The organism is Azonexus hydrophilus (assembly GCF_038368255.1).
GTDB lineage: Bacteria > Pseudomonadota > Gammaproteobacteria > Burkholderiales > Rhodocyclaceae > Azonexus > Azonexus hydrophilus.
In genome coordinates, this window is sequence record NZ_CP151406.1 from 563,645 (window position 1) to 676,970 (window position 113,326).

At 64.1% G+C, this 113,326-nt stretch carries 104 protein-coding genes, 1 pseudogene and 1 riboswitch (2 of these 106 cut by a window edge); of the genes and pseudogenes, 70 read left to right on the forward strand and 35 right to left on the reverse strand.

The window, feature by feature from the left end:
• Positions 1-2,634, reverse strand: the 5' portion of a protein-coding gene (locus AADV58_RS02760) for a PAS domain S-box protein (RefSeq protein ID WP_051295198.1). The gene continues 690 nt to the left of window position 1, outside the view; only the first 2,634 of its 3,324 coding nucleotides appear in the window; it begins with the start codon at positions 2,632-2,634; its stop codon lies beyond the left edge, outside the window.
• 115 nt (positions 2,635-2,749) lie between these two features.
• On the opposite strand from AADV58_RS02760, the gene speG reads away from it, so the two are divergent.
• Positions 2,750-3,286, forward strand: coding sequence for a spermidine N1-acetyltransferase (speG, locus tag AADV58_RS02765; protein WP_341744026.1), 537 nt, complete (start codon positions 2,750-2,752; stop codon positions 3,284-3,286).
• A gap of 18 nt (positions 3,287-3,304) precedes the next feature.
• Here the strand turns inward: speG and AADV58_RS02770 are convergent, their stop codons facing one another.
• Together AADV58_RS02770 and ccoG are read right to left on the reverse strand one after the other, a co-directional pair.
• On the reverse strand, positions 3,305-4,270 hold the full coding sequence (locus AADV58_RS02770; protein WP_028993689.1) for an AAA family ATPase: 966 nt from the start codon (positions 4,268-4,270) through the stop codon (positions 3,305-3,307).
• A 101-nt stretch (positions 4,271-4,371) separates the two neighbouring features.
• A complete protein-coding gene (gene ccoG / locus AADV58_RS02775; RefSeq protein ID WP_341744027.1) occupies positions 4,372-5,778 on the reverse strand; it encodes a cytochrome c oxidase accessory protein CcoG in 1,407 nt (468 codons plus the stop codon).
• A 62-nt stretch (positions 5,779-5,840) separates the two neighbouring features.
• Here ccoG and AADV58_RS02780 point away from each other — a divergent pair, with 62 nt between their 5' ends.
• The 10 genes from AADV58_RS02780 (at position 5,841) to AADV58_RS02825 (ending at position 14,702) form a co-directional block, all read left to right on the forward strand.
• Complete coding sequence (locus AADV58_RS02780) at positions 5,841-6,284, forward strand: Rrf2 family transcriptional regulator (RefSeq protein ID WP_341744028.1); 444 nt, start codon at positions 5,841-5,843, stop codon at positions 6,282-6,284.
• 60 nt (positions 6,285-6,344) lie between these two features.
• A complete protein-coding gene (gene nikR, locus AADV58_RS02785; protein ID WP_028993686.1) occupies positions 6,345-6,809 on the forward strand; it encodes a nickel-responsive transcriptional regulator NikR in 465 nt (154 codons plus the stop codon).
• On the forward strand, positions 6,784-8,103 hold the full coding sequence (locus tag AADV58_RS02790; protein WP_028993685.1) for a PAS domain-containing sensor histidine kinase: 1,320 nt from the start codon (positions 6,784-6,786) through the stop codon (positions 8,101-8,103). The genes nikR and AADV58_RS02790 overlap by 26 nt, the downstream gene beginning before the upstream one ends.
• Before the next feature lie 111 nt (positions 8,104-8,214).
• A complete protein-coding gene (locus AADV58_RS02795; RefSeq protein ID WP_281981539.1) occupies positions 8,215-8,907 on the forward strand; it encodes a DUF4198 domain-containing protein in 693 nt (230 codons plus the stop codon).
• Positions 8,904-9,326, forward strand: a complete 423-nt coding sequence (locus tag AADV58_RS02800) for a hypothetical protein (RefSeq protein WP_341744029.1) — start codon at positions 8,904-8,906, stop codon at positions 9,324-9,326. The genes AADV58_RS02795 and AADV58_RS02800 overlap by 4 nt, the downstream gene beginning before the upstream one ends.
• Entirely contained in the window at positions 9,323-10,312 is a 990-nt protein-coding gene (locus AADV58_RS02805) for a hypothetical protein (RefSeq protein WP_341744030.1), read from the forward strand. The genes AADV58_RS02800 and AADV58_RS02805 overlap by 4 nt, the downstream gene beginning before the upstream one ends.
• Before the next feature lie 9 nt (positions 10,313-10,321).
• Complete coding sequence (locus AADV58_RS02810) at positions 10,322-10,966, forward strand: energy-coupling factor ABC transporter permease (protein WP_281981533.1); 645 nt, start codon at positions 10,322-10,324, stop codon at positions 10,964-10,966.
• A complete protein-coding gene (locus AADV58_RS02815) occupies positions 10,963-11,517 on the forward strand; it encodes a hypothetical protein (RefSeq protein ID WP_341744031.1) in 555 nt (184 codons plus the stop codon). The genes AADV58_RS02810 and AADV58_RS02815 overlap by 4 nt, the downstream gene beginning before the upstream one ends.
• Positions 11,510-12,304 (forward strand): ABC transporter ATP-binding protein, encoded by a 795-nt coding sequence (locus AADV58_RS02820; protein WP_341744032.1) that lies wholly within the window; start codon positions 11,510-11,512, stop codon positions 12,302-12,304. Before AADV58_RS02815 ends, AADV58_RS02820 begins: the two co-directional genes overlap by 8 nt.
• 121 nt (positions 12,305-12,425) lie before the next feature.
• Positions 12,426-14,702, forward strand: a complete 2,277-nt coding sequence (locus AADV58_RS02825; RefSeq protein WP_028993678.1) for an NADP-dependent malic enzyme — start codon at positions 12,426-12,428, stop codon at positions 14,700-14,702.
• 49 nt (positions 14,703-14,751) lie between these two features.
• Here AADV58_RS02825 and AADV58_RS02830 read toward each other — a convergent pair whose 3' ends face one another.
• Positions 14,752-15,339, reverse strand: coding sequence for an SCO family protein (locus AADV58_RS02830; protein WP_028993677.1), 588 nt, complete (start codon positions 15,337-15,339; stop codon positions 14,752-14,754).
• A complete protein-coding gene (gene mpl, locus AADV58_RS02835; RefSeq protein ID WP_341744033.1) occupies positions 15,336-16,682 on the reverse strand; it encodes a UDP-N-acetylmuramate:L-alanyl-gamma-D-glutamyl-meso-diaminopimelate ligase in 1,347 nt (448 codons plus the stop codon). Before mpl ends, AADV58_RS02830 begins: the two co-directional genes overlap by 4 nt.
• A gap of 50 nt (positions 16,683-16,732) precedes the next feature.
• Between mpl and AADV58_RS02840 the strand changes: the two genes are divergently transcribed.
• The 9 genes and pseudogenes from AADV58_RS02840 to AADV58_RS02880 form a co-directional block, all read left to right on the forward strand.
• Positions 16,733-17,323, forward strand: a complete 591-nt coding sequence (locus tag AADV58_RS02840; protein ID WP_298394651.1) for a hypothetical protein — start codon at positions 16,733-16,735, stop codon at positions 17,321-17,323.
• Between the two features lie 39 nt (positions 17,324-17,362).
• Positions 17,363-17,845: a type II 3-dehydroquinate dehydratase gene (gene aroQ, locus AADV58_RS02845; RefSeq protein WP_028993674.1), complete on the forward strand. Its 483-nt coding sequence runs from the start codon at positions 17,363-17,365 to the stop codon at positions 17,843-17,845.
• Positions 17,846-17,898: 53 nt separating this feature from the next.
• Positions 17,899-18,351 carry an acetyl-CoA carboxylase biotin carboxyl carrier protein gene (gene accB / locus AADV58_RS02850; protein WP_028993673.1) on the forward strand — a complete coding sequence of 151 codons (453 nt, stop codon included), beginning with the start codon at positions 17,899-17,901 and terminating at the stop codon, positions 18,349-18,351.
• Positions 18,352-18,359: 8 nt separating this feature from the next.
• Entirely contained in the window at positions 18,360-19,718 is a 1,359-nt protein-coding gene (accC, locus tag AADV58_RS02855) for an acetyl-CoA carboxylase biotin carboxylase subunit (protein ID WP_028993672.1), read from the forward strand.
• 2 nt (positions 19,719-19,720) lie between these two features.
• A complete protein-coding gene (gene prmA / locus AADV58_RS02860) occupies positions 19,721-20,611 on the forward strand; it encodes a 50S ribosomal protein L11 methyltransferase (RefSeq protein ID WP_341744034.1) in 891 nt (296 codons plus the stop codon).
• On the forward strand, positions 20,587-21,603 hold the full coding sequence (locus tag AADV58_RS02865; protein WP_341744035.1) for a DUF3426 domain-containing protein: 1,017 nt from the start codon (positions 20,587-20,589) through the stop codon (positions 21,601-21,603). The genes prmA and AADV58_RS02865 overlap by 25 nt, the downstream gene beginning before the upstream one ends.
• Before the next feature lie 8 nt (positions 21,604-21,611).
• Positions 21,612-22,553, forward strand: coding sequence for a carbohydrate kinase family protein (locus tag AADV58_RS02870; protein WP_028993669.1), 942 nt, complete (start codon positions 21,612-21,614; stop codon positions 22,551-22,553).
• Between the two features lie 79 nt (positions 22,554-22,632).
• Positions 22,633-23,394 carry a GNAT family N-acetyltransferase gene (locus tag AADV58_RS02875; protein ID WP_043420581.1) on the forward strand — a complete coding sequence of 254 codons (762 nt, stop codon included), beginning with the start codon at positions 22,633-22,635 and terminating at the stop codon, positions 23,392-23,394.
• Positions 23,395-23,537: 143 nt separating this feature from the next.
• Positions 23,538-23,915, forward strand: a pseudogene (locus AADV58_RS02880) (lysophospholipid acyltransferase family protein); the annotation flags it as partial.
• A 190-nt stretch (positions 23,916-24,105) separates the two neighbouring features.
• On the opposite strand, the gene AADV58_RS02885 reads toward AADV58_RS02880, so the two are convergent.
• Entirely contained in the window at positions 24,106-24,936 is an 831-nt protein-coding gene (locus AADV58_RS02885; RefSeq protein WP_043420580.1) for a symmetrical bis(5'-nucleosyl)-tetraphosphatase, read from the reverse strand.
• Positions 24,937-26,760 carry a glutamine--fructose-6-phosphate transaminase (isomerizing) gene (gene glmS, locus AADV58_RS02890; RefSeq protein ID WP_341744036.1) on the reverse strand — a complete coding sequence of 608 codons (1,824 nt, stop codon included), beginning with the start codon at positions 26,758-26,760 and terminating at the stop codon, positions 24,937-24,939.
• Between the two features lie 112 nt (positions 26,761-26,872).
• Between glmS and waaC the strand changes: the two genes are divergently transcribed.
• Positions 26,873-27,835, forward strand: coding sequence for a lipopolysaccharide heptosyltransferase I (gene waaC, locus AADV58_RS02895; protein WP_341744037.1), 963 nt, complete (start codon positions 26,873-26,875; stop codon positions 27,833-27,835).
• Positions 27,832-29,100, forward strand: a complete 1,269-nt coding sequence (waaA, locus tag AADV58_RS02900) for a lipid IV(A) 3-deoxy-D-manno-octulosonic acid transferase (protein WP_281982437.1) — start codon at positions 27,832-27,834, stop codon at positions 29,098-29,100. Before waaC ends, waaA begins: the two co-directional genes overlap by 4 nt.
• On the opposite strand, the gene AADV58_RS02905 is transcribed toward waaA, so the two are convergent.
• The 4 genes from AADV58_RS02905 to AADV58_RS02920 form a co-directional block, all read right to left on the reverse strand.
• Positions 29,066-30,382: a TolC family outer membrane protein gene (locus AADV58_RS02905; RefSeq protein ID WP_028993663.1), complete on the reverse strand. Its 1,317-nt coding sequence runs from the start codon at positions 30,380-30,382 to the stop codon at positions 29,066-29,068. The genes waaA and AADV58_RS02905 overlap by 35 nt on opposite strands.
• Before the next feature lie 8 nt (positions 30,383-30,390).
• Complete coding sequence (locus tag AADV58_RS02910) at positions 30,391-30,714, reverse strand: rhodanese-like domain-containing protein (protein WP_028993662.1); 324 nt, start codon at positions 30,712-30,714, stop codon at positions 30,391-30,393.
• On the reverse strand, positions 30,714-31,367 hold the full coding sequence (locus tag AADV58_RS02915; protein ID WP_281982429.1) for a protein-L-isoaspartate O-methyltransferase family protein: 654 nt from the start codon (positions 31,365-31,367) through the stop codon (positions 30,714-30,716). Before AADV58_RS02915 ends, AADV58_RS02910 begins: the two co-directional genes overlap by 1 nt.
• 98 nt (positions 31,368-31,465) lie before the next feature.
• Positions 31,466-32,938 carry a carbonic anhydrase gene (locus AADV58_RS02920; RefSeq protein ID WP_028993661.1) on the reverse strand — a complete coding sequence of 491 codons (1,473 nt, stop codon included), beginning with the start codon at positions 32,936-32,938 and terminating at the stop codon, positions 31,466-31,468.
• 123 nt (positions 32,939-33,061) lie between these two features.
• A riboswitch (TPP riboswitch) is annotated at positions 33,062-33,169 on the forward strand.
• A gap of 55 nt (positions 33,170-33,224) precedes the next feature.
• Here AADV58_RS02920 and thiC point away from each other — a divergent pair.
• From thiC to mgtE, 10 genes are all read left to right on the forward strand, one after another.
• Positions 33,225-35,141 (forward strand): phosphomethylpyrimidine synthase ThiC, encoded by a 1,917-nt coding sequence (thiC, locus tag AADV58_RS02925; RefSeq protein WP_028993660.1) that lies wholly within the window; start codon positions 33,225-33,227, stop codon positions 35,139-35,141.
• Positions 35,142-35,292: 151 nt separating this feature from the next.
• A complete protein-coding gene (locus AADV58_RS02930) occupies positions 35,293-36,672 on the forward strand; it encodes a chloride channel protein (RefSeq protein WP_028993659.1) in 1,380 nt (459 codons plus the stop codon).
• A 2-nt stretch (positions 36,673-36,674) separates the two neighbouring features.
• Positions 36,675-36,911, forward strand: a complete 237-nt coding sequence (locus AADV58_RS02935; RefSeq protein ID WP_281982435.1) for a YkgJ family cysteine cluster protein — start codon at positions 36,675-36,677, stop codon at positions 36,909-36,911.
• Between the two features lie 39 nt (positions 36,912-36,950).
• Complete coding sequence (locus tag AADV58_RS02940) at positions 36,951-37,772, forward strand: undecaprenyl-diphosphate phosphatase (RefSeq protein ID WP_341744038.1); 822 nt, start codon at positions 36,951-36,953, stop codon at positions 37,770-37,772.
• Complete coding sequence (locus AADV58_RS02945) at positions 37,760-38,326, forward strand: YqiA/YcfP family alpha/beta fold hydrolase (protein WP_341744039.1); 567 nt, start codon at positions 37,760-37,762, stop codon at positions 38,324-38,326. The genes AADV58_RS02940 and AADV58_RS02945 overlap by 13 nt, the downstream gene beginning before the upstream one ends.
• A gap of 7 nt (positions 38,327-38,333) precedes the next feature.
• Positions 38,334-40,235, forward strand: a complete 1,902-nt coding sequence (locus AADV58_RS02950) for a ribonuclease catalytic domain-containing protein (protein WP_341744040.1) — start codon at positions 38,334-38,336, stop codon at positions 40,233-40,235.
• 8 nt (positions 40,236-40,243) lie between these two features.
• Positions 40,244-41,119 (forward strand): TonB family protein, encoded by an 876-nt coding sequence (locus tag AADV58_RS02955; protein ID WP_341744041.1) that lies wholly within the window; start codon positions 40,244-40,246, stop codon positions 41,117-41,119.
• A gap of 3 nt (positions 41,120-41,122) precedes the next feature.
• Positions 41,123-41,947 (forward strand): shikimate dehydrogenase, encoded by an 825-nt coding sequence (gene aroE, locus AADV58_RS02960; RefSeq protein WP_341744042.1) that lies wholly within the window; start codon positions 41,123-41,125, stop codon positions 41,945-41,947.
• Entirely contained in the window at positions 41,944-42,639 is a 696-nt protein-coding gene (gene mtgA, locus AADV58_RS02965) for a monofunctional biosynthetic peptidoglycan transglycosylase (RefSeq protein ID WP_281982414.1), read from the forward strand. Before aroE ends, mtgA begins: the two co-directional genes overlap by 4 nt.
• Before the next feature lie 77 nt (positions 42,640-42,716).
• The gene (gene mgtE, locus AADV58_RS02970) at positions 42,717-44,159 is read left to right on the forward strand and encodes a magnesium transporter (RefSeq protein WP_028993652.1); all 1,443 of its coding nucleotides are present in this window, start codon (positions 42,717-42,719) and stop codon (positions 44,157-44,159) included.
• On the opposite strand, the gene sugE is transcribed toward mgtE, so the two are convergent.
• Genes sugE through thiD form a run of 4 tightly spaced genes read right to left on the reverse strand, consistent with a single transcriptional unit; the run spans position 44,160 to position 47,260 of the window.
• On the reverse strand, positions 44,160-44,498 hold the full coding sequence (gene sugE, locus AADV58_RS02975; RefSeq protein WP_028993651.1) for a quaternary ammonium compound efflux SMR transporter SugE: 339 nt from the start codon (positions 44,496-44,498) through the stop codon (positions 44,160-44,162).
• Entirely contained in the window at positions 44,495-45,778 is a 1,284-nt protein-coding gene (gene hemL / locus AADV58_RS02980) for a glutamate-1-semialdehyde 2,1-aminomutase (protein WP_341744043.1), read from the reverse strand. Before hemL ends, sugE begins: the two co-directional genes overlap by 4 nt.
• Positions 45,775-46,410 (reverse strand): thiamine phosphate synthase, encoded by a 636-nt coding sequence (gene thiE, locus AADV58_RS02985; protein ID WP_341744044.1) that lies wholly within the window; start codon positions 46,408-46,410, stop codon positions 45,775-45,777. Before thiE ends, hemL begins: the two co-directional genes overlap by 4 nt.
• A complete protein-coding gene (gene thiD, locus AADV58_RS02990; RefSeq protein WP_028993648.1) occupies positions 46,397-47,260 on the reverse strand; it encodes a bifunctional hydroxymethylpyrimidine kinase/phosphomethylpyrimidine kinase in 864 nt (287 codons plus the stop codon). Before thiD ends, thiE begins: the two co-directional genes overlap by 14 nt.
• Before the next feature lie 224 nt (positions 47,261-47,484).
• Here thiD and AADV58_RS02995 point away from each other — a divergent pair, with 224 nt between their 5' ends.
• The 6 genes from AADV58_RS02995 to AADV58_RS03020 all read left to right on the forward strand — a co-directional run bounded on the left by AADV58_RS02995 (position 47,485) and on the right by AADV58_RS03020 (position 57,993).
• A complete protein-coding gene (locus AADV58_RS02995) occupies positions 47,485-47,862 on the forward strand; it encodes a response regulator (RefSeq protein ID WP_051295196.1) in 378 nt (125 codons plus the stop codon).
• A 14-nt stretch (positions 47,863-47,876) separates the two neighbouring features.
• Positions 47,877-48,242: a response regulator transcription factor gene (locus tag AADV58_RS03000; protein ID WP_028993647.1), complete on the forward strand. Its 366-nt coding sequence runs from the start codon at positions 47,877-47,879 to the stop codon at positions 48,240-48,242.
• A 5-nt stretch (positions 48,243-48,247) separates the two neighbouring features.
• Complete coding sequence (locus AADV58_RS03005; protein WP_028993646.1) at positions 48,248-48,760, forward strand: chemotaxis protein CheW; 513 nt, start codon at positions 48,248-48,250, stop codon at positions 48,758-48,760.
• Between the two features lie 39 nt (positions 48,761-48,799).
• Positions 48,800-50,926 carry a methyl-accepting chemotaxis protein gene (locus tag AADV58_RS03010; protein ID WP_028993645.1) on the forward strand — a complete coding sequence of 709 codons (2,127 nt, stop codon included), beginning with the start codon at positions 48,800-48,802 and terminating at the stop codon, positions 50,924-50,926.
• Between the two features lie 19 nt (positions 50,927-50,945).
• Entirely contained in the window at positions 50,946-56,345 is a 5,400-nt protein-coding gene (locus AADV58_RS03015; protein ID WP_341744045.1) for an Hpt domain-containing protein, read from the forward strand.
• An 88-nt stretch (positions 56,346-56,433) separates the two neighbouring features.
• A complete protein-coding gene (locus AADV58_RS03020) occupies positions 56,434-57,993 on the forward strand; it encodes a bacteriohemerythrin (protein ID WP_341744046.1) in 1,560 nt (519 codons plus the stop codon).
• Positions 57,994-58,003: 10 nt separating this feature from the next.
• Here AADV58_RS03020 and AADV58_RS03025 read toward each other — a convergent pair whose 3' ends face one another.
• Positions 58,004-59,413, reverse strand: coding sequence for a deoxyribodipyrimidine photo-lyase (locus AADV58_RS03025; protein WP_341744047.1), 1,410 nt, complete (start codon positions 59,411-59,413; stop codon positions 58,004-58,006).
• Positions 59,414-59,451: 38 nt separating this feature from the next.
• On the opposite strand from AADV58_RS03025, the gene AADV58_RS03030 reads away from it, so the two are divergent.
• The 6 genes from AADV58_RS03030 to AADV58_RS03055 all read left to right on the forward strand — a co-directional run bounded on the left by AADV58_RS03030 (position 59,452) and on the right by AADV58_RS03055 (position 63,545).
• Positions 59,452-60,012 (forward strand): YqgE/AlgH family protein, encoded by a 561-nt coding sequence (locus AADV58_RS03030; RefSeq protein WP_298395020.1) that lies wholly within the window; start codon positions 59,452-59,454, stop codon positions 60,010-60,012.
• Positions 60,012-60,437 carry a Holliday junction resolvase RuvX gene (ruvX, locus tag AADV58_RS03035; protein WP_341744048.1) on the forward strand — a complete coding sequence of 142 codons (426 nt, stop codon included), beginning with the start codon at positions 60,012-60,014 and terminating at the stop codon, positions 60,435-60,437. The genes AADV58_RS03030 and ruvX overlap by 1 nt, the downstream gene beginning before the upstream one ends.
• On the forward strand, positions 60,424-60,930 hold the full coding sequence (pyrR, locus tag AADV58_RS03040) for a bifunctional pyr operon transcriptional regulator/uracil phosphoribosyltransferase PyrR (protein WP_028993629.1): 507 nt from the start codon (positions 60,424-60,426) through the stop codon (positions 60,928-60,930). The genes ruvX and pyrR overlap by 14 nt, the downstream gene beginning before the upstream one ends.
• Positions 60,923-61,882, forward strand: coding sequence for an aspartate carbamoyltransferase catalytic subunit (locus AADV58_RS03045; protein WP_028993628.1), 960 nt, complete (start codon positions 60,923-60,925; stop codon positions 61,880-61,882). The genes pyrR and AADV58_RS03045 overlap by 8 nt, the downstream gene beginning before the upstream one ends.
• Before the next feature lies 1 nt (position 61,883).
• Positions 61,884-63,128, forward strand: coding sequence for a dihydroorotase (locus AADV58_RS03050; RefSeq protein ID WP_341744049.1), 1,245 nt, complete (start codon positions 61,884-61,886; stop codon positions 63,126-63,128).
• Positions 63,129-63,269: 141 nt separating this feature from the next.
• On the forward strand, positions 63,270-63,545 hold the full coding sequence (locus tag AADV58_RS03055) for a ComEA family DNA-binding protein (protein ID WP_028993626.1): 276 nt from the start codon (positions 63,270-63,272) through the stop codon (positions 63,543-63,545).
• Positions 63,546-63,569: 24 nt separating this feature from the next.
• Here the strand turns inward: AADV58_RS03055 and AADV58_RS03060 are convergent, their stop codons facing one another.
• The 4 genes from AADV58_RS03060 to AADV58_RS03075 are packed head-to-tail and all read right to left on the reverse strand — an operon-like array spanning position 63,570 to position 65,897.
• Complete coding sequence (locus tag AADV58_RS03060; protein WP_028993625.1) at positions 63,570-63,860, reverse strand: DUF167 domain-containing protein; 291 nt, start codon at positions 63,858-63,860, stop codon at positions 63,570-63,572.
• On the reverse strand, positions 63,860-64,393 hold the full coding sequence (locus AADV58_RS03065) for a YggT family protein (protein ID WP_298394755.1): 534 nt from the start codon (positions 64,391-64,393) through the stop codon (positions 63,860-63,862). The genes AADV58_RS03060 and AADV58_RS03065 overlap by 1 nt, the downstream gene beginning before the upstream one ends.
• Positions 64,393-65,208: a pyrroline-5-carboxylate reductase gene (proC, locus tag AADV58_RS03070; protein ID WP_028993623.1), complete on the reverse strand. Its 816-nt coding sequence runs from the start codon at positions 65,206-65,208 to the stop codon at positions 64,393-64,395. The genes AADV58_RS03065 and proC overlap by 1 nt, the downstream gene beginning before the upstream one ends.
• Entirely contained in the window at positions 65,205-65,897 is a 693-nt protein-coding gene (locus tag AADV58_RS03075) for a YggS family pyridoxal phosphate-dependent enzyme (protein WP_028993622.1), read from the reverse strand. The genes proC and AADV58_RS03075 overlap by 4 nt, the downstream gene beginning before the upstream one ends.
• A 55-nt stretch (positions 65,898-65,952) precedes the next feature.
• On the opposite strand from AADV58_RS03075, the gene AADV58_RS03080 reads away from it, so the two are divergent.
• The 5 genes from AADV58_RS03080 (at position 65,953) to AADV58_RS03100 (ending at position 71,338) form a co-directional block, all read left to right on the forward strand.
• A complete protein-coding gene (locus tag AADV58_RS03080) occupies positions 65,953-66,996 on the forward strand; it encodes a type IV pilus twitching motility protein PilT (RefSeq protein ID WP_028993621.1) in 1,044 nt (347 codons plus the stop codon).
• A 27-nt stretch (positions 66,997-67,023) separates the two neighbouring features.
• Positions 67,024-68,160, forward strand: a complete 1,137-nt coding sequence (locus tag AADV58_RS03085) for a PilT/PilU family type 4a pilus ATPase (RefSeq protein WP_028993620.1) — start codon at positions 67,024-67,026, stop codon at positions 68,158-68,160.
• A 17-nt stretch (positions 68,161-68,177) separates the two neighbouring features.
• The gene (locus AADV58_RS03090; protein ID WP_341744050.1) at positions 68,178-68,867 is read left to right on the forward strand and encodes a DUF4197 domain-containing protein; all 690 of its coding nucleotides are present in this window, start codon (positions 68,178-68,180) and stop codon (positions 68,865-68,867) included.
• A 60-nt stretch (positions 68,868-68,927) separates the two neighbouring features.
• Positions 68,928-69,245, forward strand: a complete 318-nt coding sequence (locus AADV58_RS03095) for a hypothetical protein (protein ID WP_281984693.1) — start codon at positions 68,928-68,930, stop codon at positions 69,243-69,245.
• A 104-nt stretch (positions 69,246-69,349) separates the two neighbouring features.
• A complete protein-coding gene (locus tag AADV58_RS03100) occupies positions 69,350-71,338 on the forward strand; it encodes a UvrD-helicase domain-containing protein (RefSeq protein ID WP_341744051.1) in 1,989 nt (662 codons plus the stop codon).
• Positions 71,339-71,387: 49 nt separating this feature from the next.
• Here AADV58_RS03100 and AADV58_RS03105 read toward each other — a convergent pair whose 3' ends face one another.
• On the reverse strand, positions 71,388-71,837 hold the full coding sequence (locus AADV58_RS03105) for a c-type cytochrome (protein WP_341744052.1): 450 nt from the start codon (positions 71,835-71,837) through the stop codon (positions 71,388-71,390).
• A 215-nt stretch (positions 71,838-72,052) separates the two neighbouring features.
• On the opposite strand from AADV58_RS03105, the gene AADV58_RS03110 reads away from it, so the two are divergent.
• Positions 72,053-72,553 (forward strand): CinA family protein, encoded by a 501-nt coding sequence (locus AADV58_RS03110; protein ID WP_341744053.1) that lies wholly within the window; start codon positions 72,053-72,055, stop codon positions 72,551-72,553.
• Positions 72,554-72,559: 6 nt separating this feature from the next.
• On the opposite strand, the gene AADV58_RS03115 is transcribed toward AADV58_RS03110, so the two are convergent.
• Both AADV58_RS03115 and ubiB read right to left on the reverse strand, forming a co-directional pair.
• Complete coding sequence (locus tag AADV58_RS03115; protein ID WP_341744054.1) at positions 72,560-75,841, reverse strand: DEAD/DEAH box helicase; 3,282 nt, start codon at positions 75,839-75,841, stop codon at positions 72,560-72,562.
• The gene (gene ubiB / locus AADV58_RS03120) at positions 75,841-77,361 is read right to left on the reverse strand and encodes a ubiquinone biosynthesis regulatory protein kinase UbiB (protein ID WP_028993613.1); all 1,521 of its coding nucleotides are present in this window, start codon (positions 77,359-77,361) and stop codon (positions 75,841-75,843) included. Before ubiB ends, AADV58_RS03115 begins: the two co-directional genes overlap by 1 nt.
• A 187-nt stretch (positions 77,362-77,548) precedes the next feature.
• On the opposite strand from ubiB, the gene AADV58_RS03125 reads away from it, so the two are divergent.
• From AADV58_RS03125 to AADV58_RS03150, 6 genes are read left to right on the forward strand one after another with little or no spacing between them, the layout of a single operon-like run.
• Complete coding sequence (locus tag AADV58_RS03125; protein WP_341744055.1) at positions 77,549-79,048, forward strand: diguanylate cyclase; 1,500 nt, start codon at positions 77,549-77,551, stop codon at positions 79,046-79,048.
• A gap of 10 nt (positions 79,049-79,058) precedes the next feature.
• The gene (locus AADV58_RS03130) at positions 79,059-79,580 is read left to right on the forward strand and encodes a DNA-deoxyinosine glycosylase (protein ID WP_341744056.1); all 522 of its coding nucleotides are present in this window, start codon (positions 79,059-79,061) and stop codon (positions 79,578-79,580) included.
• Between the two features lie 31 nt (positions 79,581-79,611).
• Positions 79,612-81,375 (forward strand): arginine--tRNA ligase, encoded by a 1,764-nt coding sequence (argS, locus tag AADV58_RS03135; protein WP_341744057.1) that lies wholly within the window; start codon positions 79,612-79,614, stop codon positions 81,373-81,375.
• 8 nt (positions 81,376-81,383) lie between these two features.
• Positions 81,384-81,980 carry an SPOR domain-containing protein gene (locus AADV58_RS03140; RefSeq protein ID WP_341744058.1) on the forward strand — a complete coding sequence of 199 codons (597 nt, stop codon included), beginning with the start codon at positions 81,384-81,386 and terminating at the stop codon, positions 81,978-81,980.
• Positions 81,981-81,991: 11 nt separating this feature from the next.
• Complete coding sequence (locus AADV58_RS03145; protein WP_028993608.1) at positions 81,992-82,636, forward strand: thiol:disulfide interchange protein DsbA/DsbL; 645 nt, start codon at positions 81,992-81,994, stop codon at positions 82,634-82,636.
• Positions 82,637-83,410 (forward strand): SDR family oxidoreductase, encoded by a 774-nt coding sequence (locus AADV58_RS03150; protein WP_341744059.1) that lies wholly within the window; start codon positions 82,637-82,639, stop codon positions 83,408-83,410.
• Between the two features lies 1 nt (position 83,411).
• On the opposite strand, the gene AADV58_RS03155 is transcribed toward AADV58_RS03150, so the two are convergent.
• Entirely contained in the window at positions 83,412-83,609 is a 198-nt protein-coding gene (locus tag AADV58_RS03155; RefSeq protein WP_341744060.1) for a hypothetical protein, read from the reverse strand.
• Positions 83,610-83,694: 85 nt separating this feature from the next.
• On the opposite strand from AADV58_RS03155, the gene thiS reads away from it, so the two are divergent.
• The 6 genes from thiS to AADV58_RS03185 are packed head-to-tail and all read left to right on the forward strand — an operon-like array spanning position 83,695 to position 88,922.
• Complete coding sequence (gene thiS, locus AADV58_RS03160) at positions 83,695-83,898, forward strand: sulfur carrier protein ThiS (protein ID WP_341744061.1); 204 nt, start codon at positions 83,695-83,697, stop codon at positions 83,896-83,898.
• A 13-nt stretch (positions 83,899-83,911) separates the two neighbouring features.
• Positions 83,912-84,694 carry a thiazole synthase gene (locus AADV58_RS03165; RefSeq protein WP_341744062.1) on the forward strand — a complete coding sequence of 261 codons (783 nt, stop codon included), beginning with the start codon at positions 83,912-83,914 and terminating at the stop codon, positions 84,692-84,694.
• Entirely contained in the window at positions 84,691-85,479 is a 789-nt protein-coding gene (gene trmB, locus AADV58_RS03170; protein ID WP_341744063.1) for a tRNA (guanosine(46)-N7)-methyltransferase TrmB, read from the forward strand. The genes AADV58_RS03165 and trmB overlap by 4 nt, the downstream gene beginning before the upstream one ends.
• A gap of 1 nt (position 85,480) precedes the next feature.
• Entirely contained in the window at positions 85,481-86,443 is a 963-nt protein-coding gene (locus AADV58_RS03175) for a recombination-associated protein RdgC (protein ID WP_341744064.1), read from the forward strand.
• Complete coding sequence (locus tag AADV58_RS03180; protein ID WP_341744065.1) at positions 86,431-86,826, forward strand: YchJ family protein; 396 nt, start codon at positions 86,431-86,433, stop codon at positions 86,824-86,826. Before AADV58_RS03175 ends, AADV58_RS03180 begins: the two co-directional genes overlap by 13 nt.
• A gap of 8 nt (positions 86,827-86,834) precedes the next feature.
• Positions 86,835-88,922, forward strand: coding sequence for a response regulator (locus AADV58_RS03185; protein ID WP_341744066.1), 2,088 nt, complete (start codon positions 86,835-86,837; stop codon positions 88,920-88,922).
• A 40-nt stretch (positions 88,923-88,962) separates the two neighbouring features.
• Here the strand turns inward: AADV58_RS03185 and AADV58_RS03190 are convergent, their stop codons facing one another.
• The 3 genes from AADV58_RS03190 to AADV58_RS03200 all read right to left on the reverse strand — a co-directional run bounded on the left by AADV58_RS03190 (position 88,963) and on the right by AADV58_RS03200 (position 92,314).
• The gene (locus tag AADV58_RS03190) at positions 88,963-90,039 is read right to left on the reverse strand and encodes an alkene reductase (protein WP_341744067.1); all 1,077 of its coding nucleotides are present in this window, start codon (positions 90,037-90,039) and stop codon (positions 88,963-88,965) included.
• An 84-nt stretch (positions 90,040-90,123) separates the two neighbouring features.
• Positions 90,124-90,705 (reverse strand): TetR/AcrR family transcriptional regulator, encoded by a 582-nt coding sequence (locus AADV58_RS03195; protein WP_028993600.1) that lies wholly within the window; start codon positions 90,703-90,705, stop codon positions 90,124-90,126.
• A gap of 115 nt (positions 90,706-90,820) precedes the next feature.
• Positions 90,821-92,314, reverse strand: coding sequence for a HEPN domain-containing protein (locus tag AADV58_RS03200; RefSeq protein ID WP_341744068.1), 1,494 nt, complete (start codon positions 92,312-92,314; stop codon positions 90,821-90,823).
• 299 nt (positions 92,315-92,613) lie between these two features.
• Between AADV58_RS03200 and AADV58_RS03205 the strand changes: the two genes are divergently transcribed.
• Positions 92,614-93,024: a YidB family protein gene (locus AADV58_RS03205; RefSeq protein WP_281983260.1), complete on the forward strand. Its 411-nt coding sequence runs from the start codon at positions 92,614-92,616 to the stop codon at positions 93,022-93,024.
• Between the two features lie 96 nt (positions 93,025-93,120).
• Positions 93,121-93,504 (forward strand): VOC family protein, encoded by a 384-nt coding sequence (locus AADV58_RS03210; protein WP_028993596.1) that lies wholly within the window; start codon positions 93,121-93,123, stop codon positions 93,502-93,504.
• Here the strand turns inward: AADV58_RS03210 and AADV58_RS03215 are convergent.
• The 7 genes from AADV58_RS03215 to AADV58_RS03245 form a co-directional block, all read right to left on the reverse strand.
• Positions 93,501-94,178, reverse strand: coding sequence for a helix-turn-helix transcriptional regulator (locus AADV58_RS03215; protein ID WP_341744069.1), 678 nt, complete (start codon positions 94,176-94,178; stop codon positions 93,501-93,503). The two genes, AADV58_RS03210 and AADV58_RS03215, sit on opposite strands and share 4 nt — an antisense overlap.
• Entirely contained in the window at positions 94,168-95,388 is a 1,221-nt protein-coding gene (hemW, locus tag AADV58_RS03220) for a radical SAM family heme chaperone HemW (protein WP_341744070.1), read from the reverse strand. The genes AADV58_RS03215 and hemW overlap by 11 nt, the downstream gene beginning before the upstream one ends.
• An 8-nt stretch (positions 95,389-95,396) precedes the next feature.
• Positions 95,397-96,437: a PDDEXK nuclease domain-containing protein gene (locus AADV58_RS03225; RefSeq protein ID WP_341744071.1), complete on the reverse strand. Its 1,041-nt coding sequence runs from the start codon at positions 96,435-96,437 to the stop codon at positions 95,397-95,399.
• A 74-nt stretch (positions 96,438-96,511) separates the two neighbouring features.
• Positions 96,512-97,099, reverse strand: a complete 588-nt coding sequence (rdgB, locus tag AADV58_RS03230) for an RdgB/HAM1 family non-canonical purine NTP pyrophosphatase (protein ID WP_341744072.1) — start codon at positions 97,097-97,099, stop codon at positions 96,512-96,514.
• Positions 97,096-97,812 carry a ribonuclease PH gene (rph, locus tag AADV58_RS03235; RefSeq protein ID WP_281983250.1) on the reverse strand — a complete coding sequence of 239 codons (717 nt, stop codon included), beginning with the start codon at positions 97,810-97,812 and terminating at the stop codon, positions 97,096-97,098. The genes rdgB and rph overlap by 4 nt, the downstream gene beginning before the upstream one ends.
• A gap of 10 nt (positions 97,813-97,822) precedes the next feature.
• The gene (locus AADV58_RS03240; RefSeq protein WP_028993590.1) at positions 97,823-98,740 is read right to left on the reverse strand and encodes a PP2C family protein-serine/threonine phosphatase; all 918 of its coding nucleotides are present in this window, start codon (positions 98,738-98,740) and stop codon (positions 97,823-97,825) included.
• Positions 98,737-99,684: a serine/threonine protein kinase gene (locus AADV58_RS03245; RefSeq protein WP_028993589.1), complete on the reverse strand. Its 948-nt coding sequence runs from the start codon at positions 99,682-99,684 to the stop codon at positions 98,737-98,739. Before AADV58_RS03245 ends, AADV58_RS03240 begins: the two co-directional genes overlap by 4 nt.
• A gap of 78 nt (positions 99,685-99,762) precedes the next feature.
• On the opposite strand from AADV58_RS03245, the gene AADV58_RS03250 reads away from it, so the two are divergent.
• Genes AADV58_RS03250 through AADV58_RS03275 form a run of 6 tightly spaced genes read left to right on the forward strand, consistent with a single transcriptional unit; the run spans position 99,763 to position 105,692 of the window.
• Positions 99,763-100,629 carry a YicC/YloC family endoribonuclease gene (locus tag AADV58_RS03250; protein WP_341744073.1) on the forward strand — a complete coding sequence of 289 codons (867 nt, stop codon included), beginning with the start codon at positions 99,763-99,765 and terminating at the stop codon, positions 100,627-100,629.
• 19 nt (positions 100,630-100,648) lie between these two features.
• Positions 100,649-101,257: a guanylate kinase gene (gene gmk / locus AADV58_RS03255; RefSeq protein ID WP_341744074.1), complete on the forward strand. Its 609-nt coding sequence runs from the start codon at positions 100,649-100,651 to the stop codon at positions 101,255-101,257.
• A 23-nt stretch (positions 101,258-101,280) separates the two neighbouring features.
• A complete protein-coding gene (gene rpoZ, locus AADV58_RS03260; RefSeq protein WP_028993586.1) occupies positions 101,281-101,487 on the forward strand; it encodes a DNA-directed RNA polymerase subunit omega in 207 nt (68 codons plus the stop codon).
• 22 nt (positions 101,488-101,509) lie between these two features.
• The gene (locus AADV58_RS03265) at positions 101,510-103,660 is read left to right on the forward strand and encodes a bifunctional (p)ppGpp synthetase/guanosine-3',5'-bis(diphosphate) 3'-pyrophosphohydrolase (RefSeq protein WP_341744075.1); all 2,151 of its coding nucleotides are present in this window, start codon (positions 101,510-101,512) and stop codon (positions 103,658-103,660) included.
• The gene (locus AADV58_RS03270) at positions 103,657-104,910 is read left to right on the forward strand and encodes a D-amino acid dehydrogenase (RefSeq protein WP_341744076.1); all 1,254 of its coding nucleotides are present in this window, start codon (positions 103,657-103,659) and stop codon (positions 104,908-104,910) included. The genes AADV58_RS03265 and AADV58_RS03270 overlap by 4 nt, the downstream gene beginning before the upstream one ends.
• Positions 104,907-105,692, forward strand: coding sequence for a TatD family hydrolase (locus tag AADV58_RS03275; protein ID WP_341744077.1), 786 nt, complete (start codon positions 104,907-104,909; stop codon positions 105,690-105,692). Before AADV58_RS03270 ends, AADV58_RS03275 begins: the two co-directional genes overlap by 4 nt.
• Here AADV58_RS03275 and AADV58_RS03280 read toward each other — a convergent pair.
• Positions 105,664-113,326, reverse strand: the 3' portion of a protein-coding gene (locus tag AADV58_RS03280) for a retention module-containing protein (protein ID WP_341744078.1). Its footprint extends 3,020 nt past the window's final position; only the last 7,663 of its 10,683 coding nucleotides appear in the window; its start codon lies beyond the right edge, outside the window — the gene reads right to left on this strand; its stop codon occupies positions 105,664-105,666. The genes AADV58_RS03275 and AADV58_RS03280 overlap by 29 nt on opposite strands.

A 113,326-nucleotide genomic window follows, 5' to 3' on the forward strand; every position in this document is an offset into this window, starting at 1 on the left:
GATGTCCTGGCAGGTTTGCTCGAGGATTTCGATACGGATGGTGATGCTGCCGGCCTCGGTGAATTTGGCCGCGTTGGCTGCGTAATTGAGCAGCGCCTGCTGCAGTCGGGTCTGGTCGCCGAGCAGCGGGGGCAGTGCCGGTGGCAGGCTGATTTCCAGGTGCAGGCTTTTTTCCTGGAGCTTGTCCTGCAGGATGCCGGTGATGCTGTTGAGTATTGCCGGAATATCCAGCCGGTTCTCTTCCAGAGCAAATTTGCCGGCCTCGATTTTCGACAGGTCGAGTACCGCATTGATGATTTCCAGCAGGTGCCGGCTGGCGTTCTCGAGTTTGTCCAGCCGCTCGCTTTGCGGTTCGCTCAGTCCGGCCCGGCGGATCATGTAGGCCATGCCGGTGATTGCATTGAGCGGCGTGCGGATTTCATGCGACATGTTGGCGAGGAAGGCACTTTTGGCCACGTTGGCGGCTTCGGCGGCGTCCTTGGCGTGTTGCAGGTCGCGGGTGCGCTGTTCAACCTGTTCTTCGAGATGCTGGCGATAACGCGCGAGCTCTTCGGCCGTGGCCTTTTCGCGGGTGATGTCGTAGCAGAAGCCGATGAAGCCGATGAACTCGCCTTGGCTGTCGTAGCGTGGCGTGCCGTCATCGCGTATCCAGCGGTATTCGCCGTCGGCGTGACGCAGGCGATATTCCATCGAGAATGCCTGCCGGCGATCGAAGTGATCGACATAGATGGACAGGCAGTGCGTGAAGTCGTCCGGATGCACGCCTTTCGCCCAACCATTGCCCAGTTCGTGTTCCAGTGGCTGGCCGGTGAATTGCAGCCAAGTCGTATTGAAATAATTACAGCCCTTGTCCAGGCCGGAGGTCCAGATCAGCGCAGAGCCTGAGTTGGCCAGCGTGCGGAAGTGCTGCTCGCTCTCACGCAAGGCGGCCTCGGCCTGCTTGCGTTCGTTGATGTCGGCGATGATGCCGACCAGGCCAAGCACGCTGCCATCCGGTGCATAGAGGCGACGGCCGGTCAGATGGCCCCAGAATTCGCTGTGATCGCTGCGCCAGTAGAGGCGTTCCAGATCGACTGCGTCGATGGCGCTGGCCAGCAGCGCGAGCATCCGTTCTCTGCCGGCTTCCCTTTCGTCCGGGTGGATCAGCGAGACATACTCACTGCCGATCAGTTGGTGCAGCGGAATGCCGAACATTTCGGCCATGCGCTGGTTGGCATGGGTCAGGCGGCCCTGCTGATCGACCAGCAGGATGGCGACGCTGGATGCCTGGAAAATCTGTTCGAGCAGTGCCTCGCGTGCTGCCAGTTCGGCCTCGGCCGCCTTGCGTGCCCGCATGTCGGTACAGAAGCCCATGACCTGACCACCGGGCAGGATGGTGGTGCGCATGGCAACCGGGATTTCGTGGCCGTCACGGTGACGAATGCTCATCTCGGTGTCGTGGCGGCCGCCTTGTTTGATGATTTCGAACAGTTCGTCGTGCTGTTCGGCTTGCTGGTCCGGCGCCAGGTCGGTAATCGACATTTCGAGCAGGCGTTCGCGCGGATAGCCGGTCAATTCGCAGGCCGCTGGGTTGACCTCGCGGTAATGGCCATCGGGATCGGCAATGAAAATGCCGACCGGCGCCGTTTCGACGTAATTCCGGAAGCGCGACTGGCTGTGCAGCAAGCGCTCGGTATCGCGCAGGTGCTGCCGCCAGAAGCGGTCAACCAGCCAGGCGGCAAGCAGGGTGACGAGTAGGAAGACGGCGCCGAAGGCACCGAGCTTACGGGCTTCGTCATTCCAGCTTTCCAGATAGTCCTGCGGGGCCATGCCGACGGTGAGGATGAACGGCATGTTGCGCACTCGCCGGAAGGCATAGGAGCGTTCATAGCCATCCGGTGCACGGGCGGTATGGAAGCTGCCGCTACTGACCCCGGAATTGAGGAGGTCGAGGAATTGCGGCGAGACGAGCTTGTGGCCAATTTGTCCGGCTTCGCCATCGACCTTCGGGTAGCGGGTGATCAGTCCCAGATTTTCATGCCGGATGACGGCGGAACCGTGGGGGCCAAGATTCAGCTGCGCCAGTTGTGCGGTCAGGTGCGCAATCGGGACGGCGGCGGCAATTACGCCGGCAAAGCTGCCATCCGGGTGGCGATAGGAGCGGGTAAAGGCGATCACCGGTATGCCCGAAACACGGCCGATGATCGGGGGGCTGAGCAGCATGAACTGGCCGGGGACCGCCTTGTGTTCGGCGAAGAAAGTTCGATCGGCATAGCTCGCCGGGGCTTGGCGATTGACGCCCTTACCCCACAGAACCCGCCCTTGTTGGTCGGTGATCCGGAAGGCATCGACTTCGGGAACCCGTTCGGCCTGTACGCGCAGCATCTCGGCGATACGGGCATCGTCGAGGCGATGATTGCGCAGGTCGGCCTCCATGCTATCGACCATAGCCAGCAGGGCGAGATCGATGTGCCTGGCAGTTTCGGCGATATTCGTCTCAAGCAGGTTGGCCAGGTTGCCGGTGGTGTCGTAGACCGCCTGGGTATTTCGTTCCCGACTGTATTGCAGGCTCTGGATGCCAACGGCGAAAACGATGGTGTTGATCAGCAGGACGAATGCCAACAGCCAGCCCCGGAGGTGCGGGTGGGTGGTCATGGCGTCGGTGCTTGTGGGAGACAGGATCGTGTTCCGTGGTGGCGTGACAATTCGGTGACAGATTACACCTTCTGCCGGCGTTAGAATCGGGTTTGCATCTGTTGAAGGAGGCGCCATGCCTGAATCATTGATCCTGCGACCCCTGGAGCGCGAAGACCTGCGCTTCGTCCACGAACTGGACAACAACGAAACGGTCATGCACTACTGGTTCGAAGAGCCTTACGAGGCCTTCGTCGAACTGGCCGATCTTTACGACCGCCACATCCACGACCAGAGCGAGCGCCGTTTCATTGCCGAGACGGCGGGCGAACGGGTTGGTCTGGTCGAACTGGTCGAGATCAACCACATCCATCGCCGAGCGGAGTTCCAGATCATCATCGCACCGGCGTATCAGGGCAAGGGATATGCGACCGCCGCCACGCGGCTGGCGATGGATTACGCCTTTACCGTGCTCAACCTGTACAAGCTCTACCTGATCGTCGATTGCGACAACGAACGCGCCGTGAATGTCTATGCCAAGCTTGGCTTCACCGAGGAAGGGCGCTTGCGCGAGGAATTCTTCGTCGACGGCGAATACCGCGACGTCTTGCGCATGGCCATGTTCCAGCCGGAATACCTGCGCCGGCGCAAGGAGCTGGCGGCGACGACCTGAGGTCGCCGCCAGCCGTCGTCAGAAGCCGATCTTGCGGCTGCGCCCCATGCGGGCCTGGTCGAAGTCTCGGCTTTCCAGCCAGTTGCGGCCTTCCAGCTTGGCCGTGCCGAATGCCGACAGCAGGCGCTTCTTCATGTCGCGCGGCGGCAGCGAGGCCAGGCGTTCCAGGACGCCGTCGTCGGCCTCGGGCGGGAAGCCCCAGTCGTGCTCGTTGATGCAGTCGCGGTAGAGCGCGCGGGCGATGCTCAACGAAGCATCGTAGTCGGGGCGCGGCACTTCGTAGACGTTCATCCGGTTGAGGATGGGCTCCGGGATGCTGCGTTCGTCGTTGGCCGTGGTCACCCACAGGATGTGCGAGGCGTCGATGTCGATATCGACGAACTCGTCCTTGAAGGCGCGGGCGGTGTCGTGTTCGAGCAGGCTGTAGAGCGCGCCCATCGGGTCGTAGCGCGAATCGCCGCCGGCCTTGTCGATCTCGTCGAGGACCACGATGGGGTTGGCGTAGTCGCCATGCACCAAAGTGTGCGCCACCTTGCCGGGTTTGGCGTTGTTCCACTGCGCCGAGGCACCGGAGAGGATCCAGCCGGCGGTGAGCGAACTCATCGACACGAATTCGTGGCCGGTACCCAGACGAGCCGCCAGTTCGCGGGCGAAGTGAGTCTTGCCGATGCCGGGTTCGCCAAGCAGCAGGATGGGCGTGAAGTGCATCGGCTCGCTACCGGCGACGGCCAGCGCCAGATGCTTCTTGATGTCGTCGATGACTTCGCCGAAGTTGGGGCAGGTGTCGTACAGGTCGTCGACCATGTCGGTGCCACTGGGGCGGATCAGGAAGCGGCCACCGCCGCGCTGCTTCATCTTTTCGTAGAGCGCGCCCAGGGCTTCGTTACGGTTGCCGGTGGCCTCGTCGAGGGCGCGGTCGATGGCCGCGACGTCGTAGATGGTGCGCTCTTCGGCGACGGTGAGTCGGATGTCGGTGTGTGCCATGATGACTTCCTCCTGGACGGCTTGCCTGATTTAACGGAGCCAGGACGACCCGGCTTGAGTCGTCTCGGCGACACCGTCAACGAAGCATTTCCCGTGCCGGTTCACGGCATCCAGAACGAAGCCTTCTGGTCGACGTGGATTTCCGGGTTGTCGACGTCGCTGATGCGGAAGCTGATCGGGTGCGAGCCGGCGTCGGCGCTGCCGGGCTCGACCCGCACCGACAGGGCGATTTCCTGCATGCCGGCGGCCGGGACGCTGGCCCGGTCGGCGCCGTTGATGGCGATCCCGGGCAGGCCGCTGACCTCGATGCGGAAGTTGCGCGGCTGTTCGCTGGCGTTGGTCAGATGCATGCGGAAGGCGTTTTCGATGTCGCCATTGTCGCTTTCCCGATAAAGCGCCGCGCGTTCCTTCTCGATGCCGACCTTGAGCGGGGCACGGGTCGCCAGCGACCAGGCGCTGACGCCGCCGATGAGCAGGAATGCACCAAGATAGAGCATCGGCCGCAGGCGCCAGGTGCGGCGGATGATTTCCTGGCGGCCGAAACCCTGCTCGACGGCGTTTTCGGTCGAGTAACGGATCAGCCCGCGCGGATAGTTCATCTTGTCCATGACCTGATCGCAGGCGTCGATGCAAGCGGCGCAGCCGATGCATTCGATTTGCAGGCCGTCGCGGATGTCGATGCCGGTCGGGCAGACCTGGACGCAGATGCTGCAGTCGATGCAGTCACCCAGGCCGATGGCTTTGGGATCGGCATTTTTTGCCCGGCTGCCGCGCGCTTCGCCGCGTTGTGCGTCGTAGGCGACGATCAGCGTGTCGCGGTCGAACATCACGAACTGGAACTGGGCATACGGGCAGATGTACTTGCACATGTGCTCGCGCAGGAAGCCGGCCATGCCGTAGGTGGCGCCGCCGTAGAACAGGATCCAGAAGATTTCCCAGGGGCCGGTGGCGCCGCTGGCGAAGCCGCCGAGCAGATCGCGGATCGGCGTGAAGTAGCCGACGAAGGTGATCCCGGTCCACAGCGCAATTGCCAGCCAGATGGCGTGCTTGAGCGATTTCTTCAGCAACTTGTCGCGGCTGTTCGGCGCCGCGTCTAGCTTGATGCGTTGCGGTCGGTCGCCCTCGATCCACTTCTCCACCCACAGGAACATCTCCGTGTACACCGTCTGCGGGCAACTGTAGCCGCACCACAGGCGCCCGGCGACGGCGGTGAACAGGAACAGCGCCAGCGCCGACAGGAGCAGCAGGATGGTCAGGTAGATGGTGTCCTGCGGCCACAGCACCAGGTCGAACAGATAGAAGCGGCGCTGCTCAAGGTCGAAGAGCACGGCTTGCCGGCCGTTCCAGGGAAGCCAGCACAGTCCGTAGAAGACGATCTGGGTGAGCCAGACGAAGGCCACGCGCCAGTTGTTGAACAGGCCGCTGACCGAGCGCGGGTAGACCTTGACGTTGGGGTCGGGCACCGGTTTGATTTCGATGGTCCGCTTGCCGGGGGATTGCTTTACCATGGGGTCCGAAGGGTTTTGTATAACATGTATAATTTTTGCATCTTATCATCCGGAGGGTGCCGGTGCGACTGAGCAGCTTCTCCGACTACAGCCTGCGCGTACTGATGTACCTCGGCGTACATGCCGAGCGGCTGGCAACCATTGGCGAAATCGCCGACGCCTACGGCATTTCCGCCAACCACCTGACCAAGGTGGTGAATCACCTTGGTCGGCTGGCCTATATCGAAACGGTGCGCGGCAAAGGCGGCGGCATCCGGCTGGCCCGGCCGGCGGCCGGGATCCGGCTCGGCGAACTGATCCGGCAGACGGAAAACGACTGGGCGCTGGTCGAGTGCTTCGCCAGCGACGGCCATTGCCGGATCATGCCGGCCTGTCGCCTGCCGGCCATCCTCGACGAAGCGCTGGCGGCAATGCTGGCTGTGCTCGACCGCTATACGCTGGCTGACCTGCTGCACCACCCTGCCGAACTGGGCCGGATGATTCCGCTGCCCGAGCCAGCGCCCTGATCTTGCCAGCGCCAGCGAATGGCGGCATTGTGGCAGGCGTGTTTTCAAGGAGCCTGATTGATGGAACGCTTCACCATTTCGCTGGATGACTCGCTCGCCCGGCAGTTCGACGAACTGATTGCTGCCCGCGGCTACGTCAATCGTTCCGAAGCCGTCCGCGACCTGATTCGTGGCGCGATCGAGCACGATCGCCAGCGCGGCAAGCCGGCCGGTCAGTGTGTGGCCAATCTGTCCTATGTCTACGATCACCACGAGCGCGAGCTGTCGGAACGCCTGACCCGCCTGCAGCACGACCATCACGACCTGACCGTAGCGGCCATGCACGCCCACCTGGACCACGACAACTGCCTGGAAACGGTCATTCTCAAGGGGGCGACGGCCGACGTCCGGCAATTTGCCGACGCCCTGATCGCCGAACGCGGCGTGCGCCACGGCCATCTCAACCTGGTGGCGCTGGAGGCCGAATACCACCACGCCCACGACGCCCATGGCAGCGACCATGTCCACTACCGCCCCACCCGCTGAATTCGCCGGCGGCGGCGAGCAGGCCTGGATCGAAGTGATCCAGAAGATGGACGAGGTCTATAACGACCTCCTCCAGTACGAAGTTGCCCTCGAAGAAAAGAACGCCGCGCTTGAAGAGTCGCACCAGTTCATCGAGAGCGTGCTCGCCTCGATGTCCGACATCCTCATCGTCTGCGACCGCAACGGCGGCATCGAGGAGGTCAATCCCTCGCTCTGCCACTTCGCCGGCAAAAGCATGGAAGAACTGGCGCACACGCCGGTCTTCGACCTGTTCGCCGATGAGGTCGAGCGCGCCCGCGCCCGCGACCTGTTTGCCCGCTACGCCCGCGAAGGCGTGCACGATTGTGAATTCTTCCTGCGTGCCGGCGACGGCTCGACGGTGCCGGTGTCGATGAACTGCACACCGCGCGTGTCGCAGACCGGCAAGCTGATGGGCGTGGTGGTCACCGGCCGGCCGGTCGGCGAACTGCGCAAGGCCTACCATGCCCTGCGTCAGGCGCACGACGATCTGAAGCGCACGCAAAGCCAACTGCTGCATGCCGAGAAGATGGTTTCGCTGGGCCGGCTGGTGGCCGGCGTCGCCCACGAACTGAACAATCCGATCAGCTTCGTGCTTGGTAACGTGCTCTCGCTGCAACGCTACGCCGGCCGTCTCGGCAGCTATATCGATGCAGTGCACGCCGGCGAACTCGCCAGCCTGCCCGAACTGCGCCGGGAACTCCGCATCGACCGCATCCTGGCCGACATGCCGCACTTGATCGACGGCATGATCGAAGGCGCCGAGCGCACCCGCGACATCGTCGACGCACTCAAGCGCTTTTCTGCCGTCGACCGTGCGGCACCCGAGGAAGTCGACGTCAACGAGGTGGTCGAGCGCGCCGTCCGCTGGGTCAGCCAGAGCGCTGCCGGCAAGTTCGCGGTCGACATCGACCTGCCGCCCGGCCTGCGCTGTCGCGGCTCGTCCGGCCAGTTGCAGCAGGTGGCGATGAACCTCGTCCAGAACGCCTGTGACGCTACCGCCGGCCAGGCCGATGCGCAGTTGCTGGTCACCGGGCAGGTCGCCGACGGGAAACTGGAATTGCGTTTCCTCGACAACGGCCCCGGCATCCCCGAGGCCAACCTGGCGCAATTGTTCGAACCCTTCTTCACCACCAAGCCGGTCGGCCAGGGTACCGGCCTTGGCCTGTCGATCAGCTACGGCATCGCCGAACGCCACGGCGGCCACCTGCGCGCCGCCAACCGCCCGGAAGGTGGGGCGGAATTCACGCTGACACTGCCAGTGGAAAGTTGCTGACCACTTGGCGTCCTGCGTAGAAGCGTAAATCGAATACGCACAATGACTTATGGCGCGGGCACGGATTTTGTATGAAGATAGTAAATATTTTCATACAAGGCTTGCCCGGTCATGCGTGCTCCGCTGCTTTTCCTGTTGTTGTCTTGCTCCTCGTTCGCCTGGGCGCATGATCTCTGGCTGGAAGCCGACGGCAACGAACTGGTGTTGCTCCAGGGCCACCGTCATTCCGCCCATGCCGGCGCCGAGACTGTCCCCTACGATGCGGCGCGAGTGGTCGGCGCGCGCTGCCTTGACGGCGAAGGCCGGCAGCGGGCGCTGACCGTTCCGCCAGGCTCGCCGGTGCGCCTGTCGGGTAGCTGCGCCGTGCTACAGGCCCAGTATGTTTCCGGCTACTGGACGAAGACCGCCTGGGAAACCAGGAACGTACCGAAAACCGGGATGAGCGGCGTGCTCCGGAGCTGGCATGCGGCCGAGTCGGTGAAACGCATCGGCCGCTGGCTACCGGCGGCCGGCCAGCCGCTCGGCCAGGGCCTGGAAATCACGCCGCTGCGCGATCCGCTGACGCTGGTCAGCGGCGACAAGCTGAGCCTGCTGGTCACCGACGACGGCAAACCGCTTGCCGGTCTGCCGGTCGCCTATGGCGACGATACGCGCGGCGTCACCGGTGCCGATGGGCGGATTGCGATCCGTCTGCGCCATCCGGGCGTGCAGCTGATTTCGACGACGCTGGAGACACCGCTGACCGACGGCAAGGCCGACCGCTCGCTACGCAGCGCGACGCTGCAGTTCGAGATTGCCCGATGAGGCGCCTACTTGTGGTTTGGCTGCTGCTTGCTGGCACGGCGACGGCGCATGAGGTCCAGGTCAATACCGCTGGCGCGACGGCCACCGTGGTCACGTTGCGCTACGCCGACGCTCAGCCCTTTGCCTTTGAGGCCTACGAGCTTTATCCGGCCGGTAGCGAGACGCCCGCGCAGGTTGGCCGGACCGATGTCGCCGGCCGGGTGGTGTTCATTGCCGATACACCGGGTGAGTGGCGACTGAAAGCCTGGTCGGACGACGGTCATGGGGTCGACCGGCAGATTTCGGCAATTTCCGGCGAGCTCGCGGTGACGCCGCCGGTTGCCGAAACGCCGCGGACGGCACTGTGGCTCGGCGGTCTGGGAGCGATTTTCGGCCTGTTCGGGCTATGGCAGCTTTACCTGGGGAGGAAAAAACGATGAACACATCCGTCTTGCGCGCCGGTGCCTTGCTGGCGGCCGCTTTTGCCCAGCCGGCACTGGCGCACCACGGTGTTGCCGGCGTGGGGGCCGCCGGCCTGCAGGGGCCAGGAGCGCCAATCGAATCGGCGTCTTCGTCGGTGTTGCCGGCGGGGGCGGTGCTGGCTTATCTGAAAGTCGATGAGGCACGCTTCAAGCAATACGATTGGGCGGCGCCGAACGCCGACTACGCCCGCTTTACCATGCTCGGACTGGGTTACGGCTTGACCCCGTGGTTTTCGGCCTACCTGTTCGTGCCGCATCATGCCAAGGTCGAGGCGTCGGGCGGGCTCGATTCGCGCGGTTGGGCCGATGCCTCGGTGATGGGGCAGATCGGTTTCCGCTACGACCAGGACGGCTGGCATCTGACGCCGGCCAATGAAAGCCTCGATGATCTGGAGGACTGGCATTTCAGCGTTTTTGCCGGCAGTACCTTGCCGACCGGCAGTGCCAATCACCGTCTGGCCGACGGCAGCATCGATGCCGGCAAATCGCTTGGTTTTGGCAAGCCGGCGTGGTCGTTCGGCGTGAGCGCGAGCAAGATGCTCGGCCAGACGCTGACCTTGAGTCTGGAAGCATCGACCTTCCGCTTTCAGCCCTATACCTACGCCAATGGCGAGCGGGTGCAGTTCGGTGCCGAGAATCGCCTCAACGCGGCTTTGTCCTGGCGCGCGCTGACCTTGCCGGACAAGGCTTTCCGCCTTGATCCCGTGCTCGAAGTGCAATACCTGGCGCTCGGCCGCGACCGCGTCGATGGCGTTGGCGAAGATGGTACCGGCGGCCGCATGCTTTATGTGATGCCCGGGGTGCGCGCCTACTGGCACAATGCCAGCTTCGCACTCGGCATCAAGAAGCCGGTGTGGACCCGGCTCAATGAATCGAGTACGCAGCAAGGTGCCGAGGGTAAGGAAAAATACCGGCTGATCTTCTCCACTTCGCTGACGTTCTGACCCCGATCGATGCATATTCCCGACGGATTCCTGTCGCCGCAGACCTGGTTGCCCGCCTGGGGCGTGGCGGCGGCTGCCTGGGCCTGGGCCGGCCGCGGGCTGGCCGGCCGGCTCGACGAGACGCTGGTGCCGCGCCTAGCCATGCTGACGGCGCTGGCCTACGCGCTTGGGCTGATCATGCTGCCGCTGCCCGGCGGGACCTCCGGGCATGCGCTCGGGGTGGCGGTGCTGGCGCTGGTGTTCGGTGTGCGCCTGGCGTTTCTCGCGTACAGCGGCGTGCTGCTGCTGCAGGCGCTGCTGTTCGGCGCCGGCGGCATTACCGCGCTCGGCGTCAATGCGCTGGCCCTGGGCCTGGTCGGGCCGGTGGTGGCGGTTGCGCTGTATCGCTCGCTGGCGCGTTTCAATGAGGATGTCGCGGTGGCGGTGGCCGCTTTCGTTTCGCTGCAGGTCTCGGCCTTGATCGTTGCGCTGGTACTCGGCCTGCAGCCGACCATAGCCCGGCGCGACGACGGTACCCCGCTGTTCTTCCCGCTCGGCCCGGAAATCACCGTGCCGGCCGTGCTCTTGCCGCATCTGCTGATCGGTGTCGGCGAGGCGGCGCTGACCTTGTTCGTCTGGCGTCTGGCACGGCGCAAAGGCTGGGTCGCCGCATGAATCGCGCCCGCCTCTGGCTCGCCGGTTATGCCGGTGCCGTGCTGGCAATCAGCTTCATCCACGAGCCGTCGTGGCTGGCGTTCGGGCTGCTGGCCGCCCTGCTGGCGGCTGGAGCGGCACGCTGGTCGTTACTGAAGCGGGCGGTGCTCGCCTTGCTGCTGTTCAACGCCAGCGTCAGCCTGGCCTATGCGCTGCTCGCCGCCTGGCGGGCGCAACCGGTGTGGGCGCCCTTGCTGTTGATCAACCTGCGGGTGCTGCTGCTGGTTTATCTGGGGTTCTGGGTGGTCGAGCGCGTGCGCCTGCTCGATGCCCTGCGCGGCTGGCCGTTGTTGTCCATGGTGGCGACATTGACGCTCGGCCAGGTGGTTGTTTACCGGCGCCTGCTCGACGATTTCCGGGCGGCGTTTCGCAGCCGCAATCCGCTACCGCCAAAGCCGACAACCCTGCTCCGCCATGCCGGGGTGCAGGGTGGGGCCTTGATGGAAAAGGCTTTGCACGGTGCCGAACAATCGGCGCAGGCGATGCGCTCACGGGGGAGTTTCGATGGCTGAGCCGTTGCTGGAATTTAATGGGGTCGCCTACGCCTGGCCTGACGGCCGGTCGGTCTTCGCCGATCTGAGTTTCCGTATCGAAGCCGGTGAGAAGGTGGTGCTGCTCGGACCGAACGGGGCCGGCAAGTCGACGCTGCTGCGCCTGGTCAACGGACTGCTGCAGCCGACACAGGGCACGATTGCCTGGCAGGGGTGCATGCTGACCAAGGAACTGCTGCGACAGCGCGACTTCGCCCGCCGTTTCCGTCAGGACAACGTGCTCTTGTTCCAGCACCCGGAGGCGATGCTGTTCAATCCGACGGTGCGCGAGGAAATTGCCTACGGGCCCCGGCAACTCGGCCTGCCCGATGGCGATCAGCGGGTGGCGCGCTGGGCCGCCGAGCTGGGCCTGTCGGCCTTGCTTGACGAGGCGCCGTTCGCCCTCTCCGGCGGCCAGAAGCAGAAAGTCGCGCTGGCCTGCCTGCTGGTGCTCGATCCTTCCTTCCTGGCGCTCGACGAGCCGAGTGCATCGCTGGATCCGGCGACGGTCGGCTGGTTGATCGATACCCTGCTCGAATCGGGACGTACCGTGCTGGTCAGCACGCACAACCTCAGTCTGGCGGCCGAGCTGGGTGAGCGTGCGCTGATCCTGAATGGCGAAGGCCGCCTGTGTTACGACGGGCCGCTGACGGCTGCGCTGCAGGACCTTGAACTACTGCAGGCGGCCGGACTGGCGCATCGTCACCGGCATCGGCACGGGGGGCAGGCGCATGCCCATCTGCACGTACACGACTGGGAGTCGTCCTGAGTTTTGCTGACGAGTGGAAAAATCCACCGGTCTAAGCAATAATTCATAATTACGAAACCCGTGCGGGGTTTTTTGGAGTAACCTGCAGGGTTTTCCCTAACACGTTTGCCGAGGAATTTCCGTGGAAAAGGATTTGCGCGAAGCCGCACTGGAATATCACCGCTGGCCCACCCCGGGCAAGATTTCCGTTCGCCCGACCAAGGGCCTGACCAACCAGCGCGATCTGGCGCTGGCCTACTCGCCAGGCGTCGCTGCTGCCTGTGACGCCATCGTCGAGGACGAATCGACTGCCGCGCTGTACACCTCGCGCGCCAATCTGGTCGGTGTCGTCACCAACGGTACCGCCGTGCTCGGCTTGGGCAACATCGGCCCGCTGGCCTCGAAGCCGGTCATGGAAGGCAAGGGCTGCCTGTTCAAGAAGTTCGCCGGTATCGACGTGTTCGACATCGAGCTGGCCGAGAACGACCCGGACAAGCTGATCGACATGATCGCCGCGCTTGAGCCAACGCTCGGCGGCATCAACCTCGAAGACATCAAGGCGCCGGAGTGCTTCTACATCGAGCAGAAGCTGAAGGAGCGGATGAATATCCCCGTCTTCCACGACGACCAGCACGGCACCGCGATCATTTCCGCCGCCGCCATGCTCAACGGTCTCAAGGTGGTCGGCAAGAAGATCGAAGAGATCAAGGTGGTCGTTTCCGGCGCCGGCGCCGCCGCCATCTCCTGCGTGAACCTGTGGTGCGATCTTGGCGTCAAGCGCGAGAACATCACCATCTGCGACTCCAAGGGCGTCATCTACGTCGGCCGTCCGGGCGGCATGGACGAAACCAAGGCCCGCTACGCCCAGGAGACCGACAAGCGCACGCTGGCCGATGCCATGGTCGGCGCCGACGTCTTCCTCGGTCTGTCGGCGGCCGGTGTGGTCAACCAGGACATGGTCAAGAGCATGGCCGAGAAGCCCATGGTCTTCGCGCTGGCCAATCCGACCCCGGAAATCATGCCGGAGCTGGTCAAGGAAGTCCGCCCGGAGGCGATCATCGCCACCGGCCGTTCCGACTATGTGAACCAGGTCAACAACGTCCTCTGCTTCCCCTTCATCTTCCGCGGTGCGCTCGACGTCGGCGCCACCCGCATCACCGAAGAAATGAAGATGGCCTCGGTGCGCGCCATCGCCGAACTGGCCGAAGCCGAAGTCACCGATGAAGTGGCCATGGCCTACCCCGGCCACGACCTGACCTTCGGCCCGGAATACCTGATTCCCAAGCCTTTCGACCCGCGCCTGATCGTCAAGATTGCGCCGGCCGTCGCCCAGGCCGCCATCGATTCCGGTGTCGCCACCCGCCCGATCACCGACTGGGCCGCTTATCGTGCCAAGCTGTCGGAATTCGTTTATCACACCGGCGTCGGCATGCGCGCCATCTTCCAGGCCGCACGGCAGGCCCAGGGCAAGCGCATCATCTACGCCGAGGGCGAAGATGAGCGCGTGTTGCGTGCCGTTCAAGTGGTGATCGAGGAAAAATTCGCCCGTCCGATCCTGATCGGTCGCCCCGACATCATTGCGCTGCGCCTCGAGAAGGCCAATCTGCGGATCAAGCCGGGTGTCGATTTCGACGTCGTCAATCCGGAATCCGACGAGCGTTACCGTGAGTGCTGGACCGCCTATCACAAGCTGATGGTGCGTCGTGGCGTCACTCCGGCGATCGCCAAGGAAACCCTGCGCCGCAAGCCGACGGTGATCGGCGCCATGCTGCTCAAGCTCGGCTACGCCGACGGCCTGATCTGCGGCATGACCGGCCAGTACAGCCATCACCTCGGCGTGATCAGCCAGATCATCGGCAAGCGCAGCGGCGTCAATACGCTGGCAGCGATGAACTACCTGATGTTGCCGGGGCGCTCGCTGTTCATCTGCGATACCCACGTTAACGAAAATCCGACGGCCGAGGAAATCGCCGAGATGACGCTGATGGCGGCCGAGCAGGTCAAGCGCTTCGGTAGTCACCCGAAGGCGGCTCTGTTGTCGCACTCCAACTTCGGTTCTGGCAGTTCGGAATCGGCGCGCAAGATGAGCGTTGCCGCCGGGTTGGTGTCGGCGATGTCGGCCGGCGAACTGGAAGTCGACGGCGAAATGCACGGCGATTCGGCGCTGAGCGAAGACGTCCGCCGCGAGGCCAACCCGGATTCGCCGCTCAAGGGCGAAGCCAACCTGCTGGTCATGCCCAACATCGACGCCGCCAACATCTCCTACAATCTGTTGAAGATGACCGCCGGCGAAGGCGTGACCATCGGCCCCATCCTGCTCGGCGCAGCCCGTCCGGTGCATGTGCTGACCTCGACGGCGACCGTTCGCCGCCTGGTCAACATGACGGCGCTGGCCGTCGTCGAATCGATGGAGCGCTGAGCCTTTTCTGGCCCAGCCAAGCAAAAGCCCCGCTCAGGCGGGGCTTTTTTCATTTTCCGTCGAGCAGTTTGAGCAAGTCGGTGACTACCGGTTCGATCGCGGCATTTTCCGGAATCGCCAGGCGCAACTGACCCTTGGGGTCGATCAGGTAGGCGCCGGCGCTGTGGTCGATGACATAGCCCATGCCGCCTTCGACTTCCTTCTTGCTGTAAATCACCTTGAACTGGGTGGCAACTTCGGCGATCTGCTGTTCCGTGCCGGAAAGGCCAAGGAAGGCTGGGTTGAACCATTTGACGTAGGTGTCGGTGCGCTCGGGGGTGTCGCGTTCCGGATCGACCGAGATGAACACCAGTTGCAGGCGTTCGGCGTCCTTGCTGCGCAGGTTGCGGATCAGGCTGGCGTACTTGCGCAGGGTGCTCGGGCAGATGTCCGGGCAACTGGTGTAGCCGAAGAAAACCAGCACGGCCTTGCCATGAAAGTCCTGCAGGCTGCGCGCCTGGCCGGTGCCGTCGAACAGCGTGCCGGCCGGGAAGATGTTGCCTGCCGACAGATCGGTGTGATTGAAACGGGTGTCGCCGCCGCCACAGGCAGCGAGGGCGGTTGCGGCGAGCAGGCCGATGAAGGTGCGTCTAATCATGAGGATAGGCTTTCCAGCAGTTTGTCGTGAATGCCACCGAAACCACCGTTGCTCATGATGAGCACATGGTCGCCGGGGCGGGCGGCGGCAGCGATGGCGCTGACCAGGGTGTCGAGTTGATCGTGAACGCAGGCGCGTTTACCCATCGGGGCGAGCGCGGCACGGGCATCCCAGCCCAGGTTGCCAGCGTAACAGAAGGCGGCGTCGACTTCGCGCAGGCTGTCGGGCAACTGCGATTTCATGGTGCCCAGCTTCATGGTGTTGGAGCGTGGTTCGAGTACAGCCAGGATGCGCGCGGCGCCAACCTTGCGGCGCAGCCCGGCAACGGTGGTGGCGATGGCTGTCGGGTGGTGGGCGAAATCGTCGTAAACGGTGATGTCCCGGACCACGCCGCGAACCTCCATGCGACGTTTGACGTTGCCGAAGCGGCTGAGCGCTTCCAGGCCCTTGGCGAACGGCACGCCGACATGACGCGCGGCAAGCAACGCGGCGCAGGCGTTGGCGCGATTGTGTTCGCCGGTCAGTTGCCAGGCGGTACGGCCAATCTCGCCATCGCGGCCGAGCAGGATCAATTCGCCGTCGGCGTCATTGCCGGCCGTGCGGTAGCCCTGGCTGTCGTTGAAACCTTCGACCGGCGTCCAGCAGCCGCGTGCCAGCACGCGTTCGAGGCTGGCTTCGGCGGCATTGGCAACGATCAGCCCGGATTGCGGCAGGGTGCGCACCAGATGATGGAATTGTGTTTCGATGGCGGCAAGATCGGCGAAGATGTCTGCGTGATCGTATTCAAGGTTGTTCAGGATGGCGGTCCGGGGGCGGTAGTGGATGAATTTCGACCGCTTGTCGCAGAAAGCGGTGTCGTATTCGTCGGCCTCGATGACGAAGAACGGGGTGTCGCCGAGGCGGGCCGAGACGCCGAAGTTCAGCGGCACGCCGCCGATCAGGAAGCCCGGGCTCATGCCGGCGTCCTCGAGGATCCAGGCCAGCATCGCGCTGGTCGTCGTTTTGCCGTGGGTGCCGGCGACGCCCAGCACCCAGCGCCCCTGGAGGACGTTCTCGGCCAGCCACTGCGGGCCGGAGACGTAAGGCAGGCCACGATCGAGAATGGCTTCGAGCAGCGGGTTGCCGCGCGAGATGGCGTTGCCGATCACGAAAATATCCGGGTTCAGTGCCAGTTGGTCGGCCGAGAAACCTTCGGTGAGGGCGATGCCGGCCTGCTGCAACTGGTCGCTCATGGGCGGGTACACGTTGGCGTCGCAGCCGGTGACGCGGTGCCCCGAGGCTGCTGCCAGCTGGGCGATCCCGCCCATGAAGGTGCCGCAGATGCCGAGAATGTGAATGTGCATGTCACGTACTGTGGTTAGAATGAAAGCGATTTTACCCTGAGCGAGACATCATGCCCCGCCATGAAAGGCTGAAAACCGGGTCCGGTACCCGGGCCAGCATTGCCGCAGCCGCTGCCCGCCTGATGGCCGAGGACGGAATCAGCGATTTTCATCACGCCAAGAAAAAGGCGGCGCGCCAGTTGGGACTCCCCGAGCATGTCGCGTTTCCCGACAATGCCGAGGTCGAGGCCGAATTGCGCGCCTATCGCAGTCTCTATCAGGGCGAGGAGCACGCCGAGATGCTGCTGGCCATGCGCCAGACGGCGCTGGAACTGCTCGAGCTGCTGCACGCCTTCAACCCCTTCCTGACCGGCTCGGTGCTCGACGGCACGGCTGGCGAACATTCGCACATCGACATCCTGCTGTTTGCCGACAGCGCCAAGGAGGTCGAGATCTTCCTGCTCAACCGCGGGGTCGATGTCAGCCATGTGGAGCCGCGCAGCGACAAGGTCGAGGCCGTGCTGCGCATCGAGACCGATACGGTCGATGCTAATCTGGTGATCCTGCCGCCGCATCTCGAGCGGGTCAGTCTCAAGCACCGCGACGGGCGGCCGCGCGAGCGCATCCGGGCGGCCGAGCTGGCTGATCTGCTGAGCGAGTAGACTGGACAAATTGCGGCGATTTGCGGCAAACTTGCCGCCATGACGAAGCGAAAAACTGCTTCCAAGCCGGCGGAAAAGGCTCGCATCCTGGTGGTGCATGGGCCCAATCTCAACCTGCTTGGGACGCGCGAACCCGAGCACTACGGTCGCATCACCCTGGCCGACATCAACCTGACACTGGCGTGTCTGGCGGATAGTGTCGGGGTCGAGCTGGAAGCCTTCCAGAGCAATCACGAAGGCGCGCTGATCGAGCGCATCCACGCGGCCCGCGAGCAGGGCGTCCGCGCCATCATCATCAACCCGGCTGCCTATACGCACACCAGCGTCGCCCTGCGCGACGCGCTGGCGGCAGTCGCCATCCCCTTTGTCGAGGTGCATCTGTCGAACGTGCATGCCCGCGAACCTTTCCGGCATCACTCGTATTTCTCCGACCTGGCCGTCGGCGTCATCTGCGGCCTCGGCCACGAGGGCTATCGCCTGGCCCTCGAATACCTTCTCAACAAGATCAATCTGGATCAATAGCGACAATTGTCGTGATCATGCGCCCAAAATGCGCGAAAAATTAGGGAGTCATCATGGATCTGCGCAAGCTGAAGAAACTTATCGACCTCGTCCAGGAGTCCGGCATCTCCGAACTGGAAGTCACCGAAGGTGAGGAGAAGGTCCGTATCGCCAAGCATTTCGGCGCTGTTGCTGCGCCGATGCAATACGCCATGCCGGCCGCCATGCCCGCGGCTGCCGCAGCGCCGGCTGTTTCCTCGGTCAACCTCGATGACGAAGATGACGTGCCGGAAGGCCACGTCGTCAAGTCGCCCATGGTTGGTACCTTCTACCGCTCGCCGTCGCCCGGCGCCGACGCTTTTGTCCAGGTCGGCAGCGTCGTCAAGAAGGGCGATACGCTGTGCATCATTGAAGCGATGAAGCTGCTCAACGAAATCGAGTCCGACGCCGATGGCACGGTCAAGGCCATCCTGCTCGACAACGGCGAGCCGGTCGAATTTGGCGAGCCCCTGTTTGTGATCGGCTGATCATGGCAATGTTCGAAAAAATCCTGATCGCGAACCGCGGGGAAATTGCCCTGCGGATTCAGCGCGCCTGTCGCGAGCTGGGCATCAAGACCGTGGTCGTGCACTCCGAGGCCGACCGCGAGGCCAAGTACGTCAAGCTGGCAGATGAGTCGGTGTGCATTGGTCCGGCAGCGTCGGCGCAAAGCTATCTGAACGTGCCGGCGATCATCTCGGCGGCTGAAGTGACCGACGCCCAGGCGATCCACCCGGGTTACGGCTTCCTTTCCGAGAATGCCGACTTCGCCGAGCGGGTCGAGACTTCCGGTTTCGTCTTCATCGGCCCGCGCGCCGAAACCATCCGTCTGATGGGCGACAAGGTGTCGGCCAAGGACGCCATGAAGGCAGCTGGCGTGCCCTGTGTGCCTGGCTCCGAAGGCGCCTTGCCGGACGATCCCAAGGAAGTCGTCAAGATCGCCCGCGAGATCGGCTATCCGGTAATCATCAAGGCGGCTGGTGGCGGTGGCGGTCGCGGCATGCGCGTGGTGCATACCGAGGCGGCGCTGGTCAATGCGGTGGCGATGACCCGTCAGGAAGCCGGCCAGTTCTTCGGCAATCCCGCGGTGTACATGGAAAAGTTCCTGGAAAATCCGCGCCACGTCGAAATTCAGGTGTTGGCCGACGAATACAAGAACGCCATCTATCTCGGCGAGCGTGACTGCTCGATGCAGCGTCGCCACCAGAAGGTGATCGAAGAGGCACCGGCGCCGCATATTCCGGCTCGCCTGATCAGCCGCATCGGTGAGCGTTGCGCCGAAGCCTGCCGCAAGATCGGTTACCGCGGTGCGGGTACCTTCGAGTTCCTCTACGAGGACGGCGAGTTCTACTTCATCGAGATGAACACCCGCGTCCAGGTCGAGCATCCGGTCACCGAAATGATCACTGGCGTCGATATTGTTCAGGAACAGATCCGCGTCGCTGCGGGTGAGAAGCTGCGTTATCGCCAGAAGGACATCGAGTTCCGCGGACATGCGATCGAATGCCGCATCAACGCCGAAGATCCCTTCACGTTCGTGCCATCTCCCGGCAAGATCGAGTTTTATCACCCGCCTGGCGGTCCCGGTATCCGCGTCGATTCGCACATCTACCAAGGCTATCGCGTGCCGTCGCACTACGATTCCATGGTCGCCAAGGTCATCGCTTATGGCGATACCCGCGAGCAGGCCATCCGCCGCATGCGCATCGCGCTGTCCGAGATGAGCATCCAGGGCATCAAGACCAACATCGCCCTGCACCAGGAACTGATGCTTGACGCCCGCTTCAACGAAGGCGGAACCAGCATCCATTACCTGGAGCACAAGCTGGCCGACAAGAGCGAGGTCAAGCAGTAAGCATGGCCTGGCAAAACGTCAGTTTCCTGACCGATGCGGCCAGCGCCGAGCCGGTCTGCGACGCCCTGCTCGAGCTCGGTGCGCTGTCGGCCAGCATCGAGGATGCCGACGCCGGTACCCCCGACGAGCAGCCACAGTTCGGCGAACCGGGTTCGGTGACCACGCCGGGCTGGGCGCATTCGCGTGTCGTCGCCTTGTTCGAGCCGGATGCCGATGTTGCTGTGATGCTTGCCGAGGCCGCTGCTCAGGCCGGCCTGGAAGTTGTCCCGGCATTCACTGCTGAGCCGGTCGAGGAACAGAACTGGGTGCAATTGACTCAAGCGCAGTTCGATCCGATCCGTGTTTCCGGTCGCCTGTGGATCGTCCCGTCCTGGCATGAATCGCCGGACCCGTCGGCGATCAACCTGGTGCTCGACCCGGGCATGGCTTTCGGCACCGGTTCGCACCCGACTACCCGGCTGTGTCTGGAGTGGCTGGAGCGCACCATCACCGGCGGCGAATCGCTGCTCGACTACGGCTGCGGTTCCGGCATCCTGGCCATTGCCGCGGCCAAGCTTGGGGCGGCGGCCGTGGCCGGCGTCGATATCGACCCGCAGGCGGTCGAGGCAGCCAATGCCAACGCGGCCAGCAATGATGTCGTTGCCCGTTTCGCCGACTCGGCAGAGGCGCTGGCAGGCGAGTATGATGTCGTCGTGGCCAATATCCTTTCGAATCCGCTGCGTGTCCTGGCGCCCGCCATCTGTGCACATGTCCGTGCCGGTGGCCGGCTGGCCCTGTCCGGCATCCTGCGCGAACAGGCCGAGGAAATCATCGCCGTCTACGCGCCGTGGATTCCGCTGCAGGTGGCCGATGTGCGCGAGGACTGGGTATGTCTGGCCGGGGTCAAGCCCTGACCCGCACCCGTTGCCCGGCGTGTGGCACGGTTTTCCGTGTCACCTCCGAGCAATTACGCCTGAAGGCCGGCAAGGTTCGTTGCGGTCATTGTCAGACCGTTTTCAACGCCTTCGATCATTTGCAGATGGAGGAACCGCAGCCAGCGGAAGCGGTGGCGGCGGTTCCCGAGCCGGAATTCAGCGCAGCCAGCTTGCCGGAGACGGTAACGGCGCCGGTCGAGGCTATCCCCGAGGATCTGCCGCTGCCTGCCAGCGAGCCGGAAGCGTCGTCCGTCATTCCGGAGATGCCAGAGATTCCCGAAACCGCCGAGGAATCCCCGCTGCCGCCCGAAGAAGTTGCCGCTGCCGAGCCGGAGCCAGTCGAGGCATTGCCCGAACCTGTGCCGGAGACTCCTGAAGAAACCACCCAGGCTGCGCGTGAGGCCGGTCTGGTAGCGGTTCGTGAGCTGGCTGACAGCAATGCCTATAACCGCTGGTCGGCCGGACCCCTGACCAGCGATGGCCTGGGCGGCTTCGACGATGCCGCCCAGAAATCGCCTGCCTGGCCTTATGTTGTGGTTTTCCTGCTTGCCCTGCTGGCGCTGTGCGCCCAGCTGGCCCTGCATTACCGGACCGAAATCGTCCAGCGCGTGCCGGCCGTGGCCGATGGATACGCCGCCTTGGGGATCGATGTGCCGCTACCGCGCGATGTCGCGCTGGTCTCGATCGAGACCTCCGATCTGCAGGCCGATGCGGCCCGCGGCCTGTTCGTGCTGAACGCCACCCTGAAGAACCGGGCGCTGCATGCCCAGGCCTGGCCCAGTCTTGAACTGACGCTGACCGACATCAACGACCGGGTCGTTGCCCGACGGGTCATCGACGCCCCGGACTACCTCCCCGCCGGGGTATCCGCCGACGCCTTCCCGGCCAATGCCGAAACCGCCGTTCGCCTGTGGATCGAGGCTTCGGACATCGGCGCCACCGGCTATCGCCTCTACATTTTCTATCCCTGACCGACAACATGACGACACTGATCTGCGGCTCGCTGGCCTTCGACAACATCATGGTCTTCCCGGACCGCTTCAAGAATCACATCCTGCCCGAGCAGATCCACATCCTCAACGTCGCCTTCCTGGTCCCGGAAATGCGTCGCGAGTACGGCGGTTGTGCCGGCAACATCGCCTACAACCTGATGCTGCTCGGCGGCGACGCGAGCATCATGGCCACCGTCGGTGACGACGCCGCGCCCTATCTTGCCCGCCTCGACCAACTCGGTCTGACGCGCCGCCATGTGCGTCAGGTGCCGGGGAGTTTCACCGCCCAGGCCTTCATCACCACCGATCTCGACGACAACCAGATCACCGCCTTCCACCCTGGCGCGATGGCTTTCTCGCACCTGAACAAGGTCGAGCAGGCTGGCGCCAAGCTTGGTATCGTTGCTCCCGATGGCCGTGAAGGCATGCTCCAGCACGCCCGTGATTTCGCCGCCGCCGGGGTGCCCTTCATCTTCGATCCGGGCCAGGGTCTGCCGATGTTCGACGGCGACGACCTGATGGATTTCCTGCGCCTGGCCGATTACGCCTGCTTCAACGATTACGAGGCTAGGCTGGCGTGCGACCGCACTGGCCGCAGCCTCGAACAGCTGGCACAGGAGGTCAAGGCACTGATCGTCACCCGTGGCGGTGAAGGTTCGGAAATCCATGCCGACGGTCAGCGCTACGAGATTCCCTGTGTGGCACCAGACGCCATCGTCGATCCGACGGGCTGTGGCGACGCCTACCGCGCCGGTCTGCTGTACGGCATCGCCAATGGTTGGGACTGGCCGACGACCGGTCGTCTGGCATCGGTCATGGGCTCGATCAAGATCGCCCATCGTGGCGGCCAGAATCACCAGCCAAGCCGTGAGGAAATTGGTGAACGCTATCGCCAGGCCTTCGGTTGCGCCCTGCCCGGACAAGGCTGAAACCCTGCTGTAATGCAAGAGCAATAGGCGTGTAACACGCCTGTTCCATCCTGTTCTCCAGAAACACAAGGAGAACAAGATGGAACTCATGCACAAGTCGGCGGCCCGCGTCCGCCCGGAAAAACGCAACCTGGCGGTGGGTTTTGCCCGCAGCGCCAGCGACATTCTCGAAGCCCAGCGCCTGCGTTACCGTGTTTTCGCCGGTGAAATGGGCGCCAATCTGCCCAGCCGCACGCCGGGCGTCGATCACGACATCTACGACCCGTACTGCGAGCACCTGGTCGTGCGCGATACGCAGAACGGCGACATCGTCGGCACCTACCGCATCCTGCCGCCGGAAAACGCTCGCCTGGTCGGTTACTACTCGGAAAACGAATTCGACCTGACCCGTCTCCAGCACCTGCGTTCGCGCATGGTCGAGATCGGTCGTTCCTGCGTCCATCCCGACTACCGCACCGGCGCCACGATCACCCTGCTGTGGTCCGGGCTGGCGCAGTACATGCTGGAACACGGCCACGACTACCTGATCGGTTGCGCCTCGATCAGCATGGCCGACGGCGGTCATGCCGCGGCCAGTCTGTATAATCGTCTCGCTGCCGACCACCTCGGACCGCAGGAGTATCGCGTCTTCCCGCGCTGCCCGCTGCCGCTGGCGGCCCTGCAGCAGGATCGCCCGGCCGAAGTGCCGCCACTGATCAAGGGCTACCTGCGCGCCGGGGCCTGGATCTGCGGTGAACCGGCCTGGGATCCCGATTTCAATACCGCCGATCTGCCCATCCTGATGCCGATGGCCAAGGTCGCCGGTCGTTACGCCAAGCATTACCTGGGGCAGGCAGACTGAAAGAAACTACGACCATCGTCCGCGCCTTCCGGCTGTTCCGGCTTTTTCTGCTGGTGCTCACCGGGGCGCTGGTTGCACTGACCGTTTTCCGCATCTGCGGCGACCGGCGCCGGCTGCTGCTCAAGCAAAGCTGGTCGGCGGCCGTGCTCGACGCGCTGGGCATCGAACTGGAAGCCGACCTGACGCATCTGGCGCCGGGGGTATTGCTGGTTGCCAATCACGTTTCCTGGGTCGATATCTTCGTCATCAATGCGGCCGTGCCGGCGGCCTTCGTGTCCAAGGAAGAAGTGCGGCGCTGGCCGGTGATCGGCTGGCTGGCCTGGAAAAACGACACCGTTTTCCTGCGTCGTGGCAGCCGTGGCCACGCCCGCGTCATCAACGAGGAAATCGCCGGCATTCTCGGTCAGGGCAAGGTCGTTGCGGTATTCCCCGAAGGAACGACGACCGACGGCCGTAGTCTGCTGCATTTCCACGCGGCCTTGCTGCAACCGGCGCTGGCAGCCGGGCGGCCGGTGTTGCCGGCGGCGATTTCCTACTGGGAGCTGAACGGCGAACGCAGCCTGGCGCCACGTTACGACGGCGATATCTCACTGGGTGAGTGCACGACCGCCATGCTCAAGCGTCGGCGCATCATCGCCCGCCTGGTGACGACGCCGCTGCGTGGCCTGCAGGGCGAGGAGCGCAAGCAGGTCGCAGCCGAGGCGCGCGAGGCTATCGCTTTAGCGGCTGGACTTCCGCTGGCGAACAATCCACCTGAAATACCCGCCGGTCTTCGAGGCGAACTGCCGTCAGGTGTCCGCCCCACAGACAGCCTGAATCAAGCGCCAGCTGATTCTGCGTGATGCGCAGGCCCAGCGCCGACCAATGGCCGGTGACGAGAATGCTGCCGGCGCTCTTGCGATCGGGCACATCGAACCACGGTAAATAGCCGGCCGGCGCATTGGCCAGCTTGCCCTTGACCTTGAATTCCATCAGCCCTTTCTTGGTGCAGAAGCGCATCCGGGTCATCGCGTTGACGATCACGCGCAGCCGCGCCCAGCCCTTCAGGTCGTCGTCCCAGGCGGCCGGTTCGCTGCCCCAGAGATTGCGGACAAACTCCGGATAATCCTTGCCCTGCAGTTTGGCTTCGACTTCGCGGGCCAGTTCGCGGGCGTATTTTGCCGACCATTGCGGCAGCAGGCCGGCATGGACCAGGCAGTAATCGCCTTCGACATGGCACAGGGGCTGACGGCGCAGCCAGTCCAGCAATTCGTCGCGGTCCGGCGCGTTGAGCACATCGTCGAGGGTGTCGTCCTTGCCCCGGAACTTGGCGCCACCCTCGGCGACCATCAGCAGGTAGAGATCGTGATTGCCGAGGACGGTGATCGCCGAGTCGCCGAAGGACTTGATCAGACGCAGGGTTTCCAGCGACTTCGGGCCGCGATTGACCAGGTCGCCGACCAGCCACAGGCGGTCCTTGGTCGGGTCGAAGGCGCAGGCTGCGAGCAGATTCTGTAGCGAATCGAAACAGCCCTGGATATCGCCGATGGCGTAAGTGGCCATTTACTCCACCGTCACCGATTTGGCCAGGTTGCGCGGTTTGTCCACATCCGTTCCCTTGACCAGAGCCGCGTGGTAGGACAGCAGTTGCAGCGGAATGACGTGCAGGATGGGCGACAGCAGGCCGTAATGTTCCGGCAGGCGCAGCATGTGCACGCCTTCCGACTCGGGGATTTCCGAGTCGGCGTCGGCAAACACATAGAGTTCGCCGCCACGGGCGCGGACTTCCTGCAGGTTGGACTTGAGCTTTTCCAGCAGGTCGTCGGCCGGCGCTACCGAAATCACCGGCATGTTGGCATCGACCAGCGCCAGCGGGCCATGCTTGAGTTCTCCAGCCGGGTAGGCTTCGGCGTGGATGTAGGAAATTTCCTTGAGTTTCAGTGCACCTTCGAGGGCGATCGGGTAGTGGCGGCCGCGTCCGAGGAAGAGTGCGTGCTGCTTGTCGGCAAACCGGCGGGCCCAGACGGTGATCTCATCCTCCAGCGTCAGCACTTTATTGACTGCGACCGGCAGGTGGCGCAACTGGTCGATATAGGCGCTTTCCTGATCGGCGCCGAGCTGGCCGCGCACCTTGGCGACCACCAGGGTGAGCAGGAACAGTGCCGCCAGCTGGGTGGTGAAGGCCTTGGTCGAGGCGACGCCGATTTCCGGGCCGGCGCGGGTAATGAAACGCAGCGCCGATTCGCGGACGATGGCCGATTCCGGTACGTTGCAGATGGCCAGGGTTTTGGTCTGGCCGAGCGACTTGGCGTGGCGCAGTGCGGCCAGCGTGTCGGCGGTCTCGCCGGATTGCGAGATGGCGACGATCAGTTGCCGCGGATTGGGCACCGAGGTGCGGTAACGGTATTCGCTGGCGATTTCGACGGTGCTGGGGACGCCGGCGACCGCTTCCAGCCAGTAGCGGGCGGTCATCCCGGAATGGGCACTGGTGCCGCAGGCAAGAATCAGAATGTGGTCGACATCGTTAAGCAAAGTGGCGGCTTCGGCGCCGAAAATGCCGGGTTGTATGGTTTTGCTGCCACCGACGATTTCCAGGGTGTTGGCCAGCGCTTCCGGTTGCTCGAAGATTTCCTTCTGCATGTAGTGGCGGAAGTTGCCGAGTTCGACAGCGGCGGCGGAAAGTTCGGAAACATGCACCGGGCGCTCGACCGGGGTGCCGTCAAGGCGCTCGATGCGGACGCCGTCGCGGCTCAGTTCGGCGATGTCGCCGTTTTCCAGATAGACCATCTTGCGGGTGACCTGGAGCAGCGCCGAGGCGTCGGATGCCGCGTAGTTGCCGTCGTCGCCGAGGCCGAGCAGAAGCGGCGAGCCTTCGCGGGAGACGATGACGCGGCCGGGCTGACTATGGTCAATGACGGCGATGGCGTAGGCGCCGACCAGTCTCCTGCAGGCGGCCTGTACCGCGCGGAACAGGTCGCGGTCGCTCTTGAGCAGTTGGTCGACCAGGTGGGCGATGGTCTCGGTATCGGTATCCGAAGTAAATACATAGCCCAGTGCCGTCAGTTCGCTACGCAGGCTCTCGTAATTCTCGATGATGCCGTTATGGACGACGGCGATGCTGCCGGAAACATGCGGGTGGGCGTTGCGCTCCGAGGGCACGCCGTGAGTTGCCCAGCGGGTATGGGCAATGCCGGTCGGCGATGTGGTGTCGGCCGACGCACTCTCGAGTTCGGCAACGCGCCCGACCGAACGCACCCGCTCGATCCGGTTGGCGCCGATGACGGCCAGTCCGGCCGAGTCGTAGCCACGGTATTCGAGCTTTTTCAGCCCCTCGACGAGGATGGGAACGATGTTCTTGTCGGCGGCTGCCGCGACGATGCCACACATGGTTGATGGTTTCTTGACCTGAAGCGCATATTTTAACGCAAGCCTTCTCCTTGCCGTCCGGAAAGGCAAGGCTGGCGTTGCGATCTATAATCCTGCCTTCGATTTCGAGTTCATGCTGCCGATGCGCATCCTGCTGGTCAAAACCTCTTCGCTCGGCGATGTCATACATAACCTGCCGGTGGCGACCGACATCCACCGTCAATTCCCGCAGGCGAAACTGGACTGGTGCGTCGAGGAGAGTTTTGCCGCCGTGCCGCGCCTGCATCCGGCGGTCGGCCGGATCATTCCGGTGGCGGTCCGGCGCTGGCGCAAGGCCTTGTTCAAGGCCGAGACCTGGCGGGAAATCGGCGAATTTCGGCAGCGCGTGCGCGAGGTCGACTACGACCTGGTGCTCGATACTCAAGGGTTGTTCAAGAGCGCCCTGCTCGCTTCCCGGGCCAACGGACCGTTGGCCGGTTACGACAGCGAGTCGGCCAGGGAGCCGCTGGCCGCCCGTTTCTACGACCGGCATTTCCGGGTTGCGCGCGACTTGCACGCCGTCGAGCGTAACCGCATGCTGGCAGCGGCGGCGCTCGATTATCCCGTTGCCGATGCGGTCGATTACGGCATCCAGGCGCCGGCCATCGCCATCGACTGGCTGCCGGCAGGGCCGTATGCCGTCCTGCTCAGCGCCACCAGTCGCGACGACAAGCTGTGGCCGGAGGCGCACTGGGTCGCGCTGGGGCAGGCTTTGCGTGCGCAGGGCCTGGGGGTCGTGCTGCCGGCCGGTAATCCGCAGGAGCGCGCTCGTGCGGCGCGTCTTGCCGCCGCCATTCCAGGCGCGCTGGCGGCGCCGCCGCTGCGCATCGATGCCCTGGCCACCCTGCTCGCTGGCGCGCGGGCGGTGGTCGGCGTCGATACCGGTCTGACGCATCTCGCCGTTGCCCTGAAAACCCCGACCATCGCCCTCTATACCGCGACCGAGCCGGGACTGACCGGCGTTTACGGTGCCGGCATCCATCGCAATCTCGGTGGTAAAGGGCAATGCCCGGCGGTCGCAGCGGTGCTGGCAGAATTGATGGCGGTTCCCGGCTGATGGCCCGTCTTGTCTACGCGCTGCTGCTCTACCTGCTGCTGCCGGCGATCCTGCTGCGATTGTTCCTGCGCGGGCGGAAACAGCCGGCTTACCGGGCGCATGTCGGCGAACGCTTCGGCATCTATGGTCGGCCGCCAGTTGCCCGGCACGGTCCGCTGATCTGGGTACATGCCGTCTCGGTTGGCGAAACGCGTGCCGCCCAGCCCTTGATCGAGGCGTTGCAGGCGCGTTGGCCGGACGCCAAAATCCTGCTGACCGGCATGACGCCGACCGGTCGCGCCGCCGGTGCCGAGGTGTATGGCGACAGGGTGATCCAGACCTACCTGCCCTACGATCTGCCGGACGCTGTCGGGCGGTTTCTCGACCATTTCTCGCCAAGTTTCGGCGTGCTCATGGAAACCGAGATCTGGCCCAATCTGCTGGCAGCCTGCGCCCGGCGCAAGCTGCCGGTTGCCTTGGTCAATGCCCGCCTGTCGGCGCGTTCGGCCAGGGGTTATGGGCGCTTTGCGGCACTGACCCGGCCGGCTTTCGCGCGCCTGTCCGCAGTTGCCGCCCAGACGGCTGCCGATGCCGGGCGGCTGGCGGCCCTGGGGGCGCCGGCTGTCGAGGTGTGCGGCAACCTGAAATTCGATGTCGAGCCGGCCGCCGAGCGTCGCCAGTTGGGCGAAAGCTGGCGTCAGGCGCTGGCCGGACGGGCAGTCTGGCTGGCCGCCAGTACCCGCGAGGGCGAAGAAGCCTTGTTGCTCGATGCTTGGCGCAGTGCGCCGGGCGATGCCTTGCTCGTCCTGGTGCCGCGCCACCCGCAGCGCTTCGATGAAGTGGCCGGTCTGCTGGCTGCACGTGGCATCGCCAGCCGGCGGCGCAGCGAGGGGTTGCCGACGGCGGATACCCGGGTCTGGCTCGGCGACAGCATGGGCGAGATGGCCGCCTATTACGCGCTGGCCGATGTCGCATTCATTGGTGGCAGCCTGTTGCCGCTGGGCGGGCAGAACCTGATCGAGTCGGCGGCGTGTGGCTGTCCGGTGCTGGTGGGTCCGCACACCTTCAATTTCCTGAGTGCGACCGAGGATGCCATCGCCGCCGGTGCGGCCCGGCGGGTCGCCGATGCGCCAGCCCTCGTCGACCAGGTTCAGTATCTGTTACAGGATGCCCGGCAACTCGCTGCCATGCGCCAGGCCTGCGCTGAGTTCGCTGCCGCCCACCGGGGCGCGACGGCGCGTACCTTGCGTCTTATTGAACGCTGCGCGGCTCAAGCAGGCTGTTGATCCGGGCCAGGTCGTCCTCGCCCAGCGCGCCGACGGCGGCCTTCAGCCGCAGTTGCGCCATCAGCGTGTCGAAGGTGGCCTTGGCCAGGTCGCGACGGGTGACGTAGAGCTGGTTCTCGGCATTGAGCACGTCGATGTTGATGCGCACGCCGACTTCGTAGCCCAGCTTGTTCGATTCCAGGGCCGACTGCGACGAGATCAGCGCGGCCTTGAGGGCATTGACCTGGGCCAGGCCGTTGGTCACGCCGAGGTAATACTGACGGGCGGCCAGTGTTGCGTTGCGGCGCGCGGATTCCAGTCCGGCACGGGCGGCTTCGCGGTTGGCCCCGGCTTCGCGCTGGCGGGAGGTGGTCAGCCCGCCCTGGAACAGGGGGATGTTCAGTTGCAGGCCGATATTGCTGTATTCGGAGTCGATGGCCGTATTGTTGAAGGTCTTGGCCTTGCCACGGTTGGCGACGATATCGACGGTCGGATAGTGGCCGGCGCGTTGCTTGTCCACCTCGCGGGCGGCGATTTCGGCCTGGGCGAGCTGGATCTGCACCGGCAGCGCATCCTTTTCCGCAGCACTGATCCAGTCCTGCAGCCGGTTCGGCTCCGGCGGATTCAGCACGGCGTCCTTGCGCGGCGCGGCGAGGTTTTCCGGCATGCGGCCGAGCAGGATCTGCAGGCTCTGGCGGCGGATTTCGAGTTCGCTTTCGGCGGCGATCTCCTGCGCCGTGACCAAGTCGAAACGCGCCTGCGCTTCATGCGTATCGGTGATCGTTGCCGTGCCGACCTCGAAGGTTTTTTTGGCCAGTTCCAATTGTTGTGCCGTGGCTTCCTTGTTGGCGCGGACGGCGCTCAGGTTTTCGCTGGCGTAGAGCACGTCGAAATAGGCCTGGGCGACGCGCAGGATCAGATCCTGGCGGGCCTGGACAAAATTGGCTTCAGCCTGGGCTACCTGCAGTTTGGCCTGGTCGTAGGCGACCCAGTTCTGCCAGCGGAACAAGGGTTGCGACAGGGTCAGCTGATAGCCGTTGGTGTTGTACTGGTTCTTGACCCGGGTCCCGCCCTGCGGTTCGACTTCGCTGTCGTTCCATACCGTGTTGCCCGACAGTGACAGGCTGGGTAACAGTCCGGCACGTCCTTGCGGAGCCTTTTCGCGGCCGGCTTCCACGGTGGCGCGGGCAGCAGCGAAAACGGGATCGTTGTCGCGGGCTTCCTGATAGGCCTGCATCAGGTCGGCGGCGGACAGCGGCGAGGCAAACAACGGGAAGGCTAGCAGCCAGGCAATCTTTTTCATGCGATTCCTCAATAGCGGCTCATGCGGGTATCGACTTCGCAGGCCCAGGCTTCGACGCCGCCAAGTAGATTGAAGACCGATGCGCAGCCTTTGCGTTCGAGAAACATGGCGACTTGCATGCTGCGCCCGCCATGGTGGCAGATGACGACGATGTCGCGATCGGGGTCAAGTTCCTCGCAGCGGACCGGGACCAGGTGCATCGGCATGTGCTCGCTGCCATCGATCCGGCAGAGCGCGACTTCCCACGGCTCACGGACATCGAGCAACAGGGGCGGCGGCCGCTGCTCGTCGGCCAGCCACTCCGCCAGTTGCTTTGCCCGTATCTGCTGCATCAGAGGCTGAATTCCTGCTTGGGCTGACCGCCATCGAGTGCCGGAACCACGGTTTCGAACAGGTTGATGGTATTGAATACGCCATCGGCGATGCAGGTGATCAATTGGGCTTCCATGACCGGGGCCTCGCCGACGACTGCGGCCAGACGGCCACCGACGCGCAGTTGCTTGAGCACGGCGGGCGGAATCTGTGCCACCGAGCCGGAAAACACGATCACGTCGAACGGCGCGCGTTGCGGCCAGCCGGCAATGCCGTCGGCGCATTCGACGTTGACGTTGTCGATGCCGGCGCGCTGGAGGTTTTCGCGGGCGGTGGCAGCGATTTCCGGGCGGATTTCCAGGCTGACCACGTGTTCGGCACGGGCTGCCAGAAGTGCGGCCATGTAACCGCTGCCGGTGCCGATTTCCAGCACCTTGTCGCCCTTGCGTACGCCCAGTTCCTGCAGCAGGCGGGCTTCCACGCGCGGGGCCAGCATCACCTGACCGTCAGCCAGCGGAATTTCCAGGTCGGCAAATGCCAGGTTGCGGTAGGCGGCGGGTACGAAATCCTCGCGCTTGACGACGAAAAGCAGATCGAGCACCTGGGGGTCGAGAACCTCCCAGGGCCGGATCTGTTGTTCGATCATGTTGAAGCGCGCTTGTTCGATGTTCATGAAAATCTCCGCAGGCGTCATATTAGCATGAGCTAATATTTTGGTTCGGACAAAAGCCGATTATACCCGAGCCGCGGATGCGCGCCGTACCTGCCGTGTCAGCGACTTTCCTTGATCAGGCGGTCGCCGGTGGCCTGAACCGGGCGCGCGTTGTTACGGTACAGGCGGCTGAAGATGCGGACCTGATCGTCGGAAACCTGGATCGGCTGCTTCATCACGATCCACAGGACGCCCTCGGTGCAGGGCGGCGTGCTCAGGGAGCCCATGAAGGTGTAGTAATGCCCCGATTCCGGCAGCAGGCGGGCGGGTTCCAGCACAGCCTTGGGCGGCTGGACAGGCGCCTGCTTTTCCAGCGGCAGATGGTTCCACAGCGTCTGGATCTGCGGGTGCTCGGTACCGCGCTCAAAGAGGATTTCGACGACGGCTTGGCTGCCGTCCGTAGCCCGGTGCATCAACTGCGCCGACATCTCGTAGCGCTGACCGTTGACCCGAGTTTCCCCGGGGCGGCGGAAGACGATCTGTTCAAGGTCGTAGGTCTTGCCGGTCAGCGAGAAACTGCTGTCGCCGACGGTGACGTTGACCGAATGGCCGTCGTCCACGATGCGGAAGGTCGACGCGCGGTAATCGAAGCGGATCGGCTCGAGATCGACCTTGATGCCATCGCGGATGTCGATCGGCGATTGACGTTGCCCACTCGCGCACAGCGCGTTGCGGGGGTCGATACGGGCCCAGTTCTCGGGGGCGCCAGCACCTTCGTAGCTCCATTTAACCGGTGGCTTGGTCGCTGGCTCGGCGCGAACCAGCTCAAGCATGTAACCACCCTGAGCCGGGGCCGGGGCCTTGGCGGCGGGCCTGGGGGTGGGGCGTGGTGCAGGTGCGTTGTTGCGCACCACCTGAGTGGTGCCGCTGGGCACATTGATCGTGGGCGGCGCCTTGCTGGCGGCGGGCGGCGGGGCTTCCACTGGCGCCGGCGCTTGCTGCTCGGCGGCAGGCTTGCCTTCCATGGCCGCCTTGAGATTGGGGCGGATCGACGGCAGGGGGGCGCTACTCGATGTTTCTGCTGTTTTCACCGCTGGCGGCTTTTCAGTCTTGGCCAGTTCCTTCTTGAGCAGGGCCTCGTTGGCTTGCTGCAACTGGGTGGCGGCTTCATTGGCCTTCTCGGCGAGTTCGGCGGCGCCTTCCTTGGGCGGGCGGCAGACCTCGCGCAGCACCCGGTCGTCCAGGGTGCCGCTGCGTACCGGCAGTTCGGCGCCGGCAATGTCTTCCTCGCGGATGGTGTCCTTGTCGGTCTGGCGATAGATGCGCTTGATGGTTCGGGCGCTGCGGGTCGAGCAGTCGTAGCGGGTGATCGCCTCGATGATCTTGTAGGGCGTGCCGGTGCGGTTGTCGATCAGCTCGCGGTCGAGCGTGACCCGGCTCTGTGCCTCGACGACATTGCCGGTACGCTTCAGCGTGCTGCGGTCGAGTTCGATGCGGCGACCGGATTCGGCAGAAATGTTCTGCCAGCTCGGCGCAGCCGTAGCGACCCAGGGCAGGGTGGCCAGGGCGATGGCAATGGTCATCAGGCGCATGCTTTTTCCTTCTGTTTTTCTTGAAATACGGGCACTTGTCGAACTTATTTCGACCGAATTCTGGAAATCTTGAGGCGTGCTGCGCATTTCTTGCATTTTGCCTGTGTTTCCAGTAACTTGCAGCCCAGTCGTTAGGGGTGCCGATCGCGCTGCATCATGCCGGTCCGGCTGAGACATACCCTTCGAACCTGACCGGGTCATGCCGTCGTAGGGAAACGAACTCTGCTGTTGGAACCAGATCGCTCCTTGCTCGTCTTACCCTGCTGAATCCCCGCATGGAGCACTCATGAACGCCAAAGACACCTTCCTCGCCGCCAACGCCCACGTCGACGAGGCCGCCATCCAGCCGCTGCCCAATTCCCGCAAGATCTATGTCGAAGGCTCGCGGCCGGACATCCGGGTGCCGATGCGCGAAATCTCGCAAGCCGATACGCCGACCGGCTTCGGTGGCGAGAAGAATCCGCCGATCTATGTCTATGACTGTTCCGGCCCCTACTCCGACCCGGCGGCGCAGATCGACATTCGCTCCGGCCTGCCGGCCATGCGTGCGCAGTGGATCGCCGAGCGCGGCGACACCGAGGAACTGCCCGACCTGTCTTCCGAATTCGGCCGCCAGCGCGCTGCCGACAAGGCGCTCGACGAACTGCGCTTCCCCGGCCTGCACCGCAAGCCGCGCCGCGCCAAGGCCGGTGCCAACGTGTCGCAGATGCATTACGCCCGTAAAGGCATCATCACGCCGGAAATGGAATACGTGGCGATCCGCGAAAACCTCAATCGTGCTGCGTACATTGAATCGCTGAAAGCCACCGGCCCGACCGGCGAGAAAATGGCCAAGCTGCTGACCCGCCAGCATCCGGGGCAGAATTTCGGCGCCAGCATCCCGGCCGAAATCACGCCGGAATTCGTGCGCAGCGAAGTGGCCCGCGGCCGCGCCATCATCCCGAACAACATCAATCACCCGGAATCCGAGCCGATGATCATCGGCCGCAACTTCCTGACCAAGATCAACGCCAATATCGGCAACTCGGCGCTCGGCTCGTCCATTCAGGAAGAAGTCGAGAAGATGACCTGGTCGATCCGCTGGGGCGGCGACACGGTGATGGATTTGTCCACCGGCAAGAACATCCACGAAACGCGCGAGTGGATCATCCGCAATTCGCCGGTGCCGATCGGTACCGTGCCCATCTACCAGGCCCTGGAAAAGGTGAACGGCAAGGCCGAAGACCTGACCTGGGAAATCTTCCGCGACACGCTGATCGAGCAGGCCGAGCAGGGCGTCGACTACTTCACCATTCACGCCGGTGTGTTGCTGCGCTACATCCCGATGACCGCCAACCGCATGACCGGCATCGTCAGCCGCGGCGGCTCGATCATGGCCAAGTGGTGCCTGGCGCATCATAAGGAAAGTTTCCTCTACACGCACTTCGAGGAAATCTGCGAAATCATGAAGGCCTATGACGTTGCCTTCAGCCTCGGCGACGGCCTGCGTCCCGGCTCGATCTACGACGCCAACGACGAAGCGCAGCTGGGCGAACTGAAGACCTTGGGCGAACTCACCGAGATCGCCTGGAAGCACGACGTGCAGACCATCATCGAAGGCCCGGGCCACGTGCCCATGCACCTGATCAAGGAGAACATGGACCTGCAGCTCGAATACTGCAAGGAAGCCCCGTTCTACACGCTTGGTCCCTTGACCACCGACATCGCGCCGGGCTACGACCACATCACCAGCGGCATCGGCGCCGCGATGATCGGCTGGTACGGTACGGCCATGCTCTGCTACGTGACGCCGAAGGAACACCTCGGTCTCCCGGACAAGAATGACGTCAAGGAAGGCATCATCACCTACAAGCTGGCCGCCCACGCCGCCGACCTGGCCAAGGGCCATCCCGGCGCACAGATCCGCGACAACGCCTTGAGCAAAGCGCGCTACGAGTTCCGCTGGGACGATCAGTTCAACCTCGGCCTCGATCCGGACAAGGCCAAGTCCTTCCACGACGAGACCCTGCCCAAGGAATCGGCCAAGGTTGCTCACTTCTGCTCGATGTGCGGGCCGCACTTCTGTTCGATGAAGATCACGCAAGATGTGCGCGATTTCGCTGCAAAACAGGGCCTGAACGAGGAAGATGCCTTGCAGAAGGGGATGGAAACCAAGGCTGTCGAGTTCGTCAAGACCGGCGCCGAGATCTATCACAAGCTGTAAGCCGGAGTTCTTCCGGAAATCAGGCAAAAAGGCGGCTTCGGTCGCCTTTTTGCCTGAACGATGGGCGCAAATCCTGTCAAAATGCGGGGCATGAATATCTTTGCCAGCCTGTCGCCGTTTGGCGGCGTCCAGTGTCAATGGAAGTGTCGTCGTGACGCCTGATTCAGGCTGGCTTGCGATCCTGCGCCAGCGACTGGAAAGCCGCCTGCGCCAGGCACAGGTCTATGTCCGCGCCAACCAGTATCACCTGCTCGCGCGTCTGCGCATCTGGGGCGGGCGCCTGGTGTTCTGGGGCTGCGGTATCGTCGTCGGTCTGGCGGCGGTCCTCTTCGCCCTGTTGAGCGATGGGGCGGCCGAACGTTTTGCCCATGCGGCCGCGCTCTACCCGTGGATGCCCTTCATTGTCACGCCGCTGGCCGGGGCGGCCTTGCTGTGGGCGACCCGGACGTGGTTCCCGGGCGCGCAGGGCAGTGGTATTCCGCAGGTGATCGCCGAGATGAAGCGACCGCCCTCCGGTCCGTGGCGACCGCTGGTTTCGCTGCGCATCGCTTTCGGCAAGATCATGCTGGGCGTGGCGGCGGTTGGCGCCGGCTTTTCCTTCGGTCGCGAGGGACCGACCGTGCAGGTCGGTGCCAGTCTGATGGCGGCGGCCGGCCGTTTCATGCCGGCGACGCTGCGCATTCATCGCCAGCACTTGCTGGTCGCCGGTGGCGCGGCGGGGATCGCGGCCGCGTTCAATGCGCCGCTGGCCGGGATCGTTTTTGCCATCGAGGAATTGTCGCGCAGCGTCGAATCGCGGATGAGCGGCGTGGTCATCACGGCCATCGTGCTGGCCGGGGTGATTGCCCAGTATTTCCTCGGCAACGACAATTATTTTGGCCGGGTCGTGGTCTTCGGCGAGAGTTCGGAACTGATGTACACCATCCTCGTCTGCGCCGTCGTCACCGGTTTTGCCGGTGGTCTGTTTGCGCGCATGCTGCTCATCTCGGTGATTGGCTGGCACGGCCGGCTGGCGCGTTTTCGCGGCGCGCATCCCTATTGGTTCGTGGTCTTCTGTGGCCTCTTGCTGGCGTCTCTGGGCTGGGTCACCGGCGGCGTGATCTGGGGCAGCGGCTTTGCCGAGACCAAATCGCTGCTGAGTGGCCAGGCCGATCTGCCCTGGTACTACGGCCCGGCCAAGTTTGTGGCGACCGTGGTTTCCTACCTGACCGGCCTGCCCGGCGGCATCTTTGCGCCATCGCTGTCGATCGGCGCCGGCATCGGCCAGGATCTTGTGCCTTTGCTGGCCGGCCAGGCTTTTCCGACCACCATCGTCGTCCTGTGCATGGTCGGTTTCCTGGCGGCGGCTACGCAGGCGCCGATCACCGCCTTCATCATCGTCATGGAAATGGTCGACGGCTATTCGCTGGTCATCGGCCTGATGGCGACGGCGCTGATCGCGTCGGCGGTGTCGCGGATGGTCTCCAAACCACTCTATGCGACGCTGGCTGAGCACATGATCCGCCAGCAGTCACCGGCTGACAGCAAGTGAGTCTGGCCTGTCGGCCGGGTTGCGGCGCCTGCTGCATCGCGCCGTCGATCAGTTCGCTGGACAAGCCGGCCGGTGTGCCTTGCCGGCATCTCGACGGCGAGCTGCGTTGCCGCCTGTTTGGCCAGCCCGAGCGCCCGGGCTGCTGCTCCGGTTTGCAGCCCTCGGCGGAAATGTGCGGCGAAAGCCGGGACGAGGCCTTGCACTGGCTGGCCGATCTCGAAGCCATGACACGTCCATGAGGGTAAAATGCGCGCTCTTGTCATGGAACGCCGCCCAGCATGGACCCGATTCTCCTTCTCAAAGCCCTGATCCTCGGTATCGTCGAGGGTCTGACTGAATTCCTGCCGATCTCGTCGACCGGCCACCTGATCATCGTCGGCAGCCTGCTCAATTACACCGACGAACAGAGCAAGGTGTTCAAGATCGTCATCCAGCTGGCTGCCATCCTGGCGGTGTGCTGGCTGTATCGCGAGCGGATCACTCAGGTCGCCGGCGGTTTGCGTTCCGACCCGGTGCAGCAGCGTTTCGTCGGTCTGCTGATGGTCGGTTTCCTGCCGGCCGCCGTGCTCGGGCTGATGTTTCACAGCACCATCAAGACCTATCTGTTCAATCCGCTGACCGTGGCCGGGGCGCTGATCGTCGGTGGCTTCCTGATCCTCTACATCGAGCGCAAGGTCTACCAGCCGCGCATCAACAGCGTCGACGAAATGCGCTGGCCGGATGCGCTGAAGGTCGGTTTCGCCCAGGCGCTGGCGATGTTTCCCGGGACGTCGCGGTCCGGGGCGACAATCATGGGCGGCCTGATCTTCGGCCTGTCGCGCAAGACGGCGACCGAATTCTCCTTTTTCCTGGCTATTCCGACGATGTTCGCGGCGACCATTTACGATGTATACAAGAATCTCGACATCCTTCGCCTGGAAGATCTGCCGGTGTTCGCCGTCGGTTTCGTCGCCTCCTTCGTCGCCGCCATGCTCAGTGTGAGAGCGCTGGTCCGCTACATTTCCAACCACGACTTCACCGTATTCGCCTGGTACCGCATCGTCTTCGGCGTGATCGTGCTGCTCACCGCGCAGATGGGCTGGGTGGAGTGGACGGCTTGATCCTCTATCTGCATGGTTTCTGCTCCTCGCCGGCCTCGTGGAAGGCCCGCCTCTTGGCTGAGGCGATGGCCGAACGCGGCCTGGCCGAGAAGTTCCATTGCCCGCAACTGTCGCCGGTGCCGGCACAGGCAATGGCCGACATGGGGCAATGGATCGAAGCGGCCAACGAGCCGGTGACCCTGGTCGGCTCGTCGTTGGGCGGTCATTACGCCAGTTTTCTGGCTGAAACATATGGACTGAAGGCGCTACTGATCAACCCGGCTGCCGTTGCCCGCATCGATGTCGGCAAGTTCGTCGGCGAACACGTCAATTACCACAGCGGCGAGCGTTTCGGTTTCACCGCCGAACACGCTGCCCAGTTGTCGGCCCAGGTGTTGCCGCCGACGCCGTCGCGCTACTGGCTGTGGCTGGAAACCGGCGACGAAGTGCTCGACTACCACGATGCCCAGGCTTTCTGGTTCGGCTGCCGGCAGAGCGTCTTCGAGGGCGGCGACCACAGCTTCACGCGCTTTCCCGAGATGTTGCCGCAACTCATTGAATTTGCCGGGCTATAATCCGCCGATGAATGTATTGTTTGAAGAAGACGGCGGCTTCAAGGCCGGCACCATCATGGCCGACAACGACAGCTCGTTGCAGGTCGAAATGCCGACCGGCAAGCGCAGCAAGATCAAGGCCGCCACCGTGTTGTTGCGTTTCGCGACTCCCTCCGCCGCCCACCTGCTCGAGCAGGCGACGCCGCTGGCCGGGGAGATCGAGGCCGATTTCCTGTGGGAGTGCGTCAGCGATGGCGAATTTTCGTTTCTGGATTTTGCCCGTGATTACTACGGACACGACCCCGCGTCGGTTGAAGCGACGGCGGTCCTGCTTGCCCTGCACGCCGCGCCCGTCTATTTCCACCGCAAAGGCAAGGGCCGCTTCCGCAAGGCGCCTGCCGACATTCTCGCAGCTGCTCTGGCCAATCTTGAAAAAAAGCGTCAGCAAGCGCTCGCGATGGAAGGCTGGCTCGCCGAGCTGAAGGCATTCCGCCTGCCGCCGGAAATCGGCGCGCTGACCGATGCCCTGCTCTACGCGCCGGATCGCAACAAGCCGGAAACCAAGGCCTTCGAGAGCGCCTGCGCCGAAACCGGCCTGAGTGCCGCGCAACTGCTGTTCAAGTGCGGTGCGATCAAGTCGGCCTACCACCTGCACTACAAGCGTTTCCTGCACGAGCAGTTTCCCAGGGGCACCGGCTTTCCGGCGCTTGAGGCGCCCGGCCTGCCGTCCGATCTGCCGAAAGCCGGCGTGCGCGCCTTCTCGATCGACGACGCCAACACCACCGAGATCGACGACGCGCTGTCGGTCACCTGGCTGCCCGGCATCGGCACCCGCATCGGCATCCACATCGCCGCGCCGGGGCTGGCCATCGAACACGGTTCGCCGCTCGACGGCGTCGCCCGCGCCCGGCTGTCGACGGTGTACATGCCCGGCAACAAGATCACCATGCTGCCCGACGCCGTGGTCCAGAACTACACGCTGGCCGGCGGCGTCGATTGCCCGGCGGTGTCGCTGTATCTGACGGTCAACGACGTGTTCGAGGTAGTTTCCCACGAATCCTGCGTCGAACTGGTGCATATCGCCGACAACCTGCGTCACCACGACGTCGAACCCTGGTTCAACGCCGAGACGGTCGGCGGCGCCCTGCCGGACAAGCCCTTTGCCCGCGAACTGCTGCACCTGTGGCACTTCGCCAACGCCTGCGAAGGCCGCCGTGGCAAGCCGTCGGCGACGCAGGGCATCAACGACTACAACTTCGCCATCGTCGGCGACATTGCCGACCCGGAAAGCTGTTCGGTCGAGATTTCCGAGCGCAAGCGCGGCAGCCCGCTCGACAAGCTGGTTGCCGAGTTGATGATCGTTGCCAATTCGACCTGGGGTGGCCTGCTCGCCGAGAAGAACATTGCCTGCCTGTACCGCGCCCAGACCCAGGGCAAGGTGCGCATGACCACCTCGCCGCTGCCGCACGAAGGCCTGGGCGTGCCGCAATACGCCTGGATGACCTCGCCGCTGCGCCGCTACTGCGACCTGGTCAACCAGTGGCAGTTGATCGCCTGCCTGCGTGGCAACCCGCCGCCTTTCCCGCAGAAATCGGCCGAGCTGTTTGGGGCGATGCGCGATTTCGAACTGACCTACGCCGCCTACGCCGAATTCCAGCGTCTGATGGAGCGTTACTGGTGCCTGCGCTGGCTGCAGCAGCATCAGGTCGCCGAGATCGAAGCGACCGTGCGCCGCGAGCAACTGTGCAAGCTTGATCATCTGCCGCTGATGGTGCGGGTGCCGTCGGCACCGCCCGATCTGCTGCCGGGGCAGCGTCTGCGCCTGTCGGTCGAGCACATCGACCTGCTCGGCCCGGAAGTCGACATGCGTTTCCAGAACCTGCTCGATGTAGCCGCTCCGGTGGAGGCTGAGGAGGACGTGACGCAGTGAGCCGGAAAGTGCGCCTGATATCCTATCGTGCACCGGGCAACGACCGGCGCCTGTGGGTGGCCATCGGGGTCTCGCTGCTGGTTCACGCGCTGCTGCTCAGCCTGCATTTTGCCTTCCCGGAAGCCTCGCAAGTGGCGCGCGAGAAGGCGCTCGACATCATCCTGGTCAATGCCCGTTCGCAACGGCCGCCGAGTGATGCCCAGGCGCTGGCGCAAGCCAACCTGGATGGCGGCGGCAACACCGACGCCGACCGCCGGGCCAGGACGCCGCTGCCGTCGACCCACCAGCAAGTGGATGGCAGCGATCTGCAGCAGATGCGCAAGCGAGTGCAGGAACTGGAAGCGGCGCAGCAGAAAATGCTGACCCAGGCCGCCAGCCTGGCCAAGGTGGCGACCGCCGAAACGCGCAGCGACCAGCCTGTGCCTTCGCCGCTGAGTGGGCGCGACCTTGCCGATGCCGCGCGGGCGATGGCCCGGCTTGAGGGCGAGATTGCCAAAATGGTCGACGAGTACAACAAGCGGCCGCAGAAGAAATTTGTCGGTGCGCGCGCTCAGGAATATGCGTTGGCGCCGTATTTCGATGCCTGGAAACAGAAGGTCGAGCGCATTGGCACCCTGAATTATCCGGATGCGGCGCGCGGTAAACTCTATGGGCGTGTCACTGTTTTCGTGGAACTGCGGGTTGAGGACGGCAGCCTGTTCAACGCCGAAATTTCCCGCTCCTCAGGGCACAAGGTCCTCGATCAGGCGGCCATGCGCATCCTCAGGATGGCTGCACCGTTTGGCCCGATCCCGCGCGAGGCGATGGGCGGGGCGACCATCCTGTCCTTCGTTCGGGAATGGGATTTCGTCCCGGGCGATACGCTCGATTCAAGCAGTCGCTGAAACATGACCGATCTTTACTGCGTTTTCGGCAACCCGATTGCCCATTCCAAGTCTCCGTTCATTCATGCCGCCTTCGCCCGGGAAACCGGTGAGTCGGTGATTTACGAGGCAAGGCTGGCGCCGGTCGATGGTTTTGCCGAGGCGGTGCGAGCCTTCGTCGCGGCCGGAGGTCGAGGTGCCAATGTGACGGTGCCGTTCAAGGAAGAGGCCTTCCGCATGTGCGCGGCGCTGACGCCGCGGGCCAAGCGGGCCGGCGCGGTCAATACGCTGAGTTTCGTCGATGGGCAATGCTGCGGCGACAATACCGACGGGGCCGGCCTGGTTGCCGATATCGTCGACAATCTCGGCTTCTCGCCGGCCGGTCGGCGCATCCTGCTGCTCGGCGCCGGCGGTGCCGCACGAGGCGTCGTCGAACCGCTGCTGGCGACCCGCCCGGCGACCTTGGTGATCGCCAATCGCAGCAGCGACAAGGCGCAATTGCTGGTCGATATCTTTGCCGATCTGGGACCGGTCCGGGCGTCGACTTTCGCCGATCTGGCGGGAAATACCTTCGATCTGGTGATCAACGCGACCTCCGCCAGTCTGAGTGGCGCGGCCCTGCCCCTGCCGTCCGACTTGTTTGCACCGGCCTCGCTGGCTTACGACATGATGTACGGCAAGGGGGAAACGCCTTTTCTCGCCCAGGCCAGGATGCAAGGGGCCGGGCGCTGTGCCGACGGCCTGGGCATGCTGGTGGGGCAGGCGGCCGAAGCCTTTTTTGTCTGGCGTGGCGTGCGCCCGGCGACGGCACCCGTGCTGGCCGAACTGCGGGCGGCGCTGGGCGGATGAAAGCCGTCGGCCGCTGGCTGAAGTGGGGGCTGCTGGCCCTGCTGGCGCTGGCTTTTGCCTGGCTGCTCTGGTTGTTCCTGTGGGTGATGTTCTGGGGCAGCTTCAACCCCGGCATGACCCGGTTCATGGAAATCCGCCTGAGCGAACTCAGGCAGAAGGATCCGCAAGCGCAGTTGCGTCAGCAATGGGTGCCGTACGAGAAGATTTCCGTGCATCTGAAGCGGGCGATCATCGCTGCCGAAGACGCCAAGTTCGTCGATCATGAAGGCTTCGACTGGGAAGGTATCCAGAAAGCCATTGAAAAGAACCAGAAGAAGGGGCGTTTCGTCGCCGGTGGCTCGACCATCAGCCAGCAACTGGCGAAAAACCTCTTCCTGTCGCCGAGCAAGTCCTATTTCCGCAAGGCCAACGAGGCCGTGATCACCTTGATGCTGGAAAACCTGTGGAGCAAGCAGCGGATCTTCGAGGTTTATCTCAACGTGATCGAGTGGGGTAATGGGGTTTTCGGTGCCGAGGCGGCGGCCCGTCATTATTACGGCGTCAGTGCCGGCCAACTGGGGCCGGCCCAGGCCGCCCGGCTGGCCGGGATGGTGCCCAATCCGCGCTTTTACGACCGCAACCGCAATGCGCCGGGCCTGGGGCGTAAAACGGCGATCATCCTGGCGCGCATGCCGTCGGCGGTGCTTCCCTAGGGGAAATCCGCAGCAATTCGCCCGCAGCCAGCCTGCCCGGCGGTGCTAAAATGGTGCATCTTTTGCGGCACTGCACCATGAGCGAAGACAACCAACTGACCGATAGCGACGATCTGCAGGAGCGCCTGGCCGAGGTGCAGACCCTGCTCGCCCGGCACAAGCTGGTCGAGGATCTCGTTCACCGTCAGGAAGGGCCGCGTCACGAACTGGTCGAAGACCTGGTGCACAAGCAGCATCTGCACGAACTCCAGCACAAGCTGGAGCCCATGCACCCGGCTGACATTGCCTACATCCTCGAAGCCTTGCCGCCCGACGAGCGTCTGATCGTCTGGGATCTGGTCAAGGCCGAGCACGATGGCGAAATCCTGCTCGAAGTCTCGGATGCGGTACGTGAGAGCCTGATCGAGACGATGGCCCGCAACGAACTTGTTGCCGCCGCCGAGACCCTCGACGCTGACGAACTCGCCGACCTTGCCCCCGATCTGCCGCAGGGCGTCATCGACGACGTTTTCCGCAGCCTGCCGGCCGAGGAGCGCGAGCACCTGCGGGCGGCGATGTCCTACGCGGAAGACTCGGTCGGTTCGATCATGGACTTCGACATGGTCACCGTGCGCGAGGATGTGACGCTGGAAGTCGTGCTCCGCTACCTGCGCCGTTTCGAGGAGTTGCCCGATCACACCGATCAGTTGTTCGTGATCGATCGCGAGGAACACCTGAAAGGTGTATTGCCGCTGAACATCCTGCTGGTCAACGAGGTTGATGTCGAAGTCGGCGCGCTGATGAAATCCGAATTCGTCGAGTTCGAGCCGGACGACGATGCCGAGGATGCCGCCAAGGCCTTCGAGCGCTATGACCTGGTGTCGGCGCCGGTGGTTGATCCGGAAGGCAGGTTGCTCGGCCGCGTCACCGTCAACGACGTGGTTGACTTCATCCGCGAGGAAGCCGAACAGGAGCAACTGGCGCACGCCGGTCTGCGCGAGGAAGAAGACATCTTCGCCTCGGTCTGGGACTCGGTGAAGAACCGTTGGGCCTGGCTGGCGATCAACCTGGTTACGGCCTTCCTGGCGTCGCGCGTGATCGGCGCTTTCGAGGACTCGATCGAGAAGTTGGTGGCGCTGGCCGCGCTGATGCCGATTGTCGCTGGCATCGGCGGCAATTCCGGCAACCAGACAATCACCATGATCGTGCGCGCGATCGCCATGGGTCAGGTCCAGCCGGACGCGATGCGCCGCCTGCTGCGCAAGGAACTCGGGGTGGCCAGCATCAACGGTCTGCTCTGGGGCAGCCTGCTTGGCGTCGCCGCCTGGTGGCTGTACGACAGCTACCAGCTCGGACTGGTGATGACCGCGGCGATGACGCTCAACCTGCTGCTTGCTGCGTCGGCCGGTGTCGGCATTCCGCTGATGCGCCAGAAATTCGGCGCCGACCCGGCCATCGGTGGCTCGGTGATGATCACCGCGCTCACCGATTCCGGCGGCTTCTTCATCTTCCTCGGCCTGGCGACGCTGTTCCTGATGTGATCAGTGGCTGTCGGGCGTCAGCAGCTTGAGCCCGACGATGCCGGCAACGATCAGGGCGATGCTGGCCAGGCGCAGCGCCTCGCGCGATTCACCGAACAGGACCATGCCGCAGATGGCCGTGCCGACCGCGCCGATGCCGGTCCACACCGCGTAGGCAGTGCCCAGCGGCAGGGTCTTCAGCGACCAGCCGAGCAGGACGACGCTGACGATCATGGCGATGACTGTCGCCACGCTCGGCCACAGGCGCGAAAACCCTTCGGTGTACTTCAGGCCAACCGCCCAGCCGATTTCGCACAGGCCGGCGAAAAAGAGGACGATCCAGGCAGTCGCGGTACTCATTGCGCTTGTCCGAACCAGGCATCCGCAGCGGCGATGGTGCCGGCGATGTCGGCATCGCTGTGGGCGGCCGAGACGAAACCGGCTTCAAACGCCGACGGGGCGAAATAGTGGCCGGCAGCGATCATCGCGTGGAAGAAGCGGTTGAAGGCTTCCTTGTCGCAGGCCAGGACTTCGTCGTAGGTGCCAGGGCAGCGCTCAGCAAAATAGAGGCCGAACATGCCGCCGACGTTCTGGGCGGCGAAGGCGACACCGTGCTTGTTGGCGGCGGCAACCAGGCCGTCGCACAGCGCCTTGGTTTTCGCCGTCAGCGTCTCGTAGAAACCCGGCGCCTGGATCAGCTTCAGCGTGGCCAGGCCGGCCGCGGTGGCGATGGGGTTGCCGGACAAGGTGCCCGCTTGGTAAACCGGACCGAGCGGGGCGATCTTTTCCATGATCTCGCGGCGACCGCCGAAGGCGCCCATCGGCATGCCGCCGCCGACCACCTTGCCGAAGGTGGACAGGTCGGGGGTGATGCCGAACAGGCCCTGCGCGCTTTTCAGGCCGACGCGGAAGCCAGTCATCACTTCGTCGAAAATGAGCACGGCGCCGTATTGCGCGGTCAGGTCGCGCATGGCCTTGAGGAATTCCGGCGTCGGTGCGATCAGGTTCATGTTGCCGACCACCGGCTCGACGATCACGGCGGCGATCTTGTCGCCGTGCGCCTTGAACGCTTCGGCCAGGCCCTGCGGATCGTTGTAGGTCAGGACCATGGTCGTTTCGGCGGTGCCGGCGGGAACGCCGCCGGAAGACGGGTTGCCGAAGGTGAGCAGGCCGGAGCCGGCCTTGACCAGCAGGTGATCGGCGTGGCCGTGATAGCAGCCTTCGAACTTGACCAGGATGTCGCGGCCGGTAAAGCCGCGCGCCAGGCGGATCGCGCTCATGGTCGCTTCGGTGCCCGAAGACACCAGGCGGACCATGTCGAGCGACGGCACCATCTCGCACAGCAGGTCGGCGATCTCAACCTCGCGCTCGGTCGGCGCGCCGAACGACAGGCCGTCGACGACGGCTTCCTGGACCGCGGCAATGACCTGCGGGTGGGCGTGGCCGAGAATCATCGGGCCCCAGGAGCCAACGTAGTCGGTGTACCACTTGCCGTCGGCGTCCTGGACCTGGCTGCCGACGCCCTTCTTGAAGAACAGTGGCGTGCCGCCGACCGAGCGGAAGGCGCGCACCGGCGAATTGACGCCGCCGGGGATGTGTTTCTGGGCACGGGCAAAGAGTTCTTCGTTACGTGAGGTCATGGTCGGGCTTTCGCAAAAAGACGTTGATACTGGTTGGCGCGGGCTTCGATGTCCGGCGCCGAGAAAAGGTCGGTGATGACGGCCAGCAGGTCAACGCCGGCATCGATCAGCGGCGCCGCGTTGGCGACGGTGATGCCGCCGATGGCGCAGACCGGCGCGTCGAGTTCGGCGCAGGCCCGGGTGTACAGCGCCAGTGGGGCGGACGCGGCGTCGGGTTTGGTCGGCGAGGCAAAGGCGGCGCCGAAGGCGACGTAGTCGGCACCTGCCGCAATCGCGCTACGGGCTGCGTCGAGGTCGGCGTAGCAGGAGGCGCCGAGGATGCGCCCGGGGCCGAGGATGGCGCGGGCGATGTGCAGGTCGCCGTCGTCGCGACCGAGGTGCACGCCGTCGGCATCGACCAGTTGGCACAGCGCCAGATCGTCGTTGATCAGCAGCAGCGCACCGTGGCGCCGGGTGGCGGCACGCAGCGCGTGGGCGCGGGCGAGACGTTCGCTCATCCGGCTTTCTTTGTCGCGCAACTGGACGATGCGGCAGCCGCCGGCCAGTGCCGCTTCGACCTGGCGCAGCAGCGCGGCGCCGTCAGTGCTTTCCGGCGTCACCGCGTAGAGACCGCGCAGTTCAGGCCGGCGCATCGCCTTTGTCCTTCTCTTGCTCTTCGCTGTCCTCGCGGGCCCAGAACATGCGGTCGGGAATGAACTGCCCCATGCCGGCGCGGAAGCCTTTGTCCAGGGCCTGCCAGGTGTAATCCTGGGCATCGCGCACGGCTTCCTCGATACTGGCGCCGCCGGCAATGCAGCCGGCAATCGCCGAGGCCAGCGTGCAGCCCGAACCGTGATAGCTGCCGGGCAGGCGTTCCCAGCGGTCGTGGCGGAGCACGCCCTGGTCGTTGTAGAGGGTATTGACCACCAGCGGCGTGTTTTCGTGGGTGCCGGTGATCAGCACGTACTGGGCGCCCATCTCGATCAGGCGGGCGGCGCAGACGTCGAGCGACGGCTCGTTTTCATCCTCGTCGCTTTCGGCCAGGCGGCGGGCTTCCGGCGCATTGGGCGTGATGATGGTGGTCTGCGGCAGCAGCATCTCGCGCATCGCGGCGATGATTTCCTCGCCGGACAGTTCGTCGCCGCGACCGGACGCCAGCACGGGATCGAAAATCAGCGGGATGTCGGGGTAATCGGAAACGATCTCGGCAACGGCCAGGACGTTTTCGACGCTGCCGAGCAGGCCGATCTTGAAGGCGGCAACCGGCATGTCTTCCAGCACCGCGCGTGCCTGCTGTTCGAGCAGTTCGGCGCTGAGCGGCTGCAGGCTGCTGACGCCGGTGGTGTCCTGCACGGTGACGGCCGTCAGGGCGGTCAGCGGGTGGCAACCCAGGCTGGCCAGGGTCAGGATGTCGGCCTGGATGCCGGCGCCGCAGGTCGGATCGCTGGCGGCAAAGACAAGAACCTGCGGTGGCGTGGCCGGGGTGGTGCGCGTTTTCTGCATCGGGAAAGGCACCGTAGTGCGGTGCGGTACTTTCTGGTTGAATGCCCGGATTCTATCCGAATCCCGTTCTCTCCGAGTTCTGTCCGAAAGCCCGAAACAATGTACAGGCATTGCGGCCCCCCCCGAGTTCCGTAGTAAGATGACAGCTATATGCCAAGTGCGCCAAGAAACACTCAGGGGGCAGGGAATTGACTGATTTATCGAGACTGCGCGGCGTTCGCGTCATGGTCATCGACGACAGCAACACGATACGCCGGAGCGCCGAGATATTTCTCGTCCAGGCCGGCTGTCAGGTCGTGCTCGCCGAGGATGGATTCGACGCCCTGGCCAAGATTGCCGACCACCAGCCGGCCGTGGTGTTTTGCGACATCATGATGCCCCGGCTTGACGGTTATCAGACCTGCGCACTGATCAAGAAAAACCCCCGCTTCAAGACCACGCCGGTGATCATGCTGTCGTCCAAGGACGGCCTGTTCGACCGGGCGCGCGGGCGCATGGTCGGGTCCGATCAGTACCTGACCAAACCCTTCACCAAGGACAGCCTGCTGCAAACGGTCGCGACCTTTGCACTGCCGGCGGAAACACAAACCACACAGTCGTAGTTCAGGGAGCACGCATGCCCGTCAAGAATATTCTCGTCATCGACGATTCGCCCACCGAACGCTTTTTTGCCGTCGATCTGCTCAGCAAGGCCGGTTATCTCGTGTCCACTGCCGAGAATGGCGAGGAAGGCATTGCCAAGGCCAAGGCCACCAAACCCGACCTGATCCTGATGGACGTGGTCATGCCCGGTCTGAACGGTTATCAGGCGACCCGGACGCTGACCCGCGACGAGGAAACCAAGCATATCCCGGTCATTGTCTGTACCTCCAAGGGGCAGGAAACCGACAAGATCTGGGGGCTGCGTCAGGGGGCGGTCGATTATCTGGTCAAGCCGCTCAATCCCCAGGAATTGCTGCAACGTATTGCTGCCTTGCCCTGACTGTCATGGCGCGCAAGAGCAGTCTCCGGGATTTTCAGGCTTACCTGGCCGGCCGCCTCAGTGAGGCGGCGCAGGGGCATGGGGGCGCTTCCTGGCTGGGGCTCGATGTCGCTGGCGAAGGCTGGCTGATCGACCTCTCGGACGGCGGCGAGATCGTGCAGGCGCCGCAGCTGGCTGGTGTGCCGCTGGTGCACCCCTGGTTCTCGGGCATCGCCAACGTGCGCGGCAATCTTTATGCGGTGACCGATTTCGCGGCTTTCCTCGGCGCGCCGCCGACGCCGCGCAACGTCAATACCCGCTTGCTGCTGATCGGCGTCCGTCATGGTTCGAATGCCGCCCTGCTGGTGTCGCGGATGCTCGGTCTGAAGAAGCCCGAAAATTTTCAGCCGATGGCGGCCGACGAAGCATTTCCGGTCTGGGGCCGGCAGCGCTTCACCGATACTGACGGCAAGGTCTGGCGCAAGCTGGCGGTGCGCGAACTGCTCGCCGATCGCGGGTTCATGAATATTGGAATTTAAGCGCGGGCTCCATTGACGGAGCCCAAGTGGAGGGTAGAAATGGCTTTGAGCTTCAAACTCCCGAAATTCGGGGCATCGAAGAAGGACGTGTCGCCGCTGACCGTCACCGGGGACGAATTGCCGGCTGCGCCGGCCAAGAAGGCTGCCGGTCCGGGTTTCCTGGCCGGCAAGTCGGCCACCCAGCAGATGAAGATCCTGGGCGGCGTGTTCTTCGCTGTCCTGCTGGTCATTGGTGTGCTGGTTGCCCGCGACAACCGTGACTCCGCCCAGGCGACCGCCTATGTGGCGGCTGCCGGTGAAATGCGGATGCTCTCGCAGCGTCTGGCCAAGGCCTCCTCGCTGGCCCTGCAGGGCGACCCGGTGGCTTTTGCCCAACTCAAGGAGTCGCGCGCCACCTTCGCTGACCTGATGGAAAAGCTCACGCGCGGCGGCGAACTCGGCAACGTCAGCGTCGGTGCTTCGCCGCTGGCCGTGCAGGCGCAGCTTGATGCGCTGAGCGAGCGCTGGACCCAGTCCGAAAAAGATGCCGCGACCGTGATCGGCCAGGAGAAGAACCTGATCGAGTTGGGTCGCAACGTGGCAACCATCGACGACAACAACGCCATCATGCTTGAACTGACCGAGCAGGTCGCCGCCCTCAAGCTGCAGTCGGGCGCCGGTGCCCGCGACATCGCTGCGGCCAACCAGCTGGTGATGTTGACGCAACGGATTGCCAAGAACGCTTCGGCACTGCTGGTCGGTGCTGAAATCAATCCCGAAGTGGCCTTCCTGCTGGGTAAGGACACCAACAACTTCCGTGAATTGATGCAGGGACTGGGTCGCGGTGTGACCGATGCCGATACCCGGGCCAAGGTCGAGGCGCTGGAAACCGCCTTCAAGGATTACGAAACGGCCATTTCCGGCATTCTCGGCAACATGCAGCCGCTGGTCCTGTCCAAGCAGGCCGGTTCGCGCATCTTCCGCGACAGCGAGGAACTGCTCAAGGCAACCGACGAACTGGCGCGCGGTTATCAAGAGGCGCTCAGCGGACGTGGCGGTTTCATCGTCTCGGTGCTGGTTCTCGTTCTGGTGGCCCTGGCCGCCCTGGCCAAGCTGGTGCAGGTCTATCGCGACGACGCTGAACGGCGTACCCAGGAAGTTGAAAAGCAGCGCCTCGGTTCCGAACAGGTCAACCGCGAGAACCAGGACGCCATTCTGCGGCTGATGAACGAACTCGGCGACCTCGCCGACGGCGACCTGACCGTGACTGCAACCGTCAGCGAGAACATCACCGGCGCCATCGCCGACTCGATCAACTACACGATTGAAGAACTGCGCGTGCTGGTCGGCCGCATCAACGATGCGGCGAACCGGGTGACGGCGGCGACCGAAATCGCCCGCCAGACGTCGGCCGAGCTGCTCACCGCTGCCGAACGTCAGTCGGTCGAAATTCAGGAAGCCGGTCAGTCGGCGCTGGACATGGCCCGTTCGATGACCGAGGTGTCGAGCAACGCCGCCCAGTCGGCACAGGTGGCAAACCAGTCGCTGCAGGCTGCCGAAAAGGGGACGCAGGCGGTGCAGGACTCGATCAAGGGCATGAATGAAATCCGCAACCAGATCCAGGAAACCTCGAAGCGGATCAAGCGCCTCGGCGAAAGCTCGCAGGAGATCGGCGAAATCGTTGAACTGATTTCCGACATTACCGAACAGACCAACGTGCTCGCGCTGAACGCCGCCATCCAGGCCGCATCGGCCGGCGATGCCGGGCGCGGCTTCACCGTCGTTGCCGAGGAAGTGCAGCGGCTGGCCGAACGTTCCGGCGAGGCGACCAAGCAGATTGCAGCCATCGTCAAGACCATTCAGACCGATACCCAGGACGCCGTATCCGCCATGGAACAATCGACCCAGGGTGTGGTCGAGGGCGCCAAGCTGTCCGACGCGGCCGGCCAGGCGCTGTCCGAAATCGGTCAGGTGTCCCGTGATCTGGCTAGCCTGATTCAGCGAATTTCCAGCTCCACCCAGAGCCAGGCCGACTCGGCCACCCAGGTGGCGCGTCTGATGCAGGATATCCTGCGCGTCACCGAACAGACCACGGCGGGTACGCAGCGTACCGCCGAGGCCGTTGATGAACTGTCCGCGCTGGCTTCCGAACTCAAGGGCTCGGTCGCCGGTTTCAAGGTCGATTGAGCCACCAACGCGAGAGAGCATGAACGCGGCAACTGAATTCGATTTGGGCCCGCTGACGTGGGTCAAGGGCGAGATCGACCAGGCGCTGCTACGCGCCGAGGAAGCGCTCGACCAGTTCGTGGCGAATGCCGATGCGACGCAGTTGAAATTCTGCCGCACCCATGTGCACCAGGTTCATGGCGCGCTCGACATCGTCGGTCTGAACGGCATCACGGAGTTGACCGAGTCGCTCGAAGCCCTGCTGCTGGCGCTGGAGGAGGAACGCCTGCCGGCCAGTGAAGCGGCGCAGTCGGTCGCCCACGAGGCGCTGGCCGGGTTGCGCCAGTATCTCGACGACCTGCTTGCCGGCGAACCGCACCAGCCGCTGCGCATGATGCCGCTCTGTTCCCGTCTGGCCGAAGTCCGCGGCTTGCCGCCGGTGCATCCGGGTGACCTGTTCTATCCCGACCTGAGCCTGCGCCCGCCGCGCTCGACCGTGACCCCACCGGCGCTGACGCCGGAGGAAATGCACAAGGTCCTGCGCAAGCAGCGCACCCGTTTCCAGAAGGGCTTGCTCAAATGGCTGACCCAGCCCGAGCAGAAGGCCAGCGGCCGGCAGGCGATGAGCGAAGCGCTGGCGGCGATCGAAGCCATCCAGCCGACCTCCGGTGCGCGTTCGTTCTGGTGGGTCTCGCAGGCATTCCTCGAGGCGCTGGACAATCCGGATATCTCGGTCGAGCCGCTGGCCAGGCAACTCTGTGCGCGCATCGACCTGCAGATCCGTCGTCTGCTCGACGGCTCCGGCAAACTGGCCGAACGCGTGATGCGCGAGGCGCTGTACTACGTTGCCCGGACCCCGGCCGGAGCGGACTCGCTGGTTGCCCAGGCGCAGCATATTTTCGACCTGCCCGCGCACCTGCCGGCCGTGGCTTCGCTGCAGACCCTGCCCGATGTCCAGGAACAGGCACTGCGACGCTTGCGCGAAATTCTCGTCAGCATCGAGGAGGTCTGGAGCAAGTACTGTTCGGGCAGCCCGGGCAGCCTGGTCAACGTCGGCGAGCTGGCCCAGGCAGCAGCTCAGGTCACCGGGGAAATCGGTCATACCGACCTGAAGCGGCTCGGTCAGGCGCTGGCGGCGATTGCCGGCTGGTTGCAGGACGACGTCAAGCGTTTCAACGACGGCGTAGCCATGGAAGTGGCAACGGCCATCCTGCTGCTGCAGAACGCCCACGAAAATTTCCTGCGTCTCGGCGCCGACTTCGCCCAGCAGGTCGACCTGATGGTCGACCGCATCCATGCCTGCATCGCCGGGCGTGCGGCCACGGCCAGTGATATTCCGCTGCTCGACGAAATGACGCGGCGGGCACAGGAAAAATTGCTGATTGCCCAGGTCGGCCGGGAAATCCAGAGCAACCTGGCGCAGATCGAGCAGACGCTCGACGCCTTCTTCCGTTCGCCGGCCAAGGGCTTCGAGATGGCTGCGCTGGACGCGCCGCTCAAGCAGGTCGGCGGGGCACTGGCCATGCTCGGACATTTTTCCGCCGTCGCCAGCCTGAAGCGCACGACTACGCACATCGAAGCCTTTGCCGCTGCCGGTTACCAGCCGCAGGATGTCGACTTCCAGCAGGTCGCCGACGAATTGTCGGCGCTCGGTTTCTTCATCGACGCGCTGCAGCACGGTGAGAGCAGTTACGACACCTTCGTCCGTCGTCTGCATGGCGATGAGCTGGTGGCCGATACCGATGCTGCGGCCGAAGCGGCATTGACCGTCGAAGCCGAACTGGCGCAACAGGCGCGCGAAGCCAAGGCGCTCGCCAGCGCATTGCGCGAAGCCCCGGACGACCAGCGTCTGCAGGAACTCAAGCAGAATCTCGAAGCCATCCAGAAAGACGCCGACCTGGTTGCCGACCGCGAACTGGGTGAATCCGCCAAGGCGGTGCTGGCGGCGCTGGAGTCGGGCGAGCAGGTCGATGTCGCCCTGTCCGGCCTGCGCGTCTCCCGGGTCGATGCGCCGCAACCGTCGGCGGAAACCCTGCAGCTGGCCAGTTCCAGTCACGAGGAAATCGACGCCGAGTTGCTGGCTATCTTCATCGAGGAAGGCCACGAAGTGCTGGCCGAAATGGCCACCCAGAAGTCGCTGCTGGCGGCCGACGTGCACGACCGTGAGGCATTGACGACGATCCGCCGGTGCACCCATACCCTGAAGGGTTCCGGGCGCATGGTCGGCCTGGTCGAACTCGGCGAAACGGCCTGGGCCGTCGAGCAGACCCTGAACCTGTGGTTGCGTCAGGATATCGCCGTGACCCCCGAGTTGTTGGCCTTGATCGACGAAGAACATCGGGTTTTCAGCGAATGGGTTGCCCTGCTTGAAAGCGGTACCGGCCAGATGCCGGATGCCGCCCATTTGGTCGCGCTCGCCGCCGCCATGCGTGGTACCACCGAGCAGCCGGCCGAGCCAACGCCGGTTGCCGTGCCGCCGGTCGTGGATGCGGCGCCGGTCGCTGAGCCCTTGCCGGAGGAAGTGCCGCCGTCAGTCGAGGCGACACCTGCGGTCGATATCGACGAGCCCGCTGCCGATGTGGCATTTCCTGAACTCGAAGGCGGGTTCGAACTGGAGCTGGAAGAGCCCGGGGCGCTGTTTGCCGAAACCGAAGCGGAAACGCTAGCTCAGGGCACAGCGCAGACCTTGTACGACATCTTCCGCGAGGAAGCGCGTGGTCATCTGCAAACCCTGGTCGACAGCTTCGCTGCGCTGGAAGCCGAGCCAGCCGTACCGACGACCTTCGAAATGACGCGGGCCGCCCATACGCTCGGCGGCATCGCCGCCACCGTTGGCCTGATGCCGCTGCATCACCTGGCTTATGCGCTGGAACATGCCCTGTTGCGCCGCGATACCTCGGCCCAGCCGGACAGTATCGAAGGTCTGGAAACCGTGCGTCAGGCCATCCTGACGCTGGAAGAAATGTTCGCCGGACTGGCTGCGCAACAGCTGCCGGAAGATCAGCCGCAACTTTTGGCGGCCCTGGAAGACATCTTTCACCCTGGAGCCATCGTCGAGTCTGCCGCAGCCCCCGACGAGGCAGCTAGCGGGGCGCAGATCATTCCCTTACCGGGCATGCGCCAGGATGCCGCCGAGATTCCGGTGCCGGTGGTGGACGAATTGCCGCCGCCGGTCGAGCCGGTCCGCCAGCTGACCGACGAACTGGACGAGCAGTTGCTGCCGATCTTCCTCGAGGAAGCCGCGGATCAACTGCGTGAGCTCACCGAACAACTGCGCGCCTGGCGCATCGGCCCGGGCGAAGAAGCGCCACCACGGGCGATTGCTCGCCTGCTGCATACCTTCAAGGGCAATGCCCGGATGGCCGGGGCGATGAACCTGGGCGAAGCGACACATTTGCTCGAAGCCCGGGTCCAGGAGGCAATCAAGGCGGGTACCGCCAGTGCTGCCCTGATCGATGAAATCGAAGCCGGTTGCGATGCCCTGGCCGTGGCCACCGAGCGGCTACGCAGCGGCCCGGCCGAGGAGGAAAGCCCCGGCGAAGCACCGGCCGGCGGCGAGATCGTGCCGACCGAGGTCGCACCGCTACTGGCGGGCGATCCCGAGACCGACAGCGAAGGCAGCGGCCAGCGCGCCATGCTGCGCGTGCGCGCCGATCTGGTCGACCGTCTGGTCAACGAGGCCGGCGAATTGTCGATCGCCCGGGCGCGGATCGAAGGCGAAATGCGCAGCCTCAAGGGCTCGCTGCTCGACCTCACGGAAAACGTCATCCGTCTGCGCCGTCAGTTGCGCGAAATCGAAATCCAGGCAGAAACCCAGATCCAGGCACGCGTTGCCCAGGCGCACGAAGGCCAGGCCGAATTCGACCCGCTCGAACTCGACCGCTTCACCCGCTTCCAGGAACTGACGCGCTTCATGGCCGAGTCGGTCAACGACGTGGCGACCGTCCAGCAGAACCTGTTGAAGAACCTCGACGACGCCAACGCGGCGATCCTGGCGCAGGCACGCCTGAACCGCGGTTTGCAGCAGGAACTGATGGGCGTGCGCATGCTGCCCTTCGTCAGCCAGGCGGAGCGTCTGTACCGCATCGTCCGGCAGACCGCGAAGGAAGTCGGCAAGCGCGCCAACTTCGATATCGTCGGCGGCCATGTCGAAGTCGACCGCTCTGTCCTCGAAAAAATCATGGGGCCGATCGAGCACATGCTGCGCAATGCCGTGACCCACGGCATCGAAGCGCGTGAGCAGCGGCAGGCGGCAGACAAGCCGGAAACCGGTGAAATCACCCTCAAGCTTGCCCAGGAAGCCAACGAAATCATCCTGTCGCTGTCCGACGACGGCCGGGGGCTGGACCGGGCGCGTATCCGCGAACGCGCCGAAGCGCTCGGTCTGCTCCAGTCGGGGCAGGAAATCAGCGATGCCGCCCTGCTCGATTTCATCTTCCAGCCGGGTTTCTCGACCGCCACCGAATTGACCCAGGTCGCCGGCCGCGGTGTCGGTATGGACGTGGTGAAGACGGCGGTCGGTGCCCTGGGCGGACGCATCGAGATCATCTCCGAGCCGGGTCGCGGAACGGTTTTCAACCTCTACCTGCCGCTGACCCTGGCCGTTACCCAGACCCTGCTGGTACGCGCCGGCAGCCAGATCTACGCCGTGCCGTCGACGATGATCGAACAGGTGCTGGAATTGAAGGAAAAGGGCCTGAGCGCAATCCGCGACGCCGGCGAGGCGGAGTGGCAGGGCAATCGCTACCCCTTCCATTTCCTGCCGCATCTGCTCGGCGATGTCGCTGCCCTGCCCGAGGCGCACCGGCAGTACTGGGTGTTGCTGCTGCGTTCCGGTTCGCAACGCGTCGCGGTACTGGTTGACGAATTGCGCGGTAACCAGGAAGTGGTGGTCAAGAACATCGGCGCCCAGCTTGCCCGCGTGGTCGGGATTGCCGGCGCAACCGTGCTCGGCGACGGCCAGGTGGTGCTGATCCTGAATCCGGTGGCACTGGCCAGCCGGGGCGTGCAGCCGGTGGTCGGCGAGATTGCGCCGGTCGAGCCGCAAGCCGCGCCGGTACACCAGCATCTGCCGACCGTCATGGTGGTCGATGATTCGCTGACCGTGCGCAAGATCACCAGCCGCCTGCTGTTGCGCGAAGGTTATCAGGTCATCCTCGCCAAGGATGGTGTCGATGCGCTGGAGCACCTGCTCGACGCACCGCCCGACGTGATCCTCTCGGATATCGAAATGCCGCGCATGGACGGCTTCGACTTCGTCCGCAACCTGCGTGCCGACGAGCGCCTGCGCGATATTCCGGTGATCATGATCACCTCGCGCACGGCCGACAAGCACCGCAATTACGCGCTGGAAATCGGGGCCAATCACTACCTCGGCAAACCCTACGACGAAGACGAACTACTTGGTTTGCTGGCGACCTACTGCGGCCGGGTTCACTGATTTCATTCATGATGCGGATAGTACCGCGTCATGAATGAAGCTCCCTATAATGAGAGTTCGTCTCATTTGGAGTTGATTGCAACTAGCGATGGACAAGGAACAGGAAATACTCGCCATCAGCCGGCTGGTCTTCGACCTGACCCGTCTCGATGGCGGCGATCTCGACGGCATGCTGGCCAGATTGAACGATTTGCTGACCAGCCTTCCCGGTATCCGGGTGCTGCCGCACAGCCTGGTCCTGCTCCGCAATTCCCGAGGCTTGCTGCTCCAGGTGGCGCAGTTCGGTCTGCCGCCCCCCTGGGTGTGTATCGACGGCGACAGTTCGCCCTACCATCTGACCGGTGACGATGAAGAGCGGGTGATGCTGGTTGCCGATCCCAGCGCCAGCCTGCCGCCCCTGATGCAGCGGGAACTGCCCGCCGGTGCCGCCTGTTTCATGTTGCCCTTGCGCGACAATGCCGCACTGATCGGCAAGGCGCTGATGTTCGTCGATCCCGACTGGCAGCCTGATCCGGTGGAGTACGAATTCATGGAAGATCTGGCGCAGGCCCTGTCGGTCCTGGTGGTGCGCCTGATTGTCAACGAAACCCTGCGCGTGCGCGAGGTCGAGCTTGAAGATGCCCGTACCGATGCCATTCGCCGGCTGGGCACGGCCTCCGAATACCGCGACAACGAAACCGGCATGCACATCATGCGCATGACCCACATCGCGACGGCGATTGCCAAGGCGATGGACCTGCCGCCCGAACAGCGCGAACTGCTCGCCATCTGCGCACCGATGCACGATGTCGGCAAGATCGGTATTCCGGATGCGATCCTGCTCAAACCGGGGCGCCTGCTGCCGGATGAATACGAGGTGATGAAGGGGCATACCGGTATCGGCAAGCGTCTGCTCGAAGGCGACGATACGCTGATCCAGGCGGCTCGCGACATTGCCGCTTCGCACCACGAACACTGGGATGGCAACGGTTATCCGGAAGGCCTGGCCGGTGAGGAAATCCCCTTGCTGGTACGTATCTGTGCCGTGTCCGATGTCTTTGATGCGCTGACCTCACGCCGCCCGTACAAAGATCCCTGGCCGGTAGATGAAGCGATTGCCTGGGTGGCTGACAATGCCGGCAAGCAATTCGATCCTCAGGTCGTCGCCGGATTCATGAAGGCGCTACCGGAAGTGCGGCGGATCCGAGAGTTGTACCGTGATGACATCATCGATCCGAATCAGGTGCTGGATCTGCCTGAACTGCCGCCGCATGAATGCGAGTGGGTGCGCTGGGACGACAGTCTGCGTATCGGCATCGACGTCATCGACGAACACCACCGCTACCTGTTCGACCTGACCAACGACCTCTACGAGGTGGTGTCGACCCGGCGCGGCTCGCGTGAGGTGGCGCGGGTGATCAAGGCGCTCGACCTCTATGCACAGGTCCATTTCCGGGCCGAAGAGCGGATGATGGATCATCACCGCTACGCCGCCTTTGACCGTCAGAAGCACCAGCACGGTGAATTCGAGAAACGGTTGAGCGAGTTCTACGCCGAATTGCACGACAACCCGCTGACCGCCCAGTTCGATGTGCTGGTCTACCTGCGCACCTGGCTGGTCCGCCATATCGTGCACGAAGACGCCAGGCTGCGCGAACTGGTAGCCTGAGCCCGGCCGTTCAGGCTTTCTTTACCACCGCATAACGCGCCAGCGTCTTTTCCCGCGCCGTCGCGTGGTCGACAATCGGTCCCGGATAGTCGCGGCCGATGACGACGCCGAGCGCCTCCTGCGCCAGGCGGCCGATGGTCCACGGTGCGTGGATGTATTTGTTCGGCACCTTGGCCAGTTCGGGCAGGTAGCGCCGGATGAACTTGCCTTCCGGGTCGAATTTTTCCGATTGCGTGATCGGGTTGAAGATGCGGAAATAGGGCTGCGCATCGCAGCCGCTCGACGCCGCCCACTGCCAGCCGCCGTTGTTGGCCGAGAGGTCGAAGTCGTTGAGTTGTTCGGCAAAGTAGCGTTCGCCGAGTCGCCAGTCGATGCCCAGGTCCTTGCACAGGAAGGAGGCGACGACCATGCGCAGGCGGTTGTGCATCCAGCCGCTGTGATTCAACTGGCGCATCGCTGCATCGACCAGCGGGTAGCCGGTGCGTCCCTGCTGCCAGGCAGCCAGCCCCGCCGGCCACTCGTCCCAGCGGATGGCGTCGTATTCGGGCTTGAACGCACGCTCGGCTGCATGGGGAAAGCGGTCGAGGATCATGAAATAGAAATCGCGCCAGATCAGCTCGTTGAGCCAGGTCTCGGCTTGTTCGGCGAGCGCGGCGCTGACCAGCTCGCGGATCGAGAGGGTGCCGAAACGCAGGTGCACCGACAGGTAGCTGACCCCCTTGATCGCCGGGAAGTCGCGCAAGGCGCCGTAGCGCTGGATGCGGCCGGTGCGGAATTCGTCCCACAGCTTGCGGGCGCCGGCCATCCCGGGTTCGATGCCGAGCTCGCCGAGATTGCCTGGGTGAAAACCGAGATCGTCCAGCGTCGGCAGCGCCTCCGCCGGTGCCGGGGCAAACTGTCCGTTGCCGTGGCAGGGGGCGTGATCGGCGCTGCTCAGGCGCTTCAGCCAGGCGTTCTTGTACGGGGTGAACACCGTATAGGGGCGGCCGGCCCCAGTCAGCAGTTCGTCGCGTTCGAAGATCGCCTGGTCCTTGAACTCGTGCAGGGCAATCCCTTGTTCGCCGAGCAAGCGTCCGACTTCAGCATCCCGGTGTTTGGCGGCCGGTTCGTAATCGCGATTGACGAATACTGCCCGCGCGCCGATCTCCCGAGCCAGGCGAGGAACCTCCTCGACCGCGCGGCCGTGGCGAACAATCAATCCGCCGCCGCGGGCCCGCAAGGCGCTGTCGAGTTGGCGCAGGCTGTCGAGGATGAATTCAACGCGGCGGTCGGTCCGCGACGGCAAGGCGTCGAGAATGTCGGTATCGAAAACAAAGACGCAATGAACCGGCAGACCGCTGCTCAGTGCAGCGGCCAGGGCCGCGTGATCGTGGTCGCGCAGGTCGCGCCGGAACCAGACGAGTGCTTTTTCTTGAATCATGTTTGGTTTGTGCCTCCATGGCGATTAAAATCGCCGGCATGGACAACGTCAACCTGACCGACAACTTTCTGATCGCCATGCCGGCGCTGGAAGACCCTTATTTTTCGAATGCGCTGGTCTATATCTGCGAGCATAACGAGAACGGCGCGCTGGGGATCATCGTCAACCGGCCGATCGACATGGATCTGGCTGGCCTGTTCGAGAAGATCGACATCAAGCTGGAACAGACGGCGCTGTCCGGCCTGCCGGTCTATTTCGGCGGTCCGGTGCAGCTCGACCGCGGCTTTGTGCTGCATCGGCCGCTCGGTCACTGGCAATCGACGATGGCGATCAACGCCGAAGTCGGTCTGACCAGTTCGCGCGACGTGCTTGCCGCCGTTGCCAAGGACGGACTGCCGTCGGAGATCATCGTGTCGCTGGGCTATTCGGGTTGGGATGCCGGTCAGCTCGAAGAAGAGCTGGCGCAGAATTCCTGGCTGACGGTGCCGGCCAGATCCGACATCCTGTTCGATCTGCCGCCCGAGGAGCGCTTGCCGGCGGCGATGCAGAAACTCGGCATCAGCTTTTCCCAGCTTTCGGACGTTGCCGGGCACGCATAGTGGGCACGGTGCTGGCCTTCGACTTCGGCGAAAAGCGCATCGGCGTGGCGACCGGCGAGACGCTGCTGGCGTCGGCCCATCCGCTGACGGTGATCCGCGCCGAGTCGAACGATGTGCGCTTTGCCGAAATCGGCAAGCTGATCGCCGAATGGCAGCCGGAGCAGCTGGTCGTCGGCCTGCCCACACATGTCGACGGGACACCGCATGAAATGACCCGTCTGGCGACAAAATTCGCCGAACGTCTGCAAAAGCGTTTCAATCTTCCGGTTTCCATGGCCGACGAGCGGCTCAGCTCGCTCGATGCCGAGGCGCGGCTGCGCGAGACCGGACGCAACGCCAAGTCGGCCAAGCCGCTGCTCGATGCGGTTGCCGCCCAACTGATTCTTCAAACCTGGTTCGAAAGTTCGCTGCATGCACCCCAATGACACCCTGCCCGACGCCGAAGCCCAGTGCCGGCAACTGGCCGAACTGATACGCCCGCTGCTGGCGCAAGATCCGGCGCTGGTCGGCATCTACAGTGGCGGCGCCTGGATCGCCGAGCGCCTCAGTGAATTGCTCGGCCTCGATCGGGAAACCGGTTTGATCGACGTTTCCTTCTACCGCGACGATTTTGCCGAGAAGGGCCTGCATCCGCAGGTCAAGCCGACGCTGATCCCGTTCGACGTCGAGGGCCGACACATCATCCTGGTCGACGACGTGCTCTACACCGGCCGGACGACGCGGGCGGCGATCAACGAACTGTTCGATTACGGACGTCCGGCCTCGGTGTCGCTGGCAGTGCTCGCCGACCGGGGCGGTCGGGAACTGCCGGTGGCGGCGACCTGGAAAGTCTGGGACGTCGCCCTCGAAACGAAGCAGAGCCTGGTGCTGGAAAAGCAGGATGACGGTCAACTCGCCTGGAGACTGGAAAATGCATAACCCGCAGTTGAACGACAACGGAGAGCTGACACATCTGTTGTCAACGGAGGGGCTGCCGCGCGCAATCCTGACGCAGATCCTCGACACCGCCGAGTCGTTCATGGAAGTCTCGGCGCGCGAAGTGAAAAAGGTGCCGCTGCTGCGCGGCAAGAGCGTGTTCAACCTGTTCTTCGAGAACTCGACGCGCACCCGCACGACTTTCGAGATCGCCGCCAAGCGCTTGTCGGCCGACGTCATCAACCTCGACATCGGGCGTTCATCAACGGCCAAGGGCGAGACCCTGCTCGACACCATCGACAACCTCTGCGCGATGCACGCCAACCTGTTCGTCGTCCGCCACGCCTCCTCCGGCGCGCCCTACCTGATCGCCGAGCACCTGCGCCGTATCGGCCGTGACGACATTCACGTCGTCAATGCCGGCGACGGCCGCCACGCGCACCCGACGCAGGGGCTGCTCGACATGTACACCATCCGCCACTACAAGAAGGATTTCTCCAACCTGCGCGTGGCCATCGTCGGCGACATCCTGCACTCGCGCGTCGCCCGCTCCGACATCCACGCGCTGACCACGCTGGGCGTCCCGGAAGTCCGCGCCATCGGCCCGGAAACGCTGCTGCCCAAGCACCTCGACAAGCTCGGCGTGCATGTCTTCCACGACATGGAAGCGGGCTTGAAGGATTGCGACGTGGTGATCATGCTGCGCCTGCAGAACGAACGCATGAACGGCGCGCTGCTGCCGTCGGCCGGCGAGTACTTCCGCCACTACGGCCTGACCCCGCAGAAGCTGGCGTTGGCCAAGCCGGACGCGATCGTCATGCATCCAGGGCCGATGAACCGTGGCGTCGAAATCCACTCGGCGGTCGCCGACGGGCCGCAGGCGGTGATCCTGCCGCAGGTCACCTTCGGCATCGCCGTGCGCATGGCGGTCATGAGTATTGTTGCGGGGAATTGAGATGAACATCCTGATTGAAAACGGCCGTGTCATCGATCCGGGCCAGGCAGTCGACCGCGAAGCCACTTCGCTGTTCGTCGTGGCCGGCAGGATTGCCGCGATCGGCGAAGCGCCGGCCGGCTTTGTCGCCGACGAGGTTGTCGACGCTGCCGGTTGCGTGGTCTGTCCCGGCTTGATCGACCTTGGTGCCCGCCTGAACTCGATCGAGGCCGAACTGGCGGCGGCGGTCGCCGGCGGCGTGACCAGCGTCGTCGTTCCGCCCGATGCCGATCCGCCGCTCGACGAGCCGGAACTGGCCGACCGCCTCGTGCATCGCGGCCGGGAAATCGGCAAGGCCCGCGTCCTGCCGCTCGGCGCCCTGACGCTCGGCCTGCAGGGCGAACGCCTGTCCGAACTGGCCGGGCTGAAGAAGGCCGGCTGTGTCGCCTTCTCGCAGGCCAAGGTGCCGGTGGTCGATACCGAGGCGCTGCTGCGTGCGCTCGAATACGCGGCCAGCTTCGCTTTCCCGGTTTTCCTGCATCCGCAGGATCACTGGCTGTCGCGCAACGGCATCGCGCACGACGGCGAGGTCGCGGCCCGTCTCGGTCTGGCCGGCATCCCGGTCGCCGCCGAGACCATCGCCATCGCCACCATCGTGCAACTGGTGCGCGATACCGGCTGCCGCGTGCACCTGACCCGCCTGTCGTCGGCGGCTGGCGTGGCGCTGGCCAAGGCGGCAATGGCCGAGGGGCTGCCGCTCAGCTTCGATGTCGGCGTCCATCACCTGTTGCTGACCGAAAACGACATCGGCTTCTTCAATACCCATGCCCGCTTCCAGCCGCCGCTGCGTACCCAGGCTGACCGGGCTGCGCTGTCGGCCGCCGCGGCCGCAGGGTTTGCCGCGATCTGCTCGGACCACACGCCGGTCGGTGCCGACGACAAGCTGGTGCCCTTTGCCGAGGCCAAACCGGGCGCCACCGGTCTTGAAGTGCTGTTGCCGCTGACCCTGAAATGGGCGGAACAGGAAGGCGTGGCACTGAGCGCGGCGCTGGCCAGGATCACCAGTGCGCCGGCGGCCATTCTCGGTCTGAGCGGCGGCTCGCTGGCCATCGGCGCAGCGGCCGACATCTGCATCTTCGATCCGGCAGCCGAGTGGCAACTGACGCCCGAGGCGCTCAAGAGTCGTGGCAAGAATTCGCCCTGGCTGGGTTGCCAGATGAGCGGCAAGGTCCGCCGGACGCTGGTTGGCGGGCGCGTCGTGTATTGATCCCCTAGCCCAAGAAGAAGCGGCCATCAGGCCGCTTTATTTTGTTGACGAATACATTGTCATATTCATATAGAATATTCCGGTGCAGCGGAAGGCCGCTGTGCAATCTCACCAATCAGGAATATTCAGGAGGAGGCATCGATGAAACGCATTACCACCCTGTTGTTCGGCATGCTGGCAGGCATCGGCATGGCGATGGCCGCCGTCAATATCAATACGGCGACCGAGGCGGAACTGGACGCGGTCAAGGGCATCGGCCCGGGCAAGGCGCGGGCGATTGTCGAACACCGGGACAAGAACGGCCCGTTCAAGTCGGTTGACGATCTGACGAACGTCAAAGGCTTCGGCAAGAAGAGTATCGACAAGCTGCGGTCGGAATTGACGACCGGCGCGGCAAGCAGCCCGGCCAAGAAATAGCCTTCAGGCGGTACCGGGGTCCGTTCAGCCGGCGAAAGCGGCGATGCGGGCCTCGGTGCTGCCGCAGATTTCCACGACCTTGTGGCGTGAGGTCTGACCGCTCTTGAGCGTGACCGCAGATCGGGGCAGGTCAAGCTGCTCGGCCACGAAACGGAGCAGCGCATCATTGGCCTTGCCGTCGACTGGTGGCGCCGCCAGGCGGATTTTCAGTGCCTCGCCGTGCAGGCCGGCGACTTCGGTTTTTTTGGCACCCGGCTGGATGTGCAGCGTCAGCGTCGCGCTGCCATCCTTGCCGAAGCGGTACCAGACGGACATCAGACGATCATCAGCACGACCTGCAGCAGCAGGATGACGACCAGCGGCGACAGGTCGACGCCGGCGATCAGCGGGACGAAACGGCGGATTGGATCGAGGATCGGCCGCGCCAGTTGATTGACGGTCGGGGCAATCGGCGAATAGGGGTTGATCCAGGACAGAACCGCCTGCAGGATGACGACGCCGATGGTGATGTAGATGGCCAGGCGGATCAGGCCGCGGATGGCCAGCATCAGGATCATCAGGACGGTGCCGAAGGCGTCGGCGCTGAGTTCGACCGGCGTCACCGACAACAGCAGGCCGGCGTACATCAGTTGCAGCCACAGCGCGGCCACCAGGCTGGCCCAGTCCACGCCGGCGACGCCGGGGACGATGCGACGCAGGGGCTTGACCGCCCAGTTGGTGAGCTTGACGACGAAATCGCCGAGTTGTCCGGCGAACGACACTCGCGCCATCTGCATGATGAAGCGCAGCAGCAACAGGGTGCAGAAAAAACTGACGACCGCGTTGATCAGGAAAAAGAAAGCCTGCATCACGCATCTCCTCCGAGCAGCTTGCCGAGTTCGCGGCCACGCGTTTCAGCGGCCAGACAACCGGCGACGATGCCATCCTTGACGCCGCGTTCGAGCATCACCTTGAGTGCCGCCTCGGTGGTGCCGCCCTTGGAGGTGACGCGCTCGCGCAGCAGCGAAGCCGGTTCGTCGGAGGCAGCGGCCAGTGCGGCGGCACCCTGAACGGTTTCGATGGCCAGCTGGCGACCCTGGGCCGGCGTGAAGCCGAGTTCGGCGGCGGCCTGCTGCAGGGCTTCGATGAACAGGAAGACATAGGCCGGGCCGCTGCCGGAAATGGCGGTAACGGCATCCATCTGCGCTTCATCGTCGATCCAGACGGTGCTGCCGACGGCGCGCAGGACGCGTTCGGCCAGTGCCTTGCCGGCGCTGTCGACGTCGGGCAGTGCGCACAGGCCGGTGATGCCGGCACCGATCAGGGCCGGCGTATTCGGCATGCTGCGCACGATCTGCCGGTGGCCGCCGAGCCAGCGCGACAGCGCGCTCATGTCGAGGCCGGCGGCGATGCTGACGACGATGGCCTGGCCGAGACGACCGACCAATGGCGCCACCGCTTCGCGCATCTGCTGCGGCTTGACGGCAAGGACGAGGACGTCGGGCGCGTCGGGGGCATCGCCGGCAGTGGCGTGGCAATGGACGCCGTAGCTGGCGGCCAGGCGTGCTCGGGCATCGGCACCCGGATCAATGACGTGGATGTCGGCTGCGGCAAAGCCCTGCTTCACCATGCCGCCGATCAGCGCGTTGGCCATGTTGCCGCCGCCCAGGAAGAGAATCTTCATGCGTAGTTTCTTTCACCAAAAATGGCCGTGCCGATGCGCACCAGGGTGGCGCCTTCGGCAATGGCTGCTTCAAGATCGTGGGACATGCCCATGGACAGCGTATCCAGCGCCAGGCCGGTGCGCTGCAGTTGTTCGAAAATCCCGCGCAATTGCCGGAACGGCAGGCGTTGCGCGGCAATGTCGTCGGTCGGTTCGGGAATCGCCATCAGGCCGCGCAGGCGCAAGCCGGGCAGCCGGGCTACCGCCTGGCACAGGGCAGCCGCTTCGGCGGGCGCGCAACCGCTCTTGCTGGCTTCGCCCGAGACGTTGACCTGGACACACACATTGAGCGGCGGCAGCGTCAATGGCCGCTGCGCCGACAGGCGTTCGGCAATCTTCAGCCGGTCCACCGAATGCACCCAGTCGAAATGTTCGGCGACCAGGCGCGTCTTGTTGCTCTGCAAGGGGCCGATGAAATGCCAGGTGAGTGAATTGCCGGCGGCGCTCGCCAAAAGCTTGTCCACGCCCTCCTGGACGTAGTTTTCGCCAAAGTCGGTTTGTCCGGCGGCGGCCGCGGCCAGCACGTCGGCCAGCGGCTTGGTCTTGCTGACGGCCAGCAGGCTGATGCTGTCCGTCGGCCGCCCGGCCGCCCGCGCCGCTTGTGCGATGCGGTTTCGTACGGCTTGCAGGTTGTCGGCGATTGCGCTCATAATCCATTGGCAATTTCGATCGACCAAGTATACACGGGCTCCAAGGACCAATCGCATGGACATCACCGAACTGCTGGCCTTCAGCGTCAAGAACAAGGCATCCGACCTTCACCTGTCGTCCGGCTTGCCGCCGATGATTCGCGTCCATGGTGACGTGCGCCGCATCAACCTGCCGCCGATGGAGCACAAGGACGTGCACGGCATGGTGTACGACATCATGAACGACAGCCAGCGCAAGATTTTCGAGGAAACGCTGGAATGCGATTTCTCCTTCGAGATTCCCAACCTGGCCCGCTTCCGGGTTAACGCCTTCAACCAGCAACGCGGTGCCGCCGCCGTCTTCCGGACGATTCCGACCAAGGTGCTGACGCTGGAAGAGCTGAACTGCCCGAAGATATTCAAGGATATTTCCGAGTATCCGCGCGGCATCGTGCTGGTCACCGGCCCGACCGGTTCCGGCAAGTCGACGACGCTGGCGGCGATGGTCAACCACGTCAATGAAAACGACTACGCGCACATCCTGACCATCGAGGACCCGATCGAATTCGTCCATGAGTCGAAGAAGTGCCTGATCAACCAGCGCGAAGTCGGTCCGCAGACCCTGTCTTTCTCGAACGCCTTGCGTTCGGCGCTGCGTGAAGACCCGGATGTGATCCTGGTCGGCGAATTGCGCGACCTGGAAACCATCCGCTTGGCGCTGACTGCGGCCGAGACCGGCCACCTGGTGTTCGGCACCTTGCATACCTCGTCGGCCGCCAAGACCATCGACCGGGTGGTCGACGTCTTCCCCGCTGACGAAAAGGAAATGGTCCGCGCCATGCTGTCCGAATCGCTGCGTGCCGTCATCTCGCAGACCCTGCTCAAGACCAAGGACGGTCAAGGCCGCGTAGCAGCCCACGAGATCATGATCGGCACGCCGGCGATCCGCAACCTGATCCGCGAGAACAAGGTCGCACAGATGTATTCGGCGATCCAGACCGGCCAGGCCCAGGGTATGCAGACGCTCGACCAGTGTCTGATCGATCTGGTCCGCCGCAACGTCGTGGCCAGCGGCGAAGCCCGCCTGCGCGCCGCCAACAAGGACGCCTTCCCGGCCTGATGCCGGCCAGTTGATTCGGGGGAATAAATGGAACGCGATCAGGCAATGAAATTCATGCACGATCTTCTGCGCCTGATGGCGCAGAAGCGTGGTTCGGACTTGTTCATCACCTCCGGCTTTCCGCCGGCCATCAAGATCGACGGCAAGATCACGCCGGTCTCCAACCAGGTGCTGACATCGCAGCACACGGCCGAACTCGCCCGTTCGATCATGAACGACCGGCAGGCCGCCGAATTCGAGTCGACGCGCGAATGCAACTTCGCCATCTCGCCGACCGGCATCGGCCGTTTCCGCGTCAATGCGCTGGTTCAGCAGGGGCGCGTCGCGGTTGTCTGCCGGACCATCAACATGACCATCCCGACCTTGGACGATCTTGGCCTGCCAGCGGTGGTCAAGGACCTGGCGATGACCAAGCGCGGCCTGATCATCTTTGTCGGCGGTACCGGTACCGGCAAGACGACCTCGTTGGCGGCGTTGGTCGATTACCGCAACGAGAACAGCTACGGCCACATCATCACGATCGAGGACCCGATCGAATACGTGCATGAGCACAAGAACTGCATCGTCACCCAGCGCGAAGTCGGCGTGGATACCGACGACTGGGGCCCGGCGCTGAAGAACACCCTGCGCCAGGCGCCGGACGTCATCCTGATGGGCGAAATCCGCGACCGCGACACCATGGACTACGCCATCGCCTTCGCCGAGACCGGCCATCTGGCGCTGGCGACACTGCACGCCAACAGCACCAACCAGGCGATCGACCGGATCATCAACTTCTTCCCCGAAGAGCGCCGTCAGCAACTGCTGATGGACCTGTCGCTGAATGTGCGGGCAATGGTTTCGCAGCGCCTGCTGCCGAAGAAGGACGGCAAAGGCCGGGTTGCCGCGGTCGAGGTGATGCTCAACTCGCCGCTGATTTCCGACCTGATCTTCCGCGGCGAGGTCCAGGAGATCAAGGAAATCATGAAGAAGTCGCGCGAACTCGGCATGCAGACCTTCGACCAGGCCTTGTTCGACCTCTACGACGCCGGCAAGATCAGCTACGAGGATGCCTTGCGCAACGCCGACTCGCTCAACGACCTGCGCCTCCAGATCAAGTTGCACGGCAAGGAATCCAAGGATCGCGACCTGACCCAGGGCATCGGGCATCTCGATATCGTCTGACCCGCTGGAGATTCATCATGTCCCCCATCGTTCGCCGTCTTGCCGTTGCGCTCGGTTTTTTCCTGACGACCGGCTTGGTTCAGGCCGCCGGCCTCGACAGCATTTCCAATGCCGATGCCGGTACCGGGGTGCGTCAGGCGCTGGCCAAGGGGGCCGAGTATGCGGTCGGCTCGCTGGGCCAGAAAAATGGTTTTCTGGCCAACAGCAAGGTCAAGATTCCCTTGCCGGGCTACCTGGAAAAGGCCGAGTCCGGGCTGCGCATGTTCGGTATGGGCAAGCAGGCCGACCAGTTGGTCGAGACCATGAACCACGCCGCAGAAAATGCCGTGGCCCAGGCCTTGCCCATCCTCTCCGATTCCATCAAGCGGATGACCTTGCAGGACGCCAAGGCCATCCTGACCGGCGGTGACGACAGCGTGACCGAATATTTCCGCCGTTCGTCGAGCGAGCAACTGACAGTCAAATTCCTGCCGATCGTCAAGTCGGCGACCAGCAAGCTGCAACTGGCCGACCAGTACAACAAGTTCGCCGGCAAGGCGGCGAGTTTCGGCCTGGTCGACAAGAAGGACGCCGATATCGACAACTACGTCACGCAAAAGGCCATGGACGGCCTGTTCCTGATGATCGCCGAAGAGGAGCGCAAACTGCGCACCAACCCGGCCGCGGCGGGCAGTGCGATCCTGAAGAAGGTGTTTGGCGCACTCTAAGTCGCTGTCGAGATTCAAGTATCCGGCCAGGATGCCGTAGATCGGGTCAGGAGCCCGATCATGAAAACCTCACGCCTGATTTCGACCACGCAGCGCCATTCGCCGGAAGCGGCGGAACGGGCTTTGCTGGCCCAGGCGCACGCAGTCCGCCGGGTCGAGGCGATGGAAGCTGCCAGCAACGACCGCGAACGCTCCCTGCAGCAGGACATGGCCGAGGTCGATCCGCGCAGTGTCGGTCCCTATCAGGGCGTCGAACGGCGTCGTCAGGACGCGGAAAGACTGGCCGCGCAACTGGCGGGCCTGGGTCCGCTGGGCCTGTTGCTGCTGAACATGAACACCCGCGGCAAGCGTCCGGGAAAAATCGACGAGACGGTCTGAGCCGGCCCTGCTGGTGCATGCGGTAAAATGCGCAGCCGCGTCGAAGCTTGCCTGTCCGGCACGACTTCGACCCCTTGTCATCCCGTACCAGGAATCCTGGCGCCATGTCCGGCCTCAATCCCCAGCAACGCGAAGCGATCCATTACCTCGACGGTCCCCTGCTTGTCCTCGCCGGCGCCGGTTCGGGCAAGACGCGCGTGATCACGCAGAAGATCGCCTACCTGGTCCAGGACTGCGGTTTCCAGCCGCGCAACATTGCCGCCATCACCTTCACCAACAAGGCGGCGAAGGAAATGCAGGAGCGCGTCGGCAAGCTGATGTCGTCGTCGATCGCCAACGAGTTGCAGATTTCGACCTTTCACTCGCTGGGCGTGCGCATCCTGCGCGAGGAAGCGAAGGTGCTCGGCTACAAACCCCGCTTTTCCATTTTTGATTCCGCCGACTGCGCCGGCATCATCGGCGATTGCGCCAAGACGGTGGACAAGGCGACGCTGCGCCGGCTGCAGTCGGTCATCTCCAACTGGAAGAATGCGCTGATCACGCCCGAGGCCGCCCGCCTCCTCGTCGCCAACGAGCACGAAGCGCTCGCCGCCGCTGCCTACCTGAGCTACGAGGCGACGCTGAAAGCCTACCAGGCGGTCGATTTCGACGATCTGATCGGCCTGCCGGTCAAACTGTTCAGCGAGCATCCGCAGATCGCCGAGAAGTGGCAGAACCGCCTGCGCTACCTGCTGGTCGATGAATACCAGGACACCAATGCCTGCCAGTACCAGTTGCTCAAGCTGCTGACCGGCGTCCGCGCCCAATTCACCGCGGTGGGCGACGACGACCAGGCGATCTACGGCTGGCGCGGCGCCGACATCGACAACCTGAAGAAACTGCCCAACGAATTCCCGGCGCTCAAGGTGATCAAGCTCGAGCAGAATTACCGCTCGACCGTCCGTATCCTGAAGGCCGCCAACAACGTCATCTCGCACAACGAGAAACTGTTCGACAAGACCCTGTGGTCGGAACTCGGTCACGGCGACCCGATCTACGTCACTGCCAGCAAGGACAACGAGGCCGAGGCCGAGAGCGTGGTCATGAAACTACAGGCCCATCGCTTCGAGCATCGCGGCAAGTTCCGCGACTACGCCATCCTCTACCGCTCGAATCACCAGGCCCGCCTGCTCGAAACGCAACTGCGCAACCAGAAGATTCCCTATCTGCTGTCCGGTGGCCAATCCTTCTTCGACAAGGCCGAAATCAAGGATCTGACCAGCTATCTGCGTCTGCTGGCCAACGAGGACGACGATCCGGCCTTCATCCGCGCGGCGACCACGCCCCGGCGCGGCATCGGCGCGGCCACCCTGCAGGTGCTCGGGCAATACGCCGGCGAGCGGCACGTTTCGCTGTTCCATGCGGCCTTCGAGGAAGGCTTTGCCCACCGCGTGCAGGCCCGCCAACTCGAACCCCTGCTCGAATTCTGCCAGTTCATCAACCGCATGCAGGCGCGGGCAAGCCGCGAGCCGGCGCAGCAGGTACTGCCCGACCTGCTCAAGGCGATCGATTACGAAACCTATCTCTACGACACCGAAGAACAACGCACGGCCCAATCGCGCTGGGCCAATGTCGGCGAATTCGCCGAGTGGATCAACAAGAAGGGCGAGGAAGACGGCAAGACGCTGATCGACCTGGTGCAGAGCATCGCCCTGATCAACATGCTGGAAAAACAGAACAGCGACGAGGTCGATGCCGTTCAGCTATCGACGCTGCATGCCGCCAAGGGGCTGGAGTACAAGCATGTCTTCCTGGTCGGCGTCGAGGAGGGAATCCTGCCCCACCGCGAGTCGCTGGACCCGGCCAAGCTGCAGGAAGAGCGTCGGCTGATGTATGTCGGCATCACGCGCGCCCAGCGCTCGCTGCACATCAGTTACTGCGAGAAGCGCAAACAGGCGCGTGAAATGATTCCCTGCGAGCCGTCGCGCTTTATCGCCGAGATGGGCCAGGAAGACGTGCGCTTTTCCGGTGGCAAGCAGGCGGCGATACCCGACCGGGCCACCGGTAGTGCCCGGCTCGACGCGATGAAGGCCTTGCTGGCCGCCAAGAAATAAAAAAAGGGAGGCCGCGGCCTCCCTTTCTCGAAATTGCTGGTCTTGCGGCTTACTTGACCTTGCTCAGGATGTAATCGACGGCACCCTTGACTTCGTCCTCGGACAGCTTGGCCGCACCACCCTTCGGCGGCATCGCGCCCTTGCCGTTGATCACGGCAGCGTACAGGGCGGCATTGCCGGCACCGAGGCGGGCAGTCCAGTCACCCTTGGCGTCGATCTTCGGTGCGCCGGCAGCGCCGGTGTTGTGGCAGGCGCCACAGACGCTGTTGTACACGGTCGGGCCATCCTTCGGCGCGCCGCCGGCTTCGGCGACTTCAACCTTGGCCAGTTGGAAACGGGCAACCGGCTGGATGCGCAGTTCGGCTTCGTCTGCGCCAGCGTTGTTGTTCGCGGCAGATTCGAAGGACTTGTTGGTCAGCGGAAAGAGAATTGCGATCAGGACTGCGGCGACGATGATGATCGCCCACATGATGCTTTTGGAAGAATGTTGCTCGGCCATGCTGAAGACCCCGTTTGCAAAAAGGACAAAGCCGAAATTATAACGGCTGACGTATGATTACGCGCAAAAAAAACCCCGCCATCGGCGGGGTGCAAATTCTCGAATGGGGGGAATTCGAGAGGAGGGGTTCAATGCCCTTGCAGTTTATGATTTTGCAGCCACCGGGTCTGTCGCCCTTTGGTAGCGCTTCTGTAACCAATTGTTAGGATTGAGCCATGAATGAACTCGAAGCAATTGCCGCTCGCCTGGGCCGTCTTCTGGAAAGCCGGGGCGAATGCCTGGCGGTGGCTGAATCGTGTACCGGTGGCTGGGTGGCGCAGACGCTGACGGCGGTGGCTGGTAGTTCCGCCTGGTTCGATCGCGGTTTCGTCACTTATTCGAACGCCGCCAAGCGCGACATGCTGGGCGTGCCGGAAACGACGCTGGTCCGCCATGGTGCAGTTTCCGAAGCGGTCGCCCGGGCAATGGCCCAGGGCGTGCTGGCCCACAGTGTGGGCGACTGGTCGGTGTCGATCACCGGCATTGCCGGCCCGAGCGGCGGCTCGCCGGAGAAACCGGTGGGTATGGTCTGTTTTGCCTGGGCCGGACGGCAAGCCGGCTGTACTGCCGCGACCTGTCAATTTAGCGGCGATCGGGCTGCCGTGCGCGAGCAATCGGTGCGTCATGCGCTGGCCGGGCTGATCTCCCTGATCGAAGCTCAGCCGGCACTGGCGTAAGGGCGTTCAGCCCGGCAGCGGCTCGAACAGGGCGGCCAGGTCGTCGTCGCCGAACTTGACGTCGACCTGATGATCCTCGGACAGGATGCCGGCCGCCAGTTCGGCTTTGCGCTCCTGCAGGGCCAGGATCTTTTCCTCGATACTGCCGCTGACGATCAGCTTGTAGACGAATACCGGCTTGTCCTGGCCGAGGCGGTGGGCACGGTCGGTGGCCTGGTTCTCGACGGCCGGGTTCCACCACGGGTCGTAGTGGATCACGGTGTCGGCGGCGGTCAGGTTGAGGCCGACGCCGCCGGCCTTCAGACTGATCAGGAAGATCGGGACTTCGCCCTCCTGGAAACGCCGGATCGGTGTTTCGCGGTCGACGGTGTCGCCGGTCAGCTTGGCGTAGCCGAGACCGGCAGCGTCGAGTTCCTGTTCGATCAAGGCGAGCATGCTGGTGAATTGCGAGAAAACCAGGATGCGCCGACCTTCGTCCACCAGTTCGGGGAGCATGGCCATGAGCAGATCGAGCTTGGCCCGTTCGCTGACCTTGCGTGCCGAGCTGGCCTTGACCAGGCGCGGGTCGCAGCAGACCTGGCGGAGCTTGAGCAGGGCGTCGAGGATGACGATCTGGCTGCGCGCGAAGCCGCGCTGGGCGATCTCGTCGCGAACCTTGGCGTCCATCGCCGCGCGCACCGTTTCGTAAAGGTCGCGCTGGCCGCCTTCCAGTTCGACGCTGCGCACGATGACCGTCTTCGGCGGCAATTCGCGGGCGACGTCTTCCTTCTTGCGGCGCAGGATGAAGGGGCGGATGCGGCGGGCGAGCAGGTCGCGGCGGTCAGTGTCGGCCTGCTTCTCGATCGGCGTGCGCCAGTGGCGGGTGAACTGCTTGCTGCTGCCGAGGAAGCCCGGGAGCAGGAAGTCGAACTGGCTCCACAATTCGCCGAGGTGGTTTTCCAGCGGCGTGCCGGTCAGGCACAGGCGATGCCGCGCGTCGATCTTGCGCACCGCTTCGGCGCTGCGGCTCTGGGCATTCTTGACCGTCTGCGCTTCGTCGAGGATGAGCAGGTGGTAGCTGTGCTGCATCAACTCGTCGGCATCGCGCCAGAGCAGCGGATAGGTGGTCAGGACGACGTCGTGGCTGTCGATCTCGGCGAAGCGCTGCTTGCGTTCCGGGCCATGCAGCGAGAGCACGCGCAGGCTGGGCGCGAAACGCGCGGCTTCGCTCTTCCAGTTGAAGATCAGCGAGGTCGGCAGGATCACCAGGGCTGGCTTGTCGAGGCGCCCCTGTTCCTTTTCCAGCAGCAGGTGGGCCAGGGTTTGCGCGGTCTTGCCCAGGCCCATGTCGTCGGCCAGGATGCCGCACAATTTCTGCTCGCGCAGGAACTGCAGCCAGGCCAGGCCTTCCTTCTGGTAGGGGCGCAAGTCCAGGCACAGGCCGGCTGGCGGCTGGATGTCGACGATGCCCTGGGCGGCCTGCAGACGCTCGGCCAGGGCCATGACGTCATTCTGGCCGCGGAATTCCCAGCGGCTGGTGTCGCTCAGCTCGGCCAGGCGCGGCGCGTCGAAACGCGACAGGCGCAAGGTCGGGCCGCCGCTGAAACCGTCGAACAGGTCGATCAGCGTCGATGCCAGCGGTTTGATGCGGCCGGCCGGGACGCGCAGGCGCTTGCCGGCCGGGGTCAGCAGTTCGATCCTTTCGCTGTCCGGGATGCGCGACAGTTCGTAGCTTTCCAGCCAGCGCGGGTCGCGCCGGAACAGCGTGGACAGCAGGGGCGCCAGCGGCAGGCGCTCGCCTTCGACGAGGATGCCCATGTCGAGGTTGAACCAGCCGTCGTCGGCTTCGATCAGTTCGGCATCCCAGGCGTCGACTTCGACCACGTGGTGGCGGAAATCGTCGGGGAATTCGATCTGCCAGCCGGCTTCGCGCAGCAGCGGCAGCTGGTGCTGCATGAAGTCCGGCCAGGTGGCTTCGTCGGCCAGGCCGTGAATGCCTTCGGGCGGGCTGCCGAAAGTGTTGAGCGTGTTCGCCGGAATCTTCTGCAGGCCGCTTTGCGTGAGGCTGGCCATGACCCGGGCTTCGTCTTCCGGGCGGCGCTTGACGCGGACGGTTTCGCCTTCGGGCAGGGTGACGAACTCGTTCTTTTCGTCGGGGCGCAGATCGGCGTCGCCGTAGCGGAAGATTACGTGGGCCACGTCGAAGGGGCCGCCGCTGAAGCTGTAGGGGTAGTGGCGCCAGGGGCGGTGGCCGTGCGTGTGCAGGGTTTCCAGTTGCAGGACCGGCTGCAGCGGGGTTTCGATCAGGCGCAGGCGGGCGCTGGCATCCTCGGCCGGCAGCGGCAGTTCGGGTGCCAGTTCGGACAGTGCGTCGGCGACGACCGCCGCTTCCTTGGCTGACAGCGGCGGCAGGCTGAACAGGCGATTGACCACACCGGGGTTGCCGGTCACCGTCAACGGCCCGGTCTCGCCCTCGGTCAGGTCCACATACCACGGCGGATCGACGGCGATGATCAGTTCGGTCGGTGGCTCGGGCTTCAGGTAGGGGCGCTGGAAGCCCTGGCTGTCGATCTGCCAGCCGACGCTGGCCGGGCGGCTGTCGCCAGCATGCAGCGGCAGTGCCAGATCGGCCTCCGGGTAGAGGCGGTTGGTAGCGGCCATCCGTTCGAGGATTTCAGCGCCGTGTTTGGGCCCCAGCCCGTAGGCGCGCAGGCCGCTGTCGTGGCCGCGTTCGGCCCAGATCAGGCGGAGGATGCCGAGATCTTCTTCAGTGACGAACTGCGGCGGGGTGATCAGCGCGCGGTCGACCTTCCACCATTCCTCGGCGTTTTCCGGGTACTTGCCTTTACGCAGTTCGATGCCGAAACGCCGGCGGTCGGGCGTCCATTTGAGGATGTAATACAGTTGCTGGCGGGCGCTGGCCGGGCGGGCCTTTTTCTTGGCCACGGCGATCGACGCCCGGCGCAGGTCTTCGACCCAGGAGAGCACGCTGCCGCTGACCCGGGTTTTCGGGTTGCGCGTTTCGATCACCTTGAGCAGGGTCGCGGCGATGTGCTTGCAGTGGTGGCCGACCGGGCAGGTGCAACTGGCGACCAGCTGCATGTCGTCTCCCTGGGCCCGGATCAGCGCTTCGACACGGTAGGGGCGGCGGGCCGAGCCGGGCACTTCGGCGTGGATTTCGCCGTGCTCGACATTGAGGTCGCGAACCAGGTCGACATAGGGGCGTCCCTTGGCGATCTCGGCGTCGCCCAGCCAGTCGGCGATGTCCGCCTCGCTGAAGCTGTCGGTCAGTTCGTCGTAGTTCTGCATCACAGGTGCTGGCTGCCGAGCAGCAAGGCCAGCAGCAGGGCGATCAGCGCCAGCCAGACGTTTTGCCAGCGCCGGGCGCGGACCAGTTGTTCCATCTGCGGCTGCAGGCTGGGTTGTGCCGGCGTGCTGAGTGCCTGGTGCACTAGGCGCGGCAACTGCGGCAGGGTGCGGGCCAGATACGGCGCTTCCTGTTTGAAGGTCTTGATCAGGCCGCGCCAGCCGACCTGCTCGCTCATCCAGCGCTCAAGGAAGGGCTTGGCGGTTTTCCACAGGTCGAGTTCCGGATCGAGCTGGCGGCCGAGGCCTTCGATGTTGAGCAGGGTTTTCTGCAGCATCACCAGTTGCGGCTGGATCTCGACGTTGAAGCGGCGCGAGGTCTGGAACAGGCGCAGCAGCACCTTGCCGAAGGAAATGTCCTTGAGCGGTCGGTCGAAGATCGGTTCGCAGACGGCGCGGATGGCGGCTTCGAATTCATCGACCCGTGTTTCCTTGGGCGCCCAGCCGGATTCGATGTGGGCTTCGGCGACACGCTTGTAATCGCGGCGGAAGAAGGCGAGGAAGTTCTGCGCCAAGTAGTTCTTGTCGGAATCGGTCAAGGTGCCGACGATGCCGAAATCAAGCGCGATGTAACGGCCGTCGGCATGGACGAAGATGTTGCCGGGGTGCATGTCGGCGTGGAAAAAGCCGTCGCGGAAGACCTGGGTGAAGAAGATTTCGACGCCGGCGGCGGAGAGTTTCGAAAGATCGATGCCGTCGGCGCGCAGCTTGTCGATCTGCGAGATCGGCGTGCCGCGCATGCGCTCCATGACCATCACCGTCGACGTGCAGAAATCCCAGTGCACTTCGGGAACGATCAGCAATTCGGAGTCGGTGAAGTTGCGGCGCAGCTGCGAGGCATTGGCGGCTTCGCGCATCAGGTCGAGTTCGTCGCGCAGGTACTTGGCGAATTCGGCGACCACTTCGCGTGGCTTCAGGCGCTTGCCGTCGGACCACAGTTTTTCCAGCAGCAGGGCGCCGCTGTCCATCAGCGCCAGGTCGTGCTCGATGACCGAGAGCATGTTCGGACGCAGGATCTTGACGGCGACTTCGTGGCCGCCGTCGCAGTCGTGCAGGCGCGCAAAATGAACCTGGGCGATCGATGCCGAAGCCACCGGCACCGGGTCGAATTCGGCGAATACCTCGCTGGCCGGGCGGCCGTAGGCTTTTTCGATTTCCTTCAGGGCCAGCGCCGAGTCGAAAGGCGGCACGCGATCCTGCAGCCTGGCCAGCTCGTCGGCGATGTCGGTCGGCATCAGGTCGCGCCGGGTCGACAACACCTGGCCGAACTTGACGAAAATCGGCCCGAGCGCTTCCAGCGCTAGGCGCAGGCGTTCGGCGCGCGGTGCCGACAGGTTGCGCCAGAACTGCAGCGCGTTGGCCAGGCGGACCAGACGGCCGGAGGGCTCGTGCTCGAGCACCATTTCATCCAGCCCGAAACGGCTGGCGACAGTGGCGATCTTGAGCAGGCGGAAAAGGCGCATGGGGATAGGCCGGGATGCAGGCCGGAATTCGGTCAAACGAGGATGTTAACATGCCTGCACATATTGCGCTGCCGCTGGCGGTACAAGTGATGATTCACTGGCAAATTGGCAGCCAGTTTCAGCTAAACTGGCTGCAAGTTCATGGCGGATACAAACGGCGTCCGTCGCCCCAAGCACACAACGGCCCATGTCAGATCAACGCAATCCTTCCGTCATTGCTCGCGAAGCCCTGAAACGGCTGGCATCGCGCCATCTGGCGCCGACGCCTGCCAATTTCCAGGCGTGCTACAACGAGATTGCCAATCTACCCAATGTCTCGCCGTTTCCCGAGCCCCCCCTGCGCCAGCTGGCCGCGGCCCTTACCCCGCGTGGTGATGCGCAGATCGCTCAACTGAGCCGGCTCGATTCGGCGATTTCGGGGCGGAGCTGGCAAGGTGTGCAGGACGCCCTGCAGGGCTTCATCTCAGCCGGCGCCGCCAATGCGTCAGCCACGCATCTGCCGCACGAGACGACGCAGGCCCTGTTGCACCTGTTCGAGACGATGTTGCCGGCCTTCGGGCGTGATGATGTCCGTTTTGCCGAGGCCGTCGATGCCTTGCTCGCGGCGCTGCGCATCTCGCCCTGCGAATTCTCGCGGCTGGATACGGTCCTGCGCGAATTTGCCGTGCTGGTTCCCTGTGCGGTCGAAGAGCAGATCGAAATCCGCGAGTCGCTGCTCAAGCTTCTGCAATTGATCATCCAGAACATCGGCGAACTCAGTGTTGACGATACCTGGTTCAAGGGCCAGATCGACGGTCTGCTGGCGGCGGTCGAGCCGCCGCTGACCCTGCGTCACCTCGACGAGATGGAGCGGCGCCTGCGCGATGTCATGGAGAAGCAGAGCCGGGCGCGGGCGCGTTCGGTTGAGGCGCAGGAGGAAATGCGCCAGATGCTGGCGGCCTTCATCGAGCGTCTGGGGACGATGAATTCCTCCAGTGCACAATTTCAGGAGCGCATCGAGAACAGCGCCCGACAGATCGAGCAGATATCGCGGATCGAGGATCTGGCGCCCCTGCTCAAGGATGTCGTGTCGGCGACCCAGGCCATGGCCGAGGAAACGGCAGTTTCCCGGGAGCAGTTGCGCGGTCTGCAGGACAAGGTGCTGGCGACCGAGGCCGAACTGATCCAGTTGCACCGCGAACTCGACAGCGCGAGCTCGCTCGCCCGTCACGACCCGCTGACCGACACGCTCAACCGCAAAGGCCTGGACGAAGCGCTGGAGCGCGAGATTGCCGCGATGCGCCGGCGCAATTCGGCGCTATCGCTGAGCCTGCTCGACATCGACAACTTCAAGCGGCTCAACGACCGTCTCGGCCATGAAGCCGGCGACAACGCGCTGATTCACCTGGCCAAGGTCGCCCGTGCCTGCATGCGTCCGACCGACACGCTGGCGCGTTACGGCGGCGAGGAATTCGTCATCCTGATGCCCGATACCTCGCTGGAGCAGGGCGTCGAGGCCATGGTCCGGCTGCAGCGCGAGCTGACCAAGGCCTTCTTCCTGTCCGGCAAGGACAAGGTGCTGATCACCTTCAGTGCCGGCGTCGCCCAGCTTGATGAAGGCGAATCCGGCAGCGATGCGATCCGCCGTGCCGACCTGGCAATGTACCAGGCCAAGCGCGCCGGCAAGAACCGCGTCATCGGCGCCTGAGTCGGCCGCGATGGCCGACGTCTGCTGTTTTCCGCCGGTGGCCGCGCCCGGCGCCCGCATCCTGATTCTCGGTAGCATGCCCGGTCGCGCCTCGCTCGATGCCGGCCGCTATTACGCGCATCCGCACAACGCCTTCTGGCCCATCGTCGGCGAACTGTTCGGTTTCTCGCCGGAATTGCCCTATCCGGCCCGCTTGCAGGCCCTGCAGGCCGCCGGGGTGGCGCTGTGGGATGTGATCGCCGCCTGCGAGCGTGAAGGTAGCCTGGACGCCGACATCGTTGCCGGCAGTGTGCGTGCCAACGATTTCCCGGCATTTTTTGCGGCGCACCCTGGGGTGCGCGATGTGTTCTTCAATGGCGCCGCTGCCGAACAGGCGTTTCGCCGTCACGTTCTGCCCGCGCTGGCGGCGACCGGCCTGCGCCTGCAGCGCCTGCCGTCGACCAGTCCGGCGCATGCCGCACTCAACCGGGCGGCCAAGCTTGCCGCCTGGTCGGCGATCCTCAAGCCGTTGACGGGCGGCGAGGGCGTATAATCGCGCTTTTGCTATTTTCAGCCGCAGATCAATGGCCCAAGACGTCAAGACCCAACTGACCGCCCTGTTGCAACAGGCGCTGGCCAGCGTAGCCCCGACCGCAACCGATACGCCGATTCAGCTCGAGCGCCCGCGCGACCCGTCGCACGGCGATTTCGCCACCAACCTGGCGATGCAGCTGGCCAAGGCCCTGAAGAAGAATCCGCGTGAAATTGCCCAGCAACTGGTCAACGAACTGCCGCCGTCGCGGCTGGTCACGGCCGCCGAAGTGGCCGGCGCCGGCTTCATCAATTTCCGCCTCGACGCCGGCACCAAGACCGATGTGGTCAAGGCCGTGCTCGCCGAAAAGGAAAACTTCGGCCGCTCGACCGCCGGCGGCTGGCAGAAGGTCCAGGTCGAGTTCGTCTCGGCCAACCCGACCGGCCCGCTGCACGTCGGCCACGGTCGCGGCGCCGCCTACGGCGCCTCGCTGTCCAGCCTGCTGACCTTCGCCGGCTGGGACGTGACCCGCGAATACTACGTCAATGACGCCGGCCGGCAGATGGACATCCTCGGCCTGTCGACCTGGCTGCGCTATCTCGAACAGCACGACGTGGTCGTGCCCTTCCCGCCGAACGCCTACCAGGGCAGCTATGTGCGTGACATGGCGGCGCAGTTGAAGAATGCCCACGGCGACAAGTACGTGCGCACCGCCGAAGCGGTACTGGCCGGCACCCCGGGCCTGCCCGAAGCCGGACGCAGCGACGACGAAGCCAAGCAGCAGCGCGAACTGCATCTCGACGCGCTGATCGCCAAGGCCAAGGAATTGCTCGGTGCCGATTGGGAATACGTGCACCAGCACGCGCTCAATGAACAACTGGCCGACTGCCGCGACGATCTCGAACAGTTCGGCGTGCATTTCGACGTCTGGTTCTCCGAGAAGGCGCTCTACGACACCGGCCTGGTCGCGCGCTGCGTCGACCTGCTGGAAAAGAAGGGTCACCTCTACGTGCAGAACGGTGCCCGCTGGTTCAAGTCGACCACCTTCGGCGACGAGAAGGACCGCGTCGTCCAGCGTGAAAACGGCCTGTACACCTACTTCGCCTCCGACATCGCCTATCACCTGAACAAGTTCGAACGCGGTTTCGACAAGGTCATCAACATCTGGGGGGCCGATCACCACGGCTACATCCCGCGCGTGACCGGCGCCGTCAAGGCGCTCGACCTCGACAGCGACAAACTGCAGGTGGCGCTGGTTCAGTTTGCCGTGCTCTACCGTAACGGCCAGAAGGCCTCGATGTCCACGCGTTCCGGCGAATTCGTGACCCTGCGCGAACTGCGCGGCGAAGTCGGCAACGACGCCTGCCGCTTCTTCTACGCGCTGCGCAAGTCCGACCAGCACCTCGACTTCGACCTCGACCTGGCCAAGAGCCAGACCAACGAGAATCCGGTGTACTACATCCAGTACGCCCACGCCCGCGTCTGCTCGGTGATCAACCAGTGGGCCGGCGACCTGGCCAGCCTGGCCGATGCCGACCTGGCCTTGCTGAACAACCCGCGCGAACTGGCGATTGCCAACCAGCTCGGCCAGTTCCGCGAAGTGATCGAGACTGCGGCCCGCGATCTGGCGCCGCACATGATTGCCTTCTACCTCAAGGATCTGGCCGGCGAATTCCATGGCTGGTACAACGCCGAGCGCATGCTGGTCGACGATGCCGCCCTGCGCGATGCCCGCGTCGCCCTGGCTGCCGCCGTCCGCCAGGTGATCCGCAACGGCCTGGCGATTCTCGGCGTCAGCGCGCCTGAATCGATGTAAGGAAAACCATGACCCGCGACATGAAATCCACGAAACGCCCGCCGGCGAAGAAAAAATCCGGCGGCGGCACCCTGATCGGCATGTTCATCGGCCTGGTCCTCGGCGTTTGCCTGGCCGCCGGGGTGGTCTGGTACATCAACAAGGCCCCGCTGCCGTTCAACAACCAGGTACAGGGCGGCGAGCGCCCGGCGCTGGCGCAGCCGGGGCAGCCGCTGGCCTTGCCCGGCAAGCCCGGCGATCCGGTGCCGGAAAAGCGTTTCCAGTTTTACGACATCCTTCAGGGCAAGGCCGATGCCGTGCCCGACAAGGTCGAGCCGGCGCCGGTGGTTCCCGAAACCGCCAAGCCCGAAGCGGCCAAGGAAGGCAGCAAGGAAAGCCGGGTTCCCCTGTTCCTGCAGGCCGGTTCGTTCAGCACGGCGCAGGATGCCGACAACCAGAAGGCCAAGCTGGCCTTTATGGGCATCCAGTCGTCGGTGCTGCAGGTCATGATCGAGGACAAGACGCTCTACCGTGTCCGCATCGGTCCCTATTACAAGCTCGATGAATTGAACAAAGTACGCTCCGATCTTGCCAAATCCGGCATCGAAGCCCAATTGTCCAAATAAAGGAGTCAGGTATGGAATTCAGCCGTCGACGTTTCGTCACTTCCGCCATCGCCATGGGCGCCACCCTCAGTGTTGCCGGCCCGCTGGCCGCGCAGACTGCGGGTCGCGATTTCGTCATGATCAATCCGGTGCAGCCCACCGACGATGCCGCCAAGATCGAAGTCGTCGAATTCTTCAGCTATGGCTGCCCGCACTGTGCCGATTTCAACCCGCTGCTCAATCTCTGGGCCGCTGGTCTGCCGGCTGATGTAGTGCTCAAGAAAGTGCCGGTCAGCTTTGGCCGTGCCGCCTGGGGTAACGCCGCCAAGCTCTACTACGCACTCGAGATCACCGGTGATCTGAAGCGCCTGGAAGCCGACGTGTTCAAGGCCATTCACCAGGAACGCACCAACCTGTTTGACGAAAAGACCGCAGCCGGATGGGTGGCAGCGCGCGGTGTCGATCGCAAGAAATTCACCGATGCCTTCGGTTCCTTCGGTGTCCAGAGCAAGGTGCGCCGTGGCGACCAGATGGCAGCTGGCTTCAAGATCGAAGGCGTGCCGGCGATGGCTGTCGATGGCAAGTTCCTGATCGCGACCCTGCAGTTCGAGCAGCAACTGGCCGTGGCCGACAAGCTGATCGCCCGGGTGCGCAGCGAGAAAGCCGGCAAGAAGTAATTGACGCTGAAAGTCTTCATTACGGGCGCCTCGTCGGGTATCGGCGAGGCGCTTGCCGTTTACTACGCGGAAAAAGGCGCCCAGCTCGGCCTGGCCGCGCGCCGTCCGGATTTTCTGGCGGCGCTGAATGAACGCCTCGGCGGCGGACACGCCTGTTATCCGCTCGACGTCACCGATGCGCCGGCGCTGCACGCAGCGGCCAGCGATTTCATCGCCCGTTTCGGCGTGCCCGACATCGTCATCGCCAACGCCGGCGTGTCGGCCGGTACGCTGACCGAGTGCGAGGAAGACCTGGCGGTTTTCCGCCGGGTCATGGATATCAACGTCTTCGGCATGGCGGCCACCTTTGCGCCGTTCATCCCGGCGATGAAGGCCGCCGGTGGTGAGCGGCGGCTGTGCGGCATTGCCTCGGTGGCCGGTATTCGTGGTCTGCCGGGGGCGGAAGCCTACTCGGCGTCGAAGGCGGCGGCAATTGCCTACCTCGAGAGCCTGCGCCTGGAAATGCGCCCGCAGGGCATCAAGGTGGTGACCATCGCCCCGGGCTACATCGAGACGCCGATGACGGCGGTCAATCCCTATCAGATGCCCTTCCTGCTGCCAGCGCCGGAAGCGGCCCGGCGCTTCGCCGCGGCCATCGCACGCGGCGTCTCGTACACGGTGATTCCGTGGCCGATGGGTGTCGTCGCCAAGCTGCTGCGCCTGCTGCCGAACTGGCTCTATGACCGTCTTTTCGTCGCTGCCCCGCGCAAGCCGCGCGGCTTGCTGCGCGACTGATTCAGTGCGCAGTCCGCTGCAGCAGGGTGTCGCTCGCTGCCTCGCTGACCCCGCTCTGTGTGGCGAAGCAGCCGTCGAGCGGACAGTCGCGACCGGGCGGGCATTCGTGTTCGCGCGCGCATTCAAGTTGGGTTTCGTCGGTCAGCACCATTTCACGAACGGCTTCGCAACGGGCGATGGGGGCGTCAAAGATGGACATGGCAGTCTCCGGGTTGGTGTTATGAAATCAGTATAGACAATTTGCCGCCGAATCCCAGTCAGACAGTCCTGTTAAAATGCCCGCCATGCTCGAACTCAAAATCAATGGCGAAAACCGCCAATTTCCCGACCCGCTGACCGTTGCCGGCCTGATCGAGCAACTGGGCTACGCGGGCAAGCGCATCGCCGTCGAGAGAAACGGCGAAATCGTTCCCAAGAGCCAGCATGCGGCAACGCCGCTGGCCTCGGGCGATCAACTCGAAATCGTCGTCGCCGTCGGCGGCGGCTGAAAGGGAGTATTCCATGCATCAACTGACCATCGCCGGCAAGGCGTACCGTTCCCGTTTACTGGTCGGCACCGGCAAGTACAAGGATTTCGCCGAGACCCGCGCGGCCATTGACGCTTCCGGCGCCGAGATCGTCACCGTCGCCGTGCGCCGCGTGAATATCGGCCAGGACGCCAGCCAGCCGAGCTTGCTCGATGCCGTGCCGCCGTCGCAATTCACCATCCTGCCCAACACCGCCGGCTGCTACACGGCCGATGACGCGGTGCGCACGCTGCGCCTGGCGCGCGAACTGCTCGACGGGCATCCGCTGTGCAAGCTGGAAGTCCTCGGCGACCCGACCAACCTGTTCCCGAACATGCCGGAAACGCTGAAGGCCGCCGAGACGCTGGTCAAGGACGGCTTCGAGGTGATGGTCTACTGCGCCGACGATCCCATCCAGTGCAAGATGCTCGAAGAGATCGGCTGCGTTGCGGTGATGCCGCTGGCTTCGCTGATCGGCTCGGGCATGGGCATCGTCAATCCGTGGAACCTGCGTCTGATCATCGATAACGCCAAGGTGCCGATCATCGTCGATGCCGGCGTCGGCACCGCGTCGGACGCGACCATTGCCATGGAACTGGGCTGCGACGGCGTGCTGATGAACACCGCCATCGCCCACGCCAGGAATCCGGTGCTGATGGCCAGCGCCATGAAGAAGGGCATCGAAGCCGGCCGCGAGGCTTTCCTGGCCGGCCGCATGGCCCGCAAATACTACTCGGCCGACCCCTCGTCGCCGACCACCGGACTGATCGGTTCATGAGCGACGACCTGCTGATCCACCCCGCCGCCGAAGGCGACGAAGGCGAATACACCGCCGGCCGCCACGGCCACATCAAGAGCTTCGTCCGCCGCGCCGGCCGCATGTCGGAAGCGCAGCAGCGCTACTACGAGACGATGCTGCCCAAGATCGGCATTGCCTACCAGCCGGAAAACATCGACCTGACGGCGGTGTTTGGCCGCCAGGCGCCGAAGATCCTGGAAATCGGCTGCGGCATGGGCGAAACCACGGCGCGCATCGCCGAGGCGCATCCGGAAAACGATTACTTCGGGCTGGAAGTGCATGTGCCCGGCGTCGGCGCGCTGTGCAAGCTGATTGCCGAGAAGAACCTGAGCAACCTGCGCATCGGCAATCACGACGCCGTCGAAGTGGTGCGCGACATGCTCGCTGAAGGTTCGCTCGACGGCATCCACATCTTCTTCCCCGATCCCTGGCACAAGACGCGGCACAAGAAGCGCCGGCTGATCCAGCCGCCCTTCGTCGCGCTGCTCGCCTCGCGCCTGAAGCCGGGCGGCTACATCCATTGCGCCACCGACTGGGAAAACTACGCGCTGCAGATGCTCGACGTGCTCGGTCGCGAGCCCAGCCTGGACAACAGCGTCGCCAATCCCGCGCCCGAGGCGCTGGCGGCCGCGCTGGAAGCCGATTCCGCCGCCGGCCTGGCCGGCTTCGCCCCGCGTCCGGAATACCGGCCGCTGACCAAATTCGAGAACCGCGGCCTGCGTCTGGGTCACGGTGTCTGGGATCTCGTATTCAGGAAACGCTGACATGTGGTTCAAGAACCTGCAGATCTACCGCCTGCCGACGCCGTGGGCGGTCGACCTGGCCAAGCTCGACGAGCAACTGGCGCGCGGTGAATTCACCCGCTGTCCGTCCAACCAGCCGATGTCGCGTGGCTGGGTGTCGCCGCGCAAGGACGGCGCGCTGATCTACGCCAACAACCGCCAGTGGCTGATCGCGCTGGCCGTCGAGCAGCGCCTGCTGCCGTCGTCGGTGGTCAATGAAACGGCGCAGGAGCGCGCCGAGCTGATCACCGATCAGCAGGGCTACCCGCCCGGCCGCAAGCAGATGAAGGAAATCAAGGAGCGCGTCACCGAGGAGCTGATGCCGCGCGCCTTCACCCGCAAGCGCTCGACCTTCGTCTGGATCGACCCGCAGAACGGCTGGTTCGTCGTCGACGCCGGCAGCCCGGCCAAGGCCGAAGAAGTCATCGAACACCTGCGCCACTGCCTCGACGAGTTCCCGTTGAAGGCGCTGCACACGCAACTCTCGCCGCAATCGGCGATGGCCGACTGGCTGGCTGGCGGCGATGCGCCGGCCGGTTTCACCGTCGACCGCGATTGCGAGCTGAAATCGGTCGCCGAGGAAAAGGCTGCCGTGCGCTACGTCCGCCATCCGCTGGGCGACGAAGTCGGCGCCGAGATCAAGGCCCACCTCGCTGCCGGCAAGCTGCCGACGCGCCTGGCGCTGACCTGGGACGACCGGATCAGCTTCGTCCTCACCGAAAAGCTGGAGATCAAGCGCCTGGCTTTCCTCGACCTGCTCAAGGAAGAGGCCGAGAAGAGTGCCGAGCACGCTGACGAGCAGTTCGACGCCGATTTCGCGCTGATGACCGGTGAGCTGGTGCGCTTCCTGCCGCAACTGATCGAAGCCCTGGGCGGTGAACAGGTCGAAGCCGAGGCGCCCGCCACGGCCCCGGCCGCCGCCGGCACCCCGCCGTGGGAAGCCTGAAACCCAGCGCAGCCTGTCCCTGCGGCAGCGGCAAGCCCTACGCCGCCTGCTGCGGGCCGCTGCACGCCGGCGAAAAGCCGGCGCCGACGGCCGAAGCGCTGATGCGCTCGCGCTACGCGGCCTACGTGCTCAAGCTCGACGATTACCTGCGCGCTACCTGGCATGCGTCGACGCGGCCGAGCGAACTCGACCTTGCTGCCGACGACAGCAAATGGCTGGGGCTGGAAGTGCGTGCTCACCGACAGCAGGACGAGACGCACGCGACGGTCGATTTCGTCGCACGCTACCGCATCGCCGGGCGCGGCTATCGCTTGCACGAACTGAGCCGATTCATCAAGGAAGATGGCATCTGGATGTATATTGACGGCATGATCAACCCCTGATCGATGCCGTGCGCCTTGCCGCCCTGATCCTCGCCTGCCTGTTTGCGTGCAGCCCCGCTGTTGCCGAGCCGCGGGAGTTGCGCGTCGGTGTTTATCAGAACAATCCCAAGATATTCATCGGCGAGAACGGGAAGCCGCAGGGCATCTTCATCGAGCTGCTGGACGCCGTGGCGCTCGCCGAGGGCTGGGAACTGCGCTACCAGCCGTGTGCCTGGCAGGACTGCCTGGAAATGCTGGTCGACGGCAAGCTGGACCTGATGCCGGATGTGGCCCATACCGAAGCCCGCGCGAAAATCTACGACTTCCATACGACGCCGGCGCTGTTGAGCTGGTCGCAGCTTTACCGGCGGCCGGGCGTGCACATCCTCAGCTACGCGGACCTGGACGGAAAACGCATCGCCGTGCTCGACGGCTCGGTGCAGCAGCGTTTTCTCAGCGAACTGCTGCAGGCCTCCGGGCTGGCGGCGACCTTGCTGCCGGCCGCGTCGCTCGATGACGCCTTTGCCATGACGGCGCGTGGCGAAGCCGACGTCGTCGCTGCCAACCAGCATTTCGGCGACCGGCACATGGACCGCCTCGGACTGCACGATACGACCATCCTGTTCAATCCGGCCCGTCTGTATTTTGCTGCCCCCAAGGGCAGCGATCCCACGGTGCTGCAGGGCATCGATCGCTGGCTGCGCGCCAATCGCCTCGGCGAGGATTCGGCGTACAAGAAGATCCTGCTCAAATGGGGCCGCGGCGATGCGGCGACCCGGCTGTCGCCGGTGGTCTGGTGGGTCGGCGGCGGCCTGCTGGCGCTGCTCTTGTTATTCATCGGCGGCAATTTCTGGTTGCGGCGCGAGGTGGCCCGCAAGGTCGCCTCGCTCCAGGCCAGCGAAGCCGAACTGGCGCGCCATCGCGACCGCCTCGAAGAAATGGTCGCGCAGCGCACGGCGGAACTCGACAAGGCCCGACATGAGGCCGAGCGTCTGGCCAAGGTCAAGAGCGAGTTCCTGGCTAACATGAGTCATGAAATCCGGACGCCGCTCAATGGGGTGCTCGGCCTGGCCCAGGTCGGCCTGCGTCGTTTCGAGCAGGCCGAGGTGCAGCAGGCGTTTGCCCGCATCATCGAGTCGGGAAAGCTGCTGCAGCGGGTGATCGACGATATTCTCGACTTGTCCAAGATCGAAGCCGGGAAGTTGCACATCGAGGCCCGCGAATTCTCGTTGGACGAGATGCTGGCCCATGTCTTGTTGCTGGTCCGCGAACGCGCCGAAGACAAGGGGCTGCGTCTCGAACTGGAGCGTCAGCCCGATCTGCCCAGGCGCTGCGTTGGTGACGCGCTGCGGATCGCCCAGGTTCTGCTCAACCTGTTGTCGAATGCGGTGAAATTCACCGATACCGGTTCGGTCAGGTTACGGGCCGGCACGGGCGACGGCATGCTGGTCTTTTCAGTCGCCGATACCGGGATCGGGATCAGCGAGGCCGAGCAGGCCAAGCTGTTCCAGCCGTTTGCCCAGGCAGATTCGTCGATCACCCGGCGCTTTGGCGGTACCGGCCTGGGCCTGGTGATCAGCCACCATCTGGTGCAACTGATGAATGGCCGTCTGGAATTGAGCAGCACGGCCGGCAAGGGCTCGCTGTTCACCATCCGCCTGCCTTATGTCCCGGCGACTTCGCCGGCAGCCGAACCGCCCGCGCCGCTAGTCGCTCATCCCGGCGCCGCCCTGGCCGGCGTGGCCGTGCTGGTGGTCGACGACAATGAAATCAACCGCCAGGTGCTCGAAGAAATCCTCACCCAGGAAGGCGCCATCGTCAGCCTGGCGAGCGACGGGGCAAGTGCGGTCGACATGGTGCGCGCAGCCGGGGGCAGCGCATTCGACGTGGTGCTGATGGACATCATGATGCCGGGGATGGACGGCTTCGAGACGACCCGCATGCTGCACGAACTTTCACCCGCCTTGCCGGTGATCGCCCAGACGGCCTACGCGGAAGAGAGCGACCGCACCCGGTGTATCGAGGCCGGCATGCTCGACCGGGTCACCAAACCCATCGACCCGGTCGGACTGCTGGCGCTGTTGCAGCGCCACGTGCGGCGCAAATCCGGGCGCTGACGGCGACGACGCACCGCTGCGCCCGGCCGGCGAATACCGCTTACGCCAGCGTCGGGTAGTCGGTGTAACCCTCGGCCCCGCCGCCGTACAGCTTGTCGGCGCGCAGTTCGTTCCACGGCGCACCTTCGCGCAGGCGGCGGACGAGGTCCGGGTTGGCGATGAAGCCACGGCCGAAGGCGATCAGGTCGGCGCCGCCGTCGGCGATCACCTGCTCGGCCAGTGCCTTGTCGTAGCCGTTGTTCACCAGCCACGGCCCCTTGAAGGCGCGGCGGGCGGCGGCGTAGTCGAAGCTGGCCGCCGGCGTGCGCGTGCCGCCGGTTTCGCCCTCGATGATGTGCAGGAAGGCCAGGCCGTAGCCGGCCAGCTTGTCGACGACGTAGCCGTAGAGCGCCTGCGGGTTGCTGTCGAGCGGCGCGGTGAAGGTGGTCAGCGGGCTCAGGCGGATGCCGGTGCGGCCGGCGCCGATCTCGCCGACGATGGCCTCGACCACCTCGAACAGCAGGCGGGCGCGGTTCTCGATGCTGCCGCCGTAGGGGCCGCTGCGGTCATTGACGCTGTCGCGCAGGAACTGTTCGAGCAGGTAGGTGTTGGCGGCGTGGATCTCGACGCCGTCGAAGCCGGCGGCAATGGCGTTGCGCGCCGCCAGTCGGTAATCATTGACCAGACCGGGCAACTCGTCGTCGCGCAAGGCGCGCGGCGCCGACACCGGCACGAAGCCGTCGCGGGTGAAGGTGCTGGCCTCGGCGGTGCGGGCGGTGGCGGATACCGGCGCGGCGCCGTCCGGCAGCAGCGACACATGCGAAATGCGGCCGACGTGCCACAACTGCAGCACGATCTTGCCGCCCTCGGCATGCACCGCGTCGGTGACGGCACGCCAGGCGGCGACCTGCTCGGCCGACCAGATGCCCGGGGTGTCGAGGTAGCCCTGCGCCATCGGCGAAATCGGGCTGGCCTCGGCAATGATCAGGCCAGCAGTGGCGCGCTGGCGGTAATACTCGACGGTCAGCGGGCCGGGGCAGTTGCCGGCGACGGCACGATTGCGCGTCAGCGGCGCCATCACGATACGGTTGGCGAGGGTGATGTCGCCGATCTGGATCGGCTCGAACAGCGTGGTCATGGCGTTTCTCCTGAGGTTTGATTAGACCGGTCGTCTAGTTTATTGCGTCAAAAAATGGCCGTTGGCGGACGGCCCGGAATTAAATCAGCGGCTCAACAATTGCCGGGTGAACTGCAAGGCATTCTCCAGCGGCTGCGCCTGGCGCTGCAGCTTGGCCAGCAGGCTGGCGCCCAGCCACAACTGGTACAGCGTCTGCGCCGTCGCCGCGGCATCGAGCGGCGGGATCGAACCATCGGCCATGCCGGTTTCGAGCAGCCGGGCAATGCGGCTGACGATCTGCCCGGTGCCGTCGCGCAGCGTCTCGCGCATCGGATCGGACAAATCCGCCACCTCGCCGCCCAGCTTGACCACCAGGCACTGCTGCTCGGCGCACGCCGCCTGCTTGTCCAGCCAGCGCTGCCAGTAACACGCCAGCCGCTCCTGCGCACTCAGCGCCTCGGCCGCGAACAGCGCATCGAGATCGGCCAGGTAACGCGCGAAGTAATCCTCCAGCAAGGCCTGCCCGTACTGCTCCTTGGACTCGAAGTAATGGTAGAACGACCCCTTGGGCACCCCGGCCGCGGTCAGAATCTCGTTCAACCCGACACTGGCAAAGCCCTTGCCGGCAATGATGCGCTGGCCGGTTTCAAGGACATGCTGGCGGGTGTTGTCGTGACGGGTTTTCATGGGGAGGGATTGTGCGCTTGATTAGACCAGTCGTCTAGTATTTTCTTGGCGGTTGCTATTCCGCTGAACAGAGTTCAGTCGTTGTGCAAGTGTCGTGGATGACTGAGCGGACTACTCATTGGGGGCTCTCTGCATCCTTAACATCCACACGCATCATTACACCGTACTCAGACTCTGGATTCTTCTTCCGCATTTCTGCACTATTAAGCTGAATTAGGTACTGACTTTCTTTGCAGGCATTTTTTAGTGAATTTTCGATTGCTGATTGAGGCACTCCGGCCAAATCCAGATAGAGTGCTCTCAGCAGGGTTTTCATTCGTGCAGCCGCGCGATGCATGTCAGGCCCGTCTAGCGTTGATGCGCGTGAGGCCTCATCCCAGTGCGTGTAATAGTTGCGGGTCACCACCCAACTTCGCGGCATGCTGCCGTTCCCTCCGAGAATGCGCTTACGTAGCGGAAGCTCAAGTCGGCTTACTAGTGCATCAAGCCGCTTCCTCAGTGAGACTTCGTTGCCGTATCGGATACGCGATTTCAGCGCCTCTCTGTGATCTTTTCGTACAAATTTTGGAATAGCATTACTCAGAGCCTGGTGGATTGGCTCGTACTGTTCTTCTGTCACATACAGACCGGGTGTGGTAGCTCGATGAAAGCCTTCCAAAGCCTGCATGAGAGACAAAAACTCAACATGCAACCAAAGCTTTTCAGATGACAACACACTGAGAGCTAACTGGCTTGGCATGGCAATTGAATCGTAAATTTCGAACCATCGAATGAAGATGTCTGCCATGTCGCTCACCATATCCGGGCGAAGCATGAAAAAGTCCCACTCTCGACTAAAAGTGCAGCATTTCGCTTCACGCAAGGCCACTAGAATTTCCACCTCTTGTCCTGTGTCCGCCACGATTGCCGATACATGGTCAGGAGCCATTGGCGTACCGGAAATGAAGGCAAGCAATGTGCTTGCTTTGCTGAGTTGGGTTAGGAACCAATCGATATTTTGTGGTTCATGTGGCTTGATTCGAAGACAGGCCGATGTCTTGACTGTGATGTCAGTGATTAGGTCTCCCGAGAAATTTCTATCAATCCCCCAGCCTATTGCCATGTTTAGGCAAGGGATAGATGTCGTTTCTTCTGCTAGACCATCGATCTGATAAATAACACCTGCAGGGGAGTTCTCCGTCTTTGGAAGAATGGTTTGCCGGACCCCCGATCTGCCTAACCAAATTTGCAGGCCTGGTATTCGGAACCGAATTTCACTGTATCTGGTTTGAGGGGCTACGTGGGCACCGACGATAACCCAACTGGAAATCAATCGCTCAGACTCACGAAAGCCGGCTTGACCAAAATTTATGTGGGTACCAGTCCTCAATGCGCGAAGTACGCTGACAATATTGTTATTTGTTGTCGTTCCATGGATGGCTTGATAATGATGTTCTTCGTCGCCAAAGAAGGGGCCGCGAAGAGGAGTGAAAGCGTCGTTGAGCTGGAGCAATGCCCTTCCGGATGACCACGAGAGCGTCCCTGGGATTTGCTTAGAATTTTCGCCTTCGATTGGAAGGAACCACTCGCCGACAAAATCAACCGAGTCAGGAATCGCGTGTCGAGCCATCGGATTTCTCCAGTTAATCAGTTATCTATCGGGTTAGGGAAAATGAAAGGTGAAGATAGGGCATGACGGTTGCTGAAGATTTTTCGGTATTATTATTCACTATGCAATCGGAGTACCGGTTAAGCGCCTTATTACAGTTCGATTGAATACTTATACCGAAGTCCGTTACGGTTAATAATCAGACTTCGATATGAAGCACTTGGTTACTTCCGATAGCCTTCATCCATCGCCATCACAATTCTTAACCCGTCGCCCAACCCCGTCCCGGTACGATAAGCTTTTTTCCTCAGGAGCAAATCATGGGTCTTCTCGATCAGGTAGTCGGCGGGCTGGCCGCCAATGCACTCGGTGGCAAGGGTAACGGGCTGGCCGAGATGGCCATGCAGTTGGTCAATCAGTATCCGGGCGGCCTTGGCGGTCTGGTGCAGGCTTTTCAGCAGGGTGGGTTGGGCGAGATCGTCAATTCCTGGGTGTCGACCGGTAAGAACCTGCCGGTGTCGGGCGATCAGTTGAGTTCGGTGCTCGGCAACGACTTTATCGGCAAACTGGCTGGGCAGGCCGGGGTGGCGCCGCAGGAGGTGTCGAGCGGGCTGGCCGATTTTCTGCCCGGTCTGGTCGATCAACTGACGCCGGGCGGCAAGCTGCCGGAAGGCGGCGATCTGCTGGCGCAGGGGCTGGGCATGTTGAAGAAGGGTGGGCTGTTCGGCTGAGGCCTTTTCGGCGGTAGCGCCTGTCGGTTTCGTTCAAGACGCGGGCGGCGGGCGCTGCGACAATGCCATCTCCATTCTTTCGCGGAGTACGGCAAGATGAAATTCGGCTACACCATCCTTTACGTCGACGACGTCCGCCGGACGCTCGACTTCTACGTTGCCGCCTTCGGGCTGAGCGTGCGCTTCCTGCATGAGAGCGGCGATTTCGGCGAACTGGAGACCGGCGGCACGGCGCTCGCTTTTTCGTCGCGGGCGCTGATGCGCCAGTTGGGCAAGCAGCCGTCGGCGCCCGATAGCGGCGCCCCCTGTTTCGAGATTGCTTTCGTTTGCGACGATGTCGCGGCGGCGGTCGACCGCGCGCTGGCGGCCGGTGCGCGCCTGGTGCAGGCGCCGGAGGCGATGCCCTGGGGGCAGACGGTGGCTTATGTGGCCGATCACGAGGGTTACCTCGTCGAGTTGTGTACGGCGGTCGGCGGCTAGATCGGGTCGGTCGCGAAGCCGCTGGCGCGGGCCAGCGACAGCAGTTGCGGCGAGCGGCGGAATTGTGCCGGCGAGGCGGCGAACCAGCGGCGGAAGGCACGGTTCAGGTGGGCCTGGTCGGCGTAGCCGCAGAGGCCGGCGATGTCGGTTAGCGGCAGTTCGCTGTCGATGGCGACGGCGGCGCGGCGGACGCGCGCCAGTGCAATCCAGAAGCCGGCGGTTTGCCCGGTGTCGCGCCGGCACAGTCTTTCCAGCGTGCGTTCGCGGATGCCCAGGCGCTGCCGCGCGGCGGCCGGTGTGGCGACTTCGGCCAGGGTGGCGAGGATTTCCTGCGTTGCCGGATCGCGCCGGGTGAAGTCGGCGAGCAGATTGCCGATTTCGCTGCGCGCGTCGGGTGCCCGGGTGGCGACTGCAGCGAGCAGGCGGGTGGTGTCGATGCGGGTGCCGGGGTGCAGGCGAAAGCCCAGGTAACGGCAGCCGCCCGGGCTGGCGACCTGTTCGGTGGCGGTGGCCAATGGGCTGACGAACCAGTGCGGCGGCTGGCCGGCGTCGATCCGGCAGATCAGGTCCTGGCAGCCGTCGGGCAGCACCGGCGACAGTTCCGCTGCCGCGACTTCGTGCTGCCAGGCGGCGAGGACGGTGTCGGGCAGGCGGCCGGCCGCGTCATTGGCCATCGTCGAGGAAGCGTTCCAGCAGCACGTTGAGGAAGCGCCGGCCCTTGGCGGTCGGCGCGATTTTTTCCGGGCCGAGGTCGAGCAGGCCGTCGGCCTGCGCTGCCTTGAGTTGCGGCAGGATCGCGGCGAGCGGCCGCGAGGTGCGCAGTTCGAACAGGCTGGAGGCGAAGCCGTCGGCCAGGCGCAGCGCGTTCATCATGAATTCGAAGGGCAGTTCGGCGGCGGCGACCGCGTGTTCTTCCTGGATAGGCCGGCCGGCGCGGACGTTTTCCAGGTAGGCCTTGGGGTGCTTGTGGCGCATCTGGCGCAGCACGCGGTCGTGCAGCGTCAGCTTGGAATGGGCGCCGGCGCCGATGCCGAGGTAGTCGCCGAAATGCCAGTAGTTGAGGTTGTGCAGGCACTGCCGGCCGGGCTGGGCGAAGGCCGAGGTCTCGTAGTTGGCGTATCCGGCGGCGGTCAGCCGGGCTTCGATGGCTTCCTGCATGTCGGCGCACAGGTCGCCTTCGGGCAGGTCGGGCGGGAAGGCGGCGAAGTGCGTGTTCGGCTCCAGCGTCAGCTGGTAGCAGGAGAGATGCGCCGGCGCGAAGGACAGCGCGGTGTCGATGTCGGCGAGCGCTTGCGCCTGCGTCTGGTACGGCAGGCCGTACATCAGGTCGAGGTTGAAGCGTTCGAAGTGCTCGCCGGCCAGTTGCGCCGCGCGCTTCGCTTCGGCGCTGCCGTGGATGCGGCCGAGCGCCTTGAGGTGTTCGTCGTTGAAGCTCTGGATGCCGAGCGACAGCCGATTGACCCCGGCGGCGCGAAAGCCGGCGAACTTGCCGGCCTCGACCGTGCCGGGATTGGCTTCGAGCGTGATCTCGGCTTCCGGCGACAACATCGCCAGCGCCCGGAAGGCGCCGATCAGTTCGTCGATGGCGCCCGCCGACAGCAGGCTGGGCGTGCCGCCGCCGAAGAAAACCGTCTGCACCGGTCGCCCCCAGATCAGCGGCAGCGCCGACTGCAGGTCGGCGATCAGCGCATCGACGTACTCCCGCTCGGGAATCTCGCCGCCGTTCTCGTGCGAGTTGAAGTCGCAATACGGACACTTGCGCACGCACCACGGGATATGGACGTAGAGCGAGAGGGCCGGGGATTTGCGGAATTCGAGCGGGCTGTCGGGGGATGCTGCGGGCGACCGTGTGGACGCTGGAATAATAGGGATGGTTGGGCGCATTGGGCGGATTATGGCGCAAGTTTGGCCAGTTCTGCCTCGATCTGCTCGATGCTCGGCAGGCTCGTCTGTAGTTCCTCGGGTAGCGATTCCAGCAGCTTGTACTCGGCGATGCCCATCGGCTGGCCTTTGTCGCCCAGCGCATATTCGGCCACTACTTTGTTCTTGCTCTTGCACAGCAGCAGGCCGATGGTCGGGTTGTCCTGGGCGTGCTTGATCTGGCGATCAATGGCGGTCATGTAGAAGCCGAGTTGTCCCAGGTGTTCCGGCTTGAACTTGCCGCCTTTCAGTTCGATCACGACGTAGCTGCGCAACTTGAGGTGATAAAAGAGCAGGTCAATGAAGAACTCCTCACCGCCGACGTTCAGCAACACCTGCCGGCCGACGAAGGCAAAGCCGGCGCCCAGTTCGAGCAGGAAGTCGGTGACGTGCTGCATCAGGGCGTTTTCGATGTCGCGTTCGTGCGCCGCTTCGGTCAGGCCGAGGAAATCGAAACGGTAAGGATCTTTCAGCGCCTCGCGGGCGAGGTCGGATTGTGGTGCAGGCAGGGTGTCGGGAAAATTCGAAACCAGATTGCCGCTGCGCTCCAGTAGCCGGGCTTCGATCTGCATCACCAGGACATTGCGCGACCAGTTGTGCTCGATGGCCTTGGCGGCGTACCAGCGGCGGGTTTCGGGGCCGGGGAGTTTGTCCAGCAGCGCGATCTGGTGGTACCAAGGCAATTGTGCAAGCACCCCTTGCACAATTGCCTCGTCCGGCCAGGCCTCGGCAAAGGCGCGCATGTACTTGAGGTTGCGCGGCGAGAAGCCTTTCATGGTGGGGAAGGCCTGGCGCAAATCCTCGGCCAGGCGGTCGATGACCTTGGTGCCCCAGCCCTGTTCGCCTTGCCGGGCCAGGATGTCGCGGCCGATCTGCCAGTAGAGCAGCACCAGTTCGCGGTTGACCGCCAGCGTTGCGCGTTGCTGGGCGGTGTGGATGCGGGTTTTCAGGTCGGCCAGCCAGTCGGTATAGCCAACAGGCTGTTCCGTGAAGCGTATGGGCTGATCGCTCATGGCTGAATTCCGGATGACATTTGATTAAATGTACTGGGCGACCAGCATACCGGAAACACGTGGAAAGTGGTGCGTCAGAGTTCCGGCAGGCGTTCGATCAGCTTCTGCATTGCCCGACCACGGTGCGAGACGCGGTTTTTGGTGTCGGCGTCGAGTTCGGCGGCGGTTTTCCCGAATTCCGGGACAAAGAACAGCGGGTCGTAGCCGAAGCCGCCGTCGCCGCGGTATTGGTCGACGATTTCGCCGTGCCATTCGCCTTCGGCGATGATCGGTTGCGGGTCGTCGGCGCTGCGGCAGAGGACCAGGCAGCTGACGAAGTGGGCGCGGCGGTCGCTCTGGCCGGCGAGGTCGGCAAGCAGCTTTTCGTTGTTGCGGGCGTCGGATTTGGGTTCGCCGGCATAGCGCGCGGAAATCACGCCGGGGGCGCCGCCGAGCGCCTTGACGCACAGGCCGGAGTCGTCGGCGAGCGCCGGCAGGCCGCAGTGCTGGGCGGCGTGGCGGGCTTTGGCGAGGGCGTTCTCGACGAAGGTGCAGTGCGGTTCTTCGGCTTCCGGGATGCCGAGCTGGCCTTGCGGGATGACTTCGAAGCCGAGCGGCGCGAGCAGCGCGTTCAGCTCCTTCATCTTCTTGGCGTTGTTCGAGGCGAGGACGAGCTTTTTCATGCGGCGAGCGCGCTTTGCTGTTCGGCGACGAGCTGGCGGATGCCCATCTGGGCGAGGTCCATCAGCACGTTCATCTGTTCGCGGGTGAAGGGTTCGCCTTCGGCCGTACCCTGGACTTCGACGATGCCGCCTTTGCCGGTCATGATCACGTTCATGTCGGTGTCGCAGTTGGCGTCTTCCGGGTAGTCGAGGTCGAGCACCGCGCTGCCTTCGTAGATGCCGACCGAGATCGCGGCGACGTGGTCCTTGACCGGGTTGGCCGGCAGCTTGCCGGCTTGCACCAGCTTCTCGCAGGCCTCGTAGAGGGCGATCCAGGCGCCGGTGATCGAGGCGCAGCGGGTGCCGCCGTCGGCTTGCAGGACGTCGCAGTCGAGGGTGATCTGGCGCTCGCCGAGGGCCTTGAGGTCGGTCACGGCGCGCAGGCTGCGGCCGATCAGGCGCTGGATTTCCTGGGTGCGGCCGGTCTGCTTGCCCTTGGCCGCTTCGCGCGCGCTGCGCGTGTGCGTCGAGCGCGGCAGCATGCCGTATTCGGCGGTGACCCAGCCCTGGCCTTTGCCGCGCAGGAAGGGCGGCAGGCTTTCCTCGACCGAGGCGGTGCACAGTACGCGGGTGTCGCCCATTTCGATCAGCACTGAGCCTTCGGCGTGGCGGGTGAAATTGCGGGTGATGCGGACGGCGCGGAGCTGGTCCGGCTGACGCTGGCTGGGACGCATGGGGATTCCTTTACTTCTTCGGGTTGAACTTGTCGATGGCAGCGCGGATTTCCTCGATCGCTGCCTCGATCTCGTCGTCGGAGAGATCGCTCTTGTAGCTCGGGTTGCGGCCGAATTCTTCGAGTTTGGTGGTGACCTCGTCGACCGGCATGGTCTGCGTCGAAATGGCGCTGCTCAGGGCTTCGACGTAATTGTCTTCCCAATGCACGGCGACCACCGACAGGTTGTCGCCATGCAGCCCGCCGCGTGCCTCGGCCTGATTCATCAGTAGTGGCGCCGCTTGCAGCAGGTTGTTGCCGGGCAGTACCAGCGCGATCTTCTCGCCGGGCATCACGCCCCACAGTCCATCGCTGCAGAGCAGGATGATGTCGCCATGTTCGAGCGGCGTCTTGCGCGAGAAGTCGATTTCCGGCGCCGACGGGCTGCCCAGGCAACTGTAGATCTTGTTGCGATCCGGGTGGCGTTCGGCCTGGGCTTCGGTGATCAGGCCCTCTTCGAGCAGCAGGCGGATGCGCGAGTGATCCTTGGTCTGGGCGATGACCCGGCCGGCACGGATCAGGAACAGCCGCGAGTCGCCGGCATGCGCCCAGTAGGCGACGTTGTCCTGGATGATGCAGGCGACGCAGGTGGTGCGCGGCGAGTCCGGCAGGCGATGGCGGGCGGTGTAGTCGAGAATGGCATGGTGGGCATTGGTCATGCCCCGCTGCAGGAAGCGGAAAGGGTCGTCGAGGTGCGGCCGGGCTTCGTGCTGGAAGGCGCTGGCCAGCGTCTGGACGGCGATCTGGGCGGCAATCTCACCATGATGATGCCCGCCCATGCCGTCGGCGACGACCATCAGCAGGGCGTCGCGGGAATAGCAGTAAGTGGTGCGGTCTTCATTGTTGTTGCGGCCACCCTGGCGGCTGTCCTGGTAGATGGTGAATCTCATCTCGGGGAACTCCGGAATTTGCCGACGAAACGTCCGAGCCAGTTACCCGGCTGACGGATGTGCGGCGGATGGACGTCGGCCACCAGGGCCTTTTGCAGCGCAAAGACGCTTTGCGGGCGATACAGGTGGTTGAGGTTGAGGCACCAGTCGATGATTTCCAGCAGGCGGTCGGAGAACTGGCCTTCCCAGCGCACCATGGCCGGCGTCAGGGTGTCTTTCTTCAGGCGTTCGTCAGCCGCTTGCGGTGCCGAGCCGGCCAGGCAGGCGTACATCGAGGCACCGACGCTGTAGATGTCGCTCCACGGGCCGAGATTCTTGCGTTCGCCGTAGTGTTCGGGCGAGGCAAAGCCCGGGGTGTACATCGGCTTGAGCATGGGCTGGTCGCTGGCCAGGGTCTGTCGGGCGGCGCCGAAGTCGATCAGGACCGGGGAATTGTCGCCGCGCAGGTAGATGTTCGAGGGCTTGAGATCGAGGTGCAGCAGCTTGTGCGAGTGCACTTCCCGCAAGCCGTTGAGCATGCGTGTGAACACGCCGCGGATGAAACGTTCGGAAACATGGCCCTGATGCTTGTGGATGAATTCCTGCAGCGTGCGGCCGTGCTCGTACTCCATGACCATGTAGACCGTTTCGTTGGCGCGGAAGAAGTTCAGCACGCGGATCACGTTCGGGTGCGAGAGTCGGGCCAGTGCCCGGCCTTCCTCGAAGAAACATTTCATGCCGTAGCGGAAAGGACCGAGATGGTCTTCGCTGATGATCGGCTTGATGTCGCCCTTGGCCCGCAGCGCCAGGCTGTTGGGCAGGTATTCCTTGATCGCGACTTGCGTTCCTTCGGGATCACGGGCCAGGTACACGATGGAAAAACCGCCCAGCGACAACTGGCGGTCGATCGTGTACTCCTCCAGCTGGTGGCCGCTAGGTAGCGGGTGGTTGGCTTGTTGCGCCATCGATCTCGCGGTTATGATGCAATCAACAGGCATTGTCGGGCGTGTTGTCCGACCTGTAAAGCTGGAGAGCAAGCCCCGATGATTTGTAGCATGACCGGATATGCAGTGAAAACCCGCGATCTTGAGCGTGGAACGCTGCAATTGGAACTAAAAAGCGTCAATTCCCGCTATCTGGATTTTCACTTTCGCGTTGCCGAAGACCTGCGCGCGATGGAAATGCCGCTGCGCGAACTGCTTGCCAAGCGGCTGAACCGGGGCAAGGTCGAGTGCCGCCTGAATTTCAACGCCACCGCCGCCCGTGGCGAGCAGTTGCAGATCAATGTCGATTTGCTCGACGCGCTGAGCGCGCTGGGCGCCCAGGTGCGCAGCCGCTTGCCGGATGCGGCGCCGCTGTCGGTCAACGAAGCCTTGCGCTGGCCGGGTATGTTCGGCGAGCAGGGCGTCGATTTTGCCGCCCTGGGGCCGGTCGTGCTCGCGCTGGCCAACGAGGTGCTCGACGAATTCACGGCGAGCCGGGGGCGCGAGGGGGCCAAGCTGGCGCAGACGATCGTTGATCGAGTGGGCGCCATGCGCCGGATCGTCAGCGATGTTGCCCCGCGCATTCCCGAAGCACAGGCCTTGTTTACCGAGAAACTGCGGCAGCGCCTGCTGGAAGCGCTCGGCAACGCAAGCGATGACCGCATCCTGCAGGAAGTCGCCGTGTTTGCTACGCGCATCGACGTGGCCGAGGAACTGTCCCGGCTGACCACCCACCTCGACGAGGTCGAGCGGGTGCTCAAGGCCGGTGGCGCCTGCGGCAAGCGTCTCGATTTCCTGATGCAGGAACTCAATCGCGAAGCCAATACGCTGGCCTCCAAGTCCGCCATCACCGAAGTCTCGCAGGCGGCGATGGAGCTCAAGCTGCTGATCGAGCAGATGCGCGAACAGATCCAGAACCTCGAATGACGCCAGGGGAGTACTGACCATGTCCGGGAATCTCTATGTCGTCGCGGCACCGTCGGGTGCCGGCAAGACCACGTTGGTGCGCATGCTGCTGGCCGAGGAAGGCAGTGTCCATCTGTCGATTTCCTTCACCACGCGCGCCCCGCGGCCGGGTGAGCAGGATGGGCGGGAATATCACTTCGTCAGCGTCGACCGCTTTCGCAGCATGATCGCTGGCGACGAGTTCCTGGAGTGGGCGGAGGTGCACGGCAATTTCTACGGCACCTCGAAGAAGTGGATCGGCGACCAGCTGGCGGCCGGCCACGACGTGCTGCTCGAGATCGACTGGCAGGGCGCGCAGCAGGTCCGCAAGCTGTTCCCGGCGGCGATCGGCGTCTTCATCCTGCCGCCGTCGATGGACGAACTGAGCCGGCGTCTGACCGGTCGCGGCACCGATGCGCAGGACGTCATCGAGCGCCGTCTTGCCGCGGCAGAGGCGGAGATGCGCCATGTCGGGGAGTTCGACTATGCTATCATTAACGACCAACTGGATCAGGCTTTGCAGGATTTGCGTGCCATCGTGCGCAGTTCGCGCCTGAGTCCGGGCAAGCAGCGCCTGCAGCATCCCGCGTTGTTTTCCCGTTTGCTTTGAAAAGATTGAATAGAGGTTAGACCATGGCTCGCGTTACCGTCGATGATTGCCTGAAAAGAATTCCGAACCGTTTCCAGATGACCCTGGCCGCCGCCCATCGCGCTCGCCAGATCGCCAACGGCGCGACGCCGCTGGTTGAGGTCGACAAGGACAAGCCGACCGTCATCGCCTTGCGCGAAATGGCGCTGGGCAAGGTCGGCGTGGAAGTCCTCAATCGCGGCCAAGCCTGATCATCCGGGGCGGTGAAGCCTGATGGAGCCTGCGCCCACGCTTCCGCCCGATTACCAGGAGGACGCTTACCGCGTCTTCCTCGATAGCCTCGATTACCTGCCGCCGGCTGATGTTGAACGCATCAAGTCGGCGTACGCCTTCGCCGCCAAGGCGCATGCGCATCAGAAGCGCATGTCGGGCGAGCCCTACATCACCCATCCGCTTGCCGTAGCCGGTGCCGTCGTCGAATGGTGCATGGATGCCGACGCGATCTGTGCCGCCTTGTTGCACGACACGATGGAGGACACCGGGGCGACCAAGCAGGAACTGGCAGAGAAGTTCGGCAAGGAGGTCGCCGAACTGGTCGATGGTCTGTCCAAGCTCGACAAGATGGAGTTCGCTTCCTATCAGGAAGCGCAGGCCGAGAATTTCCGCAAGATGCTGATGGCCATGGCGCGCGACCTGCGCGTCGTGCTGATCAAGCTGGCCGACCGGCATCACAATATCCAGACCATGTCGGCGATGCGTGCCGACAAACGCATCCGCATTGCCCGCGAAACCCTGGAAATCTACGCACCGATTGCTCTTCGCCTGGGCCTGAACAAGCTTTACCGCGAGTTGCAGGATACCTCCTTCCGCCTGATCTATCCGCATCGGGCCGAGGTGCTGGCCAAGGCACTGCGCATTGCCAAGGGCAATCGCAAGGAACTGCTGGCGCGAATCCAGGAAGGTATCTGCGACAAGCTGGCACATGCCGGGCTGACCGCCGAGGTCTTCGGCCGGGAAAAGAGCCTGTACTCGATTTTCCGCAAGATGAAGGACAAGCAACTGTCCTTCTCGCAGGTGCTCGACATCTACGGTTTCCGCGTGGTGGTCGATAACGTGCCCAGCTGCTATCTCGCCTTGGGCGCCCTGCACAGCCTGTTCAAGCCGGTGCCCGGCAAGTTCAAGGACTACATCGCGATCCCCAAGGCCAACGGTTACCAGTCGCTGCACACAACGCTGATCGGTCCCTACGGGACGCCGGTGGAAGTGCAGATCCGGACCCGCGACATGCACCATGTCGCCCAGGACGGCGTAGCCTCGCACTGGTTGTACAAGGATGGCAACGAGAGCAGCGCCGAGTTGCAGATCAAGACCCACAAGTGGCTGCAGTCGCTGCTTGAGTCCCAGTCGGGCAATTCGGCCGAGTTTTTCGAGGACGTCAAGATCGACCTGTTCCCCGACGAGGTCTATATCTTCACACCCAAGGGCAAGATCATGGCGCTGCCGCAAGGCGCCACCGTCGTCGATTTTGCCTACGCGGTGCATACCGACGTCGGCAATCACTGCTCGGCGGCGCGCATCAATCATGAACTGGCGCCGCTGCGCACCGAACTGAAGAACGGTGATCTGGTCGAGATCATCACCGCGCAGGAGGCCAGCCCGAATCCGGTGTGGCTGAGTTACGTCAAGACCGGCCGGGCGCGCAGCAAGATCCGTCATTTCCTGCGCACGACGCAGAACGAGGAATCAGCGCGGCTCGGTGAGCGTTTGTTGCGTCAGGAGTTGTTGTCGCTGGGCGTGGTGCCGATCTCGATTCCGGCGACGGCCTGGGATTCGCTGGTCAAGGCCAGCGGCCAGCATTCGCTGGACGAGGTCTATGCCGATATCGGCCTGGGCAAGCGTCTGCCGTCGGTGGTTGCCCGTCGGCTGCTGGCGCGCGAAGACATGGCGGCGGTCGTGCCCGGCGGCCTGACGCTGGCCATCCACGGCAACGAAGGCATGGCCATCCAGCTGGCGCCCTGTTGCCAGCCGATTCCCGGCGATCCGATCATCGGTTCGATCCGCAAGGGCAGCGGCATGGTCATCCACACCCACGACTGCCCGGTAATCCGAAAATCGCGTTCGAGTGAGCCGCAGAAGTGGATCGACGTCGAGTGGGAGCCGGAAGAGGGCAAGCTGTTCGAGTTGCGCATCAAGGTCGAGGTCAAGAACAAGCGTGGCGTGCTGGCGCAGGTTGCGGCGGCCATTTCCGAGGCCGGTTCGAATATCGAGCACGTTGCCATGGAAGCCGATCCCGAGCGCTTGTTCACGACGCTGAACTTCACCATCCAGGTCGCCAACCGCAGTCATCTGGCCGCCGTCATGCGCGGCATCCGCCATTTGCCGGAAGTCACCCGCATCGCCCGTGAAAGGGGAGGCGAGGCTTGAAAATCCTGGTGCTGGGGGCTGGCGTTGTCGGAACCTGCAGTGCCTGGTACCTGCAGGCTGCCGGTCACGAAGTCACGGTGGTCGACCGCCAGCTGGCTGCCGGCATGGAGACCAGCTTTGCCAACGGCGGCCAGATTTCCGTCTCTCACGCCGAACCCTGGGCCAATCCCCATGTCCTGCCGCGCCTGCTGAAATGGCTGGGACGACGCGATGCGCCGCTGTTGTGGCACTGGCGGGCGGACCCGCAGCAATGGCTGTGGGGGCTGCGTTTCCTGCGCGAATGCCTGCCCGGCCGCGTCCAGGCCAATGTCGCCGCGATCCTGGCGCTGGCGCTGGATAGCCGGCGACGGCTGCAGACCTTGCGTGAGGAACTGGCGCTCGACTATGACCAGTTGCAACGCGGCATCCTGCACGTCTATACCGACCGCAGCGAACTGGCGGCGGCCATGTCGGCCGCCCGGCTGATGGCGCGGCACGGTCTCGAGCGCGAAATGCTCGACGCCGCCGCCTGCGTGGTGATCGAACCGGCGCTGGCCGGCGCGGCGGATATCCTGGTCGGGGGCGACTACACGGCCAGCGACGAATCGGGCGATGCTCACCGGTTTACCCAGGCCCTGGCCGAGCGCGCGCGCCAGGCCGGGGTGACTTTCCTGTACGGCGTCGAGGTCGAGCGTATCGCCAGCGCCGGCGGACAGGTGGCCGCTGTGGTCGTCAATGGCGAGGGCGGCCCGCGGCTGCTGGCCGCCGATGCCTACGTGCTGGCGCTGGGTAGTTACTCGCCGCTGTTGCTGCGCCCGCTCGGTATCGGCTTGCCGGTCTATCCGGCCAAGGGCTATTCGGCAACCCTGACCCTGGCCGACGACAGCCATGCGCCGAGTGTCAGCATCACCGACGACGAACGCAAACTGGTCTTCTCCCGCCTCGGCAATCGTCTTCGGGTGGCCGGAACAGCCGAGTTCAACGGCTATGATCTGAGCGCAGACCCGGTGCGTTGCCAGGCCCTGATCGATCGTACCCGGCAGATTTTCCCCAAGCTGGCGGTCGAGGGCGAGCCGGCGTTCTGGTGCGGCCTGCGTCCGGCGACGCCATCGAATGTGCCGCTGATCGGCCGCAGCCGCCTGAGCAACCTGTGGCTCAACACCGGCCACGGTACTCTGGGCTGGACAATGGCCTGCGGTTCCGGCGCGGCCCTGGCCGATCTGGTCGGCGGGCGCCGTCCGGCACCGGAGTTTCCCTTCCTGCGCGGATGATCGATACCCACTGCCACCTGGACGCGGCCGAATTCGCCGCCGACCGGGGCGCGGTGTACGCCGCCGCCCGGGCCGCCGGTGTTAGCGGCATCGTCGTGCCGGGTGTGGCGGTGTCGGCTTTTCCCGCACAGAAACAGGCGCTGGCTGGATTGCCCGGTTGCGTGGCGGCCTACGGCATTCACCCGCTTTATGTGGACCAGGCCGGACCACAGGATCTGGCTGTGCTGCGCGAGTGGCTGGCAGCCGAGCAGCCGGTGGCCGTCGGTGAAATCGGTCTGGATTTCTTCGTGACGGGCTGCGACGTGGCGCGGCAGACCGAGTTCTTCGTCGCTCAGTTGAAGCTGGCGCGAGAGTTCGACCTGCCGGTCATCCTGCATGTCCGCCGTGCCGTCGATGCTGTCCTGCATGAATTGCGCCGCATCGGTGTCCGCGGTGGCATCGCCCATGCCTTCAACGGCAGCCGGCAGCAAGCCGATGCCTTCATCAAGCTGGGCTTCAAACTCGGCTTTGGCGGCGCGGCGACTTTTTCGGGCTCGCGCCGCATCCGCGAACTGGCGGCCACCCTGCCCGACGACAGCATCGTGCTGGAAACCGATGCGCCGGATATCCCGCCGGCCTGGCTCGGCCGGGGGCGCAACGCGCCGGGTGAATTGCCACGCATTGCCGCAGAAATCGCCGCGCTGCGCGGTATCCCGGTCGCGGCCCTGGCCGCCCAGGCCGACGACAATGCCCGGGCGGTGTTCGGTGAGGTTTTCAGAGATCGACCTTCAGATTCGCCTTGAGCAGTTCGCTGATGATCTGGGCGTCGGTGGCGCCGGCACCGGCCAGGCTGTTCAGGGTGACACCATGCAGCAGGATTTCCTGGTCGCTCATCGCCGCATGGTTGCTGCCCGAAAACTGCCCCTGGCTGCTGATCTGAAGCAGGGTGTTGTTGCCGACTGCCGAGAAGTGCAGGTATTCGGTCAGATTGTCGGCATTTTCGCCTTGCAGCAGATCGCGTAGGTCGAGCACGTCGCCGCCGCTGCCCAGGGTGAAATCGGTGATCCGGTCCTGCGCCGGCAAGCCGACGTTGCCCTGATCACCGAAGGACCACTGGAAGGTATCCGAACCCGCGCCACCCTTCAGGATGTCGGCGCCTGCCCCGCCGATGATCAGGTCGTTGCCGGCGTCACCGTCGATGTAATCGTCGCCTGCCGTGCCCACGAGCGTGTCGTTGCCGGTGCCCCCCATGATCTTGTCCGGTGGCGGCTGAACCGTCAGCGCCAGGGTCGACGAGGCGCTGTCGCCATCGTTGTCGATGATGCTGAAGGCAATATGCTCGGTCGTGGCCTGATCCTTGATCGGCGGGGTGTAGCTGTAATCGCCGCTGTCCATGTCAATGACCAGCTTGCCGCCGGCTTGCGTGAAGACCGTCCATTTCCGGGTCGCCGCCTCGAAACTGCCGGCGCTGCTGCCGTTGACGCTGCCGTCGATGAAGTAGCTGGTGCCGTCGATCGAGAAGGCGTTCAGGTGGCCGCCGTCGGCCCCGGCGCCTGTGCCCTGGTGCAGGCTGCCATCGAGGAAATTGCCCTTGAAGTTGGCGTTGACGGTGTCGCGCAGGATGGGTGCGAGGTCGCGCTCGTTGCTGACGACGATGGCCGAGGTCGGGGTCTTGTCGATGCCGTTGTAGGCTACCGGTGCCATGCTGTTCTGCTGGACCTCGGTACCCATGCCGAAAGCAAAGGAATTGATCTGGTTGCTTTCCAGGAAAGCCTGCCAGATGGCGGCTTCGGCAGGCTGGATGCCGACCTGGTTGGCCATCGGGCCGCTGCCGTCCCAGTCGCTGCGGGCATTGGGGTCGCCGTCTGACAGGAAATAGGAAACATTGGTCGCGCCGGGAATCTTGCCGGCGGACTGGAAGGCCTGCATGGCGGTGAGCAAGGCTGCGTCGTAATTGGTGGCGCCGCCAGTGCCCAGGGTGCTGACATAGGCGATGGCAGTCGATGCGCTGACCCAGCCGGCGGTATAGGCACTCGCCGAACTGTTGTAGACGACGATGCGGACGGCGACGTCGCCGAGCATGTCGTAGCTTTCGATCAGTTGTTTGACCGAGTCGCGCAGGATCTGGATCCGGCTACCCGCCATGCTGCCCGAGTTGTCGATGATCAGCAGGATATTGGTGTCCTGATGACGCATCGCGCCGCCTTCGGCTTCGGGAACGGCCTTGGGGGAATCGTCTTCGATGGCGAGCGTGAGTACGGCGTTGGCCGTTGTCCGGCCATCGCTGACGCTGAGGTTGAAGTTCAGCGTGGCGACGTTTTCGTCCTGGCCGTTGGCATGGTCGATTGGCTTGGCCAGCGTCACCCGGTAGTTGCCATCGCTATCGATGCTCAGGCGGATGACTTCGCTGCCGCCGGCGTACCCGATCAGCGGCGACGCCGTGGTGCCGGCGCCGGACCAGTTCAGTGCCTGGCCGCCCGAGGTGATGGCTTCCGGCGGTGCCGAAACGCTGACCTCGAGCGGGACACCACCGCTACCCGAGACGCCGATGTTGCCGGTGGCGAAGGCGTCGTCGGTATTGTCCGAGGGGTTGCCGGTGGGATCGGGAATGCCCCCGGCCAAGCCTTCTTCGGAGACGGTCACCTGGATGTTGTCGAGCTTGACCAGCGAGAACAGCGCCGATTGCCAGCCTTCGTCGCTGCGGTTGCCGGCCGGATCCTCGATCAGCGCGCGTAGGGTGATCGTCTGTCCGGCGGCGAGCGGCGGAAAGTCGGTGGTGACGAAACCGTTGGCCTTGTCGATGTCATTGATCTCGATGTTGCGCGTCGATGTGCCGTCGGTGACACGGACGATGTCGCCGACGTCGACCTTGCTGCCGTCGAATTCGATGCGCACATCGACATTGCCTTGAAGCTCGCTGGCGCTGATCAGGCCGTCGCTGTTGGCATCTTCGGCAATGACGACGACCGGCGCGTGCCCGTCGTTGGGAATGCGGGTGTCGATCTGCGCCGAATCGCTGCCGATGGCGCCGAGATTGCCGGCGCTGTCGCGGACCTGGGCGGTGACGGTGAGGGTGGTGCCATCGCCGGGGTTGGTGATGCCGGGCAGGGCGATCGAGCCCTTGTTGATGTCGGCCTGGCTGATCAGGATTTCGGGCTGGACGACGCCGTTGACCGTGGTGACGAGTACGGCACCGGCGACGGCGGTGGCCGGCAGGGTGACGCTGACGTCGATGTCGCCCTGGAGTTCGGCGGCGTTGATCCAGCCGTCGTTGTTGGCGTCCTCGGTGATGGTGACGATGGGCAGGCCGGGGGCGGAGAGCTGGATGCGCGCCTGGTCGCTGACGGGGCCGGCGCTGTTGCCGGCGGCGTCGGCGATGCTGGCGGTGGCGACGAAGTCGGTGTTGTTGGCGGTGGGGTTGAACTTGACGTCGATGAGGCCGGCGGCGAGCTGGGCGGCGGTCAGGGTGAACACCTGGTTGATGTTGCCGGAGGCGGTGACGGTGAGGGTATCGCCGACGGCGGCGCCGTTGGGCAGGGTGACGCGGACGTCGATATCGTCGTCCTGGAGTTCGCTGCGGTTGATGAAGCCGTCGTTGTTGGCGTCTTCGCTGATGGTCACGGCCAGGCCGGTGAATCGGGTGATGTCGATCAGCGCGGAACCGGAGCCGCTCGGGCCGAAATTGCCGGCGAAGTCTTCAACCCGGGCATTGACGACGATCTGCTGTCCATCGCCCGGATTGGGCAGGGCGATATCGACATTGCCACGGTCGATGTCGTCCTGGCTCAGGGTGATGGGAGCGATCGGTGTGCCATTGGCCGAGACGTGGAGAAGGTCGCCCGCCTGGGCCGTGGCGGGCAGACCGATGCGCACGTCGATGTCGCCGGACAGTTCGGCGGCACTGATGTAACCGTCGTTATTGGCATCCTCGACGATGGTGATACTCGGGGCGCCGGGCGGGGCGATGGCGATCACGGCGGCGTCGGTGGCGACGTTGGATTTGTTGCCGGCGGCGTCGGTGACCTGGGCGGAGACTTCGAGACGGGTGCCGTTGGCCGGTGGGGTGATTTCGATGGACAGCTTGCCGGCGTCGATCTGCGGCTGGATCAGGGTGATGGTCCGGGTGGGGTTGCCGGTGGCGGTGATGGTGATGAGGTCGCCGGCGATGGCATCGACCGGGAGGGTAATGTCGACGCCGACCGAGCCCTTGAGTTCGCTGGCGTTGATGAAGCCGTCGTTGTTTTCGTCCTCGGTGATGACGAGCTGGAGGTTGAGCAGGGCGCTGAGGTCGACCTTGGCGAAGTCGGTGCCGGTGGCGGAGCGGTTGCCGGCGGGGTCGAAGAGGTAGGCGGAAACGCTCAGGGTGGTGCCATCGGGCGGCAGGGGGAAGTCGGTGTCGACGTAGCCCTTGCTCTGGTCGGCGGGGGTGATGACGATATCCCGGCTGGTGGTGCCGTCGGTGACGCGGACGGTGTCGCCGGCCTTGACGAGGGCGGGGTTGAAGGCGATGCGGACATCGGCGTTGCCGCTGGCTTCGGCGCGGTTGATGAAGCCGTCGTTGTTGATGTCTTCGAGGATGGTGACGGCGGGCGCTTCGCCATTGTTGGGAATGGCCAGGTCGATGGTGGCGCTGTCGCTGCCGGGGTTGCCGATATTCCCGGCAGCGTCCTTGACGCGGGCTTCGACGGTCAGGGTGATCCCGTCGCCAGGATTGGGGATGCCGGGCAAGGCGATCGAGCCCTTGAGGATATCGGCGTGGGTGATCGTGATGCCGGCTTGTGCCACACCGTTGATGCTGGTCAGCAGCGTATCACCGGCGACGGCAGTGGCCGGCAGGGTGACGCTGACGTCGATGTTGCCCTGAAGTTCGGCGGCGTTGATCCAGCCGTCGTTGTTGATGTCTTCGAGAATGGTGACGATCGGTTCGCTCGGCGGCGAAATCACGATGCGGGCCGTGTCTTCGACCGGGCCGGCGGTATTTCCGGCAACGTCGACAATTGATGCGGTGACCCGGAAGTCGGTGTTGTTGGCGGTGGGGTTGAACTTGACGTCGATGAAGCCGGCGGCGAGTTGGGCGGCGGTCAGGGTGAACACCTTGTCGACATTGCCGACGGCAGTGATGGTCAGCGTGTCGCCGATGGCGGCGCCGTTGGGCAAGGTCACACGGACATCGATATCGTTGTCCTGGAGTTCGCTGCGGTTGATGAAGCCGTCGTTGTTGGCGTCTTCGGTGATTTCGATGGACAAACCCTGGTAATCGGTGATGTCTACGATGGCACTGGCCTGGCCGGTGTCGCTGGTATTGCCAGCCCTGTCCAAGATGAAGGCAGAGACCGTCAGGGTGGCGCCATTGGCCGGCATCGGGAAATCGGTGCTGACGTAGCCATTGTTCCGGTCGCTGCTGCTGATGGCGATCTCGCGGCTGATGCCGCCAGCGGAGACCACGACCACATCGCCAACCTCGACCAGATCGGCAGTGAAGGCAACACGGACGTCGGCATTGCCGATTGCCTCGGCACGGTTGATGTAGCCGTCGCCGTTGGCGTCTTCGGTAATGATCACCGTCGGCGCCAGGCGGTTGTTCGGGATATGGGTGTCGATGTGCAGGGCGACGGTGGCGGTGCTCGAATTGCCGGCGGCGTCGGTGGCACCGACCTGGGCCAGATGGGCACCATCGGCCAGCGGCTGCGTCGGTGTGACGGTCCAGGTGCCGCTGGCGCTGACGGTCGTCTTCAGGACTTCGCCGGTGCCGGGCAGGGTGACGGTGATGGCGGCGCCGGGCTCGCCGGTGCCGCTGAGGGTCGGCGTGTTGTCGTTGGTGATGCCGTCGCCTTGGATGCCGCTGTCGGAAGTCGGGTCGAGCCAGGCTGCCAGGGCCGGCGGCGTGGTGTCGATACGTGCCTGACTGTCGCCGATGCTGCCGAAGTTGCCGGCGCTGTCACGGACCTGCGCAGTGACGGTGAGGGTGCTGCCTTCACCGGGATTGGCGATGCCGGGCAGGGCGATGGAACCCTGGTCGATATCGGCCTGGGTGATCAGGATTTCCGCCCGGGCGATGCCATTGACGGTGGTCAGCAAGCGGTCGCCGGCCTGAACATTGCCGGGGAGTTCGATGCGGACGTCGATGTCGCCCTGGAGTTCGGCAGCGTTGATCCAGCCATCGTTGTTGGCATCTTCGATGATGGTGACGATGGGGGCATCCGGCGGTGACAACTGGATGCGCGCCTGATCGCTGACCGGGCCGGCGCTGTTGCCGGCGGCGTCGACGATGCTGGCGGTGGCGATGAAGTCGGTGTTGTTGGCGGTCGGGTTGAACTTGACGTCGATGAAGCCGGCGGCGAGTTGGGCGGCGCTCAGCGTAAATACCTGGGCGATGTTGCCGGAAGCCGCGACGGTGAGGGTATCGCCGACGGCGGCACCGTCGGGCAGGGTGACGCGGACGTCGATGTCGCCATCCTTGAGTTCGTTGAGATTGATGAAACCATCGTTGTTCTCATCCTCGCGGATGCTGACGGTGAGCCCGGTGAATTGCGTGGTGTCGATGGTCAGCGGCAGGCTGGTCGTGCTGGTGTTGCCGATGGCATCGGTTGCCGTTGCCACAACCGGGGTCGTGCCGTCCGGCATGGCTTGGGTGGGGGTGATCTGCCAGTTGCCGTTGCTGTCGGCGGTGGTTTGCAGTTGCTCGCCGGTGCTCGGGATGTTGACCGTGACCCGGGCGCCCGGGGTGGTGACGCCGATGAGCGTCGGCGTAGCGTCATTGGTGATGTTGTCGCCCTTGGTTCCGCTGTCGGAGGACGGAGCCAGTTGTACGGTCAACGTGGGCGGCGTGGTGTTGATTACGGCGGCGTCGGTGGCGATGTTGGACTTGTTGCCGGCGGCGTCGGTGACCTGGGCGGAGACTTCGAACTGGGTGCCGTTGGGCGGCGCGTTGAACTCAAGCTGGAGCTTGCCGGTATCGATCTGCGCCTGATTGAGGGTGATGGTCTGGGTGGCATTGCCGGTGGCGTGGATGGTGAGCAGGTCGCCGGCGACGGCATCGATGGGCAGGATGACGTCTACGCCGATGCTGCCCTTGAGTTCACTGGCGTTGATGAAGCCGTCGTTGTTCTCATCCTCGGTGATGACGAGTTGGAGGTTCAGCAGGGCACTGAGGTCGACCTTGGCGAAGTCGGTGCCGGTGGCGGACTGGTTGCCGGCGGGGTCGAAGATGAAGGCGGTGACAGTCAGGGTGCCACCGTTGATGGGCATGGGAAAGTCGGTGGTGACGAAGCCGTTGGCCTGGTCGGTGGCAGTAACGACGAGATTCCTGGTGGTGGTGCCGTCAGAGATGCGGACGGTATCACCGACATTGACCAGATCCCTGTTGAACGCTACGCGGACATCAGCCGGGCCACTGGCTTCAGCCCGGTTGATGAAACCGTCGTTGTTGATGTCGTCGGTGATGAAGACATCGGGTGCCTGGCCGCCATTGGGGATACGGGTATCGATGGTGGCGGAGTCGCTGGCGATATTGCCGAGGTTGCCGGCGGCGTCACGGATTTGTGCGGTGACAGTGAGGGTGGTGCCTTCGCCGGGGTTGGGGATGCCGGGGAGGGCGTAGGAACCCTTGAAGATGTCGGCCTGGGTGAGGGTGATGGGTGCCTGAGTGACGCCGTTTACGGTGCTGATCAGGGTGTTGCCGGCGACGGCGGTGGCTGGGAGGGTGACGCTGACGTCGATATTGCCCTGGAGTTCGGCGGCGTTGATCCAGCCGTCGTTGTTGGCATCCTCGAGGATGGTGACGATGGGCTCGGCGGGTGCCGACAGCTGGAGTCGTGCGCTGTCCTCGACCGGGCCGGCGGTGTTGCCGGCGGGGTCGGTGATGGCGGCGGTGACCTTGAAGTCGGTGTTGTTGGAAGTCGGGTTGAACTTGGTGTCGATGAAGCCGGTGGCGATCTGGGCGGCGGTGAGGGTGAACACCTTGTCGACGTTGCCGACGGCGGTGACGGTCAGGGTGTCGCCGACGGCGGCGCCTTGCGGGATGGTGATGCGGACATCGATATCGTTGTCCTTGAGTTCGGCGATGTTGATGAAGCCGTCGTTGTTGGCATCCTCGGTGATCTCGATGGCGAGGCCGGTGTAGTTGGTGATGTCAACGATGGCGCTGGCAGAGCCAGTGGCCGATTTGTTGCCGGCCGCATCGAAGAGGTAGGCGGAAACATTGAGCGTGTTGCCGTCGGCAGGTAGCGGGAAGTCGGTCGTGACGAAGCCGTTGGCTTTATCGGCGGCGCTGATGACGATGTTGCGGACGCTGCTGCCATCGGAGATGCGGACGGTATCGCCGACATCGACGTTGTCCTTGTTGAAGGAGACCCTCACGTCGGCAGGGCCGCTGGCTTCTGCCCGATTGATGAAGCCATCGCCGTTGGCATCTTCGGTGATGGTCACGGCAGGTGCC

What these genes read in the sequence shown, in the direction of transcription:
- AADV58_RS02910 (WP_028993662.1), bottom strand. Translation starts at nt 30,714, where the DNA reads ATGCAGCAGATACGGGCAAAGCAACTGGCGGAGTGGCTGGCCGACGAG.
- AADV58_RS03115 (WP_341744054.1), bottom strand. Translation starts at nt 75,841, where the DNA reads ATGCAGAACTACGACGAACTGACCGACAGCTTCAGCGAGGCGGACATC.
- mpl (WP_341744033.1), bottom strand. Translation starts at nt 16,682, where the DNA reads ATGCACATTCACATTCTCGGCATCTGCGGCACCTTCATGGGCGGGATC.
- AADV58_RS03065 (WP_298394755.1), bottom strand. Translation starts at nt 64,393, where the DNA reads ATGCAGGCTTTCTTTTTCCTGATCAACGCGGTCGTCAGTTTTTTCTGC.
- AADV58_RS03200 (WP_341744068.1), bottom strand. Translation starts at nt 92,314, where the DNA reads ATGGCTCGACACGCGATTCCTGACTCGGTTGATTTTGTCGGCGAGTGG.
- AADV58_RS02905 (WP_028993663.1), bottom strand. Translation starts at nt 30,382, where the DNA reads ATGAAAAAGATTGCCTGGCTGCTAGCCTTCCCGTTGTTTGCCTCGCCG.
- AADV58_RS03225 (WP_341744071.1), bottom strand. Translation starts at nt 96,437, where the DNA reads ATGAGCGATCAGCCCATACGCTTCACGGAACAGCCTGTTGGCTATACC.
- accC (WP_028993672.1), top strand. Translation starts at nt 18,360, where the DNA reads ATGTTCGAAAAAATCCTGATCGCGAACCGCGGGGAAATTGCCCTGCGG.
- AADV58_RS02920 (WP_028993661.1), bottom strand. Translation starts at nt 32,938, where the DNA reads ATGCGCCTGATGACCATTGCCATCGCCCTGGCCACCCTGCCCTGGGTC.
- AADV58_RS03205 (WP_281983260.1), top strand. Translation starts at nt 92,614, where the DNA reads ATGGGTCTTCTCGATCAGGTAGTCGGCGGGCTGGCCGCCAATGCACTC.
- AADV58_RS02840 (WP_298394651.1), top strand. Translation starts at nt 16,733, where the DNA reads ATGCCCCGCCATGAAAGGCTGAAAACCGGGTCCGGTACCCGGGCCAGC.
- AADV58_RS02995 (WP_051295196.1), top strand. Translation starts at nt 47,485, where the DNA reads ATGGTCATCGACGACAGCAACACGATACGCCGGAGCGCCGAGATATTT.
- AADV58_RS02805 (WP_341744030.1), top strand. Translation starts at nt 9,323, where the DNA reads ATGAACACATCCGTCTTGCGCGCCGGTGCCTTGCTGGCGGCCGCTTTT.
- rph (WP_281983250.1), bottom strand. Translation starts at nt 97,812, where the DNA reads ATGCGTCCCAGCCAGCGTCAGCCGGACCAGCTCCGCGCCGTCCGCATC.
- ubiB (WP_028993613.1), bottom strand. Translation starts at nt 77,361, where the DNA reads ATGCGCCTTTTCCGCCTGCTCAAGATCGCCACTGTCGCCAGCCGTTTC.
- AADV58_RS03100 (WP_341744051.1), top strand. Translation starts at nt 69,350, where the DNA reads ATGTCCGGCCTCAATCCCCAGCAACGCGAAGCGATCCATTACCTCGAC.
- thiC (WP_028993660.1), top strand. Translation starts at nt 33,225, where the DNA reads ATGAACGCCAAAGACACCTTCCTCGCCGCCAACGCCCACGTCGACGAG.
- thiD (WP_028993648.1), bottom strand. Translation starts at nt 47,260, where the DNA reads ATGCAGAAAACGCGCACCACCCCGGCCACGCCACCGCAGGTTCTTGTC.
- proC (WP_028993623.1), bottom strand. Translation starts at nt 65,208, where the DNA reads ATGAAGATTCTCTTCCTGGGCGGCGGCAACATGGCCAACGCGCTGATC.
- AADV58_RS03030 (WP_298395020.1), top strand. Translation starts at nt 59,452, where the DNA reads ATGGACAACGTCAACCTGACCGACAACTTTCTGATCGCCATGCCGGCG.
- AADV58_RS02810 (WP_281981533.1), top strand. Translation starts at nt 10,322, where the DNA reads ATGCATATTCCCGACGGATTCCTGTCGCCGCAGACCTGGTTGCCCGCC.
- speG (WP_341744026.1), top strand. Translation starts at nt 2,750, where the DNA reads ATGCCTGAATCATTGATCCTGCGACCCCTGGAGCGCGAAGACCTGCGC.
- waaC (WP_341744037.1), top strand. Translation starts at nt 26,873, where the DNA reads ATGCTGCCGATGCGCATCCTGCTGGTCAAAACCTCTTCGCTCGGCGAT.
- AADV58_RS02800 (WP_341744029.1), top strand. Translation starts at nt 8,904, where the DNA reads ATGAGGCGCCTACTTGTGGTTTGGCTGCTGCTTGCTGGCACGGCGACG.
- AADV58_RS02950 (WP_341744040.1), top strand. Translation starts at nt 38,334, where the DNA reads ATGAATGTATTGTTTGAAGAAGACGGCGGCTTCAAGGCCGGCACCATC.
- AADV58_RS03190 (WP_341744067.1), bottom strand. Translation starts at nt 90,039, where the DNA reads ATGACCACGCTGTTCGAGCCGATCCAGATCGGCGACATCACCCTCGCC.
- AADV58_RS03105 (WP_341744052.1), bottom strand. Translation starts at nt 71,837, where the DNA reads ATGGCCGAGCAACATTCTTCCAAAAGCATCATGTGGGCGATCATCATC.
- AADV58_RS02790 (WP_028993685.1), top strand. Translation starts at nt 6,784, where the DNA reads ATGTCCACTACCGCCCCACCCGCTGAATTCGCCGGCGGCGGCGAGCAG.
- AADV58_RS02940 (WP_341744038.1), top strand. Translation starts at nt 36,951, where the DNA reads ATGGACCCGATTCTCCTTCTCAAAGCCCTGATCCTCGGTATCGTCGAG.
- AADV58_RS02795 (WP_281981539.1), top strand. Translation starts at nt 8,215, where the DNA reads ATGCGTGCTCCGCTGCTTTTCCTGTTGTTGTCTTGCTCCTCGTTCGCC.
- AADV58_RS03240 (WP_028993590.1), bottom strand. Translation starts at nt 98,740, where the DNA reads ATGAGATTCACCATCTACCAGGACAGCCGCCAGGGTGGCCGCAACAAC.
- thiE (WP_341744044.1), bottom strand. Translation starts at nt 46,410, where the DNA reads ATGCGCCGGCCTGAACTGCGCGGTCTCTACGCGGTGACGCCGGAAAGC.
- AADV58_RS03045 (WP_028993628.1), top strand. Translation starts at nt 60,923, where the DNA reads ATGCATAACCCGCAGTTGAACGACAACGGAGAGCTGACACATCTGTTG.
- AADV58_RS03175 (WP_341744064.1), top strand. Translation starts at nt 85,481, where the DNA reads ATGTGGTTCAAGAACCTGCAGATCTACCGCCTGCCGACGCCGTGGGCG.
- AADV58_RS03080 (WP_028993621.1), top strand. Translation starts at nt 65,953, where the DNA reads ATGGACATCACCGAACTGCTGGCCTTCAGCGTCAAGAACAAGGCATCC.
- AADV58_RS03095 (WP_281984693.1), top strand. Translation starts at nt 68,928, where the DNA reads ATGAAAACCTCACGCCTGATTTCGACCACGCAGCGCCATTCGCCGGAA.
- AADV58_RS03055 (WP_028993626.1), top strand. Translation starts at nt 63,270, where the DNA reads ATGAAACGCATTACCACCCTGTTGTTCGGCATGCTGGCAGGCATCGGC.
- AADV58_RS03015 (WP_341744045.1), top strand. Translation starts at nt 50,946, where the DNA reads ATGAACGCGGCAACTGAATTCGATTTGGGCCCGCTGACGTGGGTCAAG.
- AADV58_RS02820 (WP_341744032.1), top strand. Translation starts at nt 11,510, where the DNA reads ATGGCTGAGCCGTTGCTGGAATTTAATGGGGTCGCCTACGCCTGGCCT.
- AADV58_RS03265 (WP_341744075.1), top strand. Translation starts at nt 101,510, where the DNA reads ATGGAGCCTGCGCCCACGCTTCCGCCCGATTACCAGGAGGACGCTTAC.
- AADV58_RS03210 (WP_028993596.1), top strand. Translation starts at nt 93,121, where the DNA reads ATGAAATTCGGCTACACCATCCTTTACGTCGACGACGTCCGCCGGACG.
- sugE (WP_028993651.1), bottom strand. Translation starts at nt 44,498, where the DNA reads ATGAGTACCGCGACTGCCTGGATCGTCCTCTTTTTCGCCGGCCTGTGC.
- AADV58_RS03195 (WP_028993600.1), bottom strand. Translation starts at nt 90,705, where the DNA reads ATGAAAACCCGTCACGACAACACCCGCCAGCATGTCCTTGAAACCGGC.
- AADV58_RS03215 (WP_341744069.1), bottom strand. Translation starts at nt 94,178, where the DNA reads ATGGCCAATGACGCGGCCGGCCGCCTGCCCGACACCGTCCTCGCCGCC.
- AADV58_RS03005 (WP_028993646.1), top strand. Translation starts at nt 48,248, where the DNA reads ATGGCGCGCAAGAGCAGTCTCCGGGATTTTCAGGCTTACCTGGCCGGC.
- AADV58_RS02870 (WP_028993669.1), top strand. Translation starts at nt 21,612, where the DNA reads ATGACGACACTGATCTGCGGCTCGCTGGCCTTCGACAACATCATGGTC.
- AADV58_RS02885 (WP_043420580.1), bottom strand. Translation starts at nt 24,936, where the DNA reads ATGGCCACTTACGCCATCGGCGATATCCAGGGCTGTTTCGATTCGCTA.
- mgtE (WP_028993652.1), top strand. Translation starts at nt 42,717, where the DNA reads ATGAGCGAAGACAACCAACTGACCGATAGCGACGATCTGCAGGAGCGC.
- hemL (WP_341744043.1), bottom strand. Translation starts at nt 45,778, where the DNA reads ATGACCTCACGTAACGAAGAACTCTTTGCCCGTGCCCAGAAACACATC.
- trmB (WP_341744063.1), top strand. Translation starts at nt 84,691, where the DNA reads ATGAGCGACGACCTGCTGATCCACCCCGCCGCCGAAGGCGACGAAGGC.
- AADV58_RS02875 (WP_043420581.1), top strand. Translation starts at nt 22,633, where the DNA reads ATGGAACTCATGCACAAGTCGGCGGCCCGCGTCCGCCCGGAAAAACGC.
- AADV58_RS02770 (WP_028993689.1), bottom strand. Translation starts at nt 4,270, where the DNA reads ATGGCACACACCGACATCCGACTCACCGTCGCCGAAGAGCGCACCATC.
- thiS (WP_341744061.1), top strand. Translation starts at nt 83,695, where the DNA reads ATGCTCGAACTCAAAATCAATGGCGAAAACCGCCAATTTCCCGACCCG.
- hemW (WP_341744070.1), bottom strand. Translation starts at nt 95,388, where the DNA reads ATGCGCCCAACCATCCCTATTATTCCAGCGTCCACACGGTCGCCCGCA.
- AADV58_RS03085 (WP_028993620.1), top strand. Translation starts at nt 67,024, where the DNA reads ATGGAACGCGATCAGGCAATGAAATTCATGCACGATCTTCTGCGCCTG.
- gmk (WP_341744074.1), top strand. Translation starts at nt 100,649, where the DNA reads ATGTCCGGGAATCTCTATGTCGTCGCGGCACCGTCGGGTGCCGGCAAG.
- nikR (WP_028993686.1), top strand. Translation starts at nt 6,345, where the DNA reads ATGGAACGCTTCACCATTTCGCTGGATGACTCGCTCGCCCGGCAGTTC.
- AADV58_RS03145 (WP_028993608.1), top strand. Translation starts at nt 81,992, where the DNA reads ATGGAATTCAGCCGTCGACGTTTCGTCACTTCCGCCATCGCCATGGGC.
- AADV58_RS03245 (WP_028993589.1), bottom strand. Translation starts at nt 99,684, where the DNA reads ATGGCGCAACAAGCCAACCACCCGCTACCTAGCGGCCACCAGCTGGAG.
- AADV58_RS03090 (WP_341744050.1), top strand. Translation starts at nt 68,178, where the DNA reads ATGTCCCCCATCGTTCGCCGTCTTGCCGTTGCGCTCGGTTTTTTCCTG.
- rpoZ (WP_028993586.1), top strand. Translation starts at nt 101,281, where the DNA reads ATGGCTCGCGTTACCGTCGATGATTGCCTGAAAAGAATTCCGAACCGT.
- AADV58_RS03020 (WP_341744046.1), top strand. Translation starts at nt 56,434, where the DNA reads ATGGACAAGGAACAGGAAATACTCGCCATCAGCCGGCTGGTCTTCGAC.
- AADV58_RS02815 (WP_341744031.1), top strand. Translation starts at nt 10,963, where the DNA reads ATGAATCGCGCCCGCCTCTGGCTCGCCGGTTATGCCGGTGCCGTGCTG.
- AADV58_RS03275 (WP_341744077.1), top strand. Translation starts at nt 104,907, where the DNA reads ATGATCGATACCCACTGCCACCTGGACGCGGCCGAATTCGCCGCCGAC.
- AADV58_RS03110 (WP_341744053.1), top strand. Translation starts at nt 72,053, where the DNA reads ATGAATGAACTCGAAGCAATTGCCGCTCGCCTGGGCCGTCTTCTGGAA.
- AADV58_RS03010 (WP_028993645.1), top strand. Translation starts at nt 48,800, where the DNA reads ATGGCTTTGAGCTTCAAACTCCCGAAATTCGGGGCATCGAAGAAGGAC.
- pyrR (WP_028993629.1), top strand. Translation starts at nt 60,424, where the DNA reads ATGCACCCCAATGACACCCTGCCCGACGCCGAAGCCCAGTGCCGGCAA.
- AADV58_RS03050 (WP_341744049.1), top strand. Translation starts at nt 61,884, where the DNA reads ATGAACATCCTGATTGAAAACGGCCGTGTCATCGATCCGGGCCAGGCA.
- AADV58_RS02915 (WP_281982429.1), bottom strand. Translation starts at nt 31,367, where the DNA reads ATGAACATCGAACAAGCGCGCTTCAACATGATCGAACAACAGATCCGG.
- aroE (WP_341744042.1), top strand. Translation starts at nt 41,123, where the DNA reads ATGACCGATCTTTACTGCGTTTTCGGCAACCCGATTGCCCATTCCAAG.
- AADV58_RS03025 (WP_341744047.1), bottom strand. Translation starts at nt 59,413, where the DNA reads ATGATTCAAGAAAAAGCACTCGTCTGGTTCCGGCGCGACCTGCGCGAC.
- AADV58_RS03165 (WP_341744062.1), top strand. Translation starts at nt 83,912, where the DNA reads ATGCATCAACTGACCATCGCCGGCAAGGCGTACCGTTCCCGTTTACTG.
- AADV58_RS03140 (WP_341744058.1), top strand. Translation starts at nt 81,384, where the DNA reads ATGACCCGCGACATGAAATCCACGAAACGCCCGCCGGCGAAGAAAAAA.
- AADV58_RS03155 (WP_341744060.1), bottom strand. Translation starts at nt 83,609, where the DNA reads ATGTCCATCTTTGACGCCCCCATCGCCCGTTGCGAAGCCGTTCGTGAA.
- AADV58_RS03000 (WP_028993647.1), top strand. Translation starts at nt 47,877, where the DNA reads ATGCCCGTCAAGAATATTCTCGTCATCGACGATTCGCCCACCGAACGC.
- rdgB (WP_341744072.1), bottom strand. Translation starts at nt 97,099, where the DNA reads ATGAAAAAGCTCGTCCTCGCCTCGAACAACGCCAAGAAGATGAAGGAG.
- accB (WP_028993673.1), top strand. Translation starts at nt 17,899, where the DNA reads ATGGATCTGCGCAAGCTGAAGAAACTTATCGACCTCGTCCAGGAGTCC.
- mtgA (WP_281982414.1), top strand. Translation starts at nt 41,944, where the DNA reads ATGAAAGCCGTCGGCCGCTGGCTGAAGTGGGGGCTGCTGGCCCTGCTG.
- AADV58_RS02865 (WP_341744035.1), top strand. Translation starts at nt 20,587, where the DNA reads ATGTCTGGCCGGGGTCAAGCCCTGACCCGCACCCGTTGCCCGGCGTGT.
- glmS (WP_341744036.1), bottom strand. Translation starts at nt 26,760, where the DNA reads ATGTGTGGCATCGTCGCGGCAGCCGCCGACAAGAACATCGTTCCCATC.
- AADV58_RS02830 (WP_028993677.1), bottom strand. Translation starts at nt 15,339, where the DNA reads ATGATTAGACGCACCTTCATCGGCCTGCTCGCCGCAACCGCCCTCGCT.
- prmA (WP_341744034.1), top strand. Translation starts at nt 19,721, where the DNA reads ATGGCCTGGCAAAACGTCAGTTTCCTGACCGATGCGGCCAGCGCCGAG.
- ccoG (WP_341744027.1), bottom strand. Translation starts at nt 5,778, where the DNA reads ATGGTAAAGCAATCCCCCGGCAAGCGGACCATCGAAATCAAACCGGTG.
- AADV58_RS03250 (WP_341744073.1), top strand. Translation starts at nt 99,763, where the DNA reads ATGATTTGTAGCATGACCGGATATGCAGTGAAAACCCGCGATCTTGAG.
- argS (WP_341744057.1), top strand. Translation starts at nt 79,612, where the DNA reads ATGGCCCAAGACGTCAAGACCCAACTGACCGCCCTGTTGCAACAGGCG.
- AADV58_RS03075 (WP_028993622.1), bottom strand. Translation starts at nt 65,897, where the DNA reads ATGAGCGCAATCGCCGACAACCTGCAAGCCGTACGAAACCGCATCGCA.
- AADV58_RS03130 (WP_341744056.1), top strand. Translation starts at nt 79,059, where the DNA reads ATGGCCGACGTCTGCTGTTTTCCGCCGGTGGCCGCGCCCGGCGCCCGC.
- aroQ (WP_028993674.1), top strand. Translation starts at nt 17,363, where the DNA reads ATGACGAAGCGAAAAACTGCTTCCAAGCCGGCGGAAAAGGCTCGCATC.
- AADV58_RS03125 (WP_341744055.1), top strand. Translation starts at nt 77,549, where the DNA reads ATGTCAGATCAACGCAATCCTTCCGTCATTGCTCGCGAAGCCCTGAAA.
- AADV58_RS03060 (WP_028993625.1), bottom strand. Translation starts at nt 63,860, where the DNA reads ATGTCCGTCTGGTACCGCTTCGGCAAGGATGGCAGCGCGACGCTGACG.